Consider the following 108,955-nt stretch of genomic DNA (forward strand, 5'->3'; position numbering starts at 1 on the left):
TAGCAAGCGGCGGGAACCTGTCTGCTAGACTGAGCGCGGAAACCTTCGTGATTACCGCTGCGGGCACCTGGCTTGACCGGCTGCAACCGCAAGATTTTACGGTTATGAATCTCACCGGTGCCGTGTTGCAGGGGCCACGCCCGTCAAGTGAGTGGAAGCTGCATCAGCGCGCATACCTCAGCCGTCCTGACGCGAACTGCGTGATTCACATGCATCCGCAGCACGCCACCCTGCTGGCGACGTTGGGGCAGGAGATTCGCTTGTTCACACTAGATCACGCTGCCTATGTTGAAAGCATCGGAATTACCGAGTTTTATCCAAACGGTTCTGATGAGCTGGCCGACACTGCGGCGCACGAGCTCGCTTCTCACAACTGTGTGGTGATGAAGCATCACGGGTGCAGCGTGGTCGCCGACACCATCGAAATGGCATATCGCCGGGTGCTGAACCTCGAATCTGCGGCGCAGTACAGCTTTAAGGCGTTGCAACTGGGAGATCAGCACACTCGGTTCACCGCTGCGAGCTGGCACGCCTAGAGAAATCGGCGGGCGAGTAGCCTGGTCATCCGGGTCGCTAGCCATCGGCGCCTGGGCTATGTCGCCAGCCTGGGCTAAGCGGCTCGCGCAGCTCGCGCGCACCCGGGTTGCTTAAACAGCGAAGCGCACAGTGCGCCTCGGGGTAACAGCCCCGGTGACGGCAATGTCGTGCTCGTCGCACGGCAGATTATCAAAAACCTCGTTATCGTAAACCACCGCGTAAACCGGCGGCAGCTGTTCCATTGAACCCAGGGTGCGGTCATAGAAACCGCCGCCCCAGCCGAGTCGGGTGCCGTCTGCGGCAACGGCACACGCCGGCACCAACATGAGATCAAACTCGGCTGACTCTAGCGGGCCAAAAACCTCTCCCACAGGCTCCGGGATGCCATACTTGCCCGGCACCACCTCGGTGCCGTGCGGCTCGATCCAATCAAGCAATAAATCATCACGGCAGCTCGGAAACAAAACCCGCACCCCATGAGCCGCGGCCCATGCATTAAAACCAGTGGTCGGTGGTTCGTGCCGTACCGGCAAGTAACAAGAAACAGTTTTGGCGCCCAGAGTCGTGACCAGCTCAGCAAGCTGTGCGGTGAGCTCGCGCTCAGCAGTGGCAAGCTGCGCGGGTGTCAGCTCACCGCGGCTCAGCCGCACAGCGTCGCGAATCTGGTTTTTTTGCTGCTGTACAGTGTGCATAACTCCATTTTCTCAAATTCACCCTGCGGTTAGCTGCTTTTTAGGTAAATATCGGTAAGGTAGTGCCTATGACAAATAAAACTGTGACTAAAGCTGTGATTCCGGCCGCAGGCCTCGGAACACGCTTCTTGCCGGCAACCAAGGCAATGCCTAAAGAGATGTTGCCAATCGTTGACAAGCCAGCGATTCAGTATGTTGTTGAAGAAGCGGCAGCAAGCGGTCTAGAAGACGTCTTAATTATTACTGGCCGCAACAAAGGTAACATCACCAACCATTTCGACAGCGTGCCAGAGTTGGAAGACACCCTGGAGCGTAAGGGTGATGAGAAAAAGCTTGGACTGGTGCAGGATGCCAGCGAGATTGCTGATGTGCATATGCTTCGCCAAGGCCAGCCACTCGGCCTTGGCCACGCGGTAGGGCGTGCGCAGCAGCATGTTGGGGATAACAGCTTCGCTGTGTTGCTCGGTGATGACCTCATTGACGAGCGTGATCCACTGCTGCCAACCATGATTGCCGAGCACGATGCGCGTCAGGCGACAATTATTGCGCTGATGGAGGTGCCGCCGTCGCAGGTGCACCTGTACGGTTGCGCGGCGGTGGAAGAGACTGACACGGCTGATGTGGTGCGGATCACCAGCCTGGTTGAGAAACCAAGCCCGGAGGAGGCGCCGTCAAATCTGGCGGTTATCGGCCGCTATGTGTTACGCCCGGAGATTTTCGCTTTGCTGGCAACCCAGGAGCCTGGCCGCGGTGGCGAAATTCAGCTCACCGACGCGCTTAATAAACTCGCGCAGGGCGGTGCGGGGGAGCACGCGGGGCCGGTTTACGGTGTGATTTTCCGTGGGCGCCGCTACGACACGGGCGATAAGGCAGACTGGATTAAAGCGAACGTCCGCCTCGGCGTGGATAACGCTCAGCTGGGTGCCGAACTGAAAGCCTGGATCAAAGAGTTCGCGGCGCAGTTAGACGACTAATAATACTGAATTCGCTGCCGCATTGCGGCGGTGGATCGGTGCAGCGGGCGGTTACTTCGCAGGGCGGGGTGACCGCCCGCTGGTGTTCCTACCGGTTTGCTGTGCTGCTCCGGCGGTGTAGCGCTGATGGCGCTCTCGCTAGACGGTGGTATCGCGGGTGCTTTAACGATTATTATTTGCGCTTAGAAAAAAGAATGTGGCTCTCGCGTGTTAGCACCGCTAACTCAGCAAGCGCGTTCTAAGGTTAAAGCATGGGTGTTTCTGGCGGCGGAATTTTAGTACTGATTGCAGTGCTGTTATGGGCGGCGGTGCTAGTGCCGCGTCTAATCCGCGGTCATCAGCACCGTGCACGCTTGCGGCAGTCCCGCAAGCTGCAGCGCACGATGCAGCGTCTTGCGCACGTGGCGCAAGAAACCGCAGCTGATCGTTTGATTTACAGCGCCAGGGAAGCTCTGAATCGCGAAAAACTGCAGGAGCTAAAGCTACAGCGGGAAGCAGCGCAGCGTGAAGCGCAGCTGGCGCACGCCCGGGCTGAGCGAGAGCTTGCCAAACTCGCAGCGAAGCAGGCTGCGAAGCTCGCGCGGGCGCAAATGCGCGCTGCGAAACTTGTGAGCCCGGCGATGCAAAGGCTGCGCAGGGTGTTAGCTGTGATTACCGTGCTAGCGGTGGTTGCGGTTACCGTGAGTGGTGGCTATGCAATTGCGACCGGACAGACCACACTGTTTTTTGCTGCTCTTACGACCATGTTTAGCGCCGCTGCCGGGTTGTTGCTGTGCGCTCCGGGGCGTAACCAGCATGCGCGAGAACTGCTGCAACAACAGCGAGTAGCAGTGCAGCGCAAAGCGCAGCAGCGCCGCCAAAAGCAACCCGTTTCCGCGGCTGTATCACAGCAGACACAGGAACAGCCAAAGCAAGCTGCGGTGGTGGATCACGCCGCCCAAGTAGCGGCGCAGCGCCGCGCTAATGCCGAGCGGCAGGCCCGCCGAAAGTTGCTGGCGCAGGTGCGACAGAGCACCGCAGCGCAGCAGCAGGCCGTGGCTACTGGGGAGGGTCTCACCTTAGAGAATCAAACCCAATCAATTTTGTTGCGTCGTGCTGCCGTGAAGCAGCCAGACTCTGTGCCGCAGTCTGCGCCGCAGCCAGTGGCGGTAGAGCAGCAAGTGCCGCGGACTGTGCCGCAGCCTACGCCACAGTTAGCGTTACAGCCAGTGCGGCAGCCGGTCGCCGTGCCGCGGCCAGAAAGCAACAGCCAGCGCGGTGCGGAATGGACCGCAGCTTCTCCGCAGCGCGCCGAGAAAGCCGTATTGACTCCGGAGCAGCTAGAACGGCAGCAGCTGGTGACAAGATTGCGGCGTATGGGAGATCTGCAAGACCTGCAGGTTACCGCCGTAGACCTCGACGCAGCTCTACGTAACCGCCGCAGCGCTAACTCCTAGATAGCCTCTGACAGCATTTCGCGAAACAGTGCGGGGTGATCCACAAACACCGCATCAACTCCGGTAGCTAGCACATCGCGCCATTCCTGCTGCCAGTTGCCGAAGGCTGCGGCGGGCTCGGAGCTGCGATTCAGAGGCTCCAGAAATTCGTTTTCGGGGCGCAGTGTCCAGGTGTAGAGCTGCAGGCCGTGCGTCTTGGCAAGGTTGGCAAGCGCAGCTTGGTGCGGCGCTGCTTTGGCCGGTGACACAGCTCCGGCGGTGGTAGCAGACTGTTGCGACTGCAGCAGGGTTTGCTTATCGACGCTGATGCCCGCAACATTGTGCCGCAGATAAGCGAGCCCCGCGTCAGACCGGTACCAGGTGTAGCTGTGGCTCGCATCGTCTGCAGGGTGCCCCTCGTGCTCAAGCAAGAAAATCAGCTGATACGGCGCGCCCATGCGTTTTAGCGCCTGCAACGCGGTGAGTTCAAAGCACTCAATAATCACGCGCTCCGGTGTTAAGTGCCAGCCGCCCTCGAGCAGCTCGTCACAGAGCAAGCGTGGCAAATCATAGCCCTGACTTGCGAGGTAGGAGACGTGCTTTAGCTCAATTACCAGATTGAACTCGGTGCCGTGTTTTGCGCTCTCGGCCGCGGTCAGCTGTAATAAATCGCTTAGCCTTAACAGCGGTTCGATGCCGTCGTAAGCAGTGTTTGCGGTGCGGATGTGCGGTAGTCGCTCGATACAGCGCAGCTGGCTCAGTTGCTCCCAGGTCAGATCCTCCGCAAACCACCCGGTGAGAGTTTCGCCGTCGATGGTTTTGGTGGTGCGGTAGCTGGCAAATTCGGGTCGCTGGGCGATATCGGTTGTGGATCCAATCTCGCACTCGTGACGCACCACGAGCACGCCGTCACGGCTGACAACAATGTCGGGCTCCACCGCGTCTACACCCTGTGCAAAAGCCAGACGGTAGGCACCAGTGGAGTGTTCCGGGCGCCAGCCGCAGGCGCCGCGGTGTCCAATTAGCATCGGAGAGGGAGAAGTATTAACCACATATGCAGTTTACTGTGCTGCGGCGAAGCCTGAAGATGTGGGAGAATAGAAGGAAGTGTCTGAACAGACCAAAAACATAACAGGGGTTGAACGGTGAAAGAGCGTAATTTTAGTGACCGTGGCGGGCGCGACAAGAAACAGTACGGGGCTGCACGTGGCGCGGAGCAAGGGCAGCGGCGCTCGGATAAGCAGTGGCAACCTCGGCGGGAGCGTGGCGGCGGTGAGCAGCGACGGGAGTTTGGGCGTGCACAGCAGGACGGGTTCCGCAGTGGTCGTGACGGGTTCCGCGGTGCGCGTGGTGAGCGGAGCGAGGGGTCCCGTGGCACGCGCGGTGACAGCTTCCGTGGTGGTCGTGGCGGCGGCGCAGAGCGGTATGTAAAGCGTGACCGTGCAGCTGGTGCGCCACGCCGCGGGGAAGATTTTAAGCGCGACTCAGGTCCGCGTCGTGATGGTGACAAGTGGCGGCGTGATAACCGTGAGGGTGGGCAGCGCCGCGACTGGCGCGAGCAGCGCGGTGCCGCGGAAAATCGCGGTGGCCGCAGGGAACAGTGGCAGCAGAGTGATCGCGCTCGCCACGATCGCGCCGGCGGTGATTGGCGCGAGAATCGGGGGCGTGACGCGCAGTTGAATGATGACCGGCGGGATTTTCGCCGTGATGGCAAGCGGGATTTCCGGCGTGATGAGCGGCGCGATGACAACCGGAATTTCCGGCGCGGTAGCGGTGACTTCAAGCGCGATGATAACCGCGAGTTCAAACGTGACGGCAACCGTGATTTCAAGCGCGACGGCAGCCGGGATTCGCAGCGCGAGTTTAACCGTGGTGATCGTTTTGAGCGGCGTGGTGGACGCGCGCAAGACCGTGACTTTGGCCGTGGCGGTACTCGCGGCGCGGGCCGCTCTGATCGTGGCGGTCGCGAACGCACCTTTTCCGAGGCGGAGCGTATTGCGCACGAGTTGCGTCCGGTGCGTGCCGCGCACATTGACCCGGAGATTCCTGACGAGGTGCTGGCGAACCAGCTCCAGCCGAGCGCCCGCAACGAGCTGAAGACCCTTGAAAAAGACAACGCTGACCGTGTTGCACGACACCTAGTGATGGTGCGTGAGCTGATCCACATTGATCCTGAATTAGCGCATCAGCACGCAATTAGTGCCTCGCGCCGCGCTGGGCGGATTCCGGTGGCGCGTGAAACCCTCGCCATCACTGCTTACGCACTTGGCGACTTCGCGATGGCGCTGCGAGAATACCGCACCTGGCGGCGGCTGACTGGGCGCGACGACCACATTGCTTTCATGGTTGACTGCGAGCGTGGGCTGGGACGCCCTGAAAAGGGTCTGGAGCTTGCTGCTCAGGTTGATCCGGCAGACATTCCGCACGAGGCGCGGGTGCACTTAGCGATTGCGGTTTCTGGTGCGCGCCTTGATATGGGACAGCCGGTGCAGGCGCGGGCAGAGCTCGAAATTCCGCAGCTTGATCCGCGCAAGGCGTACCCCTTCAGTCCGGAGCTGTTTCGTGCTTATGCCGCTGTGCTCGAAGAACTCGGTGATGCGGCGGCCACAGAGTGGGAGAATTTGGCGGATCGCGCAGAAGCAGCCCTGCTAGACAGTGTTGGCGGCGACGAACTGCTGGTCACTGACGCGATGGCGAGCGATGCTGAGTTGGCAGAGCGAGGCATCGCTCTGGAAAACATGGCGCCGCAGACGGTAACCACCGCAGGGGATGATACTGATAGCGCTGCAGTAGATACCACAGCCGCAGCCGAGAGCGCACCAGGCACTGACGGTGAGGATGCGTAATGGCGTTGTTTAAGAGTGCCGAAGCAACTCCGCTCACCGGTGTCGAGCTGCTGCTCGCAGACCTTGACGGAGTGGTTTACCGCGGCGCGCAAGAAATCCCACACGCGGTGAGCAGTCTCAACGCAGCAGCTGCGACCATGCCGTTGGCTTATCTTACCAATAACGCCTCGCGCACCGACGCCGCCGTGGCGGAGCAGCTCAGCGGCTACGGTCTCAACGTTGCCGCAACAGACGTGGTAACCAGTCCGCAGGCCGCGGTGACGTTGCTGCAGCGAGACGTAGCTCCCGGAGCTTTGGTTTTTGTGGTAGGCGGTGAGGGAATCACTCATGAACTCAAGAAAGCTGGCTATCGCGTCACCCGTAGCGCCGATGACAACCCTGACGTTGTGGTGCAGGGATTCGCGCCGGAGGTGGGGTGGAGCGAGCTCGCGGAGGCCGCTTTTGCCCTGGCGGAAAAAGCTGACGGCAGCGCGATCCGCTGGATTGCAACCAACACCGACTGGACAATTCCGCTGGCGCGCGGTATCGCACCGGGTAACGGCTCGCTGGTTTCGGCGGTGCACAACGCCGTGCAGCGCCTGCCCGAGTTCGCAGGTAAACCGGAGACCGCGATGTTTGAGACCGCGTTTTCGCGCTACGGCACCACGCAGGCGTTGATGATTGGCGACCGTCTCGACACCGATATCAAAGGTGGCAAAAAGGCAGGCATCAAAACCCTGCACGTGTTAACGGGGGTGGATCGCCCCAAACAGCTATTGGCGGCCGCGGCGGATATGCAGCCGGATTATATCGTGGCTGATTTGCGCGGGCTGCAGCAGCCCTACCCAGAAACTAAGGTTGCACGTGATGGCAGCTGTAAAGTTGGTGGTGCAAAAGTGCGAATGGAAGGGCATAAGGTGCAAATTTTGCGCGAGGGAGAGGACCCGCTAAACCTGCTGCGAGCTGCTTGTGCCGCGATTTACCGTTCGGGTCTGGCAATTTACGGGTTACAGGTGCCTGAGATTTTGGTGCGCGACCACTGGCAGTAGGAGCCAGTTGCAGCAAATGATGAACCGCAGTTCGTGATACTCGTCTTGGTCTGTTTTTACGTATTAAACAGAGTTTTATCGCACTTTGGCGCTTAACTGCTTTGGGCTGACCCGGGCTGATACAAATAAAAACTGCCTCTGTGAGAATCGCAGAGGCAGTTTCACGTTTTGCAGGTTACTGCTTGTCGTCAATCTCCATTTTTTCGCGCCTTGGAATCACGCCGAAGGCGAGCCAGAACGCGAGCGAGTCAAGCAGCAGACCAGCGGTGAACAGCCAGATGCTGGTCATGCTCTCACCGTACTCAAAAGAGATACCGAAGAGGTAGAAGCCACCAACCAGCATTGCGAAAGTAATCAGGAACAGCAAGATGGTGCCAAATGAAGCAGCAGGACGTGAAGCCTGTGCGAATAGTTCATCGTTGTGCTTTGCAGCGCTCACAAAAATCTCCATTCTCGGTGAGAAAACGCCAGTTACACCCTAGTGTAGCACTTTTGGGCAAACTCCCAGCAATGCGACTCCGCAGATTAGTTGTCACAGACCGGATTTTTAGGATTTGTGTCCCAAATTGTGGAAGACTTGAGGAAAACTACGCTGGTTAGGGGACATGGGCAGCATTTAAGGGCGGCGATTGTTAAAATTACTTCGTGGAGAAAGAAGCAGGTGAGCGTACCCCGGCATCGCATGCCGCAGCGCGGCAAACGATTAGCCTGGCAACTGTCGCACGCCATAAAAAAGGGGCAGAAGCCGCACACCTTGCAGAGCAGCAGGCAGCGCTGCAACAAACCTTGCAGCAGCTCACAACGCAGTTAGAGCAAGCAGAGTTAACAGCAAAGCCTGAGATTTACACTATGGCTCACGATGAGCTACTGGCCCACCTGCAACACAGTGATCAGGGTTTATAAAAATGCGATTGGATTCAGCGCTTGTGGCTCAGGGGTTGGCGCGCAGTAGAAACTTAGCACAGCGGCAAATAGCTGCTGGACAAGTGCTGGTTAACGGCTCGGTTGAGCTTAAAGCGAGCCGGAAAATAACTCCGCAAGACATACTAAATCTCACAGCTACAGAAAAATACGTTAGCCGCGGTGCATATAAACTGCTCGCGGCGCTGCAGAGCTTTGAGCTCTCCCCAGCGGGCGCTTACGCCCTTGATTTGGGGGCCTCCACAGGAGGGTTTACGCAGGTGTTGCTGGAGCATGGTGCAACACAGGTTGCGGCATTAGATGTCGGGCATAACCAGCTGGCTCCGCAGCTGCGCAGTGATCGCCGAGTCGCGGTTATCGAAGGGTTTAACGCCCGCTACCTAGACGCGGCAAAGTTGCAAGAACTAACCGGTATCATCGCTCGCCCGACCTTAGTTGTGGGTGATCTTTCCTTCATTTCGCTGCAGCATATTTTCCCGGCTATCGCGGCAACGGCGGCACCTGAGGCAGTCGTTAGCCTGCTCATTAAACCGCAGTTTGAGGTGGGAGCCGGGGCAGTGTCACAGGGCATCGTGACCGATCCACAAAAGCGCCTCAGCGCAATCAAACAGGTGTTAGAGTACGCCGCGGCGGCGGGCTTTGACACCCTTGGGGTGGCGCCCAGCCCGCTGCAGGGCACCAATGGGAACCGCGAATATCTGGGATATTGGCGCCACAGCGCTCAGCCACATCCGGCAAAATGGTATCAACAGCTCGACACACTTGTGCTGGCGGAGGAGGAATAGTGGGGCCGAAACACATCCTGGTGGTATCTCACACCGCCAGAACAGAAGCAATCAAAGCAACCCAGCTGACTGTCGCCACTTGTGACGCCGCCGGGGTAACCGTGGTGATGGCCGCAGCAGACCAAAAAGCCTTCGCCGCGTATCTGCCGGCTAACAGCGTTAAAACCCTCGGCAAAGATATAGCCCTCGCACAAATCGACATCGCGCTGGTGCTCGGCGGCGACGGCACAATTCTGCGCGCGGCAGAGCTGGTGCACGGTTCTGAGTGTGCAATCGTGGGTGTGAATCTGGGGCACGTAGGTTTTCTTGCCGAGCTCGAACACCAGGAGCTGACCGCTGCCTTGACGCAGGTTTTAGCGGGCAACTTTGTGGTGGAAGAGCGCAGCACCCTCGCGGTGCAGGTGTTTGACGGCGACAAACTGGTCACTGAAACTTTCGCGGTAAACGAGGCAACCGTCGAAAAAACCAATCGTATGATTGAGGTTGCGTTGGGCGTTGACGGGCGGCCACTCACCGGTTTCGGGTGCGACGGGGTGGTGATAGCGACGGCTACCGGATCCACCGCATACGCATTTTCTGCGGGAGGACCGGTGCTGTGGCCCGGCGTTGCCGCTACCCTCGTGGTACCACTTGCCGCGCACGCGCTATTTAACCGCCCGCTGGTGCTGGGGCCGCAGCAGGTGGTAGAAACCCGGCTCGTGACCGCCAACAGCAGCGACGCGGCGCTGTGGTGCGACGGCAGAAGAAAATTTACTGTACAGCCAGGGCAGAGGGTTGTGGTGCAGCAGAGCGCTGAAAAACTGCGTTTGGCGCGGTTGCACGAGGGCATCTTCACCGACCGCTTGGTCAATAAATTTAATCTTCCGGTAACTGGATGGCGGGAGGCGATGCGGCATGATCGATGAGTTACGCATTAAAGATCTCGGCGTAATCGCCGACGCTGTGGTGCCGCTGGGGCCGGGATTCACCGCAATCACCGGTGAAACCGGCGCGGGCAAAACTATGGTTGTGACAGCGCTGGGGCTGCTTATGGGGCAGCGCAGCGACTCCGGTTTGGTGCGTGACGGTACCGCGCAGGCAAGGGTCGCAGGGGCGATTCAGCTGCCACCGGCTGGGGCTGCAGCCGCAGCGGTCACCGAAATTGTGACAGACTGCGGCGGAGCGCTTGAAGACGGGGAATTGTTGCTGGCACGCACCGTAGCTGCCGCCGGTAATAGCCGTGCCAGCGTCGGCGGGGTGCGAGCCCCCAGCGCAGTGCTACAGCAGCTATCTGAAAAACTCTTCTGCGTGCACGGGCAAGCCGACCAGTTGCGGCTAAAATCGCAGGCACAGCAGCGCGAGACCCTCGACCGTTTCGGCGGAGCAGAATTGGCGGCGGCCCTGCAAACCTATCAAGAGCTCTATGTAACCGTGCAGCAGCTGCAGCTTGAACATCAAGAAATTACCGAAAACTGGCAGCAGAGGCGACGCTTAACGGAGCAGCTGCAGGCCGAAACTGCAGAGATTCTGGCAGTGGATCCACAGCCCGATGAAAAACAGCAACTGCAGCAGCACATTGACAAGCTTAATAACGCCGAAGAGCTGCAGTATGCGCTGCACACCGCACTGCACGCGCTCAGCGGCGCAGACGGCGGCGAGCAAATACAAGCTGACACACAGACGCTGCTGGCGAGAGCCCGCAGCGCAGTGCTGGACGCCGCCGCCTATGAGCCTCAGCTCACAGCAACAGCGGCAACGCTTGAAGAAGCAGCAGCGCTGGTGCAGAACGCCACCGGAGAGCTGCTTAGCCACAGTGAAGAACTGACCGAAAACGTTACCGCAGAGCTCACTACCGCGCAAGAGCGATACGCCGCATTGATAGAGCTGGAACGCAAGTACGGTCCCGAACTCAGCGACGTGCTGCAGCACCTTGCAACCGCCAGCGATAAACTGCTGACCTTAGATTCTGACGACAGCCGACTGCAAGAACTAACCGAACAGCTCGCCGTCACAACTGCCGCACAGGAAGCGGCTGCGATGCAGCTGCGAGAGCTGCGCCAAACAGCGGCGGCAGCGCTCAGCGCCGCGGTCACCACCGAGATGCAGCAACTGGCGCTCGCCGACAGTTCTCTGGTTATCGAAGTAATTCCAGCGCCCGCAACTCAGCACGGAGCTGATGAGGTATTGTTCCTGCTGCAGCCGCATCCACAGGCGACCCCGCGGCCGCTAGCTAAAGCAGCCAGCGGCGGCGAGCTGTCACGCATCATGCTGGCGCTGGAGGTGGTGCTAGCGCAGGTCAGCCCGGTCCCGACCTTCGTGTTTGATGAAATTGACGCCGGAATTGGTGGTGCAGCGGCTATCGAGGTTGGCAAACGCCTGGCCCGCCTGGCACGGAGCTCTCAGGTGATTGTCGTCACCCACCTTGCCCAGGTTGCCGCTTTTGCAGGTAATCACTTGCGAGTGTTAAAAGACAGCAGCGGCGGATTCACTAGATCCAGCTGCGTGCAGTTAGCAGGCGATACCAGACTGCAGGAGATAGCACGGCTATTATCAGGATTAACAGATTCAGAGAGTGCTTTGACGCACGCGGCAGAGCTGATCGCCATGGGGCAGCAGGAAGGCTATACATGAAAAAGAACATCACCAGACTGGCTAAAGCATTAAAGCCGGTGACCGGTTCACTGCGGGTGATTGATCCACAGCAGCTAGATGATCATCCCGAAGTGAAGCGCGTTGATAAGCAACGGCTCGATAAAGAAACTTTGGCGATCTACAATCACGCCCGGGAAGCCGCTGAAGCGCATGCCGAACAGGTTGCTGAGCACGGCGACGGTAACGTACGGGTGCTTTTGAACCGTCCCTTCCAATTTGGGTTTGTGGCGACAGCTGGAGTGCTCTTCGCGTTGCTGTGTGGGCTGTTGGTGAGCCAGGCAAGCACCGTGCTGCTGTACATTTGCGGCGCACTGTTTGTTGCATTGGGGTTGGATCCGCTGGTGCGGCGCCTGGAAAACCGTGGGGTGAAGCGGCCCTGGGCGATTGCCGTAGTGTTCTTTAGTTTCTTCCTAGTCGTGGCGATTGTGCTTAGCATTATTATCCCGACAATTGTGCAGCAAGTTTCACTTCTTGTGCAAACCGCCCCCGCGCAGCTGGAACAGCTGGCAACGGAAGAGTGGTTTATTGATCTTAAGCAACGGTTTGCATACTACGTTGATTTTGAAGTGATGCTTGAAAAAGCGCGGGATGTCATTAATGACCAGAAAAACTGGTTCTCCGTGGCAGGTGGAGTGCTGCAAATTGCCGGAACCATCGCAAACGGGGTGACCGCGGCTATCATCGTCCTGATTTTGAGCCTCTACTTCCTGGCCTCGCTACGCTCTATGAAACGCGGCTTCTACTCCCTGACCCCGCTGAGCAAGCGAGCTCGAGTGATTGACATTACCGAGCAGGTTGCTGATTCTGTCGGCGGGTACATCACCGGGCAGGTGATTATTGCTCTCACTAACGCGGTGTTAGGGTTTATCGCGATGTCTATTATCGGTGTGCCGTTCGCGCCGGTGCTGGCGACGGTGGTGTTTATGCTCGCGCTGATTCCGCTGGTAGGTGCGCTAGGCGCAACTGTGCTGGTGACAACTGTGGCACTTTTCGAATCACCGGGCACTGCGCTCGCCATCGGTATCTACTATCTGATTTATATGCAACTAGAGGCATATGTGCTGACACCGCGAGTGATGAATCGGGCGGTGAGCGTGCCGGGAGCCTTTGTGGTTATCGGTGCTTTGACGGGCGGTGTGCTGCTCGGATTGATGGGCGCGCTGATTGCGATCCCGGTGACCGCTAGCATCCTGATGATTGTGAAACAGGTGTGGGTGCCACACCAGGATTCACGATAGGAGCAAAATATGGCTGTGGCACCCGCTCAAGCAGTAAAACAGTTTCAGCAGTATTTGCTGTTGGAGCGGGGCATCAGCGATAACACCCAGCGTGCCTATAATCAGGATTTAACCGCTTACACCCACTGGTTAGCAGCTAACCAAGTCACAGATCTCAATCAAGTGAGCAAAAAGCAGTTGAGCGATTTTGTGACCGCGGTTGCCGCCAGCGGCGCCAGCAAAGCAACCGTGACCCGTAGAATCTCGACCGTGCGAAGCCTGCACCGTTATCTTTACGAAGAGGGCATCACCGCAGATTTTCCGGCGGCGGCGCTACGCACCCCAAAACCGGCGAAGCCCCTGCCGCACACCCTCACGGTAGCCGAGGTTGAGCAGCTGCTGGCTGCTGCGGGGCAGCTTGATGCAGCGGCAACACCGGTGCAGCTGCGTGATAGGGCGCTGCTGGAACTGCTTTACGCCAGCGGGATGCGGGTTTCGGAGGCTGTCGGATTGGACCTTGACGACATTTACGCCGCAATCGAGGGCAGCGACTTGACCACTGGGGGATTTATCCGAGTGCGTGGTAAAGGCGATAAACAGCGACTGGTGCCTTACGGCAGTTTCGCGGGAGCCGCGCTAAACGCCTACCTGGTACGCGCCCGCCCCGGGTTCGCAGCCCGTTCCCGTCAGGATGGCGCAGCGCTGTTCTTGGGGCCACGCGGGGGTCGGATGAGCCGTCAAATGGCGTGGCTGGTGTTACAGCAGGCCGCTGCCCGGGCACAGCTGACAACCGCGGTTTCGCCGCACTCGCTGCGCCACTCCTTTGCAACACACCTGCTCGCCGGAGGCGCAGATGTACGGACCGTGCAGGAGCTGCTCGGACACTCCTCAATCGCCACAACCCAAATTTACACGCATGTGACGGCAGATGTGTTGCGGGAGAGCTACTTCACCTCGCACCCGCGCGCGAAACTACCACCGGCGGTGTAAACGCTGAGCTAACAGTTGTGCGCAGCTAATTATTGCACCACGACACGGTACGCGCTAGGAAACTTGCGGCAACCTTACCGCTTGGCAGCTCTATCAGTTGCGCCTGTGCGGTGCCGCCTGCGGGGGAAATCAAAACCGCCGCATACTGCTGGTTTGGGCTGAGGCAGAAGCCGGTTATCCGTGACGAAGCGGCAGCCGTGTTGAAAACGGTGCTGGAGTTGCCGGCGCTCGTGAGCAGCAGACTGGTGCCGTCGGCAGCTACGGCGAGGGTGTCACCCGAGGCCAGAGTGCGGTGCGCGGGGGAGGCTGATCCGCCACCTAAATCCGCGGTGCCATTAAGGAATGTGTCTGTGGCGGAGGCGTCCCATGCAGTGGCAGCTAAGGAGTTATGCGAAGCGCTGTCTGCGGCGGTAGCCGGGGTTGCGGGGGCGCCGAAGGGTGCACGATACACCACGCCCTCGGGCGTGCGCAGTAACACTGTGCTGGTGCCTGGCTCGAACCACCATTCGGCAACCTCCAGCTCCACGCCCCCGGCATCAGTGACCGGGCGCACCGCAGTACGACTCAAATTATTAAGGGTGTAAAGCCACAGATTATCTGCTGTGCCGTTAAAAAATTTGATGCCTAAAAGGGAGCCGTCTGCCGAAAACTGTGGCATCCGGGGCGCTGCTGTGGCTGGCTGCGGCAGTTCGGTGAAGCCTGTTCCATCAAGCCGCAACACAGTTAGAAGCTGCTCGAAATTATCGCCAGGCTGTAGCGCGGCAATCCAGTTGCTGGAGACCGCAAACTCGGTGATGTGCGCGGCGTTGAAAACCGCCGCCGGATTTTGCGGGTGTGGATCAGCGCCGACCGTATGCAGCGTCAGCGAGTCCTGCCCGGGAGCACTGGAGCCGAGCCCAAACACCTGCAACGCATCCGTGGGGAGCGCAGTGGTCACGGTGTGTGCCCTGCCGGTGCTCTGCGACACCGCGGTGACCCGTAGCTGATACGTGGTAGCCGCGAGCAGTGGCTGAGCGAAAGTGAGCCGCAGTTGCGAGCCCAGAATCTCCGTCTCAAACTGTGCCTTAGGAGTCATTGCGAGCTCGGTTATCTCGCGCAGTGGTTCATTAAACTGCAACGCAGCCTGTTGCCCTGGCATGCTTGTGAGCTGCGCAGAATTGTATGTCACATTTTGCAGCTGCGGCCCGCGCCCCAGGGTGTAACCCGCGAGCGCGAGCACCGTGAGCAGCAACAGCACTAGACTGCTGCTGATGGCGCGGTAGCTTTGTGGTTTCAGTTCTGCCATTAGCCACCACCTGTGCCGTCAAGATAAGGGTTTGCCGGGGGCGCAAGCGGGGTGCTGTGCTGCACACTCAGCAGGGTGCGGTGTGCGCCACTGGGGTCAGGGTTAGCGATGAAAAACCCGGTGATTTCAAGCCACTGCCCGGGCTGCTGGCTTTGCTGCCAGCCCGGGAAATACACCGGAATCGTGATTGGCTGCGCATCGACAATACAGCAGGTGACGCTGTAGCGGCTCAGCAGCAGCACGTCGGGGCTGTCAGTGGCGGTGATGAAACCGGTGGCGTGAACTGTGTTGCCTGCCAGGTCATTGGCGGTGGATCCAGCTGCGAGCAGCTGCGCCCAAGCGTTGAAGTCTTGTGACTGCTGGGCTGCTGCGACAGCGGAGCTTTCCGGGGCTGCCGCCGTGATGGTCGGTTGGGTGGTGGCGATTGTGGCTCCGGCTCGCTCCGCAGATAGCGGGGTGTGGGGGAGCAGCGCTAACGGCACCAGCAGCAGCGCAGCAACACTCTGCAACACAGTTTGGCTTTTGGGCACTGGGTGGGTGTGCTGCGAGGTTACGGGTTTATTAGCGCTGATAAAAATTAACGTCAGTGCCAGTGCCGCCATAACCGCGGTGAAAACGGTGTAGCGCGGATTGACGTAAAGCGGGAGTTTGCCGGTGATTATCAGCACCAGGCTGAGCACGATAGCGCCGAGCGCAAGCAACAGCGGTACCGCGCGAATGCCGCGCCAGAGTGGGTTTTCTCGGTTAGACAAGGAGATTCACCCCTAACCCCAGGGCGATGCAGCACAGCGCTGCAGCTATGGTGATAAGCGCTAGCGCGCGCCCGGTGAATGTGGTGCGCAAAAGCAGCAGCATTTTAATGTCTATCAGGGCTCCGAAAACTAAGAAGGTAGCGATTGCCCCGGGGGTGAAAACGCTGCTAAAGCTGAGCATGAAGAATGCGTCAACTGTGGAACAGATTGACACAATCGCCGCCAGCACGAGCAGCACGAGCACGCTGTAGAGCGGGTGCGTGCCGAGCGCGTAAAACAGCTCCCGCGGGGTGGCGGTTTGGATCAGCCCGGCCAGCAGCGACCCGAGAGCGAGAGCGGGCATCAGCAGTAATAGCTCGGCGGTGAACGCGGCGCTCACGTCTTGCAGTTTGCTGCGGTTTCCGGGTCGGAGGGGTGGCCGTGTGGCGGTGCTGTCGGCGGTGGCGGTACCAGTGCCTGTGGGGGAAGTTTTGTGGGCATTATTGCTACAGCAGGCGGTGCTGTTTGCGGTGCTGTTGCAGGCATCGCCGTGCTCATGTGCGAGTGCGTTTTGCAGCTGGGCAGCTAAGACCGGGGCATGCTGTGGCAGTCGGGAAAACAACCAACCGATGAAGTTCGCAACCGCAAAACCACCCACAATGCGCGCTATCAAGATTCCGTCTTGAAAACCGAAAGCCTGGTAGGTGGTGATGATAGTCACCGGGTTCAAAAGCGGCGCTGCCAGCACGAAAGTGATTGCCTCAGCTGGGGCAAACCCCCGCCGCAGCAAACCACGAGCCAACGGCACATTACCGCACTCGCACACCGGTAGCAAAAACCCCAGCAGGGATAGCGCACAGCGGCGCAGCACAGCACTGCGTGGCAGGATCCGCAACAGTAAATGCTGCGGTACCCAGAACTGCACCGCAACCGCGACCACGGTGCCGAGCACCACAAACGGGAAAGACTCAATGAAAACCCCGAGCGCCAGGGTGCCCGCGTCGCGCGCCTGCCACGGCACTAAATCCTGTGGCAGCAGCGTGGTTAGCAGCGTCAAAACCGTGAGCGCCGCGGTAATCGCAGCGACTGCAAGCCAGCGGTTGGTGGCGCTGGGGGGCTGCGGATGCGGTGCGGTGCTAATGCTCACGTCAGCTACTTTACCCTGCGCAACCCGGGCAAAAGCTCGGTATGATTAAGAAGAATCAGATTATTTTTTCAATCAGATTATTTTCGAAGGAGCAGCGGTGGCGCAACAGGAACTTGGGCTGGCAGGTCGCAAAGAGAAGTTTTTCGCGCCGCCGGCAAAGCTCAGCTCACATGGCCCGGCACGCATTATTTCGCTGTGCAACCAAAAAGGCGGGGTTGGTAAAACCACCACCACCATTAACCTCGGTGCTGCGCTGGCTCGTTACGGTCGCAAAGTGCTCGCGGTAGACTTCGACCCGCAGGGGGCGCTCTCCGCGGGTCTCGGGGTGCCTGCGCACGATGTTCCCACCATTTACGATTTGATGCTCGGCAGTGTGAAAGATCCGCACCAGGCAATCCAGCACACTAGCGTCCCTGGCCTTGACGTGATTCCCGCCAACATCGACCTCTCGGCCGCCGAGGTGCACCTGATTCACGAGGTTGCGCGGGAGCAAATTCTTGCCGGGGTGCTGCGCAAGGTTGCCGCAGAGTACGACGTGATTTTGATTGACTGCCAGCCATCTCTTGGGCTGCTTGCAGTAAACGCTCTCACCGCCAGCCACGGGGTTTTGATTCCGCTGGCATGCGAGTACTTCGCGCTGCGCGGTGTGGCGCTGCTGATTGACACCATTGAGAAGGTGAAAGATCGGCTAAACCCGGCACTCAACCTCGACGGTATCCTGGCAACTATGTACGACAGCCGCACCCTGCACGCGCGCGAGGTGATGGAGCGCCTGGTAGACACCTTCGGTAATAAAGTTTTCGACACCGTGATTGGGCGCACCGTGCGCATCCCTGACGCCTCAGTGGCAGCGCAGCCGGTGCTTGATTACGCGCCGAGCAACGCAGCCTCAGAAGCGTATCTGCGACTTGCGCGGGAGCTCGTAGCACGCGAAATTATCGTGTAGGTGGAGTATGACTGCCACCGCAGCAGCGCCAGAACAGCAGCACCTAGAAGGCTTCCACGTCAGTCTGGAAGTGTTCGATGGCCCCTTTGACCTGCTGCTCAACCTCATCGGTAAACACGAACTGGACATTACCGAGGTGGCGCTGAGCCGGGTAACCGACGAGTTTATCGGGTATGTGCGCGAGCTCACCGGCACCGCCGGGATGAACCGTGTCAGTGAATTTCTGGTGGTTGCGGCAACCCTGCTAGACATGAAAATTGCCAGCCTGTTGCCGCAATCGCAAGCGGTTGACGCTGAAGATATCGCGCTGCTTGAAGCCCGTGATTTGCTGTTTGCGCGGCTGCTGCAGTATCGCGCCTTCAAACAGGCCAGCGCCTGGTTTCAGGAACGGCTCAGCGCCGAACAATTCCGCATACCCCGCGCTGTGCCACTTGATCCAAAATTCGTGAGCAGCGCCCCGACCCTGCGGTGGCACACCAGCCCCGCAGATTTCGCGTTGTTGGCAGCCGCTGCGTTGACCCCAAAACAGATCGCCGCGGTGGGTCTCGGGCACCTTCACGCACCTACGGTGTCGATCCGTGAACAGGCCGCAATCGTAGTTGCGTTGCTACGCCGTAAAACACAGCTGACCTTCCGCGATTTGATTGCGGAGGTCACGGAGAAAGGCGTGGTGGTTGCACGTTTTCTCGCGGTGCTGGAGCTGTATCGCCGAGGTGCGGTGAGTTTTGAGCAGGAAGCTCCGCTGGGAGATTTTAGTTTGCGGTGGGTCAGCAGCAACTGGCAGGACACCGAACTTGATACGCTGGGGAGCGACTATGAACAGTGAAACCGCCGCCCAAATACAGCAATTACCGCTCGCTGAGCTCGAAGCATTGCGACAAGAGATTCCGCTGCGGCAACAGCTGGAGGGGCACCTAATTGCCGCTGTGCAGCCGCTTACGACCGCTGAGCTGGCAGTCGCCACCGGGTATCCGATTAAAAAAGTGGAGGCCGCGTTACAGCAGTTGCAGCGCGACTATGATGGGGTTGGTGGATCACCCCAGCGCGGTTTTGAACTGCGGCATATCGCGGGTGGCTACCGGTTTTATGTGCGTGAAATTCTGGATCCACTAGTCGCAGACCTGGTAACGCAGCAGCAGACGGCGCGGCTCAGTCAGGCTGCGTTGGAAACCCTCGCGGTTGTCGCCTACAAGCAGCCGATTAGTCGTTCCTCAATTGCCGCGATCCGCGCTGTTAATGTCGATTCTGTGGTGCGCACCCTGGTGGCTCGCGGACTGATCACTGAGGTGGATCACGACCCAGAAACAGGTGCCGTGCTGTACGGCACAACCCCGGAGTTGCTGGAGCATTTGGGGCTGACGAGTATTGCGCAACTGCCGCCGATTGCGCCGCTTTTGGAGGACGGCGCCGAAGGATTTGAAAATGAAAAAAACTAAAATCACCGAATTTAGCGCCGCGGATTTGGACGCTATCGCGCTGCCTGATGACTGGGTTGGGGCGCGCAGCGGCGCCAAACAGCGCGCCGGTGCCGCTAATCATGCCGTTACCGCCGCCGGCACCGGTGCTGCAACCGCCGCAGACAGTTCCGCAGCTGAGGGTGTGCGGTTACAAAAAGCGCTCGCAAGCGCCGGTGTCGCCTCGCGGCGTGCCTGCGAAACTCTGATTACCCGCGGCAGGGTGCGAGTTAACGGGCAGGTTGTGTGGGAGCTCGGCACCAAAATTACCCCTGGTACCGACGAGGTGCGCGTCGATGGGGTAGTGGTGCAGCTTGATGTCACCCAGCGTTACTTTATCTTCAATAAACCCGTTGGCGTGGTCTCCAGCATGAGCGACGATAAAGGACGCCGCGACCTCAGGGAATTCACCGCGGCGATTTCGGAAAGGGTCTACAATGTCGGCCGGCTCGACTATGACACCTCGGGTTTGCTGATCCTCACCAATGATGGGGAATTGGCACACAAACTAGCGCACCCAAAATTTGAGGTGGCAAAAACCTATTTAGCGCAGGTGCGAGGTAAGGTGACTCCCGCGACGATACAGCGACTGAAGACCGGTTTTGAGCTCGAAGATGGTTTTATTAAGGCGGATCACGCCAAGGCGTTAAGCGGCGCGAATGAGCGCTCAACCCTGGTGGAGCTAACCCTGCACTCCGGCCGCAACCGTATTGTGCGGCGCATGCTTGCCGCGGTGGGGCATCCCGTGCTGGAGCTGCATCGCAAACAGTTCGGGCCGCTTCATCTTGGCACGCTGCGCACCGGGGAAATCAGAGAACTAGCCACGGCAGAACGTGGCGCACTGCTAACCGCGGCGCAGGCAGCGGCCACCGGCAAACAACCGGGAGGTAAAAAACGGCAGATTACTGCCGGACGCCCAGGAGACGGAGCCGGGGCGCAGGGTATGCGCGGAGTTGCCCGCAGCAAGCCACGCGCCGGTAAAGTGATTAAGCGCGGTGGGCAGCAAAATGGTGCACAACAGCGGCAACGCGGAGGGAAATAATGAGTGACGCCCAGCTAGCAAGCAGAGTCACCGGCAGCGTACATATCATCGGCGCAGGATTGCTCGGCAGCAGCATCGGTTTGGCGCTGCGTGCTAAAGGCACCGCCGTAACTATTGAGGATATTTCAGAGGCGGCTGCGGCGCTCGCAATCGACTACGGTGCCGGCAGTGCGCTGCAACCCGGGCAGCAACCTGATTTGGTGGTTGTGGCAACCCCGCCTGATCAGGCCGCCGATGTGATTGCCGCGGCGCTGGTGCGGTTTCCGCAGGCAATTGTGACGGATGTTACCAGTGTGAAGTGGCAGCCGTTGAAACAGTTGCAGCAGCGCGGTATTGACCTGACTCGCTACGTGGGGTCACATCCTATGGCGGGGCGGGAAAAAGGCGGCACGATTATGGCGCGCGCAGACCTTTTCGTGGGTCGACCCTGGGTTATTTGCCGGGATGCAGACACCCCGGCGCTGGCGCTGGCGCTGGTTGAAGCGGTGGCGTTAGAGGTTGGCGCAGTGCCGATGGAGTGGCAGCCAGACGAGCATGACAGTGCAGTGGCGGCGGTGTCGCACCTGCCGCAGGTGGTGGCTTCGCTGCTGGCGGCGCAGCTGCTCAGCGTCAAAAGCGATTACCTGGGGCTTGCCGGGGGTGGTCTACGTGACACAACGCGTATCGCCGCGAGTGACCCGCGACTGTGGATCCAGATTCTCACCGCCAACAGCGAACCGGTTGCTGAGCTATTAGAACGGCTCGGCGCCGATATCGCGGATTTTGCAGCCGCACTACGAGACCCCGCAGCTCACGGCAGCCGCACAAAAATCGCACAGCTGCTGGCAGCCGGCAACGCTGGGCTGGAGCGGGTGCCTGGCAAACACGGCAGCTCCCGCTCTTTCGCAACCCTCAACGTGATTATTGCCGATGAGCGTGGCCAACTAGCGCAGCTTTTCAGTGATCTTGACGAGCTTGAAATTAACATGGAAGATTTTCGGCTGGAACACTCTCCGGGGGCTGCTATCGGCTTTGCTGAAATCAGCGTGTTGCCGGAGGCTGAGGAGCGGGCGCTCGCAGCGTTGAGCAAGCGTGGCTGGAGGATTGTATGACAATTATTGTGGCGATTGACGGCCCCGCGGGCAGCGGCAAATCAAGCGTAGCGAAGGCGGTGGCGGCGGCTGTTGGCTACGGTATTTTGGACACTGGATCCGCTTACCGTGCGCTTGCGCACCGGATGCGTGAGCTGGGCCGCGACCTTGACAGCGCTGCAAGTGCCTTGCAAACACTGGCCGAGTTAGAGTTGCGACTACCTTTGACTTCGGGGGAGCCGCTGATTGCGGCTGGGGCCGATGTGACCGCGGCGATCCGCGAACCGCAAATTTCTGCCCTGGTGTCTCGGGTTTCAAAGCATCACGCGGTGCGCCAGCAACTGAACCAGATTTTCCGGGAGCGTGTGACGACTAGCGGGCTGCCAGGCGTGGTCATCGAGGGGCGCGACATTACAACCGTGGTGTTTCCGGACGCCGATGTGCGGTTGATTCTTACCGCCAGCGCTGAGGTGCGTGCCGCAAGGCGGCAGCGTGAACTGCCCGGGTTAAGTCTTGAGCAGGTGCGGGCGGATCTCGCCGCCCGTGACGCGAAAGACCTGCTGGTGGTGAACTTTCTCGATCCCGCGCCGGGGGTGCAGCTGGTGGACACGACTGATTTAGATTTTGCTGGCTCTGTAGCCGCTGTGATAGCTGCAATCTCGCAGCAAACCGCGGTAAACTAGAGCAGGAAAGAAGCGAGGAAAGATGAGTTTTGAGAATCAGGAAGCTGCTGGTGCAGCTGGTGAGGGGCCGGCAGAGTTTGATCCGGCCGAGCTCGGGTATGATTTGCGCGACCCTGATTTTGATGGCAGCGAACTTGAGGGCGTAGAGATCGATTTTGAGGCGTTAAACGCAGCGGTTTCTGACGAGGAACGCACCGAAATGCTGCGGCAGAGCCTGGCGGGGTTTGAACTTGATGATGAAGATCTGGCGCTGCTGGATATTACAGATTTTGATTCCGCTGCGGAGCATTTTGAGAACCCGCCGGTGGTGGCGATTGTGGGTCGCCCGAACGTTGGTAAATCAGCGCTGGTGAACCGGATTTTGGGGCGCCGCGAGGCCGTTGTTGAAGATGTTCCCGGCGTTACCCGTGACCGCGTCAGCTACCCTGCTAGCTGGCTGGATCGCAAATTCACCCTGGTAGACACCGGTGGGTGGGAGCCTGACGCCAAGGGTATTGACCGTTCTGTGGCGCAGCAGGCCGAAATCGCGATTGAGCTGTGCGATGCGGTGCTGTTTGTGGTTGATTCGCGCGTCGGGGCAACCGCAACCGATGAGCATGTGGTGTCGCTGCTGCGCCGCACTAAGAAGCCGGTTTTCCTGGTTGCAAACAAGGTTGACGATGCGGTGCAGGAGCCAGAGGCTGCGGTGCTGTGGTCGCTTGGTCTCGGGGAGCCGTATCCTGTTTCTGCGCTGCACGGCAGGGGAGTTGCGGATCTGCTTGACGCGCTCATCAAGAAACTTCCGGAAGAGAGCGCCGTGGCGCAGCCGAAACTCGGCGGGCCACGCCGGGTTGCGCTTTTGGGGCGCCCGAACGTTGGTAAATCTAGCCTGCTGAATAAGGCCGCTGGCGAAGAGCGCGTGGTTGTGAATGAGCTTGCCGGCACCACCCGGGACCCAGTCGATGAGCAGGTGGAGATTGCCGGCCGCGTCTGGACTTTTGTTGATACCGCGGGTATTCGGCGCCGGGTGCACCTGCAGAAGGGCGCAGATTTTTATGCCACGCTGCGCACCGCGACAGCGCTTGAGAAGGCTGAGGTTGCGGTTGTGCTGCTTGATGTGACGCAGCCGATTAGCGATCAGGATTTGCGCATTATTGACCTGGTGCTGGAGTCTGGCCGGGCGCTGGTTTTGGCGTTTAACAAGTGGGATTTGCTTGATGAGGATCGCCGCCGTTACCTGGAGCGCGAGATCGAGCAGGATCTAGACCACGTGTCTTGGGCACCGCGAGTCAATATTTCTGCCCGCACCGGGCGGCACCTGGAGAAGCTGGTGCCGGCGTTGGAGACCGCGCTGGAAAGCTGGGATACTCGCATTCCGACCGCGAAGTTTAACGCTTTCCTCGCGGAGCTGGTGCAGGAGCACCCGCATCCGTTGCGCGGTGGTAAGCAGCCGCGGGTGCTGTTCGGCACGCAGGTGCAGAACCGGCCACCGACATTCGTGCTGTTCACCACCGGTTTCCTGGAGCCGCAGTATCGCCGCTTTATTCAGCGTCGCTTGCGTGAAAAATACAGCTTTGAGGGTTCGCCGATTGTGCTTAATATGCGGATCCGCGAGAAGCGGCCGCGCGGCCAGCGCTAGCTGATTGCGGAGAGAATCTCAAGCAGCTCGGGCCAGGCGTCACGGAAACCTGGATGCAGCTTGTATGAGGCGACCTCGGGCAGCGGGATCCACCGCATCTCGATGGTTTCTTCGTTCCAGTCAGCGGCAACGGTCGCAGCCGTGGCGCGCGCGATAACGGTGGTGTAGTGCCAAATCTGCTTGTCGATTTTGTACTCGGTGATTACCGTGAGGCTGTCGGTGTTGATGCCGGTTTCTTCAACGGTCTCGCGAAACGCTGCGGTCACCGCGTCTTCGGTGCGGTGCCGCGCGCCTCCGGGCACGCCCCAGGTGTCACCGTGGCTAGTCCACTCGGCGCGATGCTGCAGTAGAATGCCGCGGTCGGGGTCGTACGCTAGCAGCCCCGCAGCGCCAAAACGGCCCCAGTATTTCTCGCCGGTGGCGGCGACAACCCAGGCGTCGCCGGAGTCAGGGTCGGGGTTTTTGTGTGCGCTGTGATCGTGTGCAGAGGCCATACTACCAGCTTAGCCGACTGCTTGAGGGGTGGATCAAACTTCACAGGTTTTAGCTAGAGCGCTGCTGTTTCGCAAGCTGTTGTGCCTCCATAAATTCAACCGCGTTAGAACAGCGCAAATGTATAAACGGCAACCGTTCCTGCCGTGCACACCGTGAAATTGTGGCACAATAGAAGAGTTGCGTCTGCAACGGGCTATAGCGCAGCTTGGTAGCGCACTTGTCTGGGGGACAAGGGGTCGTCGGTTCAAATCCGGCTAGCCCGACTGAAAACCCCTGAATTTCTGCGGAAGTTCAGGGGTTTTTGCTTGTTTTTTAGCGGGTTTTGATGTTCCCCGGGGGAACATTGCTGATTTCTCTATATGTCCTGTTTCTCCTTGATTTTCCGCGGTTTTATGGCAACTTGTGGAAAGTTACGGAAAGTGGCAATGTTGTACGAATGTTGTACGGATTAGGTTATTTTTTGAAGCTCTTGAGCTCGTTTCGCTGCCACATCATCCATCATATGTAACGCACTACCATTCTTTCCCGGATGTCAAGCATAATGCACTAGGTGGAAGGGGGTCCAATCAACGCTATAACATTTAAGGACCTAACCAGTCTATTTTTGTTTCTTTATGCGCAGCTAAAAACACGTTTGCCTGTTCAAAACAGTTGGAATTTCTAAACGATGATGATCCGGCAGTAGGGTGGGCGCTGATAATGATTTTAATGTTATTAGAAATAGGGATGTTCTTAGAGATTCTTTTAAACACGTTTTCAGCTTTCCTGCCCCATATCAAGAACACAACTGTTTTCCCGGAAAGCAAGAGTGACGTTAATGTCGCATCGATTAGTGGTTTCCAGTGTTTGCGATGTTCTGTTCGCTTTCTAGATAATGGTTCCAAAGGAAAAGTTAGTGACGTGTTGAGTAAAAGAACTCCCTGATCGGCCCAGTCATCGAGAGTGTAATCAGTCCGATTGCCTTTAAACTGTCTGTTTACAGAGCTTAATATTTTCTTTATTGCTTTGTTTCTAGCAGGCTGGCCATTCGAGTAAGAAAAAGCTAGCCCGTCGGCAGCTCCTTTATCTGGGTATGGGTCATTGCCGAGGATAACTACTTTGACTTTATGGAACGGGGTTAATTCGTATGCCCTGAAAATATTTGTTTCCCCTGGTATTTCCGATTTAGACGTTTCCTGAAGGGCCTTTTCGATTTTCTCGACAATATCTGGGTCTTGTTTTTTAAGCTCATTGAGCCAATTATCAAGCTGATAATCCGAGAGCCGCGGTTTTTGGTTTTCGGTAGGATTAGGGGTAGTTGGCATCTTGTCTCCTGGTGAAATAATTACTGCGGGCAAGTCATAGCAAATGCTAATATCATGATAGTTCTTGGGCTGCTCGAATTGCAGCTGAATTTTGTGGCAATTTGGCTGGACTTGCTTGACTGTCTCTCAGGTGCAGCAGCCGATTATCGCAGAGCTACCGCAAAAATACGAGGCTGTTAGTTACCCGGTGGTGCAGCCAGGCGGCGCTGCTAAACCGTGGGAACTTAGCCAGCTTGTGGCTGATATCGCAAATACTTTAACCGCTCCCGTGCACGTTGTGGGAGTATCACTCGGGGCCGTCATCGCACTGCAGCTGGCAATTAGTCACCGGCATTTGGTTCGCTCCCTGTGTATTTCTGCGCCGCAGGCAAAACCACCTCGCGCGCTGCTGCAGTTACAGCAGGTGCTGTTGCGGCTGCTTCCCGCAAAAATCGTGTGCCCGCCAGAACTCACAAAACCCCAGCTGCTTGCCGTCACAAGTAACCTTGCGACACTAAACTTAGAGCCGCATCTACCTGCGATAACCGTGCGCACCACTGTTTTATGCGGCTCTAAAGATCTCCCAAATCTGCGAGCCGCACGTCAAATTGCAGCCCGAATACCACACGCTAATTTAGAAGTGGTCAGCGGAGTCGGGCACCTGTGGCATCACAGCGCACCGCAGCTGTTTAGCACAAAACTGCGGCATCATTTGGCTGCATCGGGCAGGGTGCAATAAGTCCTTGCGCGGAAGAAATCAGGGGCCCTCCGCACAAGGACTTTAACGCGCTTAAAAGCGCTATTTGCCGAGCTGGCGCAGCACGAACTCTGCGACGCGCTCCAGGAAGCGTTCGCCGCTGGCCACCTTCGCGGCGCTGGTGAAAATCCCGTGCGCCAAATCAGGAATATGCACCAGCTCCACATGGGTGCCACCAGCCGCTAGCAGGTTCGCATATTCTAACCCCTCGGCAGCCAGCGGGTCGTGTCCGAGAGTGAGAATCAGCGCCGGCGGCTGGCGCAGCAGCGCCGCATCTGCCTTGCCGCTCGCAGCATGCCGAGCGAGCAGCAGCGGGCTAACTCGATAATCACCGCGCAGCTCAGTCGGCACATAGTTATCGAGGAACCACTCCAGCGTCGCCTTGGTCAGCGGCACCCCCGTAGACACCCGCGCCCAATTATCATTAGCGTCGGTCTGATCCAGCATCGGATACAGCGGCACCTGCGCCACCACTGTGGTGCCCTCAACCAGCATTTCTGGCAGGAACGCGGTTACAGTCGCGAGCCCGCCGCCGGCAGAATCACCGACGGTCACCAGCCGAGACGCATCCCACGCTCGCTCCTGGCTGTTATCGCGGATCCACCGCACCGCCTCGCGGCAATCCAGGTGCCCGGCGGGAAATAGCGTGTCTGGTCCGAGCCGGTAATCGACCGCGACCACCGGCAACCCGGTGAGTGTCGCCAGGCGGCGGCACACTGTGTCATGTGTGTCAAGGCTGCCAACAACCCAGCCGCCGCCGTGAAAGAACACCAGCACCGGGTCAGCTGTTGCTGTTGCGGGGCGTGGATCATACACCCGCACCTTAAACTCGCCCTCGTCGTACGCCACGGTGACGTCTTCTACCAGCGCAATCTCATCAGCCGGCAGCCCGTTTGCGGCGCAGCTCTTTTCGTAGTTGGCGCGGGCGGTGGTGACATCCGGGGCGTCCTGGAAAGACTTGCTCCCGGCTTCCCGGAAAGCAGTGATGACGGCGCGCTGATCCACCGCAAAATCATTAATATCGATGCTCATATCGGCTCCTTAGCTGTTGCAGCAGTGTGGTTAAAAAGGGCACGACCCATAACTACCACAATAGCTATGAGTCGTGCCATGTTAAAGCGGTGTAACGCTTAGAGGGTTACCTCGGTTTCGCCGCTGCGCACCACGAAGTCACGCGGGTTGAACTTCTCTGCGAGCTGGCGGTACTCCTCAACGGTGCCTGACCAGTTGTTGATAACCTTGCCCTTTGAGTTCTTGTACCAGCTTGAGCAGTCGCTAGAGAATGAAGACAGCTCCATCTCTTTCTGCAGCTTCTCGTTGAACTCGCGTAGCACCTCTGGGCGCACCTCAACAGATGCCTTGTCGAGCTCAGCGGTCTGCTCCAGCGCGTCGAGCACGTGGCGCTGCTGAATCTCCAGCATGGTGACAACAGAGTTGTGGTTGAGGTTGGTGTTCGGGCCGTACATCAGGAACATGTTAGGGAAGCCGTCAACGGTGAGGCCGATGTATGCCTCAGCGTCTTCGGTGCCCCAGCGGTCAGCGAGTGACACGCCGTCGCGGCCGATGATCTGCAGCTTGCCCTGGAAGTTCTGGGAGTAGAAGCCGGTGCCGTAGATGATAACGTCTGCTTCGTGCTCCACACCATCGGTGGTGACGATGCCCTTCTCGGTGAAGTGGTCGATGCCCTCGGTTACCACCTCCACGTTGTCGCGCTGCAGCGCAGGGTAGAAGAAAGAGGTGCGCAGGATCCGCTTGCAACCAAAGTCGTAGTCAGGGGTCAGCTTTGCGCGCAGCTCTGGGTCAGCAACTGCTTCTGCGAGGTAAGCGAGAGCTTCCTGCTTGCCTTCTTCCTGTGCACCGGTGTTGTTACGGGTGCGCTCGAAGCCAGCTTCGCGCATGTTGTGGATCTCGCGGCGTGACTCTTCGAACTTTTCTGGGTTCGCGGTGAACTCGTCAAGCTGCTCGGCGGTGAAGTTGATCTGCTCGCGTGGCAGAATGTAGTTTGCTGAGCGCATGAAAACCTCAAGCTTGCCGGCAACCTTCGCTACCTCTGGCACGTACTGCACAGCAGATGCTGCGGAGCCGATGGAGATAACCTTCTTGCCGGTGAGGTCGAGGTCGTGACGCCAGTTCGCTGAGTGGAACTGCTCGCCCTTAAAGTTCTCGCGGCCCTTCCAGTTTGGAATCTTCGGGGAGTTGAGCTGGCCCCATGCCGGCACGAAGAAGTCTGCGGTGTACTTTTCGCCGTTGTCGCAAGTGATCTCCCAGTATGCCTCGGTGTCGTTCCATACAGCGGAAACGATTTCAGAGCTGTAGTGCATATTCTCTTCGATGCCGAAAGCGTCTTTCAGAGCAACCTGGTAGCCCAGCATTTCGTCGCCGCCGGCGAACATCTGTGACACGCGCAGGTGTGGGAAGAAGGTGAAGCAGTAGACGTGCGCCTGGGTGTCGCAAGCTGCGCCCGGGTAGGTGTTGTCACGCCATACGCCGCCAACGCTGTCTGCCTTCTCGAACACAGCGAAGTTGTCGATGCCGGCGCGCTTGAGCTGTGCTGCCATGCCCAGGCCACCGAAGCCCGAGCCCAGAATTGCTACACGATAGTGCTTAGTCATTTGTTTTCCTTTAGTTTCTGGTGAAGTTTTATGGCTGTTACAGCCAGTTTTTAGAACTCGATAATCTGGCGGAGCACACGGCCGGAGTGCAGTGCGTCCATGCCTTCATTGATTTCATCGAGGGTGATGGTGTTGGTGATGAGTTTTTCAAGCGGCAGTTTGCCTTCGCGCCACAGCTGTTCAAACTTTGGAATGTCACGTGACGGCACGGCGCTGCCGAGGTAGCTGCCAATAATGGTCTGGGCGCGAGCGGTGAGCTGCAGCGGGTGGATCTCGCTCACCGCGTCAGGGGCTGGCAGGCCGACAGTCACCAGCCGGCCGCCGAAGCCTACCAGGTTGTAAGCTGTTTCGAACGCTTTGTGGTGTCCTGCAGCTTCGATTACAACATCTGCTTTAATTCCGGCCGCAATTGCATCAGCCGGGGTGTACGCGGCATCCGCTCCGAGCGCGAGCGCCATCTCCAGTTTTTCTGGGAGTGCGTCAATCGCGATTACGCGCTGTGGATGCAGGCCGATAGCGGTTAGCAGCGCCGCCATGCCGACACCTCCTAGACCCACGATAGCGATTTCATCGGTTCCTGCGAGCTGCGCCGCGTTCAGCACTGCGCCACCGCCGGTGAGCACTGCACAGCCGAGCACCGCGGCGATTGCCGGCGGCACATCACTGCCAACTGGTACCACGGAGCGGCGATCCACGACAGCCCACTCCGCGAAGCCCGAGCAGCCAAGGTGATGTTTTACTTCTTCGCCGTTGCGGGTGAGATGCTTTGAACCTTCCAGCAGGGTGCCGGCTTCGTTAGTTTTAGAGCCTTCTGAGCATGGCAGTTTACCGTCGGTGAGGCACTCTTTGCAGGTGCCGCAACGGGGCAGGAAGGTCAGTACGACGCGCTGGCCGACTGTGATGTCGCTGATGTTTGCGCCGACCTCGGTGACGATGCCTGCTGCTTCGTGGCCAAGCAGCATTGGCATTGGGCGCGGGCGGGAGCCGTTGACCACTGAGAGGTCCGAGTGGCAGATGCTCGCCGCTTCGATTTTCACGAGCAGCTCTGACGGGCCGGGGCCGGTGAGCTCGAGGGTGTCAACTGTGATTGGTTTGCTCTCGGCATATGGTGCTGGTGCTCCAAGCATGTTTAGCACTGCACCGCGTGTGGTGATGGTTGTGCCGGTCATATCAGCTCCGCTTCTTCTCTGAAATTCACTTGTGAAAACTGTGATATTAAAATCTTCCAGCGCCAGGAGCGCTTATCCCTTGTGTAAAACAGCATATTTATTGCAACCTTGTGTAGAATTCTACATATGAGCAGTGGTGTGGATCAGCCTCAGCCAAAGGCCGTCAAATCGTTACTCGCAAAGCGCACCCGCAGCGAGCCCGAACTGAAAGCTGTGATTGCCGAAACGCTGGCGAATCCGGCTCCGGCGGATCAGGAAAAACTGGTCACGCTGCTGAATGAGCTGACTGCTTTGAGCGCCAAAAACCACACTATTAAAGACCAGCGTCTGGCACAGCTGGAGCAGCAGGTAGAGCAGCAGCGCGAACAATTGCAGGTGGCTGAGACGCTGCGGCGGCTCGATACTGTGCTGCTGCAAACGCTAACTGCCGGCGCGGATATTACTGAGCTGCAGCAGCAGCTGGCGCAGGTCAGTGGGCAGGAAACCCTAACGCTGTTGAATCTCACAAGCCGGCACACGGTGCGCGACACCGCGGGGCTCGGCATCGCGGCGCAGCGGTTGCTGCACCTGTCGAATAAGCAGCAGGTGCCGGCTGCCGGGGCCGACGATAATGGGTGCCCGATTTTGGTTGCCGCCGCGAAACGTGGTGGCGAGCTGGTGGGAGCGGTGCTGATCCACACCCCAGATGGCGTGGGCGCGCGCGAGGTTGCGTCGCGGTGCGCGGAGATTCTTGCCGCTTTCGTGGTTGCGGAGCGGCGGCTGCGTGGGGATTTGGCGGTGCGGCGCCAGGAGCTTTTGGAATTGGTTTTGGATCCGCCCGCCGGGGGTCTGTCGAACGCGACACAGCGGCGTCTGGCGGCGCATGGCATCACGCAGGATCACCCCTTCAGAATCGTGGTCGGGATCGGAAATCAGCAGGCGCTGGAGGCGATGGATCACCGTCTCGAATTTGATTTCGGTTCGCGGCTGCTACGAGGCATTATCGGCGGCGAACTGGTGCTAGTGATTAACGAGAAAAATTTTGTGGCGCTGCGTGAAACTTTGGCAGGGCAGCGCCGCCGCGCGTGGCAGGGGATGGTGATGGGGCACTCGCCGCGCCTGCACCGCATCGAGATTGTGCCGCCGGAGCTTGCGGTGATTCGCAGGGTGGTGGCAGCTGCCGCGCATTCTCGCCGCAGTGACAGTGATGTTTTGGTGTCGCTGGAGTCGTACGGGGTTTTGGGTGCGTTTTTGTCTCGCGTGAATATTGAGCCGACCAAAGTCGCGATGCGCGAGACGCTGGCGCCGCTTTTGGAATATGACGAAAAGCACAAAACCGAGCTTGTGAAAACCGCCTATAACTTCTTTAATGAGGGGCGCAATATTGCGGCTATTGCGCAGCTGATGCATGTGCACGAAAATACCGTGCGGCAGCGGCTGGAGCGGATTGCGGGATTGCTTGGGCCAGAATGGTGCTACGGGCAGGCCGGGCTTGACTACCACATTATGTTGTCGCTGCTTAGGGTTTTGGAGGATGAGTAGTAAAGCAGCGTGCAATCGCGTCTTGGTAGATGTGATTAACGCTGTCTAAACTCTGTGTCGGGTCAGTGATAAGGCTGAGCGTTAAGCCGTTCGCCAGGGCGGTCACAAAGTCTGCGAACTCATCGGGGCAGAGTAGGCAGTGAAAAGCCTCGTCCGTAACCTGTTTTAGCCAGTGTTTGATGCGCTGTTTGCCGTAGTCGGTGAACAGTTCGAAAACTTCTTTGGTGTGTGCGTTCTGTTCTGGGCCGTGGGCTTTGAGGAGCACATTAAACCACGCTTCGAGCGCTAATTTTTCTTGCGCTTGGGTGGGGAAAAACTGCTGCAGGCACTCCATAAGACGCGTCAGCGGCGGCACGCTGCTGTCGGTAATACGAAAGTCTTGAATTTGCGGCTCGAGTTCGCTGAGTAGCACTGTGTGTAACAGCTCTCGCTGTGTAGGGAAGTAGTGTCGCAGGGTGCTGGCGCCGATGCCCGCTGTAGTTGCTACGGCGCGCACGCTCACCGCTTCCCAGCCGCCAGTTGCTAGCAACTGCCTCGCGGCTTGAACGATTTGAGTTCTACGATCTATTTTCTGTGACATGGAATGCGTTTGGTACAGTGTGCTAATTTGTGATAGTTTTAGTTTACGCTAGTACGCTGTACTAATTAAGAAAGGTTTTAAAATGTTCTCTGCCTCAGCTCTCGATCAGTTTCAGGGTTTCGTGCAAGGTTTGCCAGAGCCGCTGCAGTGGCTCGGCGTGGTACTCATCAGCGCCGTGCCGTTTATCGAGTCTTACTTCGGCTCCGCAATCGGGGTAGCAGCCGGTATTTTCCCCGTCTTAGCGGTGCTTTTCGCGGTGCTCGGTAACACCGTGAGCATGCTGGTTTTTGTGCTCACCGCCGCGAAGACGCGACGGGCCATTAAACAGCGCGGCGGTGATCCACAGCCGCTATCCGCGCGCAAAGCAAAACTGAAACAGCGCCTAGACCGCTACGGTGTGCCGCTGGTTAGCCTGGCCGGGCAGACCGTGCTGCCGAGTCAAATCGTGGCAGCTGCGATGGTGTCTTTCGGTGCCGACACCCGCAAGGTTATCCTGTGGCAAATCATCTCAATCGTGCTGTGGGGCGCAGTGTTTGCGACCCTTGCGACGATTGGTTTTGCGGTTATTCGGTAGGTTTAGTGTTGTTGGCTACGGGTTTGGTTTGTGGCGGCTGTTTAACATAGCCGCCATCAACCAGCCCCGCTGCAATTTCAAACCTGTTGCGCAGTGGATCGCGCCCGGCAAGCACATACAAAACCGCCAGCGCTAAACCGTAGTGGCGCCACTGCTGCTGATGCACCCGCTCGTGGCGCAGCACCGCCTCGCTCACCGTGGAATTAGTGAGGAAACACCCGCCAATACAAACCCCGCCACGGCCAAATGTCCAGTTCGGCATGCCGGTGAAAACCCACAGCCCGTCAAGCTTGCGGATTTCTCCGGTGCTCCAAATAAACCCCCAGCAGAATCCGAAAGCTGTCGCGATTAAATAGCCGAGGCGCGCAAATGGCCAGGGCTTATTACTGCGCTGCGGCATCGGGGTTATGTCCCGCCATGTAAAGGCCAAGCAGTGCTTCGGTTGCGGCTTTACGCGGCATATCCGCCACAACTTTGCCCTCAAACATCACCAGAATGCGACTCGAAAGCGACATAATCTCGCTAAGTTCAGCGGAAATCAACAGCAGCGCACCGCCGTTGTCGCGATACTGGGTGAGCTCCCGGTGAATCGCTTCAATCGCACCAATGTCTACACCGCGGGTTGGTTGCTCAGCAATCAGCACGGGAGTTTTAGCGTCGAGCTCACGCGCCACCACAATCTTTTGGAGGTTGCCGCCGGAGAGGGTGCCAACAGGGGTTTCGTGGCTCGCGATTTTCACGCCGAAACGTTCAATCAAACGCTTCGCGTGCGTCACCATTCGGCTGCGAGACAGCAGCCCGCGCTGCAACAGTGGGGTTTTGCGGTGATGGCCGAGCGCCAGGTTATCGGTTGCTGCAGCAGTTGCCGCGCTGCCAATGCCGTGACGATCCTCCGGGATGTATGCAATACCAGAATCGCGGCGCTCGGTGATGGAGCTGGCTGAGCAGTCTGTGCCGGCAATCTTGACGGTGCCGGCGGTTGCGGCGCGCATCCCCATAATTGCCTCTGCGAGTTCAACCTGCCCGTTACCGGCAACGCCGGCAATGCCCACAATCTCGCCCTCGCGCACCACCAAATCAACGTTATCAACGGCGTTACGCCCCGTGCCTGGAACCGTCAGCCCCCGCACCTCAAGCAGCGGCTTACCCGGCTCGCGAGTCGGGGGAGCAGCGGTGAGATCAACATCGCGCCCAGTCATGTGCCGGGTCAGTTCTTGCGGGTTAGTCTCCGCAGTCACCAGCTCAGCAACGTTCTTGCCGTCGCGTAGCACAGTGACCCGGTCAGAAATAGACATCACCTCAGAGAGCTTGTGGGTGATGATAATGATGGTGCGCCCGTCAGCTTTCAGCGCTTTCAGCACCTCGAACAGACTCTGGGTCTCCTGCGGGGTGAGCACCGCGGTGGGCTCGTCAAGAATCAGCACCTGGGCATCACGGTAGAGCGCTTTGATAATCTCTACGCGCTGCAGCACACCGACCGGCACCTCAGAAACTTTTTTGCGCGGATCCACCTGCAAGCCATATTTCTCGGCGATTGCGCTCACTTCCCGTACCGCGGCTTCACGGTCAATCATGCCGCGCTTAGTAGGCTCCGCGCGGAACACCACATTTTCGGCGATGGTGAGCGACGGGAAGAGTTTGAAAGACTGGAAAACCATGCCGATGCCGGCTTCGATTGCGTCAAGCGGGCTGTTGAACTTTCGCTCTTTGCCGGCTACTGTGATGGTGCCGGAATCAGGCTGGTAGATGCCCGCAAGCTGTGACATCAGAATAGACTTGCCGGCACCATTTTCACCCATCAGCGCGTGAATTTCGCCTTTGCGCACGGTGAAATCAACATTGTCATCAGCGATAACACCGGGGAAAGTTTTAGTGATGCCGCGCATCTCAATTTCATTAACCACGCCTGCTCCTTTATGCTTGCTGCACACCATTTTACAGGTTTCAAAGTTAAAAGCGGCACCCGCGTTTGCGAGTGCCGCTCTAAGGGTTGGGACGCCGTTTACACGGCACCACAAATTTTACCGGGTTTTACTCGGTAACAGTGATTTCACCGCTCTTGATCTTGTCTGCAGCTTCTGAAACCTGCTTCAGGATCTCAGGGTGCTCCATGATGACACAGCCTGACTCTGCTGCGCCCTCGTCAAGGCTCACGATAGTCATGCCCTCTTCCGCAAGGCCGAATGAGCTGGTTGCTTCAGCTGCTGACTTACCGTCAAGGATTTCTGCAACAACGCGCTCGATAACCTTATTAACTGACTTCACGGTGCCGTCAATTACACTGCCTGGAACCAGCTGGCACTGGTTCTGGTCAACGCCGTATGCCTTGAAGCCCTTTTCTTTAGCAGCCTCGAAGATGCCACCGTTTGAAGCCGCGCCGATAGCGTAAACCTGGTCAACGCCGGTTGCAGCGTAAGCAATAGCCTGCTCTTTACCGCGCGCGGTGTCAGCAAATGGGTTCTCGCCACCGATGAACTGCGGAGCCACAACCTCGACCGCGCCGTCAGTTGCCTTTACACCCTGCTGGAAGCCGTTGGTGAACTTCGCGAGTGAAGGAATGTCGAGTGACTGCATGGTGCCAACCTTCTTAGCCTCGGTCAGCAGCGCTGCCTCAACACCGAGCAGGTATGAAGGCTCCTGCTCACGGAAGGTAGCGGTGTAGAGGTTAGCTGGCTTTTCACCCTCCGGCGCAGCGTCAATCAGCAGCAGTTTCTGATCTGGGTTCTGCTTTGCCAGCTCAACTGCGATATCGGTGAACTGGAAACCAATCATCACTACCAGGTCAGGCTGCTCGCTGATAGCCTGCTCCAGGTTGCTGCGGCGGGTTGCGTCATCCTTAGACTGGAAGGTCTTGTGGGTGCCGTTGTGGGTTGCTGCAACAGACTCGATACCCTTCTGGCCTGACTTCAAGAATTCGTTCTGGCCGATTGGATCGCTGGTAACGTAGATGAATGAGTGCTCGGCGTTGCTGTTGCTTGCCTCTGAAGATTCAGCAGGCGCGCTGTTCTCGGCGCCGTTAGCGCAGCCGCTCAGCACGAGACCAAAAGCAGCAACAGCCGCGATTGCGGCGCTGCGGCGCTTTGAAAACCAAGTCATGTTATTTGTGTTCCTTTCGGGATGTGGTGGATGCGGTGGCGCATCGCAGGCTGTAATCAGCCCATCATTTCAAGTTTAATTGATATTTATCCGAAGCGGAAAAAGAGCTTCCAGCGAAGCGGGAAAAGATCCCCCTGCTAAATATTTAAACTTCGCGCATTAATTCATTGCGGGCTGCGCATCTGGGTGTATCGTGGAAGCTATGGAGAGCACGTTTTTAGGCGCCGAACTGCTGGCAGAGTTTGCAGCAAGGGCAGGGGAGTATGACAGTGGCAACCACTTTTGCGAGGCGGATATTAAACAATTGCAGGATGCCGGTTACCTGGCTGCTGCGGTGCCGCACCGCTACGGCGGGGGAGGCCTATCACTTGCAGCTCTGATGCGCGAACAACGCCGCTTAGCGCAGGCGGCGCCAGCAACCGCGCTGGCGGTAAATATGCACCAGGTGTGGGTGATGGTCGCGGCACTGCTGGCGACAGAAACACCTGAAACCGCGCCGACCTGGCTGCTCAAAGATGCGGCAGCCGGAGAGATTTTTGCATTCGGCATTTCAGAGCCTGGCAACGACAAAGTACTGTTTGACTCTCGCAGCACCGCGATTCCCACCGCTGCCGGTTACGAGATCAGCGGCACTAAAATTTTCACCACGCTGTCTCCGGTGTGGAGCCGTCTCGGGGTGCACGCCAAAACTGCCGCCGGCAAACTTATTTTCGGTTTTGTGCGCCGCGAAGGCACGCAACCGCGCAAACCTGAGCAAGCGAGCGTCGGCCTGTCAGGGGGCAGCATCACCCATCCCGATGAGTGGAACCAGCTCGGGATGCGCGCAACCCACAGCTACACCACCCACCTCGAGGCGGTTCCGGTCGCGGCAGCTGATGTGGTGACAGAGTGCGACCCATTTGATTTTGCTAACCCGCTGACAGCAGCAGTCTTTAGCAGTTTCTCACTGCTGACCGCCAGCGTTTATTTAGGAATTGCGGATCGCGCCCTCCAGCTGGCAACCACCGCGCTGCAGCAACAACGGGAGCGCGCCGGAGCTTTATCGCCCGCGCTTACCACTGAGTTGGTTGCTGCCGAGTTGCGGCTGCGCGCTGCTGCCGCAGCGTTAGAGCTGCGCGCTATTGAGGTTGAGACAGGGCGCACAGCAGCCGATCACTTCCTCGCGGTGGGCGCAGCAAAGCTGGAGGTGTGCGACATGGCGCGGGAAACAGTGGCCACCGCGATCCGCCTTACCGGCGCGAAAGCGTATCACGCAGACCATGAACTGGCGCGGTTGTGGCGTGACGTTTTAGCGGGAATGTTTCACCCCACTAGTTTTGTGGCTTTAACGGACAGCGTTGCAGCCGCGCTGGGGCTGAGCGAGTAGTAGCACGGCAGGGTTTGCAGCCGAGCACCCGGCTAGCTGTGCCGCAGCACAGAGCAGCCGCATAGCGCCGTGGGAAAAGCACAGCGGCTCCGCGACAAAACGCCGGGAGCCGCTGGTGTCAGACACAGCCGCCGCTGCGGTTAAGCGGTTTTGCCGTCTGCGGAGTCGCTGTCAGCGCTGTCATCCGGCGATGTGGCAGCGTTAGCAGCGGCATCGGAGTCTGCGGCCGCAGCATCGGTCGCAGGTGCTGTCTGCGAGTCGGTGTCAGTCACAGCGGCAGCCTCTGCGCGAGACAGCTCCGCGAGATTAATGGCGGCGGTGTCGGTGCTAATCTCGTTGCCGTGCTGCTCCTCCTGCGGCAGCTCGTTACCAGCGAGGTCGAGGTAGACTCCCTGCTCATAGTCGTATTCAAGCGGGTTGCCGTCATGGTCGGTGCGGGCATACCACTCGGTTACCTCCGGTGCGGCGGAGTCGAAGTCAGCGCCGGTTGCGAACTCGCTATCAATCTCGGTCGGGGTTACCGCAAGCGCGAAGTTGTCACCGTATTCGCTGACCCCCTGGCGCACCGCTTTTTCAATTGCGCTGTGCTCGTACATTGCGCGGATTGTGAACGGATCATGACGCAGTTCTTTCAGCAGTGCTACCGTCATCAAAATCAGCACAACCGCAAACGGCAGGGCCGTGATAGTAATCAGATTCTGTAGCCCCTGCAGCGCGTTTTTGCCGCCGGTCAGCAGCATCACAACCGCGACACCCGCCATGCACACCGCCCAGAACACCGTAATCAAACGTTTCGGTGCCGGGTTGCCGCGCTGCGACAGCTGGGAGTTCACGAGCGAAGCGGAATCGGCTGAGGTGATAAAGAAAATCGCGAGAATACCAATCACCAGCGGCGCCACAATGTTGCTTCCGGGCAGGTGGCTGAGCACCGCAAACATAATCTCATCAGGGTTTGGCAGATTCGCAATATCGTTGCCCGCTGCCAGCGCTGTCTTTTCACGCTGCAGCCAGATTGCGGTGCCGCCGAGCACGGTAAACGCCACGATTACGATGGTGCTCGGGATAAACAGCACACCCAATACAAACTGTCGGATGGTGCGGCCCTTAGAGATTTTTGCCAGGAACACACCCACGAATGGTGCCCAGCTTACCCACCAAGCCCAGTAGAAGGTGGTCCACCCGCTCAAGAACACCTGCATTTCGGGGCTTGACATCATGTTTGCCGCCAGCCCCTCCGGGAAGCTGGAGAGGTAATCGATAATCACGCTCGGAATTGCGTTCATAATAAAAGCGGTTGGGCCCACGAAGAACACAAACACAGCAAGCCCGATTGCCAAAACCATGTTGATATTGGAGAGGATCCGGATGCCCTTGGCCACTCCTGACACTGCTGAGATAATCGTGCCGATAGTCAGCACCATGATGATGCCAATTGCCAGAGCGTTACCTTCGGCGCTGAAACCACTGACGATTTCCACGCCGCGTGAAATCTGCATTGCACCGATGCCGAGGCTCGCGGCGGTTCCGAAAAGAGTTGCGATAATCGCCATGCCGTCGATGATGCGCGCCGCTGGAGCGGTTTCATCTTTGTTAAACAACGGCATCACAATTGAGCTCATCAGGGGCACTCGCCCGCGCCGATAAGACACGTACGCGACCGCGAGGCCAACAATGGCATAAATTGACCACGCATTAAAACCCCAGTGCAGCGCAGACTGGCTCATTGCGTGCCCAATCGCCTCCGGGGTGGCGCCGGCAACGGTGCCGGGGCGCGGACTGAGATAGAAACTCAGCGGCTCATATGCTCCAAAGAAGATAATGCCGATGCCAATACCGCCGGCAAATAGCATCGCAATCCAGGAGCCGTTAGAGTAAGCAGGTTTTTCATCGTCAAGCCCCAGGCGGATCTGGCCGTAGCGAGAAAAAGCCAGCCACAGCAGCACAATCATCAGCCCAGCTGCAAGCACCGTGAAAATCCAGCCCAGGTTAACCATCACCCATTCCAGCGCAATAGATGAGGTTTCCAATACTGCGCTTGGTTGTAGCACGCCCCAGACTACGAAGCCGAGCACCAGCACGCCGACAACCGCCAGAATCACCTTATCGACGCCGTAGCGCACCTTCTGATCCTCGATAGAGACGCCGGGCACTAGGGCCGGGTGCATCTGATGCGGATAGTTAACCTCGGCTAGAAACTGCTTCGCTTGTTTTTTTACAAGCGCTGTTCTTTCTAGCTCGGCGGAAACAGCTTTGGCGGCATCTCTGTGTGAGAGACGCCGCCAAAGGGCTGTTTTTTGTTTATTTGTAGTTGTTTTTTGATGCTCGAAAGGCATTAAATATTCCTACCTGTTTTAACCCGGGAAATTTTCTCTTTGGGCTAAACCAGGCGATGGAATCTATTTAGCGACTCCCGGGTGGGTCATGGATAGCAGATCCAGTGCCTTATCAAGTTCAGCTTCGGTTACCTCACCGCGCTCCACATACCCGAGGTCAATAACAGCCTCGCGAACGGTGATGCCCTTAGCAACGGAGTGCTTAGCAATCTTCGCCGCGGCCTCGTAACCAATCAGGCGGTTAAGCGGGGTAACGGTTGACGGGCTCATGCCCGCAAGTGCTGCCGCACGCTCCAGGTTAGCCTCAAGACCGGCAACAGTCTTATCAGCCAGCACTCGGCTTGCGTTAGCCAGCAACCTAATAGATTCTAGCAGAGCGGTGCCCATAACCGGAATTTGCACGTTCAGCTCGAATGAGCCAGAAGCGCCGGCCCAGGCGATGGTAGCGTCGTTACCGATAACCCGGGAGCACACCATCAGCACAGCCTCCGGAACCACCGGATTTACCTTACCCGGCATGATTGAAGAGCCTGGCTGCAAATCAGGGATGAACAGCTCGCCGAGGCCGGTGTTCGGGCCGGAGCCCATCCACCGCAGATCGTTATTGATCTTGGTCAGGCTGACCGCGATGGTGCGCAGCGCGCCCGAAGTTTCAACCAGAGCGTCACGGTTTGCCTGTGCCTCGAAGTGGTTGCGTGCCTCGGTGATTGGCAGCCCGCTAGAAGCAGCAATCTCGGCAATAACCTTCTCCGGGAAACCCAGTGGGGTGTTGATACCAGTGCCCACCGCGGTGCCACCCTGTGGCACCTCAGCAACACGTGGCAGCGCAGCCATGACGCGCTCGATGCCGTAACGGATCTGTGCTGCGTAGCCACCAAACTCCTGCCCGAGGGTAACCGGGGTGGCGTCCATCAGGTGGGTACGGCCAGGTTTAACCGCGCTCTGCCACAGCTCTGCTTTCTGCTCGAAAGCGACTGCGAGGTGCTGCAGCGCTGGCACCAGCTGCTCCAGCAGCGCGCCGGTTACCGCGATGTGCACAGAGGTTGGGAAAACGTCGTTTGAAGACTGTGAAGCGTTGACGTGATCGTTCGGGTGCACCGGGGCGCCCAGGTGGCCGGTAGCGAGAGTGGCCAAAACCTCGTTCATGTTCATGTTTGAAGATGTGCCAGAGCCGGTCTGGTAGGTGTCAACCGGGAAGTTTTCATGGTGTTTGCCGGCGATTACCTCATCAGCCGCAGCAACAATAGCATCAGCAACGTTTGCGTCGAGAATGCCGAGATCTTTGTTGGCGATAGCGGCAGCGCGCTTAATGCGAGCCAGTGCTACGATTTGAGCTGCCTCCAGCCCGGTGCCGGAGATCGGGAAGTTCTCTACGGCGCGCTGGGTCTGCGCAGCATACAGTGCATTTTTTGGAACTCGCACTTCACCCATGGTGTCGTGCTCGATACGGTACTCGATTTCGCTCACTTGCTTCCTTTGCTAGAAAACTGGTCGCGTGTGATATCCCGCGACACTACTAGGATACTAGTATTTGAGTTTGATAACAGCTATCGAAACGTTTGTTAAATTGTCAGTTGCCCGACCGCGGTGAGGGGGCGAATATTGCCGTCTACCAGGTTGTAATGGCAGCCCACAACGCCCAGCACCCCGGCAGCCACCGCGTCACGCAGAATTGTGGAGCTGCGCAGCAGGTCGTTGACCGTGAGTAGGAGGTGTTGGCGACCAGCGGCATCGGCATCAATCGCTGCCGGATCCACGTAAGGATTTGCGCTGTTGTGCTTCAGCCACACCTGCTGCACTGCCGGCAGCACCGGCTGCAAGGTGCGCTCTACCGCGGGAGGCACTGGGGTTGGTTGCTGTGACGAGAGATTAATTGCGGCTTTCACCGCGCCACAGCTGTCGTGGGAAAGTACCACAATTAACGCGCTGCCGAGTTCTGTAACCGCAAACTCTAGCGAAGCGACGATAGATTCGGCAACGATGTGCCCCATATTGCGGATCACAAAGAGGTCGCCCAGGCCGCGGTCGAAAATAATCTCAGCCGCGAGGCGGGAGTCGGAGCAGCCGAACAGTGCGACATTGGGTGCCTGGCCCTCTAACAGCTGATCACGGCGAGACGCGTCCTGGTGCGGATGTCGTTGTGCGCCGCTGATAAATCTCTGATTTCCCTCTAGCATCTCCTGCCAGGCCTGCTGAGGTGTGATCCGCTGCTGCATCTGATTTCGCTTTCTAGAAGGGGAGTGGGCGCTGTTACTGGTTGCCTGCGTCGCTGCGCAGCGAGGTTGCGGCGGCTGTTGCCAGCGTCTTTACTTCATCGTAGCTGGCGGTGCCGATGACAACCAGGGTGCTGTCGCTGAGGGTAGTGCTGAACGCCCACAGCACGTTAGAGCCGTCGGGGCTATCGGTGTGGTGGTCATAAACTTGCCACTCGTGCCCGGCAAAGGTTTCGGTGCCGGTAGTCGCTTTCTGCTCCACGGTCTTATGTACCCAGCGTGAATCCGCAGGTGCATTTTCGCGGTTATACCCCTGCAAAACCGCGGCGTATTCACCAACTTTTTCGCCCTCTGGAACCGGTGTGGTGTACCCCAGGTACCAATAGGTGACCAGCTCATCCTTATCAAAACGCAGCTCCGCCTGTTTTGCGAGCCACTGTTCGGGTAGTTGTGGATCAGCCAACGGCCGCCCAGCTGTCGCGGTCGCGGCGGTTGCCAGCTCTGTCACATTGACGTTGCGGCTGAGGTAGTCGCCGGTGCCACGTGGCACAATCAGCACTATCAGGAGCAGCACTCCAAGGGACACCAAAAGCGAATAGATGAGGTTGTTAAGAGTTTTGCGTTTCTTGTACAGGTACGAGTCGCGGGCTTTGCGTGCCGCGGTTTCTTCGGGGGTCTCTGGACGCCCGAGTTCTGCAACTACCGCTGGTTGTTTTTGGCGCGCCATTAGAATGCCTCTTCTGAAATTTCGGTGTCGGCGGCTGCGCTGTCTGCCGCGGCTGCTGCGGTGGCCTCTTGGCGAGCCTGCTCCAGCCGCTGCTTGGCGCCTACCAGCCAGCTTTCGCACCGGCGCGCGAGGGCTTCGCCGCGTTCCCACAGTGCCAGTGATTGCTCAAGCGTGGTGCCACCATTTTCAAGCTGCTGCACGATTTGCACCAGCTCATCACGCGCCTGTTCGTAGCTGAGAGTTTCAAGATCTTCCGCCATGCTTTTAATTCTAAGCGATTTGCGGGGAGGCGCGCCCACTGCAGCGGTACAGCATAAGGGCGTAAAAGAGTAAAAACAGCACTGCGACTGTGAAAATTCACCCCAGGCACGCCGATGTACGCGATGTGTGCCTAGACGCGCGCTAGGTACGGAAATTTCGAGCCGTTAGCGGCAATGCGGGCAACGCAACAAGGCTGAAAGCAAGATTAGCAATAAATGGTGGGCCCTGTGGGGCTCGAACCCACGACCCACGGATTAAAAGTCCGATGCTCTACCAACTGAGCTAAAGGCCCTCGAATAAAAACAATAGCTGATTGCTCACGATTGCACAAGTTGCGGCGCGTCTCGTGTGCCGTGTCTCGTTCTCTGCGTCTGTTGGCGGTGCCTGCGCTGTGTGTCTCACGCTATGTGTCCTATGCGGCACGGGCCGGTGGTGTCGCGGTGCCTGCGCGTCGGCGCCGGTTCTGAGAGAATTAAACTGTATGGTTGCACAGTTTTCAAAACCCTTGTATTTAGAGGCAGCGCACTTTGACAATTTTGTTGGGGGTGTGGATCCTGCCGCCCAGCAGCACCTGGCCACGCAAACGGCATGGGCGCTGTTAAATCGTGTCCGTAAAGCTGCTGACCCGGAGCTTGTGGCACGGGTTATTGAGCACGCGGCAACGCATGGAGTGGAGGAAATCGCGGAGCTGTGGGCGGATGCGCGGGCGGATACGCTGGCCGGAGTGCTGTGGCGACTCTATCTGATTCGGCGTGCAGCGCAGTTGCTGCCGCAGGAAATCGCGGCGATGTTTCGCGCCGGGCAGAGTGAGCACAGTGTGGAAAGTGTGGTTGCTGCGGTGGCAGAACCAACCACGGCCGAGGCGGTTGTGGCGTTTTGTGACAGTGTGCTGCGCGGGGTTTTCAAAGGAGACTTTGCCGCGGCGCTTGAGCGTGCCTGGGCTTATTGCCGAGTTCTGGCGGTCGGGGCGGCGGTTCTGGCTGATTCTCGAGAGCTGGATTCCGCGGTGCACGCGCGGCAGCTGACGATGCGTGGCGCCAGGTATTTAGAGATCGGCGAGGAGCTGCTCCGCGCGGCGAAACTGTGGCGTTTCAACCGGCTTGATTAACGCCTCAGAGGTATTGAAAAGCGCCAGCCGTGCCGGTTTTTCATTGATAATGCAGCAGAATTTTAGTAGACTACTTAAGCCAGGCCGTAGCTAACCCCGGGCTCCAAATAATTAGCCGCTTCGAGCGGCCTTCCGCCGAGAGGCGTTGCACGGTCTGGCATTTTATTGCCCTGCGGGTTTTCTCCGCGGGTTTTTCTCTGCGGGTTCTTGCCCTGCGACGCTGCCGTGCCGAAAACACTGGCTGCTATCTGGCGGCGCGGACTGAGCGCCTCAACCCCCGTCAGAGCATGTGTTTTAGTGGGTAGCTCTCAACGCTCACCAGCTGGCGTTTTTTCGGCTTTTTGGTGAGGTGAAAAACAGCGAAACCTGCCGGCGGCAATTGTACCGCCTCCTGCAAGTATGATCCCGACCTGGAGCCGGCAGACAGCGCTATCTCTCGGGCAATCTCTGGCAGCACCGGGCGATGCGAGCACAGCACCACACTTTTTTGTTTCGCGACTGCTGCCGCCACGGTGTCACGCAGCCTGCTGAGGTCGCCAGTGTCCCAGGTGTCTTGACTGAGAGCTGCAGTGGTGGTTAACGGCACTTGTAGCAGATGAGCAAGCGGAGTGACGGTTGCGCGACACCGCTTGGCGTCACTAGTGATAATGCTCTTAGGGTTAAAGACGCTAAGCACCGGGACGATTAGCTGGGATTCATCGCAGCCTCTATCTGTCAGCGGCCGCTTGCAGTCAACTGGAAAATCAACGCCGCGCGGCTCTGCCTGAGCGTGCCGTAACACTAGAACCGCGTAGGTGTCATGACGTTCAGACTTTACCAGCTGCGCAAAAACTTCTAAAATCTCTCGATCCCGAGCATAACTGAGCTGCTGCGGAGCCTGCTCTAGAGGCACCCAAGCCAGCTGCGCAATTTCGGCGTTCGCCCGGAATCGGTGCTTTTTAGCCGCCTTCCGCGTAACCTTTGCTGCCCAGTAGGCCACAACTTTTTTATCGCCGCCGCGTAACCTGTAAGAGAGGGTACCGAGATTCACCCCAAGCTTTACACGATACCCAGTTTCCTCTCGGGTTTCCCGTACCGCAGCCTGTGGCAGAGTTTCATTCGGGTCAAGCTTGCCCTTGGGAAAACTCCAGTCAGCATACCGCTTACGAAACACTAACAGCACTTCAACGCTTTTATTTTCACGGTTGTAACGCCAGGGGATAGTGCCAGCAGCGTAAACCGTCATCGGTTCCTCCTGCTGCGAGCCAACGTGCGATCTTGCATCACCAAATCCTGTAAATCAGGCAGCCGCTGCCCGGACTCATCAACGGTGGTGCGGTGCCAGGTGTCGTCAGGCTGCAGCTCCCACACAATCACTCCCTCTTGGAAAGCAAAGTGGAAGAATCTATCAATGCGTGCCAGATGCTCGGCTGAGTCGATCCGCACCAAAACCTCAATACGGCGGTCGAGATTGCGGTGCATCAAGTCAGCGCTGCCGATGTATACCTCGCGCTCGGCACCGCAGCCGAAAGCAAAAATGCGGGAGTGCTCCAGGTAGCGGCCGAGCACGCTGCGCACCCTGATGTTTTCGCTAAGACCCGCAATGCCGGCGCGAATTGAGCAGATGCCGCGCACCCATATATCAATTTTGACCCCGGCACAGCTGGCCTCGTAGAGCGCGTCGATGATTTCCTCATCGACCATGGAGTTGGTTTTGATTTTAATTTCTGCGGGTTTACCCGCCAGCGCTAATTCTGTCTGCTGTTTAATGCGTTGCAGCAAACCCGGGCGCAACTGCAAAGGCGCCACCAGGAGCCGGTCATAGTTGGTTTCAATCGCGTAGCCTGACAGTACGTTGAACAGTCGGGTGACGTCACGGCCAACCTCATCAGACTTGGTGAAAAGCCCGAAGTCTTCGTAAATACGGCTGGTTTTCGGGTTATAGTTGCCGGTGCCGATGTGGCAGTAGTGGGCTAGACCGTGCTGCTCCTCGCGAATCACATGCACGAGTTTGCAGTGGGTCTTTAACCCCACCAAGCCGTAAACCACGTGAACTCCCGCCTGCTCTAGTTTCCGTGCCCAGCTAATGTTTGCGGCCTCGTCAAAGCGCGCTTTCACTTCGACCAGCGCCAGCACCTGTTTGCCGGCCTCAGCCGCGCGAATCAGCGCCGCAACGATCGGGCTATCACCTGAGGTGCGGTACAGGGTTTGCTTAATAGCGAGCACGTTCGGGTCAGCCGCAGCCTGCTCGATAAAGCTCTGCACGGTTGTTGCAAACGACTCATAGGGGTGATGCACCAGCAGTTCGCGGCGGCTAATAGCGCCGAAAATATCAGCCGGCTCGGTTGCGCTCTGCGCCGCAAAATCACTTGCGGTAACCGGCAGATGCGGGTGAAATTTGAGATCGCTGCGACCCAAAGAGGTCAGCGAGAAAAGACCGCTTAAATCGAGCGGGCTGGGCAGTGTAAAAACCTGATTTTCGTCGATGCCCAGCTCCGTGACCAGCAGTTCGATCGTATTGTCGTCCATATCATCAGAGATTTCGAGGCGGATCGGCGGGCCGAAGCGTCGCCGCAGCAACTCTTTCTCGAGCGCCTGGATAAGATCTTCGGATTCATCCTCCTCAATCACCATGTCCTCGTTGCGAGTGAGACGGAAGACGTGATGATCGATTACCTCCATGCCTGGGAAAAGCCCGTCAAGCTGGTTGGCGATAAGCTCTTCAATCGCGACAAAGCGAACGTTATCGATGCTCTCGCGCTGATCCACCCGCACAAAACGCGGTAGCATTTGCGGCACTTTAAGCCTTGCAAATTCGACTTTGCCTGTGCGCGGGTTGCGCACGCGGATGGAGAGATTCAGGGTGCGTCCGGAGATGTAAGGGAAAGGGTGTGCTGGATCCACCGCCAAAGGCATTAAAACCGGATAAATGTTGGCCTCGTAGTAGGCAGTGAGGACCTCACGGTCAGCGCGATCCAGGCTCTCCCAGGAGACGATTTTGATACCGCTGGCTGCCAGCTCCGGCTGCACTTGCTCTAGGAAACACTTAATGTGGCGCTGCTGCAGCTCGTAGGCGGTGCTAAGAATCTGCTCCAGCTGTTTCGTGGGCGCAGTGCCGATGTTGGTGGGGACCGCCAGATCAGTTACGATGCGACGCTTCAAGCCAGCTACCCGCACCATAAAGAACTCATCGAGGTTGCTCGCGAAAATCGCCAGGAAGTTGGCGCGCTCAAGCACCGGAATAGCTGCATCCTCCGCCATTTCTAACACGCGCTGGTTGAAAGCCAACCAGCTTAATTCGCGATCAATATAGCGAGTGGTGGTATCCGCCGCAGCAGTGTTTTCAGCGCTCATAATTTAATTTTCTCATATCGGGGCAGCAGCGGCTAGAATCCGGGGGAAAACATGGCACAATATTAGTTATGACGGAGCGAAATCGAGTCAGCCATAAATGGTCCATTGCGGCGGCCTGGGCCGTGGCGATTTCGATTGGTGTTTTTGCAGCATTTTTCCGCGGCGGGGCTTATCAGGCGCAGTTGATTTTGCTGACGGTTGGGTTAGTAGCGTTGATGACCGGGTTGCTGCAGCTGATTGTGGCAGATAAGGACGGCTTTATCGTACGCATTTCCCTGAGCATCGCGGGCGCGCTTTTTTTCCTCGGCGCAACCACAACCCTCCTCAGTTTTGCGATAAACTAAAACCATGATTCTCGCACTAGAAATTTTCTTCCTGGCCTTGCTCGGTCTGGCTTCCGCGTCAATCGCGTTCGTGTCAGGAACTGTTATCTACAACCTCTTTAAAGGTCAGAAATAGTTTCTGCTGTTATCTCAGCCTTGCCGGGTGCTGTTTTAGACGCAGCTGGTGAGGCTGTTATGCATTTTGGCAACCCGCTTAAGGAAGGCCGTGATTTTCTTGCAGGTACTGCTGCTGCGGTGCGTGATGAGCTTGCAACGCTGCAAATTTCAGGGGTGGATCGGCTCACCTGGCTGCACTCCATCACCAGCCAAGATTTAACCTTGCTAAAACCCGGCGACAGCACCGAAACGCTGCTGCTCAGCCCGCAGGGCAAAATTGAACAGCAAATTGCGGTGCTGGCAACAGCTGACTCACTGCTGTTGATGGTGCCGCGTGACAGGGCTGAGCTGTTACTACAGTTTTTGCAGCGGATGCGGTTCACCCTGCGGGTGGAGATTGCCGATGTTACAGCTGTCAACGCGGTGCTGGAGCTGTGTTTACCGGTTGCCGCAAAATCGCAACTGTGGGAGCATGAAGCGTTGCGATGGTTGCGGTCAAGTTGCTCCACAGCTGAGCTGGATGCGCTGCCGGTATGGTATGACCCGTGGAGCTGGGTGCCAGCGCACGGCATCAGCTACTACGCGGGCGGATCCCACCCAACATTAGAAAACCCCGGCATTGTGCGGGTGCTGCTGCCACGGCAGCAGTTGTCACTGTTAGCCGCTGCGGTCACCTCAGGGGACGCAAAAATTGCGGGCAGTCTGGCTACCACCGCGCACGAGGTTGCGCTCTGGCGCCCCACCGTGGCGGAGCTTGATGAGCGGGCGCTGCCGCACGAGTTTGATTTGCTGCGCAGCAGCGTGCACCTTAATAAAGGCTGCTACCGCGGCCAAGAGACGGTTGCCAAGGTGCACAATCTCGGGCATCCGCCGCGGCGGTTGGTGTTTGTGCATCTTGATGGCAGTGCCGGTGAGCTGCCGGAAGCGGGGGATTACCTTTACGCTGTGGCCACTGCTGACGAAGTAGCAACGGCGAAACCGGTCGGAAAACTGACTCGGGCGGTGTTGCACTGCGACTGGGGGCCAATTGCGCTGGCGCTCGTGAAGCGTTCTGCTCCCACCAGCGGCGCGTACCTGGTGCAGTTGCGCGATGGCACCACGGCGGCAGCAACCGTGGAGACCATTGTGGATCCCGCAGCGGGAGCCGTAAACGCGCTTGATCCAGCGGTGCGTAAAGCCCTGCTGCAGGTAAAATAGAAGTATGACAAAAAAACTGATTCTACTGCGTCACGGGCAAAGTGAATGGAACGAAAAAAACCTGTTTACCGGCTGGTATGATGTGCGGCTCACCGAAAAAGGGCAGAGCGAAGCAGTTCGTGCTGGGCAGCTGCTGGCAGAGGCGGATTTGCTGCCGGATGTGGTTTTCACCTCACTGCTGAGCCGCGCGATTATGACCGCTAACCGGGCATTGGAGAGCGCTGACCGGCTGTGGATTCCGGTGCATCGCTCCTGGCGTCTTAACGAGCGCCACTATGGGGCCTTGCAGGGCAAAGATAAGGCGCAAACCCTCGCGGAGTTTGGCGAGGAGCAGTTTATGCTGTGGCGCCGCAGCTTTGATACGCCGCCACCGGCGCTGGCTGATGATTCTGAGTTTTCGCAGGTTAATGATCCGCGTTACGCTGATATGGACGGCGAGATGCCGCGGACTGAGTGCTTGAAAGACGTGATTGCGCGACTGGTGCCGTACTGGGAAGGCGAGATTTTGCCGCAGCTTAACTCCGGCAAAACTGTGCTAGTTACCGCACACGGTAATTCGCTGCGCGCCCTGGTGAAGCATCTTGAGGGGATTTCAGATGAGGATATCGCGCAGCTGAATATCCCAACCGGGATGCCGCTGGTGTACGAACTAGACGATAACGGCAAGCCAACTGGTCCCGGCCGTTACCTCGACCCAGAGGCTGCTGCTGCAGGGGCAGCCGCTGTGGCATCACAGGGTAAATAGCGGTGATAATGATTTGGTGGGGTGGATCGCTGATCCACCCCACCTAAAAATTTTGCGCAGAAATTTTTAAGACTCGAGAACAGAGTCAATTAGGTCACTTGCGGCGTCTTCATCGCATTTTTCAGCGAGGGCGACCTCAGAAACCAAAATCTGGCGTGCCTTAGCCAACATTCGCTTTTCGCCGGCTGAAAGCCCGCGGTCGTGCTCGCGGCGCCACAGGTCGCGCACTACCTCAGAAACCTTAATCACATCACCGGAAGCAAGCTTCTCAAGGTTTGCCTTGTAGCGACGTGACCAGTTTGCTGGCTCCTCCGTGAAAGGGTCACGCAGTACACTAAAGACGTGCTCTAGCCCTTCTTCGTTGATGACATCCCGCACGCCTACCATCTCGCAGTTGTCGGCCGGAACCTCAATCGTCAAATCGCCCTGATTGACTTCGAGGGTGAGGAACAGCTTTTCTACGCCGTCAATCTTGATCTTATTGGTCGCGATGATTTTTGCGGCACCGTGGTGTGGATAAACTACGGTTTCACCAATCTCGAATTGCATGAAACTAGGCTCCTTGTATACAGTCTGACTATTAGAATACCACAGACTGACACGCCGAGGAAGAAGCCTGCTTGCTGCACAAAGGCTGAAAATTTTCGGTATGATTTAAGGAGACACTCAGCCAACACGGCAAAAAATCCTGTAGATAGAAGTGAAACACGGAGGCAAGTTTGAAAAGCCGCACCACTAAGTCAATTGCTTTAGCTGGCGTTTTAGCTCTGAGCTTGAGCGGTTGTGCGCTGCTCGCGCCTGTTGCTACTCAGCACCCATATGACCCGAGCGACGGTGTCGGCGCCGACGTGTCACACGTTGACGTTCGTAACCTGCTGCTGATTGCAGACAAGCCAGGCGGCACCTATAACGTTGTGTTCACCGCGGTGAACGAGGCAGAGGCAACCGAGCTTGACATGACCTTCGTTGCCGCAAACGGTAAGAAAGAAAGCGTTAGCTTCGATTTGCAGCCAGGCAGCACCAAGGTAGGCGACCTCACCAACCTGCAGACCCGTAAGCTGCTGCAACTCGGTAACCAGGAGATTGGCTCAACCGTTACGACCTACCTCACAGTAGAGGGTGAAAATGTTGAGGTTTATGTGCCTGTGCTTGACGGCACCCTGGAAGAATACAAGCAGTACGTGCCAACCGCTGCAGACACTGCGATTACTCAGAACTAAATGCTGTATTAAATGTTGCTGGCTAGCCACGGTTAGCCAGCAACATTTTTTGTTTGAGGGCGGCTGGGAATCCCTTGCCGCGCCTGGCTTGCGACAGAGCCGCACTGTTGCAACCTTTACTGCTGATTAAGAAGTAAGCGGGGTAGACTGAAACCGTGCAAAAAATTTATGACTCTAAAGCGCAGCAACTGCTGGAGTTTGAACCGCGCCAGCCTGGCAAAATCGGGATGTATGTGTGTGGGCCCACAGTGCAATCTGCGCCGCACATTGGGCATCTGCGCAGCGCGTTGGTTTATGATCAAATGCGGCGCTGGTTTACGGCTGCAGGCTACGAGGTGACTCTGATTCGCAATGTCACCGACATCGATGACAAAATTTTGGTGAACGCCGCAGCCTCAGCAGCATCCGCGCAGCCGGAAACCTGGTGGCAGCTGGCGCAGCGTGTGGAACGATTGTTTAGCGCCAGCTATCGTGCTATCGGAGTTGCAGATCCAGCCGCTGAACCTCGCGCTACCGGACATATCGGTGAGATGGAGCAGCTGATAGGGAGGCTTATTGAGGCCGGTTACGCCTACGAGACCGCGGACGGTAGCATTTACTTCGACACCGTGGCCTGGAAGCAGTATGGAGCCCTCACTCGGCAAACCGTGGAAGCAATGGCTGAGGGAGCAGAAACTGCTCCGGGAAAGCGTGCAGTGACCGATTTTGCGCTGTGGAAAGCGGCGCGCGAAGGGGAGCCGCAAGACGCACAGTGGCAGTTGCGTTACGGGGGTAAAGGGCGGCCCGGCTGGCACATTGAATGCTCTGCGATGGCAACCAGGTTTTTGGGTGCGGCTTTTGATATTCACGGCGGTGGGCGCGATTTGCGGTTCCCACACCATGAAAACGAGCTGGCACAATCGAACGCTGCCGGTGACGAGTTTGCGAAATACTGGGTGCACAATGGGTTGGTTAATGTTGGCGATCAGAAAATGTCGAAATCGCTCGGCAACTCCCTGTTTGCGGCAGACCTGCTAGCTGCCGCCAGCGGTTTGGTGGTGCGTTACACCCTGGGTGCGGCGCACTATCGCTCAACTCTGGCTTACAGCGAAACCGCACTTGCAGAGGCTGCTGCTGCGGTTGAACGGATAGCTGAGGTGCTGGCTCGCGCGACACGGGATTTGGGCGCGGCGGTGCCCGATCCACACCTAGAACTGCATGGCCTAGCAGAGGTCGTGCCGGCGGAATTTGCGGCTGCAATGAACGAGGATTTTGCGCTGCCGCAGGCGCTTGCGCAGGTGCACTTGACGGTGCGTACCCTGAACGCAGCGCTTGACGCTAAAGACACTGTTTCGGCAACCACTGCGAGCCGTGAGCTGGTTGCGATGCTGGCGGTTTTGCACTTGGATCCGCGTCATCCGCAGTGGCAGCGGGGCGGCGACAGCAAGCAGACTGCAGCACTGCAACACCTGGTAGACAGTCTGTTGCAGGCGCGAGCTGCTGCGCGAGCTGCGAAAGATTGGGCGCGTAGCGATGAGATCAGAGACCAGTTAGCCGCGGCAGGAATTCTGCTTGCCGACAACGCTAACGAGACAACTTGGAGTTTGAAATGAGTATGAAACGTAATGGGCGTCCGGGTGCGGTACGCAAGAAAAGCCGTGGCAAGCAGGTAGGTTCAGGCGGGCAGGGGCGACAGGCGCTGGAGGGGCGCGGCCCGACACCGAAAGCTGAGGATCGGCCGTACCATCCGGCATACAAAGCAAAACAGCTGCGCGAGCGGGCCGCAGCAAACCGTCGCGCGCAGCAGGGGCAGCGCGGCGGTAGCGCGTCGCGGGGTACAGCTGCGGCGCGAGGCGGTAACTCTGAGGTAGAACTGGTTAGTGGCCGCAACTCAGTGTTGGAGGCGCTCCGGACGCGAATCCCTGCCACCACTCTGTACGTTGCTGCTCGTGCGGAGCTTGATGACAGGATGCGGGAGATTTTAGGTATCGCAACCGGGCGGGGGATTCCGGTGCTAGAGATTATGCGCCCGGAAATGGATCGCATGGTAAGCCGTGATACAGTGCATCAGGGAGTGCTGTTGAAGGTGCCAGCTTACGAGTATGCGCACCCGATGGATTTGCTGGAGCGGGCTTTTGATAGGGGCGAAACACCGCTTTTAGCGCTGCTTGACGGGGTTACCGATCCGCGCAATCTCGGCGCTATTATCCGCTCTGTCGCAGCGTTTGGCGGACATGGTGTGATTGTGCCGCAGCGTCGCGCAGCGGGTGTCACCGCTGCGGCTTGGAAAACTTCTGCTGGTGCGGCCGCGCGGTGTCCGGTAGCGCTTGCAAGCAACCTCACCCGCACTATTAAAGACCTTAAAAAGCAGGGCGTTTTTGTAATTGGCCTCGATGGTGCTGGCAGCACTCAGCTGCCCGGTTTGGAGCTAGCGGACCGCCCGCTCGCAATTGTCGTCGGCAATGAAGGCAGCGGTTTGAGTCGGTTGGTCGCCGAAGAGTGCGATCAGATTGTGTCAATCCCGATTTCGGCGGCAACCGAATCTCTTAACGCCGGCATTGCGATGAGCGTTGCCTGCTACGAGGTGGCACGGCTGCGCGCTACAGCACAGTAATTTCCTCCGCCCGCCACTTGCCGTGCGTGTATTTTAACCGAATCGCCACGGCAAAGGCACGGCGCTGTTTCACAAGGGTGGCAACGCAGTCGAGACAGTCGTCAGCGGTGCGAAAGGTGTGGATTAGCGGGCGTTGCCGCACCCAGGTGATGGGTTCGCGCTTGGTGTTGCGCTGGGCTGCGGCGCCCAGCACGATCCGCTGCTGTAATTGCAGTTGCTGCGACACAGCCGGGGTGATGCTGCTGCTTAAAGTCGCCACAGGGCGGCCGCAGTGCACAACCTCTGCGGCGAAAAGCGCTAAACCACACAGAAAGGAATTTGAGGGTGGGTCGGGCGCATGCTGTTGGTAGTCAGCTGCAAGATCGTTGCGAGGTGACATGATGTTTCCTTGTGGTAAGTTCCCGAATAGTGCTTCCTTGCGTTATTAGAGAAACTCTAAAACATTATTTCAACCGCGTGCAAGATGTTTTATTACCTCTGGTGTTTGTGCCTTTAACTTTTTTGGGCTGGTTCGTGGTTTAATCAGAGTGTGTCTACTTTGCGACGAATTGCGACTAAATACACTGAACTGACAGCTGCTGAAATTGACTGGTTAGAGCTGCTCGCGACCGACTGGTCTCTAATTGCTGACCTGGCGCTGTCGGACGCCGTGCTGTGGGTGCCCACCAGTGATGGCGAGTTCTTGGCAGTCGCGCACAGCCGCCCGACCGGGCAGCTGACCACATTCCACCGCGATATCATTGGTGATTTCTTGCGGGACGACTGGCGTGCCACCGTGCAAACCGCGATGGTTGAAAATCGCTCGGTGAAAGCGAGCAGTATTACCTGGTATGAAGAGGCGCCGATGCAAATGCAGGCGTGGCCGGTGAGTATGCGTGCCGCCGATAAAGGGCAGCCGCATGGGCCGTTCGCGGTGGTCACACTGCACACCCCAACCACTGCAGGCAAGAGTGAGAGCCGCATGGGTGCGGCATATCGGGCCTGCGCGCTGGATATTATGCGGATGATTAAAACCGGCTATTTCCCACCAGCTGGCACCCAGCGGGGACGGCAGCGGGGTGCACCGCGGGCGGGTGACGGTCTGATGCGGTTAGATATTGACGGCACGGTTAGCTTCGCGAGCCCCAACACCCTCACCAGTTTTGCGCGACTGGGCTATCGCGACGAGATTGAAGACGAGAAACTGCCGGAGATTGTGGCGGCGCTAACCGCCGGCGTGTACGACACCAACGAGTCCCTGCCGCTTATCGCCGGGGGTAAAATAGCTGCCCGCACCGACATTGAAGCCAAGGGTTTCACGATTACCGCAAGGTCGATTCCGGTGTATCGTGACGGTGAGCGCGTCGGAGGTATCGTGCTGACACGCGATATCACCGATATTAAGCAGCAGGCGCAGGAGCTGATCACCAAAAACGCCACGATTCGGGAAATTCACCACCGCGTGAAAAACAACCTGCAGACGGTTGCTTCGCTGCTGCGGGTGCAGGCGCGCCGCGCTGAGAGCGACGAAGCGAAGCAGGTGCTTGGACAGGCGATGCGCCGAGTCGCATCAATCGCCGTGGTGCACGATGCGCTGGCAACCGGGGTCGATCAGATCGTGAAGTTCGACGAGGTTTTCGACCGGGTTTTGGGGCTCGCTGCAGAGGTTGCAAGCACCAACAACACCGTGGTTTCGATGCGCAAAATCGGTGCTTTCGGGCAGCTGCCGTCAGAATTCGCAACACCTTTGGCGCTGGCCTTAACCGAGATCGTAACTAACGCTGTTGAGCATGGTTTGGCGGATCGCGAAGGCCAGGTCACTATCGCCGTGGAGCGCACCGAGAGTGACATGCTGATTACCGTCAGTGATGACGGCGTGGGCCTGGTTGCGGGGCAGCCAGGCGGGGGGCTTGGCACTCAGATTATCCGCACCCTCATCGAGGGGGAGCTCGGCGGCACCATTAAGTGGTCCGCTAACGAGCCGTGCGGGGTGCGGGTTGATTTAGCAATTCCGCTGCGCTGGATTCTCGGCTTGGAAGAGGAAGCAGACACACCTTAAGCCACGCAGGTTGACGGAGCTGCGCGCCGCGTAACGGCGCTTCACGCGGTACGATAGTAAGCGTGCTAGAGAGACTGAGTAATTACTTTTTCAAGACCCTGCGTGAAGATCCGGCCGAGGCTGAGGTAGCCAGCCACAAACTGCTGCTGCGCGCAGGCTATATTCGCCGTCAGGCTCCGGGTGTTTTCGCTTGGTTGCCACTGGGGCTGCGCGTCAAGTCTAAAATCGAGCAGATTATCCGTGAGGAAATGGCCGCAGCGGGAGCCTTTGAGGTGCATTTCCCGGCGCTGCTGCCGCGGGAGCCTTATGAGAAGACCGGTCGCTGGGAAGAGTACGGCGATGCGCTCTTTAGGCTGCAAGACCGCCACGAGGCTGACTATCTGCTGGCGCCAACTCACGAGGAAGCCTTCACTCTGTTGGTTAAAGACATCGTCACCAGCTACAAAGAGTTGCCGCTGAGCATCTACCAAATTCAAAACAAATACCGCGATGAGGCGCGCCCTCGTGCGGGGCTGCTGCGCGGTCGCGAATTCACCATGAAGGACGCATACTCCTTTGGTTTGGGGGCGGATCAGCTCGCCGCAAGTTACCAGCAGCAGCGTGACGCATACGAGCGTATTTTCAGCCGACTGGGCATGGAATACGTGATTGTTGCCGCTGACGCCGGCGCTATGGGTGGCTCTAAGAGCGAGGAGTTTTTGCTGCCGATTGCTATCGGTGAGGACACGTTTGTGCGATCCGCCGCAGGATATGCGGCTAACGTGGAGGCGTACGTCACCACCGCGCCGGAGCCTCAGGACTACAGCGAGGTGCCGGCTGCGAGTGTGTTTGACACCCCTGGCGCGCAAACCATCGCCGCGGTTGTGGACACTCTTAATGCTAGCGGCGAGCACCCGGCAGGGCGCGCCTGGGCAGCGCAGGACACCCTAAAACACGTGGTGCTTGCGGTTACTAACCCGGCCGGTGAGCGTGAGCTTGTGGTCATCGCAATCCCGGGGGACCGGCAGATTGATGATAAACGCCTTGAGGTTGCTTTCCCAAACTGTGAGGTAGAACCCGCAACCGTCGCTGATTTCAAAGCGCATCCGGAGTTGGTGCCAGGGTTTATTGGAGCCGGCGACGGCACCGCGCGAGTGCTCGGTGTTGGCGGCAGCAGCGAGGTGCGTTTCTTGGTGGATCCGCGCATCGTCACCGGAACAGTGTGGGTCGCGGGTGCGAACACCGCCGATAAACACGTGCAGAATCTGGTGTACGGGCGTGACTTCGAAGCGCACGGCGTAATCGATGTGGCTGAGGTGCGTGACGGGGATCCAGCACCTGACGGATCAGGTCCGATTGAGACCGCTCGCGGCATGGAAATTGGTCATGTTTTCCAGCTGGGGCAGAAGTACGCCGAGGCGCTCGGGCTGAAAGTGCTTGACGAAAGCGGCAAGCTGCAGACTGTCACCATGGGCTCATACGGCATCGGTGTGACCCGGATTTTGGCTGCGCTTGCAGAGCTGAACGCTGATGATAAGGGGCTGGTGTGGCCGCTTAACATCGCGCCTTATCACGTGCATTTGGTGGCCACCGGAAAAGATGAGCTGGCTTTCGAGCTTGCAGCTAAACTCGGTGCGGAGCTCAGCGATGCCGGGGTGGAGGTGCTTTACGATGACCGGCCGAAGCTGTCTCCGGGAGTTAAGTTCGGCGATGCGGAGCTGCTGGGCATGCCTTATGTGCTGGTCGTGGGACGCGATGCGGCAGCCGGTGTGGCCGAGCTGTGGGATCGTGCTGCGGGCACCAAAGAAAAGCTCCAAATCTCTGAGGCAACAGCAATTTTGCAGCAAAAGCTAGCTAGTTAAGCTGAGTGTATGAAGTGGCGTCGGTTTTCCCGGCGCCACTTTTGTTTTCCTGGTGTCTCCTTGTTTACCTGGCGCCGTTTTGTTTTCCCTGGTGTCGCTCTTTTAGGGTTTTCCACAGATTTTGCGAACCGGCTGAACAGCGGTTGTGGCTGAAAATAAGATTTTTTTATCGCGTATCTGAAGCAGTAAAACTCCCGAATAGTGTTGCCGGATACGCGGCTAAATTAACATCAAAAATCAACTAGCACCGCAAATTAAGGAGCACCGAAATGAACATCAGAGTGAGCTACGGTGAGCTGGAAGCTGCCGCCGGGCAGATAGCCCAGGGGCGTGAAGACATGGTGTCGCGTTTACGACTGCTGGAACAGCAGATGCAGCAACTGGTTGCAAGCGGCTTCGTGACTGAACTGGCATCACAAAAATTTGCTGCTTCGTATCAGCAATACACCCAGCATGCCACGGGAATGATTGAACAGCTGAGCGAGATCGAGCTGTTCCTGAGGCAAACCGCGCAGGTGCTGCAGGAAACGGACTCCCAAATTGCGGCGCGTATCGGGTAGCGACTATTTAATCTTGCGACTTCGGGACGGCGCCACGGAGCGCGTGTGCCGTGCCGAGTTCGACCCGACTGTGACCGTGCAGCAGCTGCTGTACGGGTTGTTATCGGTGACGGTCACCTCGGCGCAGCAAGCGGACGGAGGGGATGTGGATCACAGCGAGTACGATGTGCTGGCGCGCAATCACGGCGGGCAACAGTGGCGGGTTATGGATCCGCAGCAGTTGTTGCGTGAGACCGGGCTGTTGCATGGCTGTGAGGTGCGGGTGAGGCCGCGGCTAAAAGGCGCGGCACGGGGCCGCTTTGCCGCCGGGCTGCAGCCAGCGGCTGTGAAGCAGGGCTCTTGGGGCGTGGTGCAGCCTAGAGCTGCTGCGTTTACTGGGCAGACTGAGGTGGCGTTCGTGATTGTACACCCGGGGCGTGACAATCAGCTTTCGGGTGCTGCTGGTCCCAGCGGGGCTGCGGCACTTTTAAACACCGGGGCAGCACCAAAACTCACGGTTGCGACTCTGCTGCGCCACGGCGCCAAGCAGCTGGGCGACACCGGAGAGCAGCAGCCTACTGAAAGTTCATTAGCAGGTGCGGCGGCGGGATTGCACGGCGGGTTTCCGCTGTATGGTGCGGTGGCGCCGCTGCTAATAGCGGTTATAGTGTTTCTCGTGCTGCAGAACCCCCTGGTGCTGCTGTTCGGGGTTTTAACGCCGGCGCTGTTAGTCGCGGGAAAACTCGACGGGCGCCACCAGCGACGGCAGCAAACCCAGCATCGGGCTCGCACACAGTGGCAGCAAGCACTTTTGGGAACCGTGCAGCAACAGCACTTAGCACGGCTGCGAGAGCTGACTCAGAGCATCGCCGTGATGCCATTGCCGCTGCGCTCACTGTTCGCGCCCGGGGCAGCAGCCTCTTTCAGCACCAGCAGCGCACAACGAGAGCTGCTCTTGCGTGGCGCCTGGCAGCAGATGCTGACACCTCCGGCAGTCGCAGACACCGAAGCTTGCCTGTTTGCGACTGCAAACGGAGTGTTACCGCTGCGCAACACGGTTATTTACAGTGACTCCCCGGAGCAACTCTTAGCCGCGTGTCATGCACTGCTGGCGCAGCTACTGTACCGCTACTGTCCGGAAGAGTTGCAACTACGGTACACAGCCGAGCACCTGCCGGTGCAGCTCTTGGAGAGTTTGAGTTTAGTGTCGGCATACACCGAGCTCCAGTCGCAAGCCGCGCCACGGCTCAGCGTACAGCTGGAGGTGCTGTTAGAGATGGGCACAAGCACGGAGCATTCACAGCTCGGACAGTTAACACTTGGCAGGACTGATCCACACCCCAAAAACAATCTGGAAAACCGCGCGGAGGAGGTGCGTTTAGTGTTTGTGCAAATACGAAACGGTGTCGCTGCAGCACCCGAGTGGGTTGCTGCTGCGGGGTTACTCCAGCTGCCCCACCAGGAATTTCGCGAATTCTGTGCCACCCTGGCGCCGCTCAGACCTCAGCGCATGCTGGTTGCCGCTGCTGCACCACAATGGTTGCAACTGCAAGGATTTCACGATCTGCCGAATGTCGCTGCAGTGATCCGCAACTGGCAGAACAGTCGTTACATCGCGCAGCTCAGTGCCGACTTTTGTCTTGACCTTGACGATGACGGCCCGCACTTTCTGCTCGGCGGCACTACGGGCTCGGGAAAATCAGAGCTGTTGCAAAACCTGTTGCTGAGCCTCGCGTGCCAAAGCCCGCCGGAACTACTGCGAATGGTGCTTGTCGACTATAAAGGCGGCACCTCGTTCGGGCAAATCGCCGCGCTGCCACACGTGGAAGCAACGGTTACCGACCTGGCAGCAGCCGGAGTGAAACGGCTCTTCACACTATTGCGGTTAGAAATGCAGGCGCGTGAAGAACGGTTGCGCAGCGCCGGATGTGCAAACATTTCGGAATTTAATAACAGAAATCAGCCACAGCGCGTAATGCCCAAACTGTTGGTTGTAATTGATGAGTTCGCGGCTTTGCTGTTGGAACACCCCGGCGCCGAGCAAGCAGTTGTCGATTTCGCACAGCGCGGCCGTGCCCTCGGTATTCACTTGGTTCTCTCAACCCAACGGCCGGCAGGCGCCATCAGCGATAAAATCAGGGCAAACATTGAAACCCGAATTGCGCTGCGGGTCACAACCGCGGTGGAAAGCCAAGATATTATTGGCAGCGCCAGCGCAGCTGAAATCGCTAAAACCGATAAAGGCAGATGTTACGTGCGCGGCGCCACAGGGCTCCGCCAAGCAACGGTGCAGCCGGTTAATGTTGCTGTGCCAGACAGGGCGGCAATCCGTTTGATTTTCCCCGACAGCCTCGCCGCCGCCGCGCAACCACCCGCAAAGTTAGCGGCCAACGACGCCGCAAACACGCAGCCTGCTACTATCGCCGCAAAGCTCACCACGGTGCTAAAAAACGCTGCAGCAGCGTGCTCCGAAAGCCCTGCTGCAGCAGCCCACAGCGCCCTGTGGGTACCGGAATTACCGCGCAAACTAACGCTTAAAGCCTGCGAATTTGCGCGGGCAGAGCACCTCGAAACATATCGCCAGCGGCAGCTCACCGGAACCGACCTGGCGCGCGTCACCCTGCTGCTCGGCGGCGCTGGCAGCGGCAAAACCTCAGCAATCGCGGCAATCGCGCACAGCTGGCACAGCTGCACGCACACTGCGGCACCAGAAAACACCATAGCCCGCACCATGGCCATGAGCCGCACTGCAAGGCACACGATATACCTCAGCGCGACACAAACAAACGACCGCTTCAGAGTGTTGCAAACGCTGACACAGGCTAAAGACGCGTTGCGGGAAGGCGGCAAAGTGCTGCTGGTGCTGGACGAAGCCACACCGGTGTATACCGCGATTAGCCGCGGCGACACGAAAATCATGCAGGCACTGCGGGAAATCATGATGCAGCCGCAAGCCCGCACTATAATTACAGCGCAGCAGCAGCGATTAATACCCCCGGAACTACAGCAGGAAGTACAACACACCTGGTACTGCGATAGCATCAGTGCTAATGCCAGCGCACAACTTCCGTACGCGCTGCAAGAAATACTTGAACCGCAGCTGCAGATTACCGGCAGAGCCCTTCACGCGACTCATAAAGAACTGCTGCAATTCGCCACAGTTGCGCCACACATGCGGCAGCTGCTGCACAAGATAGCGGAGCCCCAGCGCCGCCCCAGCGCTGCCTCCTGGGCAGTAGATGCGGTTACCGGAAGCGCAATTCAAGTGCCGCAACAGGGCCTAGTGATTCTCAGTTGTAAAACTGTGCAAGCACTCACACAGATTATGGCAAAAACTGTGGCGGCGCTCGCAGACACCGAACTGCGGCAACTGCCAGCTTGCCCGGCAGCAGCGCCGCAGCAACCGAACATCAGTGCAGCACTCAGCGCTGTTTACAACGGAAACCGTAGCCATGCGCTGCTGATTACTGATCTCACCCAGCTTGCGGAACCGACAATAGCAGAACTGTTACAACTGCACACCGCGGCAGCCGCGCTACCAGAGACAGCCCCTTTAATTCTGATCGGTGCGGTGCGTAAAACCCCTGCAACGTGGCAGCAGCGCCAGCTTTACGCCGCCGCAGACACTGTGCTGTGCTGCGGCTTAGATGACAGCGAACAGCCGCCCGCTGTGCTGCTGCCGCACCTAGACCGCTTTGCCAAACTTAGCCCATTACAGGGATACCTGGTGCAACAAGATAACTGCCAATTGGTAGATTTCGCCAGCTCAGAGGAAGCAGCATGTTAGAACTATCTAGCGACAGCAACATCGCAATTACCCACAGCGCCGCCCAGATCAACGAACTGCTGCACAAACCACAGCTTGAATTTGCCACCACCGTGCCGCTGCCTGCAGCAACCCAGTTCGAATACGAACTGCAACTCTTGTTACAAGCACTCAGACACAGCATCAGCTCAGTCGCCAGCTGCAGTGCTCAAACTTACGCCGCGCTCACCAGGATCGACAAATGACATACACCGAGCACCAACTTGAAGCCCTGCAGCACCTAGTGGCAGAACAAACGCTGAGCCTTACCGCCCTCAGCAACAACCTACGCCACAGTCACAGCGAATGCACCACCATTAGCCTGCATCTCAGCCGCCAAAACAGCAAAGCCTACCAGCAGCTAACCGAATTCTTTAGGAGAGAAATTGTGGCCGTGCTCGGTGACCTCGAACAAGCAGTGAGACTCGCAAACAATAGCTTTAACCACCTACAGCAGACGCTCACAAAGCACCTCCAACAGCAGCAGCTGCTGCGCGCGGAAATAGCAAGACTGCAGCTCGAACTCGGGCAAAGCCATGCCGCTCTAAACGCGCACGCCGCAGCATACGGTTTTGCGATACCGTCTAATCCTTTGCAGGCTGTTGCCAGTAGCAGCACGGCATACACTTGCCTGGCTGATCCACAAACCAATTATGATTTACAAACACTGTGGGAGCCGGCAAGCCGCCATCACAACTACCTCGCAGCGCAGCACGCCACGCACACCACACAGCTGGCCGCGCTACAACAGCAAATCACCACAGAACTCACAAACTTTCACGCAAGCCTCACCGCGGTGCAACTGCCACCACAGCCCCGCGAAGTTAGCGCCGCGGCCACCCCAGATAATCTCCGCATCACCGCCATCAACCACAAAAACCCGCTGCTTGCGGCAGAAAAACGACTCGCCGCAGGCGATCTTGACCCCGTAGCTTTGCTAGCAGTATATGCCGCGCTAAGCCAGCGCCAGCAGCGTATGTTTATCTCCCGCAACAAATGGTCTCTGGCGGCTGGCAGCCGAGTGCCAACCACGTTAAAACAAGAAGCCGCGCACCTAGCACTGCAGCAAACCCTGAAAGATCCGCAGACAGCGGCACGGGCTATGGGATTACCACCCGCAGCAGCAGCCCGACTGCACAGTGAAGCCAAAACCCTGCAAACAGCGCTGCGACAAAACCCCGAAGCGCAGCTCATCAGTTACGGCAAACAGCAGCACCAGAGCACAGCGCAGGTGCTGGTGGGAGACCCGCACACAGCGCAGCAGCTCATTGTGCTGGTGCCCGGTATGGGATCTAACGTTGGCGGTATCGGCAACACCCTGGCTGCGGCTCAGGCACTGCGCTCACAACTGCAAACACACCGTGTAAAAACCGCGGTTATCGTGTGGCAGGGGTACGACTCGCCGGAACTGCTCGAAGAACCCCTGCGACATAAAGCGGTGGCCGGCGGCGTGCAACTGCGTGGCGATATCGCCGCACTGCAACAGCAGTATCCAGCTGCAAAGCTCAGCATTATCGGTCACTCCTACGGCACCACCACCGCAGCAGAAGCGCTCAAGGGCATAGATCAGCCTGTGCATAATTTTATTGCGGTGGGATCAGCTGGCCTGCGTGACGGCACCACCAGGCAAGAGCTGCGGGCAGAGAAAATCTTTGCCATCACCGCGGCACCGGAAATCGCCAGCTGGGGTGATCCAACAACATACCAAAAACAGCACCTGCTGCGTGACCTCAGCCAGCACAGCGATTTAATCGCGCCCGTGGGAATAGCTTACGGAGAACACAGGGTGGATCCGCGCGACCTTGAGCAAGTCACCGTGCTACCAGCAAACCACGCCACCGCTGCGGGGCAACGAGTTGGCACACACTCGCTATATGCCACCGCGGCAGGGGAGGTAGGATACTTCAACCCTGAATCGCAGAGTTTGCGGGCAATCGCGGGGGCACTCGCCGCAAGTCAGGTGCAGCCGCAAGATTCGGTGCGTGGGTCGCCGGCTCCGCAGTAAGAAGAGCTGCCGCAGCCACAGCGGTGGTGTGCAAAATCCAATTTGTGAGATAGAATGAGTGTTTACCGCTGACGCTAAGCTGCGGTCAGTCACAGTTGAATACGGAGGAAATAATGCGCATTGATTTAAGCGAACTGCGATACATCGAACGTGAAAAAGAAATTCCATTCGCGGAACTAGCTGAAATTATTGAACAGGCCATTAGCTCCGCGTATCTGAAGCACCTTGCAAATCAGGGCTTGGCTGTGCCGAAGCCAGGCGAGGTGCGCACTGAGCTTGATCGTAAAACCGGGCAAATTAATCTGTACACCGCGGAGCTTGACGAAGACGGCAATGTTATCGGCGAGGCAACAATTGAGCTTGAAGAATTCGGGCGGATTGCGGCTTACGCCGCGAAACAGGTGATTGTGCAGCGGTTGAGCGACTTGTCAAACGACGCACTGCTGGGCTCTTTTAGAGGCAAAGAAGGCTCGCTAGTTTCTGGTGTTGTGCAGCAGGGGCCAAACCCGCGCATGGTGCACATCGACCTTGGCGACGTCGAAGCTATTCTGCCACCAGAGGAGCAGGTTCCGGGAGAAGAATATAAGCACGGCACCCGGATGCGTGTTTATGTGACCAGTGTCACTAAAGGCGCTAAGGGACCACAGGTAGTTGTTAGCCGCACCCACCCGAAACTGGTGCAGAAACTGTTTGAACTGGAAGTTCCGGAACTGGTAGACGGTACCGTAGAAATTGTTGCGGTGGCGCGTGAGGCAGGCCACCGCTCGAAGGTTGCCGTGCGAGCCATCAAAGAGGGTGTTAACGCTAAAGGCACCTGCATTGGTGAGATGGGGCGTCGAGTGCGCGCTGTGATGAGCCAGCTCGGTGAAGAAAAGATTGACCTTATTGACTATTCTGCGGATCTGCCAAAGTTCGTTGCTAACGCCCTGTCTCCGGCGAAGGTTTCCGATGTTTTCACCCTGAACGCAGCGGAAAAACAAGTGCGAGCCCTGGTGCCAGATTTCCAGCTCTCGCTGGCAATTGGTAAAGAGGGGCAGAACGCGCGGCTGGCGGCAAAGCTCACGGGCGCAAAAATCGATATTCAGCCAGATTCAGTGATGGAAGAAAATTAATAACTGTTGTCGCGGTGCTGCCTAAAAAGCTGGCGGAGCATCGCAGTTCGCCGCGCGGTTTCGCGCGCGATGTCAGGTGAGGCTGATAAGATGGATTCGATTCGCACATGCGTGGGGTGTCGGCAGAAAGACAAACGCTCTGCTCTCATGCGTGTGGTTGTTAGCGGGTCTGCGTTGATTATTGATGTCCGTGGGGGAGCCTCCGGGCGGGGATGTCACGTGCATGACCGTGCTGATTGCGTGAGTCAAGCAGTGCAGCGTAAAGCGTTTACGCGCGCACTGCGGGTAACTACTGCGGTAGACACCACCCACTTAGAGAATAGGTTGAAATGATCATGGATCTGTAATGAACGGTTCACGATGAGTTCCGTTAAACAGTAAAAAGGTTCTCGCCCTGTCTGCGGCGCGAACCCAGACAGGAGAAAAGTGGCAAACCCACGTGTACATGAGATTGCTTCTGAGCTCGGTATTGAGAGCAAGGAAGTGCTTGCAAAATTGCAAGAGATGGGGGAATTCGTTAAATCCTCCAGCTCAACAGTTGTGCCAATTGTGGCAAAACGGTTGAAAGAAGAGTTTGCGGCAAAGGCACCTGCTGGAGCTGCTGCGGCTGCCGAGAAGTCGGCTGCTAAACCAGCCGCGAAGGCCGCAGCAAAGCCAAAGCCTGAAGCGAAGCCAAAGGCTGAAAGCAAGGCTGCTGCAACTAAGACAGCGGCAAAGCCGGCAGCTAAAACCGGTCCGAAGCCAGGCCCGAAAAAGGCTGCTGCTGCCGCGAACAGCTCGGCACAGGCCGCTAGCGCACCGCAGGAAGCGGCTGCGAAACCAGCGGCTAAGAGCGCTGCAGCTCCGAAGAGCCCAGCCAAGAGTGCGGCTGCTAAGCCAGGGCCGAAGCCGGCTGCGCCGAAGCCAGCTGCGGCTGCGCCGAAAACCGCACGTCCGGGTAACAACCCATTCACCAGTTCGCAGGGCATGGCTATCCCGCGACCACCACGGCCGGGTAATAACCCGTTTGCACCTTCACAAGGGATGGGCAAGCGTCCATCTCCGGGCAACATTCCAAAGCCCGGTGCTCCGCGTCCGGGCCGTCCAGGTGCTGGAACAGGTACTGGAGCTGGTCGTCCCGGTGGCGGCGGTGCTGGCCGTTCGGGAGGTTTTGCGCGACCAGGCGGCGGTGCTGGTGGCGGTAGCGCACCAGGTCGTCCCGGTGGTGGCGGCGGTTTTGCCGGTCGTGGCCGTGCCGGTCGTGGCGCTGGTACTGCGGGCGCATTCGGTCGCGGCGGCTCCAAGAGCAAAGCACGCAAGTCAAAGCGGGCAAAGCGGCAAGAGTTTGAGATGCGGGAGGCGCCGGTAATTGGCGGCGTAACTGTGCCACGCGGTGACGGTTCAACCCCGATCCGCCTGCGCCGTGGTGCTTCTCTGGCAGACTTTGCGGAGAAGATTGACACCAGTGCATCAAACCTGGTTACGGTGCTGTTCCACCTCGGTGAAATGGCAACCGCGACTGAGTCACTCGACGAGGCAACCTTCGAAATCCTCGGTGAAGAGCTCGGATACAAGGTGCAAATCGTTTCGCCTGAGGATGAGGACCGTGAGATTCTGGAGGGCTTCGATATTGATCTTGAGAGTGAAGAGCTGGAAGATGAAGCAAATCTAGAGCCTCGCCCGCCGGTTGTAACCGTGATGGGTCACGTTGACCACGGTAAGACCCGCCTACTTGACGCGATCCGCAATGCAAATGTGGTGCAGGGTGAAGCCGGCGGCATTACCCAGCACATTGGTGCTTACCAGGTAACCACCGAGCATGAGGGTCAGGAACGTAAGATTACCTTCATCGACACCCCGGGTCACGAGGCGTTTACCGCGATGCGTGCCCGTGGTGCGCGGGTAACTGATATCGCGATTCTGGTGGTTGCCGCTGATGACGGCATTATGCCGCAGACTGTGGAGGCTTTAAACCACGCGAAGGCTGCTGAGGTGCCGATTGTGGTGGCTGTTAACAAGGTTGATAAGCCCGAAGCGAACCCGCAGAAAGTGCGTGCCCAGCTCACTGAGTTTGGTCTGGTTGCGGAAGAGTACGGCGGCGAAGTGATGTTCGTTGATGTTTCCGCGAAACAAAACCAGGGCATCACAGAGCTGCTCGACGCGGTGCTGCTGACCGCTGACGCGGAGCTTGATTTGCGCGCGAATCCAAACAAAGATGCGCGTGGAGTCGCGATTGAGGCGCACCTTGACAAGGGTCGCGGTTCAGTTGCAACTGTGCTGATTCAGTCTGGCACATTGCGCGTTGGTGATTCAATTGTTGCCGGCACTGCGCACGGTCGTGTGCGAGCCATGCTCGACGAGAACGGTAACCGGGTCAAAGAGGCCGGGCCATCTCGTCCGGTTGCGGTGCAGGGCCTCAGCACCGTGCCACGTGCGGGTGATAGCTTCATCGTTACCGATGAGGAGCGCACCGCCCGCCAGATTGCTGAGAAACGTGAAGCTGCGGAGCGTAATGCTCAGCTGGCTAAGGCCCGCAAGCGGATGAGTCTGGAAGACTTCACTAAGGCGCTTGAAGAGGGCAAGGTTGAGGCGCTGAACTTGATTATCAAGGGTGACGTCTCCGGTGCTGTGGAAGCGCTTGAAGAGTCGCTTATGAAGATTGAGGTTGATGAAACCGTACAGCTGCGAATTTTGCACCGCGGTGTTGGTGCAATTACCTCCAGCGATGTTGATCTTGCGACAATCGATAACGCGATTATCGTCGGCTTCAATGTGCGTCCAGATGTGAAGGCACGCGAGCTAGCGCAGCGCGAGGGCGTGGATATCCGTTTCTACAACGTGATTTACAACGCAATCGACGACATCGAGAACTCACTCAAGGGCCTCTTGAAGCCAGAATACGAAGAAGTGCAGTCCGGCGTTGCCGAGATTCGCGAGGTATTCAGGTCTTCCAAGTTCGGCAACATCGCAGGTGTTATCGTGCGCAGCGGCACCATCACCCGCAACGCTAAAGCACGCGTTATTCGTGAGGGAGTGGTTATCGCCGACGGGCTCGCAATTGAATCACTGCGGCGCTTTAAAGACGATGTCACCGAGGTTAAGACCGATTTCGAGTGCGGTATCGGCCTTGGCAAGTACAACGACATTCGCGTCGGCGACGAGATTGAAACTACGGAGATGGTGGAAAAACCACGCGTCTAAGTGTCAGCACGGTGTTTAGCCGCTCCTAAAAGCAGAAGATGGGTTTGCTGGATCAGCAGCCCATCTTTTTGCGTGCTCGGAGGTTTGTGTTTGCTACTGCTTGCATTTGCCATGATTACAGTTTGCTAAGGTTTATGCTGTGCGCTTTTGCTAGGCCCTGCTACTCGGGATTTACATACTGACGTGCACAGGCAGTTCCAGCCGCGCAATCGTCAGCGAGCATCCAGAGCGCTGCGGTAAAATTACAAGCATGACAAATCCACGGGTAGGGAAAGTAGCAGATCGGATTCACCAGATTATCGCGCAGCGCCTCGAAAAAGGACTGCGTGATCCACGCCTGGGATTCGTTACCATTACTGAGGTGCGTGTCACCGGTGATTTGCAGCAGGCAAGTATTTTTTACACTGTTTACGGCACCGATAAAGAGCGCGCGGACAGTCAGATTGCGCTGCAGAAAGCGACCGGAATGCTGCGTAGCGAGGTGGCAAAAAACCTTGGCACGAGGCTGACGCCAACGCTTGAGTTTATTCCCGACCAGCTGCCGGAGACAGCGGCGCATCTGACTGATTTGTTGGCGGTTGCGAAGCAGCGAGACGCTGAAGTGCGCAAGCTCGCCGCAAATGCTAGCTACGCCGGTGACGCTGACCCGTATCACGATGACACTGCCCGTAATACGGCAGACGAAGCCGAAACGGCAGATAACGCTGGTGCAGCGTAGCGGCGAGCGAGACTGCGAGAGGTTTTTAGTGCATAACACGAAACTCCCACTCGGGCTGCTGGCAGCAAATCCGCAAAACACAGCGCTGGTGCAGCAGCAGAGCGCAGGATTAACTGTCGCAGAGCATGTTGCCGCGGGGTGCGTGCTGCTGGTCGATAAAGCGTCCGGTTGGACTAGCCATGACGTGGTCGCGCGCACCCGCCGTGCCTGCGGCACTAAAAAAGTCGGCCATGCGGGCACACTTGACCCGCTGGCAACCGGACTTCTAACCCTCGGGGTAGGGCCTGCAACGCGACTCTTGACGCACCTGGTGGGGCTTGACAAGGTTTACACTGCAACTGTGCGGCTGGGGCAGCAGACTGTTAGCGATGACGCGGAGGGTGAGATTCTGCGGCTCGCGCAGCCGTCAGAGCTGGCGCAAGTGAGCGCTGATCCACAGCAAATAATTGCCGCAGCAGCGCGGCTCACCGGCACTATTTCACAGGTTCCTACGGCTGTCAGCGCGCTTAAGGTTGATGGAAAACGCGCCTATGATTTGGTGCGTGAGGGAGTAGAGGTGCAGCTGCGGGCGCGCACTGTGGAGATCTCGAAATTTGTGGTTTCTAATGTGCGCGATGCCGAGACTGCAGCGGGTCCGGCTGTTGATTTTGACTGTGAAGTTGCGGTTTCTAGCGGCACATATGTGCGGGCTTTGGCACGTGATTTGGGTGCAGATCTTGGCGTGTTTGGACATTTAACCGCGCTGCGTCGCACCGCGGTTGGGCCATTTGCGGTAGTCGCGGGGATTAGCCTCGCCGAACTTGACAGTGTCGCGACCGAGGTGAAAAACGGGAATCAGGAGGCAGCTGCGAAGCTGCCGCTGGTGAGCGCTGCGGCGGCGGCGACTGCGGTGCACGGTGCGGTGGTTGTTGATGAAAACACCGCGGTAGCGCTGGGGCACGGAAAACAGCCGCTGTGTGAGGTGCCGGATACCGCGCTGCTGGCAGCTCTTAACACTGCTGGCAGGCTGCTGGCGCTGGTGCAGGCGCGTCAGGGTAAGCTGCGGGTTGTGACAGGGTTTCCGCAGGGCAGATAGCGGCGGTGCGGCTGTGGGTGTGAGCTTGCGGTAGGTGCTGCCAGGGGCAAGTGGCGCTGCAAGACGTGCAGAAAAGTAAGCGGAGGCAGAAACACATGGTTGAATGGTTTACGATTGCGCAGATGGGCGCCGCAGCGCTCCTGCTGTTTGCGTGTTTGGGAGCGGCAGCGCTGCGACGGCAGCCGAATGATTTAACGATGGGCTTGACGCTGCTGGTTACCGTGGGCCTGCTCGCGCAGGTGGTGGTGGCGCTGGTGGCGCCGGCTGTCGGAAACCCCGCAAGTGGTGACCTGCTGGAGTTCTGGATGTACCTGCTGGTTGCGGTGGCGTTGCCAATCGGTGCCGGAGTTTGGGCTTTGATAGACCGTAGCTCGTGGGCCCACCTAATATTGGCGCTGGTGGCTTTCTCCCTAATCGTGATGGAGTACCGCATGATGGTGATTTGGGGGCTGTGGTAGTGCCGGGGATAAATCAGGAGTAAACTAGGGCAAGTGAGTCGCAAAACTGAAACAACCGTGAACAAGCGCAAGCAGGGCCTCGGCCGGATTTTGGTGGCAACCTATATTATTTTGGCGCTTGCCGCTACCGGGCGTTCAGTCTATCAAGTGGTGCGGAAGTTTGACGAGGCGCCGCTGGCTTACTCACTCTCGGTTTTGGCGGCTGTTGTTTACATTTTGGCGACTGTGGCGCTGGCACGCAAGGGTTTGCTGTGGCACCGCATCGCCTGGGTCACCCTGCTGTTTGAGTTCACCGGGGTATTGGTTGTGGGCACGCTCAGTGTGCTGCAACCGCAGCTGTTTGCGCACCCATCAGTGTGGTCGTATTTTGGTGCGGGGTATTTGTTTATCCCACTGGTTCTGCCGCTTTTAGGGATGCTCTGGCTGCGCGGCAAACAGCGTCCGGAGGTGGCAGGTGCGTAGTTTCCGCAGCTTTGCCGCATTGCCGCAGAACGCTTTTGCGCAGGACACCGCGGTTGCTATTGGCAAATTTGACGGTGTGCACCGCGGCCACCAGGCGATTTTGGCTCAGCTGCAGCAGCTGAGTGCTGCGCGGCAGTTGGAGCCGTGTGTTTTTACCTTCACCGAAAATCCCTTGGCGCTGCTGCAGCCGGAAAAATGTCCGCGCGCAGTTGCCAGCTCAGAGCAGCGCTTAGAGCTGCTTGCAGAAGCTGGCGTGTCTGCGGTTTTGATGGTTGATTTCACCCGCGAGCTCGCTGCGCTCAGCCCTGCCGAGTTTGTGGAGCAGGTGCTGGTGCAAGCGATGCGCGCGAAAGTGGTGCTAGTCGGGCGGGACTTCCGCTTTGGTGCTCGCGGTGCCGGAGACACTGCGGAGCTACAGCAACTCGGGCAGCAGCACGGCATCGAAGTGATTGTGGTGTCTGACGTCATGGAAGCCGGGGAGCGGATCAGCGCTACCCGGGTTCGCGACAGCCTCGACGTAGGAGACGTGCAGCTCGCGGCCAGACTGCTCAGCCGGCCGCAGCGGGTGCGCGGCCTGGTTGTGCACGGCGCGGCACGGGGCAGGGACTTAGGGTTCCGCACTGCCAACCTAGCGCCGCACTATGAGGGTTTTGGGCCAGCAGATGGTGTTTACGCATGTGTGGCGCGGGTGCGCGGCAAAAGCTACGCGGCGGCGGTGTCAGTTGGGGGCAACCCGACATTCACCCCTGATGCCCCGAGCCAGATTGAGGTTCACCTGCTAGATTTCGAGGGTGATATTTACGGGGAGCAAATTACGGTCGATTTCATCTATCGGCTGCGGGGCATGACGGCTTATGCCGGACTAGCACCGCTAATTGATCAAATGCGTGCCGACGTGCAACAAACGGCTGCATTGGTGGGTCCGCTTTTAGATAGCTCCATGTAGATTTTGCGGGCAGCGGTCCGTCGCAGTTTTTTCTGAGCGGAAACTGCTATTATTGCGATAAAGGCTTGTGCGACTGCGTCATCTGCGACGCCTGTCCGAGCTGTAGCTTATCTCTCGCGAAACAGCGAGAAAAATGATACTCAGGAGAATTGTTGGTAGCAACAACAGAGCGCGATAAAACCGGTGGTGCGCGAAAGCAGAGCACTAAAGGCCGGCGCAAACGTTATCTGCAGAACGAAGGCATTATTCCGCAGCTAGCTTTAGCGGTGCGCGAAGTAGAAGCCTCGGCGCAGCGCGGCAAAGCAACCGCAGCAAACCGCACCCGTTTTCACGTTGTGGCTTTGCTGATGCGCGAAGAACGTACCCGGATTAAAACCGCCACCGATGTGCCGGAGGCGGAAAAAGCTGAGACCTTGAAGCGGCTTGATGGCATCGCCGCTATTTTGGCTAAGGCTGCAGCAAACGACACGAGTTTGATTCCGCTGCTGGAGCCGGAAGCTCCAATTACCGAGGCGACACTGACGTTGAAGCGGAAGATGCAGGAGCAAGGCGGGATCGCTGTTGACGAAGACACGGTGCCGGTACTGCCCGCTGGAGTGGCTGGCGTTGCCGGAGTCGCGATTGCGCAGCACGACGCAGCGGCAGCCGAAAAGCAGGTGACACCGCAGGGGCTTCAGACCAGGCTGCGAACCAATCCGTTCTTGGCGCCGGTATTTCCGGTTGCAGAGCGCAGCGTTCCGGTGGTGCGTTTGGCAAACTGGGAGCTGATTTCACCGCTGCTGAAATCTTTTGAGATGGGAGGCGCAACCGCGGCCACAATGGCGCTGCCGGCCGCTCCAACACGTGACCGTATTGCGCCGGCAGGAACTGAGCTAATGGCGCACCAGGCACAGTTCTTGGCGGCGGTTGCTGCCGGCCACCGCAGCTTCCTGCTCGCAGATGAGCCGGGGCTCGGGAAAACCGCGCAATCGTTGCTTGCAGCCTCTGTTGCGGGTACCTATCCGTTGCTGGTTGTGGCACCAAACGTGGTGAAAATGAACTGGGCGCGCGAGGCAAAAAAATGGACACCGCAGCGGCGCGTCACGGTAATCACTGGTGACGGTGCAGACATAGACGTGTTTGCTGATATTTTCGTTATCAACTACGATATTCTCGATCGGCATCTGGGGTGGCTGAGCAGCTTCGGCTTTAAAGGTATGGTCGTTGACGAAGCTCACATGATTAAAAATGTCACTTCACAGCGCAGTCGCAACGTGCTTGCTCTGGCAGAGCAAGTGCGGCAGCAGGCAGGCGCTGGGCAAGCGCTTTTGATTGCTTTGACAGGCACCCCGTTGATTAACGACATCGATGATTTCCGAGCGATTTGGCGATTTTTGGGTTGGATCGATGCTGACAAGCCGGGAGCTGAGCTGTTACAGCAGCTTGAACGCAATGGTTACACTCCCGCTGACGGCGCATTCTACCCGGCGGCGCGGCAGGCAGTTGTCGACTTGGGTATTGTGCGACGCCGCAAAATTGACGTTGCCAAAGATCTCCCGGCAAAGAGTGTGATTGACATACCGGTCGAGCTAGATGAAAATCGAGCTCCAGGGATCCACGCCGCAGAAAAACAGTTGGCAGACAAACTCTACAACCGTTACCTGCAGTTGCGCACTGGCAAGCTGGGTGAGAAACTCAGTGAGGAGCAGTTGCTGCGTACAGTTGCTCTGCAAGAGCTGGAGCTTGACGCTGACAGCGGGGGCATGAACGTGTTTGCTATGGTGCGGCAGATTGGTCTCGCGAAAACCGAGCTTGCGGTTGATTACGCGGCGCAGTTGGCACGTTCAGTTGGCAAAGTGGTGTTCTTCGCTAAACATATTGAGGTGATGGATCGCGCGGTCGCAGAGTTTGAAAGTCGTGGCCTTGGGGTTGCCACGATTCGCGGTAATCAGTCAGCTGCGGAACGCCAGCAACAGATTGACCTGTTCCAAAATGACCCTGAAACCCAGGTGATTGTGTGTTCTTTGACTGCAGCAGGTGTGGGTGTGAACTTGCAGGCAGCGTCGAACGTGGTGCTGGCGGAGCTGAGCTGGACAGACGCGGAGCAGACCCAGGCGATTGATCGGGTGCACCGAATCGGTCAGGAAGAACCGGTTACCGCGTGGCGCATCGTCGCAGCGCAGACGGTGGATCAGCGCATCGCGGAACTAATCGACGCGAAAGCGGGGCTTGCCGCCCGAGCCCTTGATGGCGCTGCTGCGAAAGATGAAAATGCCGATCCAGTGCAGCTGACCGTGCTCATCGAGGTGCTGCGCGCCGAAATCGCAAAGCGTCAGTGTCAGCTGGAAGAGATTTAGACGCGCTCTTTTACCACGCCGAGTGACGGGTTGGTTGCGGTGGTGCCGTCTGCGAACAGCACGGTGGGCACAACCGCGTTGCCGTTGTTAACAGATTTAACGAGTTCTTCAGTGCCGGGGGTGGTTTCGATGTTGATCTCGTTAATTTTGATGTCGGTGCTCGCCAACATCATTTTCAGGCGCTTGCAGTAGCCGCACCATTCCGTGCTGAACATCGTGATTTCACCGGTTGCTGGCAAAAAATCTTTAAACTCTGCCATGATTATTTTCTCCTTAGGATGGAACCTTTGCTCTGTCGGGTGTAACTGTGTATCGTCACAAATTATTCCAGGAGTTGTTTAGCGTTTTCCCCTAAAATGATGTGGGGGATAGCCAGAGTTGAAAGACGAGACCTTTATGACCGCACCAAGTGACGCATCCGTAACCACACCGCAGCCGCAGGAAAGCTGGCTGCGTGGGCTGCTCGGGCTGGCCGTGCTGGTGTTGCTGCTGGGCGGCGCCTACCTGTGGGCAAGCACCCAGGTTTATACTCCGGCAGCGCAGGTGAAACAGCACCTGCAGGCCCTCAGCGCGGGGCAACTGGAGCGGGCGTTAGAGCTGGCACCGCAGCACACTGCTACGGCGGCGGGCAACATTATTGGTGATGCGACTGTGGCTGCTGCACCGAACCGTTATCAAAATCCGCAAATCACTGCCGTAGCGATTAGCGGTGACACCGCCAAGGTGACAGCGACCGTGCAACACCAGGGGCAGACTAAAACCCTAGAATACGAGGTGGTGCGTGACAAGCAGCCGGTAGCTGGAATTTTTGATAACTGGATCATCCCGCGCTTTGAATACCCCGTGGTTGAGTTTGTGGCGCCTGCGAGTGCCTCGCTGTTTGAGGTGAATGGCCAACAGATTGACTTGGCTGCGAGTGGTAATTTGCCGAGCGACATTAACGAGGAAGCCACAGTGCGCTTTGTGGTGGCTCCCGGTGACTACACTTTCAAACCACTTGCGCGCACCGAGTTTGTGACCGTGAGCGGGCAGCAGAGCTTCAGTTTTGACGGCGCCCGGATGGTGCTTGACGCTGCGGCCAGTGAACCGTTTGCCGTGGCTGTGACAGAAGCGGGGCAGGGTGAGATCCACCGCCTTGCAAACGCCCAAATCGACGCCTGTATCGCGCAGCCGCTGTCGGTTCCTGAGGGTTGCGCCTTTGAAGCCTGGACATACGTTGCCTACACTGACGGCAAATGGACCCTGCAGAGTTACCCAGAGTTGGTGATTGACACTCAGCGCACAACTTTCGGCGGCGGTGGCGACTCCGGGCAGGGGCAAGCTGGCAGTGCGATTTTTGATTTTAAGTACACCGACGGTAACCCGGGCTCGCGCGAGGTTAAAGTTTACGGTGACGGCTACTACACTATTTTGCCGGATCACACACTGCAGATTGCCTTTAACCGCTCCTAAAGCTTAATAACGCGGCGAAAAACTCGACTTGGCTGTTGCTGTGGGTCAAACCCCTACCGCAGTTCGTGTGCGCCACGAAACCCCTACCGCAGTCCGATGCCGCGGCGCAAAGTAACAGCGGTAGAATAGCACTGTGAGCTCACATCAGAATCAAGACCCGATGGTGCCGCGTGGCATGCGCATCGCAGCAGCATGGTCGTGGCGGTTAATTGTAATTGGGGTTGCCGCTGCGGCTCTGATTTGGCTCATCTCCAGAGTTTCGGTGCTGGTGATTCCGCTGCTGGTCGCAATTTTGCTGGCGGCGCTGCTGCAGCCGTTGGTCGCGAGTTTTCAACACAGCGGGATGCCGCGGGGAGTTGCGGTTGGTGCCGCACTGCTGGCGTTTTTCGCGGGTGTTGGGGTGCTCGTGTGGCTGATTGTGACACAGTTTTCTAGCGGTTTTGACGATCTGTGGATCCGCACTCAGCACCTCTACCATGAGGCGCTGCGCGTGCTGGCTGGGGCCCCGTTTAACGTCGACATTAAACACCTGAATCTGTCAATGTCACAGGTGCTTAAAACCGTGGAAGAAAACCAAGGCCGTATCTGGACCGGAGCTCTGGGCGTGGCTTCCGGTGCGGCGAGCTTCCTTGCAGGTTCCCTGCTAACAATTTTTTCTTTGATTTTCCTGCTGCTTGACGGCAAACGCATCTGGTACTGGGTGCTGGGTTTCTTACCGGCTCGCGCCCACGCCGCGGTTGACACCGCGGCACGCGCCGGCTGGATCTCTGTCGGCCAATACGTGCGGGTGCAAATTTTTGTTGCCTTCGTCGACGCCGTCGGCATCGCGCTGGGCGCGTGGGCGCTCGGTCTGCCCCTCGTCATCCCTATCGGGGTGATGGTGTTTCTCGGCAGTTTCATCCCTTTCATGGGCGCGATTGTTACCGGCGCCATCGCGGCTCTGATCGCCCTGGTTTATAACGGTCCAACCGCGGCGCTGATTATGATCGGCATCGTGCTGCTGGTAAACCAAATAGAGGGGCACATTTTGCAGCCGCTGGTGATGGGGAACGCGGTGCAGGTGCATCCGCTCGGGGTGGTTTTGGCGGTTTCGACGGGAGCGTTGCTCGCGGGCATCCCGGGCGCTTTGTTTGCGGTGCCGCTGGCGGCGAGTGCAAACGCGATAGTGAACTCTTTGGTGGAGGGGCGCTGGCGCGGGATGTCTGATCCACTGCCGAAATATCATCGACAACGCAAGACTCGTGAAGTAGCGAAACAGCGGCTGCGGCGAATGCGGGCACAGCGTGCAACAGCTTTAATGAGAGGGAATAATGGCAGCAGATAACTATGTGCCACCGACGCTTGAACGGTTTCAGGATACGCTCGCGGTTGTGGGTGCAGCGGTGCAGCGCACGCCGCTGGTAACATCGCACTTTCTAGCGGAGACCATCGACGCGCAGCAGGTGTATTTGAAGTGTGAAAATCTGCAGCGCACCGGGTCATATAAGCTGCGTGGTGCCTATAATCACATCTGCAGTTTAAGCGAGCAGCAGCGCAGTAAAGGCGTGGTTGCGGCTTCTGCGGGTAATCACGCGCAGGGTGTTGCTTATGCGGCGAAGCGGCTCGGTATTAAAGCCACGATTTTTATGCCGTTGGGAGTGGCCCTGCCGAAGCTGCAGGCGACTCGCAACTACGGCGCGAATGTGCAGTTGGTGGGTGTCAGTGTGGAAGAGTCGCTGGCAGCGGCAAAAGCCTTTGCGGCTGACACGGGCGCGCATTTTGTGCCGCCTTTTGACGATGATGATGTGATCGCGGGGCAGGGCACTATTGCGCTGGAGATGCTGCAGGACGCGCCGGAGATCACCACTCTGGTGGCGCCCATCGGCGGCGGCGGTTTGATTAGCGGGGTTGCGGCGGCAGCGAAGCAGTGGGCAGCGGCTAACGGGCGCCAGCTACGGGTTATCGGGGTGCACGCGGAGAATGCTGCCGCGGTGCCGCCATCACTGGCAGCGGGACATCCGGTGACCATCGAAACCAAGCCCACAATCGCTGACGGTATCGCGGTGGCAAGGCCCGGAACTTTAAATTTTGAAGTAATTAAAGACTTTGTTGATGAGGTTGTCACCGTTAGCGACGATGACATTGCGCGCGCTATCGTGTTGATGCTGGAGCGCTCGAAGATGCTGGTGGAGCCTGCCGGAGCGGCGGGTGTAGCTGCGCTGTTGAGCGGTAAGATATCTGCAACAGGGCAGACAGTGGCAACTGTGCTCTCTGGCGGCAACATCGATCCGTTGCTGCTGCAACGGGTGATTGGCCACGGTTTGGCGGCGGCGAGCCGCTATCTGAAACTGCGGATTCTGCTGCCGGATCGCCCCGGCCAGTTGGTGCGCACCGCAGAGATTGTGGCGGGCGCAAACGCGAACGTGGTGGAGGTAATTCACACCCGCCACGCCACTGATTTACCGATTAGTGATGTGGAGCTGGAGCTGCACATTGAAACCCGCGGTGCGGAGCATGGTCGAGAGGTGACCGCGGCGCTGGAGGACGCCGGATACCGTGTTCGTGCGGTTGCTAGCTACTAAAAACTGAGCGGCTAGCTGCTCAACCGTGTGGTACTGAGCAGCTAGCCGCTAGAGCTGGTGGTGAGTGCCGCAAAGCTGTGCCGGTAACCGCTCGGCGCGACGGGATTACGCGGTGGGATCAACCACCCGCACTGCTTTGGCTGCCTGCTGCGCGAACTCGCGAGCCTGATCCACATCCGCGGCAGCCGCAATCGCCACCCCGAGACGGCGCCGTGCGTAGCTCACGGGTTTGCCGAACAGTCGCACATCGACCTGCGGCAGTGCCAAGGCTTGCTCTAGCCCCGTGAAGGATACCGGCCCAGCAGCGTCAATGCCGTAGATTACCGCTGACGCACCCGGGGAAGCGAGCTCGCAATCAACCGGGAGCCCGAGAATAGCGCGGGCGTGCAGCTCAAACTCGTTGAGACGCTGTGTTGCCATTGTTACCATACCGGTGTCATGCGGGCGCGGGCTGACCTCAGAGAAGTAAACCGTATCGCCCCGCACAAACAGCTCCACCCCAAACAGGCCCCGCCCGCCCAGTGCGGTAGTGATTTCGTGGGCAATCTCTTGAGCGCGGCGCAGCGCAACCTCGCTCATTGGCATCGGCTGCCAGGATTCAACGTAATCGCCGTCTGCCTGGCGGTGTCCGATTGGCGCGCAGTAGCTGGTCACGGTCTCACCCTCACTGTTGTTAGAGCGCACCGTTAAAAGGGTGATTTCGTAATCAAACTGCAGAAACTCTTCAATGATGACCCTTTGTTGTTTCACCCTCCCGCCGGTCTGGGAGTAGTCCCAAGCCTGCTGCAACTCGGCAGCGTTCTTGACCACACTTTGACCTTTACCGCTGGAGCTCATCACCGGTTTTACAACGCACGGGAAGCCGATCCGCGCCGCAGCCTCACTGAACTCTGCGAAAGTGTCCGCAAAAGCGTAGCCACTGGTTGGCAGCCCTAACTCTTCCGCGGCGAGCGTGCGGATGCCCTCGCGGTTCATGGTAAGCCGGGTTGCCCGGGCGGTCGGAATCACGGTTGCGACACCCTCAGCCTCAAGTAGCTCCAGCTCAGCGGTTGCTATCGCCTCAATTTCCGGAATCACATAGTCTGGCTGCACCGTGGTTACCAGCTCTCTGACCGCCGCAGGGTCAGTCATGTTGATAACGTGCGCAAAACTCGCAACGTGGTGTGCTGGCGCGCCTTCGTAGCTGTCAGCGGCGTGCACTTCAACGCCGAAACGCTGCAGGGCGATTGCGACCTCGCGGCCCAGCTCGCCGGAGCCGAGCAGCAACGCCTTGGTTGCGGTTGCGGTTTTAGGGGTGCCAAGTACTACTGGATTGCTCATAAGCAATATTGTAGTTGGATTTTGACACCAGATTTCATCATTGGAGGTGGTTGGGCAGGGTATGCCGTGCCGCGCTTTAGTTGTAGTCAGGTTCGCTGTGTTTAACCAGTTTAATCAGCCAGATAGTAAGCGGAGAGAGGAGGATCTCAACCGCGCTCTTAAACACAAAACCGAGCACCAGGTAGTTCACGAAGGTTGGCACATCAGAAATGCCGATTACCTGCGCCGCAATAGCGCAAAATACCAGGGTGTCGAGAAACTCGCCAACCAGTGTGGAAAGCGCAATACGGTTAAACAGCAGGCGTTCACCGCTGCGTTTTTTCAGCGTCGACATAATCCAGGCGTTGCTGAGCTGGCCGGTCAGAAAGGCCAGCAGTGAGGCAATCACGATAAGCGGCACCGGGCCGAGGGTGCGCTCCAGGGCGGCCTGCCCGTCGTACCATTCAGCCGCCGGCAACAGAATCACCACCCAGTAGCTAAGCGCCGCAAAGACGCTGAGCCCAAAGGTTGTGAAAATGGCTCGACGGGAGGCTTTAAAACCGTAAACCTCGCTGACAATGTCACCCACGATGTAGGCGAGCGGGAACAGGAAGAACCCACCGTCGGTTACCAGCGAGCCAAAAGCCACACCCTTGGTGGCTCCGATGTTTGACAACAGCAGGGTGACCGCCATCAGGGCAGTAAAGAATGCATATTTACCGGAACCGGTTTGAGCATAGCGAGCCAGGGCAGGTTGTGAGGTCATGTAAATCTTCCTTGGGAGACACTTGAGTGTTTATCATGTTACGAAGTTACACGGCGTTCTCACGACCTCTGCGGTCCCGCGCGCACCTGCTGCCCCAGGTGGTGCAGGAATTATTAAACCACAGCCGATAAACTTAATGCAACGAAAGGAATCATAGTGACTGTTTTGCCTGTCTGGTTTGAAGTCGGGTCGATGATTGTGTTGATCTCGATTCTGCTGCTTGACCTGCTATTCATCATCAAACGCCCGCACGTGCCGAGCATGAAAGAAGCTGCGCTGTGGGTGGGGTTGTATGTGACGTTGGCACTGGTTTTCGCCGGCGCGATGTTCCTCATCGGTGATGCGCAACACGGTTCTGAATTCCTTGCAGGCTGGCTCACCGAGTATTCCCTCTCAATCGATAATCTCTTCGTGTTTGTGATGATTATCTCGGCCTTCAAGGTGCCGCAGGCATATGTGCAGCGGGCGCTGATGATTGGTATTGTGCTGGCGCTGATTTTCCGCGGTATTTTCATTCTTGCGGGGGCGGCACTGATTGAGCAGTTCAGCTGGATCTTCTACATCTTCGGGGCGTGGCTGATTTACACCGCGTGGAAGCAGATTAAGCACGACGAAGAAAGCGCTGACAGCGAAGGGTGGATGGTGCGTATGATTAAAAAAACGCTGCCGTTTACTGATGATTACCACGGCGGCAAACTCAGCATTATGCAGGATGGCAAACGACTTTTCACCCCGTTTATGCTGGTGCTGCTGGCTCTTGGATCCACCGACATTCTCTTTGCCCTCGATTCAATCCCGGCTATTTTCGGCATCACGCAGAGCCCGTTTATTGTGTTTACCGCTAATATTTTCGCGCTGATGGGGCTGCGGCAGCTGTACTTCCTGCTCGGTGGTCTGCTTGAAAAACTGGTTTACCTGCACTACGGCATTGCCGCAATTCTGGCGTACATTGGTGTCAAACTTGTGCTGCACGCGATCAGCCACAACGAGCTGCCATTTATCAACGGTGGGCAGCACATCGAAATCTGGACTCCTTCTACCTGGTTCTCACTCGGGGTGATTGTGTTCTGTATGCTCGCCGCGACAATTGCTAGCCTGGTGCATATGCGTCGCAAGAACCTGCTGTAACCCGCGGCTTGCAGCGCCGCGGCGTGTACCCGTCAAAACCCGCACGCTCATTTCTTTAGAGAGTCATGATGAGTAAAGATACCTCTGCCGCCGGCGAGCGGCCTCGCACCCTCGCCGAGAAAATTTGGGATCAGCACGTGGTTGTGAAAGGTCAGGCCGGTGAACCCGACTTGATTTACATCGACCTGCACCTGATTCACGAAGTTACTAGCCCGCAGGCTTTTGACGGTTTGCGCCTGGCACAGCGACCGCTACGCCGTGTCGATTTGACGGTTGCGACTGAGGATCACAACACTCCAACCATCGATATTGAGCGGCAAATTGCGGATCCCGTCAGCCGGCTGCAAATCGAGACGCTGCGGCAGAACGTCGCCGAGTTTGGGGTGCGGGCGCATCGCCTAGGTGACAGTGAGCAGGGCATCGTGCACCTGGTTGGCCCGCAACTGGGCTTGACCATGCCGGGGATTACGGTGGTGTGTGGTGACAGCCACACCTCAACCCACGGGGCTTTTGGGGCGTTGGGTTTCGGGATCGGCACCAGCGAGGTGGAGCATGTTTTTGCAACCCAAACGCTGGCGCTAAAACCCTTTAAAACCATGGCGATTAACGTTGAAGGGCAGCTGCGCCCCGGGGTCACCGCGAAAGACATCATTTTGGCTGTGATTGCAAAAATCGGGACTGGCGGCGGTCAAGGATATGTGCTGGAGTATCGCGGTGAGGCGATCCGCAACCTCTCAATGGAGGGGCGCATGACGATCTGCAATATGTCTATTGAGGCTGGCGCCCGAGCGGGCATGGTGGCGCCTGATGAAACCACTTTTGAGTATGTGCGTGGGCGGGAGTGCGCGCCGCAGGGAGCCGCCTGGGATGAGGCAGTTGCTTACTGGAAAACGCTACCCACAGACCCTGGCGCGAAATTCGACCGCGAGGTGTTCATTGACGCATCCGAGTTGGAGCCCTTTGTAACCTGGGGCACGAATCCTGCGCAGGGCGCGCACCTCAGTGACAGGGTGCCAGACCCGGCAACCTTCAGCGACCCGAACGAGCGTGCCGCCGCGGAGCGAGCGCTGCAGTACATGGATCTGCAGCCTGGCACTCCGCTTAAAGACATATCTGTGGACACCGTTTTTATGGGCTCTTGCACCAACAGCCGGCTGGAGGATTTGCGTGCCTTCGCTAATCTCATCCGCGGCAAACAGAAAGCCTCCGGGGTGCGACTGATGGTGGTGCCGGGCTCGGCCCGGGTGCGGCTCGACGCGGAGGCGGAGGGCATTGACAAGATTATCACCGCGTTCGGCGGTGAGTGGCGCTATGCTGGTTGTTCTATGTGTCTCGGTATGAACCCCGACCAATTAGCGGCAGGGGAGCGCTGCGCGTCCACCTCAAACCGCAACTTCGAGGGACGCCAGGGCAAGGGCGGCCGCACCCACCTGGTGTCACCGCTGGTTGCTGCCGCGACTGCGATTCGCGGCACCCTGTCGAGCCCCTGGGATTTAGAGCAGGATGCCGCGCGCGGCATTACGCATGATGTGGATCCCGCCACCGCCGCCCAGCTGCCGCAGTTGCCGGAGGTGCCAGCCGCGAGCGCCGTTGGTGCCCGCACCAGGTTGCCGTTGAGTGTGAAACCGTCGCACCTCAAACAAGAAGGGGAGGAGCGCTGATGCAGCCTTTTACCACGGTCACCGCAATCGCCGCGCCGCTGGAGCTGTCAAACATCGACACCGATCAGATTCTGCCGGCGCAGTTTCTGAAGCGCATCACCAAAACCGGCTTCGAAGACGCGCTGTTTTACACCTGGCGGCAAGACCCGGAGTTTTTGCTCAACAAAGAGCCGTGGCGCAACGCGCAAATTCTGGTTGCGGGGCCTGACTTCGGCACCGGATCCAGTCGCGAACACGCGGTGTGGGCGCTGCGTGACTTCGGTTTCAAAGTGGTTTTGGCTGCTCGGTTTGGCGATATTTTCCGAGGCAACGCCGGGAAACAGGGTTTACTTGCTGCAGTCATCACGGAGTCTGAAACCGCACAGCTGTGGGAACTGCTGCGGTCTGATCCACACGCAGAAGTAACTGTGAATCTTGAGACACGAACAGTTAGCTGTGGGTCTTGGCAGGTACAATTTGAGGTAGATGATTACACCAGGTGGCGGCTGTTGGAGGGACTAGATGATATCTCGCTGACACTTCGCCACGAGGATAAAATTAAAGCTTATGAGGCGCAGCGCCCCCGCTGGATGCCAACAACGATTGATAAGAGAAATGATGACTGAGAACAACAACAGCCTGGCTAATGACGCGAAAAAGGCAGGAGCCCGCGTGGGTTTGACCTCTGATGAGATTATCATCAACGGTGGGCGTCCGCTCGTCGGTCGGATTCAGGTGCGCGGCGCTAAAAACCTTGCTACTAAGGCCATGGTTGCGGCGTTGCTAGGGAAAAAGCCGAGCGTGCTGCGCAGCGTTCCGAACATTTCTGATGTCCGCGTGGTCGCGGGCTTGCTGGCCTTGCACGGGGTTATTATCACCCGTGGTGAAAACGAAGAGTGGCTGCTTGACCCGTCAAATGTGGAGCGTGCCCACAAGGCAGATATTGATGCACACGCAGGTTCCAGCCGCATTCCGATTCTTTTCTGCGGCCCGCTGCTGCACCGTTTAGGGGAGGCCTTTATTCCTGACCTGGGTGGTTGCCGCATTGGTGACCGGCCTATTGATTTCCACCTCGACGCGCTGCGCAAGTTCGGTGCGGTCGTTGAGAAACAGCCGGGTGGCATCAGCCTCACTGCCCCAAATGGTCTGAAAGGTGCAAACATTGAGTTGCCCTACCCGTCTGTGGGCGCTACCGAGCAGGTGCTGTTGACTGCGGTGCTCGCTGAAGGTAACACCGAGCTGCGCAACGCCGCGGTGGAGCCCGAGATTATTGATTTGATTTGCATCCTGCAGAAGATGGGTGCGATTATTACCGTCGAGCCCAGCCGGGTTATCTACATCGAAGGGGTGAAAGAGCTTAGCGGCTATGACCACACCGCGATTTTTGATCGTAACGAGGCTGCTAGCTGGGCTTCGGCAGCGCTGGCAACCAACGGGGATATCTTCGTGGAGGGTGCGAAACAGGAAGAAATGATGACCTTCCTCAACGTCTTCCGTAAGGTCGGCGGGGAGTTTGAGATCACTGACGCTGGGATTCGCTTCTTCCGTGGTCAGGAAAAACTCAACCCGGTACTCATCGAAACTGATGTGCACCCGGGCTTTATGACTGACTGGCAGCAGCCGCTGGTGGTTGCTTTGACTCAGGCAGAGGGCATTTCTACGATTCACGAGACCGTTTACGAAAATCGCTTCGGTTTCACTGACGCGCTTAATAAGATGGGTGCCAACATTGTGGTGCATCCGGAAGGTTTCGAAGACGGGATGCGCCGTGTGAAGCGGCGGGAGTTTGAGCAGGCAGCCGTGATTACCGGGCCAACCCCGTTGCATGGCTCAGATGTTGAGGTGCCAGACTTGCGCGGCGGCTTCAGCCACCTGATTGCGGCGCTAACCGCTGAGGGCAGCAGTAAGGTTACCAACATTGGCATTATTGCCCGCGGCTACGAAAACTTCATTGATAAGCTGCGCAAATTAGGCGCAGACTTCATATACGAGGGATAGTCTAGTTCGACGGTGTGAGGGAAGACATGAGCGCAACTGTAAAGCTGCCGAATACCTGGTCTGCCGAAAAGCGTAAGCCTGGGTTCTTTTGGGTGATCGCTAGTTTGCTGTTGCCGCTATGGTCCGTGCTTACCAAATACCGTTTCACCCCGGAGTCTAAACTTCCTGAAACTGGGCCGTTTATTTTGTCTCCAAACCACATGAGCGAGCTTGACCCGATCGCAGTCGGTGTGGCCGTGTGGAAACGGGGCCGGCTGCCGCGGTTCATGGCGAAAGCAAGTATTTTTAAGGTACCGGTTGTGGGCACGATTATGCGCCTGAGTGGACAGATTCCGGTGGATCGCAACAGCCGCAGTGCTAGCTCCGGAGGCTCTGCTGGTTCTGCAACCGCTGCGGCATCGCTGGCCGCCGCAAACGAGCTGATTGCGCGTCAGGGAGGGGTTATTGTCTACCCAGAGGGCACGCTAACCCGTGACCCGGAACTGTGGCCGATGCGCGGGAAGTCTGGCGCGGTGCGGCTCGCCCTGGAAACCGGGATTCCTCTGATTCCGGCCGCGCACTGGGGGGTGCAGGAGATTTTGCCGCGCTACGGCAAAATTAAACTCTGGGGGCGCAAGACTATCCAGGTTGCAATAGGGCAACCACTGGATCTCAGCAGCTATCGGGGGCGCCCCATTAACAGAGAGATACTGGAGCAGGCAACCGAGCAGTTAATGACTGAAATTACAAGGCTGCTAGCGCAGCTGCGTAGCGAGCCGGCGCCGCCCAGCCGGTGGGATCCAAAATCCCACAACCAAAGCGAAACAGGGAGATTTTGATGGTCCGTAAAACTGCCCCGGCGAAACCAAAAGCGGTTGTGATTGGCTCGGGTAGTTGGGGTACAACCTTCGCGAAAGTGCTCGCAGACGCCGGCTGCGAAACTGTTATTTGGGCGCGCAGGCAGGAAGTCGCTGACGAGATTAACAGCGAGCACCGCAACTCGAAATACCTGCCGGAAATTCAGCTACCGCCTGACCTTACCGCGACCACTGACCTCACTGCTGCGGTGGGCACAGCAGAGTATGTGTTTTTGGCGGTGCCGAGCCAGCAGCTGCGCGGGGTTTTGGAGCAGCTCGTCGCTGACTTGCACCCTGAGGCGATTATTATCAGCTTGATTAAGGGCGTGGAACGCAACACTAATTTGCGCATGTCGCAGGTGATTACTGAGACGCTGGAGTGGAGCATCGAGCAGGTTGCCGTGATTTCTGGGCCAAATATTGCGCTTGAGATAGCGAAGCAGCAGCCAACCGGCGCTGTTGTCTCCTGCGTCGATCTGGTGGTGGCGCAAAAGGTTGCAAAGCTCACGAGCACCCCATATTTCAAGACGTATATTACCACCGACCTTACAGGCACAGAGCTCGGCGGTGTGCTTAAAAACCTCATCGCCCTCGCCATCGGAATTGTTGATGGCGTCGGTTACGGCGAAAACACCAAAGCGGCGATCATTACCCGTGGCATCGCGGAGATGAATGAGTTTGCGGTCGCCAGCGGTGCGCACCCAACCACAATGATGGGCCTCGCGGGGCTCGGAGACCTCATCACCACCTGTCAGTCGCCGCTGTCACGCAACTCCACCGCAGGCAGGCTCCTCGGCAGCGGGCTAACACGCGAGCAAATCGCGGAACGCATGAATCAGGTTGTGGAGGGTATCACTGCGGTGACTCCGGTGCTTGAACTGGCCCAGAAACGCGCCATTAAAATGCCGATTGTAGAGCAGGTGCAGATGGTGCTTGACGGCCGGATGCCGCCGCACCAGCTGGGCCCGCACCTGACAACCGAGGATGACGTGCCGGAGCACGAATCAAGTGCTGCTGAAAAGCACCATAAACTTTCGCTGTGGCAAAAAATTCAGCGCTGGTTTGGTGCGCTGCGGCACTAATTACAGTCGCCGCACGGGCTAGAATAGCTGTATGACTACTAATAAAACAACCGTTGCTTTGCTTTTTGGTGGCCGCTCCAGCGAGCATGGCATCAGCTGTGTCACAGCAGCCGGTGTTTACAACGCTATCGACACCGACAAGTTCGAGGTACTGTGCGTTGGCATTACCAAGCAGGGCGATTTTGTGCCGGTGGATCCGGCAACCCTCGCCACCTACAGACTAGATGCTGCGGCACTGCCAGAGGTTACTGCGGGGCAGGAGCGGATAATCTGGCCGCTGAGCACCACCGACCACACTCTGCGTGTGCTTGATGCTGCCGGTCAGGTGCGGGAGCTGGGTAAGATTGAGGTTGTTTTGCCGATGTTGCACGGGCCCTTCGGGGAAGACGGCACGGTGCAGGGCATGTGCGAGCTGGCGGGCTTGCCTTACGTTGGTAGTGGAGTTTTAGGTAGCGCCCTGTGCATGGATAAAAACGCTGTTAAAACTGTGTTGCTAAGCGCCGGGGTTGCGGTAGCACCGTGGCAGTATGTTACCCGGCAGCAGTTTGCGACCATGTCTGAGCAGCAGCTGCTTGATTTGGTGGTGGATCTGCCCCTCCCGCTGTTTGTGAAACCGTCTCGTGCAGGTTCTAGCGTGGGCGTCACCAAGGTTAAAGATTTGGCTCAGCTGCGCCAGGCTGTTGCGGTTGCGCTGGCGGAAGACACTAGTGCGCTGATTGAAGCTGCGGTGGTTGGTCGTGAGGTGGAAATCGGGGTGCTCGCCGGGCGTGACGGGGAGCCAGATCGCACCAGCAGCGTCATCGGTGAGATTGTGTTTAATGGCCGCGAGTTTTACGATTTCGAGGCAAAATATCTTGGCGCTGCGGGTGCTGATGTGGTGCTACCGGCGGAGGTTACCGCGGCCGAGTTTGCGGCGCTGCGGGAAGCCGCGGTGACCGCGTTCCGGGCAGCGGTGTGCGATGTTTACGCCCGTGTTGATTTCTTCCTAACCCCGGAAGGTCCGGTGTTGAACGAAATTAACACGCTGCCCGGTTTCACCCCGGTTTCGATGTTCCCACAACTGTGGGAACACTCGGGGGTAAGCTATCGCGAGCTGATTACGGAGCTGTTGGAACTGGCACAGCAGACTGTGCGCTAGTCGCTCTAGTTGTCGAGCTGAATGTCTGTGGAATCCAGGCTGGTGGAGCTGGTCAGGCACTGCCTCACCTGTGGCAGTTGCTGCACCGCAGGGCTCAGCTCCAGCAGGGCGTCGGTGCCGCTGATTTGCTCGGAGTCAACAAACACCTCTAGCCCTGGGCTGCGGCCGTAGGCTTCGAAGCGGTAGCGGGGCGCAGCGGAGTCATCAACAACCCAGTCAATGCCGTTGACGGTGATACAAGGGTCTGTGGTGGGTGTGCTAATAGGTAAGCCACAGCGCAAAATAACCACTGCCGGATCGCCCCAGGCCCCTGTCGCCTGTGCGTTTGTGGCACGTTTAGCGTGTGTGGTCACGGTGTCAGGCAGCCGCACTGTGACCTGCGCACAGTCAGGGTTGTTGGCGTCGGGCGCTGCATCCAGCGGCACCTCCGCGGCGCAGGCCGTGAGTGTTATAGCTAATGTAGGAATTCCAACTACAGCAAAGACTTTCTTTAGCACACCTCAACTTTACCGCTTTTGCGGCGCTAAATTCCGGTGAGTCGCACTTAAAAATAGCTATTTTTGAAGCCTTCCAGGTGTAACCTTGTGAGGTAGAATTAACAGCGTTAGACATGATTTTGAAAGGGATGCGCACATGGCATTGACTGCTGCTGAGCAGGAACTACTTGACCGCGTTGAAAGCCGACTGGCTATCGGCGGCGAATGGGTTGCTGGTGAGAACGGAACATTTGATGTTTTTGACCCAGCCACCGGTGAAGTTATCAAAACTATTGCTGACGCCAGCGTCGCTGATGCCACTCGCGCGCTTGACGCAGCTGTTGCGGTGCAGAAAGAGTGGGCGAGCACCAGTGCCCGTGAGCGCTCTGTGATTTTGCGCCGTGCTTGGGAGCTGCTGCAGGAGCGCGCAGATGATTTCGCGCTGCTGATGACGCTGGAGATGGGTAAGCCGCTGGCTGAGGCGCGTGGCGAGGTTACCTATGGTGGCGAATTCCTGCGTTGGTTCTCAGAGGAAGCGGTGCGGATTGCGGGTCGCTTTGGGCAGAACCCTGAGGGCACCGCAGACATGATTGTGTCTAAGTTGCCGGTCGGCCCGTGCTACTTCATCACTCCGTGGAACTTCCCGCTGGCGATGGCCACCCGAAAGATTGCGCCGGCGCTGGCTGCTGGCTGCACCGTGGTTATTAAGCCTGCGGCGCTGACTCCGCTGACCACTATCTACTTCCAGCAGCTGCTGGAGGAGGCAGGGCTGCCTAAGGGTGTCGTCAATGTAGTGCAGACCTCAAAGGCAAGCGCGCAGTCAGCTGCGCTACTGGCTGATCCACGCCTGCGCAAGGTGAGCTTCACGGGCTCCACCCCGGTTGGCGTGAAACTGCTGGAGGCTGCAGCCCAGAACGTGCTGCGCACCTCTATGGAGCTCGGCGGTAACGCTCCGCTGATTGTTTTTGAAGACGCTGATTTGGATGTCGCTGTTGAGGGCATCATGGCAGCGAAGTTCCGCAACATCGGGCAGGCTTGCACCGCTGCAAACCGGATCTATGTGCACTCGGCAATCGCTGATGAGCTGGGCAAACGCCTGGCAGCTCGGGTTGGTGCGATGAAAGTTGGCCGCGGCACCGAGGAGGGCGTTGAGATTGGCGCACTCGTTGAAGAAAAAGCAGTAGTGAACGCGGTGCGACTGGTTGCAGACGCTACTGAACGTGGCGCTAAGGTGCTGGCTGGTGGTTCACGAGTTGAGGGCGCCGGCTACTTCTTTGAGCCAACCGTGGTTGACTATGTGCCAACCGAGGCGGCGATGGTGCAGGAAGAGATTTTTGGTCCGATCCTGGCGATGGTGCGCTTCGACACTGAAGAGGAAGCAATTGAGCTGGCTAACAGCACCGAATACGGTCTTGCCAGCTACGTCTTTACTGAGAACCTGCACCGGGCGCAGCGGATGATTACCGAGATTGAAGCTGGCATGATGGCTATTAACGCCGGTGTGATGTCAAACGCGGCAGCGCCATTCGGTGGCATCAAACAGTCTGGCCTGGGGCGCGAGGGTAGCCATGAGGGTATTGAAGAATTCCTTTCAACCAAGTACACCATGATTCCACGTCGCTAGCAGCTAAGCAGCTGTGACTAAGAGTGGACCCTGCTGTTTTGCAGGGTCCGCTGCTTTTTCGGGGAGTGCATTCGAAGTTCGGCGCTTAACCACCGCAGTTTGTCTGGCGCGGCCAGCAGGTAACGCCACTGCTCTGTAAAACTCACAGCTAGTTTGCTGCGGTGTCTGTTTCGGTTTCCGTGACTGTGTCGGTTTCCGTGTCTGTTTCAGTGTCAAGCTCAGCCCACCAGCAGGTGGTTTCGCCATAGTTCTTTTGTTTTAAGAGGCGCATTTCGGCTGGCCACAGCGGCTCTGGGCTGCGGCGATCTCGCTCCACCAGTACCGCCGCGTGCGGCGTAAGCAGCGGCACGAGCGTGGTCAGATTTGCAGCAAGTGTCTGCTCATCAAAATCGTATGGCGGATCCAGAAACACCACATCGAAGGTGGCGCGGCTCGGTTGCGCAGCGAGCCAGGTCTGCACGTTTGCGGTTATAACCTGACACGTGAGAGTAACGGGGGAGTTTTTAAAAGCCCGCAGCACGGTCTCGCTGTTGCTCTGCGCGATGCGCGCCGCCGCTGGATGTTTTTCAACCAGCACCGCACTGGATGCCCCACGGCTGAGAGCTTCTAGGCCCAGTGCGCCTGACCCCGCATACAGATCGAGCACTTTTGTGTCGGCGATGAAATCCCACGACTCAAGCGTGGAAAAAATCGCTTCACGTACTCTGTCGCTTGTCGGGCGGGTGCCTTTGGGAGGGACGCTCAAGCGCAGGGAGCTGGCTGTTCCGGCAATAATTCGGGTCACAGCAAAAAATTTTACACGGGTATAGTTAATCGTTTTTTACCTGTAAAAAGCAATGCATACATAATATGCATTTTGTTATATCAATGATATTTTTTCTGTGTCATTGCGTGGTATAAAAGTTTTAAGCATGATTACATGCTGACCAATTTTCTGAAAGGACAGAAAAATGAATAAAGTTACAAAAATTGCATTGGCGGGATTTGCTGCGGTGGGCGTTGCCCTGGGGGTGGGTAACTAATAGCGCATTTGCGGCAAATAGTTTTGTGCAGGGAGCGCTCGATACTAGTGGCTCCATTGTGCAATATGATTACACCAGAACACACACATTTACTGGTCCGATCACTCTTAATGTAACGGATTTACCATACGGATATCTACGTCTTGGCCTCAGGAACATGGGTGCCGCAGGTGGGCCGCAATTTACAGAGACTAGGCAGTGGAACTACACTGGCGTGAAGCAGTGGGGTGATATTTTGCAAGGGACAAGATTTGCTATGCAAGGCCGTATGAAAGCATGCGGTTGGGGCTGCGATAATTACTGGGGCGGATATCTAACCTATTAATAACATAAAATGCAAATGAAAAAAATTGCTGCTTTGGTTGCCGCGGGTGTCACTGTGTTAGCTCTTTCAAGCTGCCACGGTGACACCCCGGAGCCTGAGCATGATAGTTTGTTGCAGCATGAAACTGTGAGTGTTTCAAAGGGGAACATCACTCCAACTGCGGCAGAAAAAGCAACTGTAGCGCAGGCAGCACAGGTAGTTGTCGTCTCTGGCACGCGGGCAGACTTTGAAGCTTATGTGAAAATCGGTGAACAAGTGGTTGCCGGGCAGGTGATTGGGCGCAACGGCGAGAGTGAGGTTGTTTCTCCTATTGCTGCGAAAGTAGTTTCGATAACCACAAACGCGCCGGATTTACCCGAAAATTATCCGCTGTTTGCATTGCAATATCAGGGTTTTGGGATTGTGGTTCAAACGGGTAATCTTTTGCGATCTGCTGCAATAGAGCAGCTAACTGGAAAATTTCAAATCACCGATGGCGTGGGACCAACTGCGTGTGTTGCGGTGTTATCAGCTGCTGCTAGTGCCGATACTGTCGAAGAGCAGCAAACGCAACAAACAGTTACCGCTGATGAAGCTGCAGCGCTGGAGAAACCGTTTAGTATGCCAGCTCCCAGCTTTGGATTGCCGACACCCCAGGTAGCAGCAGACAGGGTTGTTTGCCTCATCGATAAAGGCATTGCTGTGCAAGCTGGGCAACAGGCGACGGTGGTCATTAGCGGTAACACTGCTGCGGAAACGTTACTGTTGCCGTTAAATGCTGTCGCGGGGAGGCAACAGCGTGGTCAAGTGATGCGAGTACAAGGTGACAAGTATGAAGTAGTAGATGTGGAGTTGGGAATTTCTGATGGTGCAAAAATTCAAATTCTCAGCGGATTGCAAGAAGGCGACAGCGTTATAAACTTTTCGCCCCATTTAGACCCGCGGGGGCAATGATGAGACACAGCTTGAGCAATCAAGCGCAGCAGAGGCCCAGCAGCCTTCACATGTTAGCTGCTGGCGAGCCGAATCAGCCATTGGTTGAGCTGCGTAACCTGAGCGCTAGAGTAACGCTGGGTAACGGCGAAAAATTAACCACCGTTGCGGGTGTGACACTGCAATTGCAGCGAGCGAGGAGCTATGCTGTCGTGGGTAAATCCGGATCAGGCAAAACCAGTCTGGTTTCTATAATCGGAATGCTTAACAGACATTTCGAGGGCGAATATTTTTTCGCAGGCGAGCTTGTAAGGGGTCTAAACGATAGACAACTCTCAAAACTGCGTGCCAATAAAGTGGGTTTTGTTTTCCAGAATTATTCTTTGATCAAACACTTAAAAGTTCTGGAAAATGTCGAGCTAGCGTTGCAGTATCTCAGTGCCAGAAAATCTAGTAAAGACATCAGAGTCTTGGCTATGGAGGCTTTGAACTCAGTAGGGCTTGCAGATAAAGCCTTAGAGGTGCCATCTAAACTGTCTGGAGGAGAACAGCAAAGGGTCGCAATTGCGAGGGCCTTGGTGACATCCCCAGAACTTTTAATCTGTGATGAACCAACAGGCGCTTTGGATACAGAAACAGGGCAGCAGATCCTGGAATTACTGCATGAAAAAGTGGCCCAAAAAGGAACAACACTGTTGCTTGTGACACACGACGGGGAAGTGGCATCTAGCTGTGCTTATACCTACCGGCTTGACTCTGGGAGGTTGTCAGCAGATGTTTAAAATGTTGCTAAAAGACTTGAGAATTAGCCCGTTGCGATCTTTTCTCACAGGTTTCTCAATGTTTATCGGAATTGTTGCTGTTATCGGCGCTGTATTGGTGGGGACAGTAGGCAGAGGATATTTGGAAGGCACGAATGAGCAGCTCTACGGTAGGTCACCCAATTTTGTTGCCCACGCGATAGAGACCGAAATCAATGCGCAGAACGTGTATCAACTAAGGCAGAGTTTTTATAACAGTGATGAAAAAATAGCCATCCAAGTTGAGCCATTAGAGCAGCTTTGGTTTGTGCCGCAAACCCGAGTGCTGCCAGCTAACGAAGCATCCTCGTTAACGAAAGCAATTAGGCTGGACGCTAACTATGTAACCCCGGAATACAATCTCATCTATAACTTGCCGCTAGTAGAGGGGCGTTGGTTTATTACAGATTTAGAGTACGCAAATTTAGAAGCAGTTTACAATAAACCGGCAGCTGATTTGTATCCGCAAAGCACCACAGTTTCTGTCAGCAATCCTCAAACAGTAACGCAAACACCATTAAACGTGGTGGGTGTAGTTAATGACGGAATTAGCGAACCACGAATCTACGTAAATATTGCTGCGCTGTATGAATTTGCGCCAGATGTTCTGCAAACGCAGGGTGCCATCTTTTACTGGCTGAATGATAAAAACCACTCAAAAGAAACGATTAGAGGGTACCTAAACGATAAACTAGTCGATTTTGGAGGGGGAAAAGTTGATGAGGTTGTGTTGCAGGATGCCTCCAGCAGTTACCGCACTGTTTTGGAAGTGTTGCAATTAGCTTTCGGGGTCGTCGCTTTGCTTTTGCTGTCTCTTGCTGCAATTGGGCTTTTAAACATTGGGTTGGCTTCTTTGGAACAGCGCACGCAAGAGCTTTTGATACGCCGTGCGTTAGGCGCAACTCGCGCCTCAATCGCTGGTCTGGTACTTGGCGGGGCGCTGCTAAGCGCTTTAATCGCATCCGCTTTGGCAGTTGCTGTTTCATATTTGCTAACCGGTGCAATCGCGCTTTTGCTACCGGTAGATTCCCCCGTAACTGCACCTGCCTATCCATATTCGGCGGTAATAATCGCGGTCATTGCGGCAACAGTAACAGCCTTGGTCGGTGGGATTTTTCCCATGATTAAAGCCATTAGGTTGCAGCCGGCGTTGGCATTACGCTGACATCCAAGTCTTCAATTAGTTAGATATGTGAGGAATATTATGAAAAACAAACTGTTAGCTGTTTCATCTCTCGCACTGCTCGTTCTTTCCGGTTGCTCTGACACCGCTGAGGAGAAGACTTTAGGGACTCCTGATAAGGGGGAAATCACGGTGGTGACACCAAAACTGATTGAACAGGAGTATCAGGCAGCGCTTGCTGCTTTGCAATGGCCGGAGGGGTACAGTCCAAAACAGAAATTGGACGGATTGAGTGAAGACGTCAGCTACCAAAAAGGTTTTGGTGACACCTTGGCATCCGTTGAGTATGAATGCGCGTGGACAAAACAGTGGTTGGAAACTTATGCAGTTGATGAAGCAGCAGCTCAGAAAGCACTGGGTGCTCTTGAACAGGTATTAAGTATGGGATACATGAGCCCAGAACGAGCCGATGACAATACCCGAGAATATTTCCAAACAGCATTAGAGAAAGCGCAACTGGGGGATCCCTCGGGGTTGCAGCAAAATTTCACGGTTAACTGTGGGTAGTGCTGTGAGCTAAATTGCACCCTGGCGCGGTAAACTCGTAGAGTGCAAACGGTAACCCTGAAAACGCCTTTGGCGCAGGTGCTGGGGTCTAAGACTGCGGCGGCGCTGCAGCGTGCCTTCGGGTATCAGACGGTTGCAGATTTGCTCTGGCATTTACCCCGCAGATACACCAAACGGGGTGAGCTAACCGCGCTGAACACACTTCCAGTGGGGGAGCACGCCACGATTGTGGCGCAGGTGCTTGACGTGCAAAAACGCCAGATGGCATCGCGTGCAGGGTCGATTCTCACGGTGCGGGTCACCGATGGTACCGGCTACGTGTCGCTGACTTTCTTTAACCAGCCGTGGCGTGAGCAGGAGCTGCTGCCCGGCAAACAGGGGCAGTTTTCGGGTAAAGTCACCAGCTATCGCGGTCAGCTGCAGCTGCAAAACCCCGACTATCAACTTTTTGACTCGGCTGCCGAAACTCGGGAGGCAGGCGGCGACCCGGAGCAGCTGGCGCAGGCAAGAGCTAAAGCCTACGCGCTAAAACCGGTGCCGGTTTACCCCGCAACCGCGGCGGTGCCCTCCTGGGTGCTCGCAAAGAGCATCGACACTGTTTTGGCGCAGCTTGAGACGGTGGCGGATCCACTGCCGCTAGAAATCCGTGCCGCGCAAGAGATTATTGACTACGACACTGCGCTGCGGTTAGCGCACCAGCCGGAACGGGACCAAGATTTCCGGGCTGCGCTTGGCAGCCTGAAGTTTCGCGAAGCGTTCGAGCTGCAACTGGCGCTGGTCGCGCGCGCTGCAAAATACGCGAGTCGCAAAGCCACGCCGCGGCCACTGCGTGATGACGGCTATGTGACGCAACTCGATGCCGGGCTGCCGTTTTCTCTCACCGCTGATCAGCAGGCAGCCGGTGCCAGGTTGAGCGCCGGGATTGCGAGCACCAGCCCTTTGGCAACGCTGCTGCAGGGCGAGGTGGGTGCCGGGAAAACCCTGGTTGCTTTGCGTGCGATGCTGCAGGTGGCGGACAGCGGCGGCCAGAGCGCCCTGTTGGCGCCGACCGAGGTGCTCGCGGCGCAGCATTTCGAGAATTTTCAGCAGCTGCTGCCGGCAGCGGTGCGAGAAGCAGTGCACCCGGTTTTAATCACCGGTTCGATGTCGCAAACTGAGCGGCGCAAAGCGGCGCTGGCGGTGGCGAGTGGGCAGGCTTTGCTGGTGGTCGGCACGCACGCCCTGCTCAGTGATAAAACCATGTTTGCTGATCTCGGTTTTATCGTGGTTGATGAACAGCATCGGTTCGGGGTAGAGCAGCGCGAAGCCTTGCGTAATAAAGCCAAAACGGTGCCGCATCTGCTCGCGATGACCGCAACTCCGATTCCGCGCACGGTTGCTTTGACCGCCTTCGGCGAGTTGGAGACAGTGGAGATTCGGCAGCTGCCTGCAGGGCGTGCCGGAATTACCAGTTTTGCGGTGCAAACCAGGTTGATGCCACAGCGGCTCACCCGCGCGTGGCAGCGAGCACGCGAGGAAATTGCGGCCGGCCGCCAGGTTTATGTGGTGTGCCCAAACATTGCTGCAGAGGCTGCGCCAGAAAAGGTCGCGACAGGCGGAGAAGGTCGTAATCGTGCCAGCGTGCATGAAGTGGCGGCACGGCTGCGGGCGCGGCCAGACTTTGCCGGGGTGCGCATCGGAGAGCTCACCGGGCAGCTTGGCGGCGAAGCAAAAACCGCGGTGATGACAGCTTTTGCGGCGGGGGAGATTGACCTGTTGGTGGCAACAACCGTGGTTGAGGTTGGGGTGAACGTGCCAAACGCCACCATGATGCTGGTTTTGGAGGCCGACCGCTTCGGGGTGTCGCAGCTACACCAGTTGCGCGGACGAGTCGGGCGCGGGCAGCACCCGGGTTTGTGTCTGTTTTTGACCGAGGCAGAACAGGAATCTGCAGCGTGGAGCCGACTCACCGCGGTCGCTGCAACTCTTGACGGTTTCGCTCTGGCGGAGATTGATCTCGAGCAGCGCGGGGAGGGTGACATCTTGGGCACGGCGCAGGCGGGTGTTAAATCTACGCTCCGGCTGCTGCGGGTCACGCAGGACGCCGAAGTGCTGTACGCTGCGCGGGAATGGGCGGAGAAACTGGTAGGGGCGGATCCACAATTACAGCGGTATCCCGCCCTGCAAGAGCTGCTGCGGGTGCAAGAACAGCGTTTGGCGCAGCTTGATAAGACCTAGAAAGATTGCGCGCTGCGTCGGGCGGCGCGGTGCGTCATAATTGAAGCATGACTTCAATCGCTGTAGTGCCGGGTAGTTTCGACCCAATCACGAAGGGGCACCTGGATGTAATTTTGCGTGCCGCGACACTGTTTGATGAGGTGCACGTAGTGGTCGTGCACAATCCTGACAAGCAGACGCTGCTGAGTGCGAAGCAGCGCGAGCAGCTGGTGCGAGAATCGATTGCAGAACAGGCGCCCCAGGCACGGGTAAAAGTTGCGGTGTGGGAGTCAGGGTTGCTGGTTGACTACTGTAAACAGGTGGGCGCGAAGGTGCTGGTGAAGGGTATCCGTTCCCAGGTTGATGTAGCCTACGAAACCCCGATGGTTTTGATGAATCGCTCGCTCGCTGCTGTGGAAACTATTTTTTTGCTGCCTAATCCGGCATATTCGCTGGTGTCAAGCTCACTGGTGCGGCAGGTGCACGCGCTCGGCGGTGACGTCAGTGAGTATGTTCCTGCCGCGGTTGCCAGGTTTTTAGCGTAAAATTAGTAGGGTATGTCTAAGAATTTTACGTTCGCGATTCGCGATATTTATAACCGCCCGGGTGAGATGCGGGAGCATGAGCTTGATGTTGTGCTGCCCGAAGCCTGGGGCGAAGGTCTTGCTGCGGTGCGTCAGGGCACCACAGTTTCACTAGCTGTCCGCTTAGAGAGTGTGCACGAGGGAATTTTGGCCACCGTTGGTGCTGACACTACGGTGCACGCAGAGTGCTCACGGTGCCTCTCTGAGTTTGACGAAACGCTGAGAGTCGATTTTATTGAACTTTTCGCGTATAATCCTACAGAGACTGATGAATACGGGGTTCACGGTGATCACGTGAACCTTGAACCCCCGCTGCGTGACGCGGTTGTGCTTGCATTGCCGTTCACACCGGTGTGTCGTGAGGAGTGTGCTGGGCTTGACCCTGCCACTGGTGAGCGGCTCACGGAAGCAGCAGCGGCGCCTGCTGAGACGGTTGATCCCCGCTGGGCGGCGTTGGCTGGTTTTTCGGTTGATGAAGACAACGGAACTGAAAAATGATTTCAGTTCATGACGACTGTGCGCGCAAGCGCAAAAACTAGAAAGAGGCATAATGGCAGTTCCAAAGCGTAAAATGTCACGCTCAAACACCCGCCACCGCCGTTCACAGTGGAAAGCCAGTGTTCCGACCCTGGTAAAAACCGTTGAAAACGGCCGCACCGTTTACAGCATGCCACACCGTGCACGCGTGGTTGAAGATGCGCAGGGCAACGCTCTGTTCATGGAGTACAAAGGCCGCCGCGTAGCTGACGCATAAGGCAGCCAGTGACTGCGAAAAACACATCGAAACCGTCTGCTGCTGTGCAAACAGCAGCAGACGGTTTTCTTGCACAGTACGGGGTTAAAGCCGACCCGAAGCTCATTGATCGTGCCCTGACACACCGCTCCTGGGCGTTTGAACACGGTGGTGCCCCACATAACGAACGGCTGGAGTTTTTGGGTGACTCAGTCCTCGGCTTTGCGGTAACTACCAGGCTGTATAAAAAATTCTCGAAATTAAGCGAGGGTGAGCTTGCGAAACGCCGCGCCGCGGTGGTATCGACAATTACGCTGGCTACAACTGCCCGAGAAATTGGGCTCGGCCAGTATCTGAAACTCGGCAATGGGGAGCTGGCAACCGGTGGCCGCGACAAAGACTCGATTCTTGCTGACACTTTAGAGGCGGTAATCGGTGCAGTTTATCTCTCCACAGATATTCAGGTTGCAACTAAGTTCGTGCTGCAGCTTTTGGAGTCGAAAATTGCTGAGGTTGAAACGCTGTCACGCTCTCTTGACCCAAAAACTACGCTGCAGGAGATTGCCGCTGCGCACGGTCTGCCGCACCCGCACTATGTGGTGACCGGCACCGGCCCCGACCATAACCGCGAGTACACGGCGCATGTTGCGCTGCTCGGGGTACAGGCGACCGGGGTAGGATCCAGCAAGAAGGCTGCCGAGCTGGCCGCCGCGCGTGAAGCCGTAGCGCAGCTGAGCCCGCGCAGTAAAGCCTGAAGAGCGGTGGCGGAGTGAGGCGAGAATAAAGTGCCAGAATTACCCGAGGTGGAGGTGGTGCGTGCCGGTTTGGAACGGGCACTCATCGGAGCGACGGTCTCCGCTGCAGAAGTGTTTGACGGCAGATCGCTGAAACGGCATGTGAGTATCGCAGAGCTATCGAGCGGGCGAGTTGCGGCAGGTCACGGTAAAACACTCGACCCGCAAACCCAGCAGCTGCGCGCCAATGATTTTGTGCAGCGGCTCACTGGGGCTACTTTTTTGACACCGGCGCGGCGCGGCAAATTCATGTGGATTCCGCTACAGCCGCCCGAAGACCGGCACCAGCAGGCTGCCGGAACTGCGGGGGGCCAGCCTGTGCAGGCGCTGCTGGCACACTTGGCAATGAGCGGGCAGCTGTTGTTACGCACACCCACCGCACCGGAAGATAAACACGTGCGGATCCGCCTCTGGGTGTCAACCCCCGCTGGGGAACAGCTACGCCTAGACTTCGCAGATCAGCGACGCTTCGGGTCACTGGCGATAGACAGTTTGATTCCAACCAGTGACGGTAAACCCGCGGGATGGGGCACCTCCGATCCGCTGCTACCACAGCAGGCCGCCCATATTGCCCGCGATTTGCTAGACCCGCACTGTGATTTTGCGCAGGTTGCCAAAACCCTTAAAACCAAGCAGACGGCGATTAAGAAAATTTTGCTTGATCAGCAGCTGCTCAGCGGCGTCGGCAACATCTATGCCGATGAGGCGCTGTGGGAGTCGCAACTGCACCCCGAAACCCCGGCCGCGCGCATTGCGCTGTCGAAACTTGAAATGCTGCTGCACAACGCTGCAGGAGTGATGGCAAAAGCGCTTGCCGAAGGCGGCACTAGCTTTGACGAGCTGTACGTGAATACCGCTGGCGAAGCCGGATATTTTGCGCGCTCCCTGCAGGCTTACGGCCGCAGCGGTGAAGCGTGCCTGCGCTGCGGCACCACCCTCACCAGCTCCCAGGCGATCGGCCGCACCAGTCACTTTTGTCCGCACTGCCAGCGCAAAAGGTAGGAACGCAGCATGCAGATAGTGGTGCTGGTGAATCCCGCCGCAAGCCCGGAACGGGCAGATATTTACCGTCAGCTGTGCGAATTTAACCACCCTGAGCTCGAAATTATCGTGCCACAGGGCAGCGACTATCTGCAGCAGGCGACACAAATGCTCCGTGCCGGAGCTGATGCGCTGTTGGTGATCGGCGGCGACGGCACCATCAACGATGCCACCCAGCTGCTCGCCGGCAGCGACACCAAACTCTTGGTAGTGCCCGCGGGCACCGGGAATGATTTTGCGAAGGGAATGCGGATCCACCACCGCACCACAGCCGCGCAGCTGATGCAGGGGTTTAAAGCGCTGGCAGCCGGCGACTATCAAGTGCAGCCGCTAACCGCGCTGCGGCTCACGGCGCGCACAAGCTCCGGGAAGCTGGTGCGCCGCGGGTGGGCGGTAAACTCCGTGAACATCGGTTTTGATGCGCAGGTGAATCGTCGTGCGAACAGTCTGCAGCGACTGCGCGGGCCGCTGCGCTACCTGGCGGCCTTGCTGCTGGAAATTCCAGGGTTTAAAGCACAGCGTTTCAATCTCAGCGTGGCCGCGTCAGGGGCACTGGGAGAACCAGCCAGCGTCGGTTTCGGATGGTATCAAGCCACGCTTATTTGCCTGCAAAACGGGCCCTTTATTGGCGGTGGGATTCCGCTGGCGCCGCAGGCAGCAGCAACAGCCGCAACAATGTGGGTGAGCCTCGTTGGTAAGCTCCCAAGGCTCGCACTGCTGGCGCTGTTTCCGCTGCTGTACCTGCGCGGGCATCGGCTGATACGGCCGCTTGAGCAGTGGCACGGCACGGCGGCGCGGGTCAGTGTGCCACCGGGAGTGTCCATTTACGTGGATGGTGACGCTTGGCTGGAGGATCCACCGCAGCAGCTTGAGCTTGAGGTCACAGCCGTGCCAGAAGCGCTGCAGCTGGTGCGCTTTAGCTAGCCTGCCGCGGTTGTGTTTGGCTGGCCTGTTGTGGCCGTGTTTCGCTGGTCTGCACGGTCAGGAAACTGCGCTAAGTTGCGTGGTTAGGGCGTTTTAGGCAGCGCGGCGAGTGCCTTTTTGACGCGCTCTGGCGACACCTTGCCGGCGGTGCCCAGTTGCTGTGCATACAAACTGACGCGGAGCTCCTCTAACAACCACCTCACCTCTTGCAACTCTGGTGCAACTGCCGATGTGAGCGGCAGCGTGCCGCCGGAGGCAAGGTAGTCGCTGGTGAGCGTCTGCAGCGTGTGCAGGGCGGCACTGTCGCGTCCTGCACTGTGAGGCAGCTGCTGCATACGCTGGATAAGCGCCTGTAGATAGACGCGGATGCGCGGCAGCCTCGCAATTCCCACCTCCGAGATAAAACCCTTGCCCTTGGCGGACGCGTAGCACAGATTGCGCAGCTGCTCGGTTGCGTCTGCCACCAACGGCAGCACCGTGAGCGATTTTGCCGCCGTAATTGCTTTGCTCGCTTCCCTGGCAGTTTCACACAGCGTCGCCAGCTGCTCCATCAGGTTGAAACTCTCCGCAAACATGCGGCGTTCGAAAAGCTGCTGGGCCTGGGCGAATTCTGCTGGTTCGTAGATCAGCCCGTCTGGGCTGATTTCTGCGGCGCAGGAGTGCGCTACGGCGAGTGCGAGGTCGCTGATCAGGTCATCAAGGGTACGGTACGGGCTGTAAGCCAGTTGCAGCTTTTCCCGCTGTGACAGGTGATCTTTAATGTAGCTGTGCAGCGGTGCGGTTGTCAGCGTCAGCAGCCTCGCAACTCCGTAGGGGTGCTGCTGCCGGGCCGCGGCCGCGGTGGTGAAAAGCTTTAAATCAACGGTTTTGCCGCGGTCTATCAGCGCCGGGAAAGCTTTTACGGTGCCGCTGCTGGCATAGCCTCGCCCCGGCTGCAGTTTGGCGCTTAGCTGCCGCGGAATCGTGAGCGGTTCAGTTGCTGCGGAGCTACTATTCGGCCAGGCCGTCAAACCGCTGCGCTCCAGGTGCTGCTGCGGCGGCAGCTGCTGGGTGGTTTTGTTGGCAACGCTCGCGGTGCTGCGGTGCGCCTGGTCGCGCTGCAACTGCTCCAGCTCTTTGCCGCTGGCGATGACGCGGCCGCGGGTGTCAACCACCCGGAAAGTCGGCAGTAAGTGCCCCGGCAGGCGTGACAGGTCGAAATCCTGCGGTAGCACCGGCAGCGAGGCGTGCCTTTTCACGGCATTAGCCAGCAGCGGTAACAGTGTCTGTAGCTCTGCCTTGTGTTCACTGTTAGAGGTGGGGGAGGTGGATCCACCAGCCGCAGACGCCGCAGCAGTGTCAGGCAGCTCCGGCTCAATTTCGCGCAGCAGGGTAGTGGCCCACTCATTTGCGGGCACCACGTGCTTGCGAATGTGTTTTGGCAGGGTTTTGAGCAGCGCAGCCACCAGTTCGTGCCGCATCCCGGGCACCAGCTGTGTGAACTGTTCCGCACGCAGCTGCGGCAACAGCGGCAACGGCACCACCACGGTGACACCGTCATCTGCCGCGGTAGGGTCAAAACGGTAACGCAGCTGCAACTGCTGCTCCCCGAAGCTCCACACCCGCGGATACTGGGAGGCATCGTGGTCTAGCTCCTGCTGCGCCGTGCTCTCAAGCAGGTCAGATTCTCGCAGGTTGAGCAGCTTCGGTTGTTTCTTACCCGCGCTGCGCCACCACGCTGCAAAATCGGTGCTGCTGCACACTTGCTGCGGTAGGCGTTCAGAGTAGAAAGCGTAAACTTCTTCGTCGCCGCCGATGAGGCCGCGTTTGCGTGTCTGCTCTTCGAGATTTTGGAGTTTGCGGCGCAGTTGGGCGTTGTGCCGTAGAAACGGATAATCTTGATTCCAGTTCTCTGCAACCAGTGCCTCACGAATGAATAGCTGGCGGGCCAGCGCCGCGTCGTAGCGCCGCAGCGGTGCCAGCCTGCCAGCCACCAGCGGCACCCCGTAGAGGGTGACACGTTCGTAGCACATCGCGGCGCCGTGTTTTTTGCTCCAGTGCGGCTCAGAAAAACTGGTTTTTGCGAGCTTGCCGGCAAGGGCTTCTGCCCAAGCCGCGTTCACCGCGGTGTTGCCGCGTGCGAAGAGGCGGCGGGTTTCGACCAGCTCCACACTCATCACTGTTTCCGGGGGTTTACTCGCCAGTGCAGAACTCGGATGCAGCGCGAACCGCACTCCGCGACTGCCCAAATATTCGGTTACAGCGCGGCGCTTCGAGCCTCGTTTTTGTAGGGCAGCAAATTTTGCGGCGGCGGTGCTGCGCTCATCGCGCACCCCGAGATGGCTGAGCAGCCCAGCCAGCGCGCAGTATGAAATCAGCTCCGCGGCCGTGGTTGGGGCCTGTGCATCACGTCGCAAAAGCCTTTCCGGGAGGCGCAAATCACGCACACTGCGCTGCAACTGGGATACCAAATCAAACCATTCGCGGATCCGCAGCACATTTAAATACTCACTTTTAAGCTGCCTGCGAAACGCGCTGGAGCCAAGCTCCTGCTGAGTTTTGCGCAGATAATCGTAGAGGTTGAGCAGACTGTGTAAATCGCCGAGCGGATCTTTGAAGCGATTGTGCAATGCCGCGGCCTGCTCGCGTTCTGCCTCCGGATACTCGCGCACATCAGCGATTGTGAGCCCCGCAACCAGCGCAATCATGCGCTCAGTGAGGTCGTAGCGCAGCCCCTCGATGAGCATTCTGGCAAATCGGGGTTCGAGTGGAATCCGGGCGAGGCTGTGGCCGATCGCGGTGAGCCTGCCGTTGTTAATCGCGTGCAACTCGGTCAGCAGCGCGATGCCGTCGCGCACCCCCCGCTGATCTGGCGGTGTCAGAAACGGAAACTTTTTAACATCGCCGAGCTCTAACGCATACATTTGTAATAGCACCGAGGCTAAGCCAGTGCGCAGAATCTCGGGATCTGTGAACAGTGGCCGACGGTTAAAATCTGCTTCGCTGTAGAGGCGGATCGCGACTCCCGGCGCTAATCGCCCGGCGCGGCCCGCACGTTGGGTGGCGTTTGCCTGCGCTATGGCTTCGATTGGCAAGCGCTGTACTTTGCTGCGACTGGAGTAGCGCGAGATGCGGGCAGTGCCGGTGTCGATGACTCCGGTGATATTGGGCACGGTTAGCGAGGTTTCGGCAACGTTAGTTGCGAGCACGATGCGGCGTTTGTCCGCCGGGGTGCGACTGAAAACCCGATGCTGTTCGGCCGCGGAAAGGCGACCGTAAAGCGGCAGAATCTCCAGCGTCTTTCCCTGTGGGATGCGGTTTTTATGGGTCTGGAAGTAGCCCTGCAGCGCCTCCTTGGCGTCTTTAATTTCACCTTCTCCGGCAAAGAATGCCAGGATATCGCCTGGGGTGTCTATTAGTAGCTCTGCAGCGCTTAAGCACAGGGCTTCGTAAACATCCAGCGGTGGTTGCTCAGGAGTTTCTGGGAGCAGGGAGCGATAGCGGATTTCTACCGGGTAACTTCTGCCGGTGACCTCAATAACCGGCGCCGGGTTGCCGTGGCGGTCAGCGAAGTGGCTGGCGAATGATGCCGGGTCGATGGTCGCCGAAGTAATAATCACTTTCAGATCAGGGCGCCGCGGCAGAATGGTGCGGAGGTAACCGAGCAAAAAGTCAATGTTCAGGCTGCGCTCGTGCGCCTCATCGATGATGACGGTATCGTAGCTTTTTAGCAGTCGGTCATGGTGAATCGCATTGAGTAGGATACCGTCGGTGACGAGCTTAATTTTTGTGGCTTTAGAGCTGGTGTCGGTAAAGCGCACCTGATACCCGACAAGTTCACCGAGGTCAGTGCCGAGTTCTTCGGCGATGCGCTCAGCAACGGCGCGCGCAGCAATACGTCGTGGCTGGGTGTGCACGATTGCTTTGCGCCCCAGCTGCAACATGATTTTGGGCAGCTGGGTGGTTTTACCGGAGCCGGTTTCGCCCGCAACAATTACCACCTGGTGCGCTGCCACGGCGCGCGCGATGGTGTCACGCATGGCGCTGACGGGCAGCTCTTCGGGAAAAGTAATTTGCGGTGTTGCAGGTGAAGACATAGCTAGTTAATTCTACCGCGGTTAGGTGGGTGTAAGGCGAAACCGGCTGCGGCGCAGGTGGGTTGTAAAGATTCGGTCAATGCCGGTAGCTGTAGCATTTTTCGGCGCTAAGATGGAAGTATGTCTAAGGTACTTTCTGAGCTGCCCGTCGGTGAACGGGTTGGCATTGCTTTCTCTGGTGGTTTGGATACTTCTTGTGCTGTTGCGTGGATGCGTGACCGTGGTGCGATTCCGTGCACTTACACCGCAGATATCGGACAGTACGATGAGCCGGAAATTGACTCGGTGGCGGAGCGCGCTAAGCTTTACGGGGCTGAAATTGCGCGGCTGATTGACGCCAAACTGCCGCTGGTAGAAGAGGGGTTTGTGGCGTTGCAGTGCGGTGCTTTTAACGTTCGCAGCGCAGGTAAAACCTATTTCAATACCACCCCGCTGGGACGGGCGGTTACCGGCACTATGTTGGTACGCGCCATGAAGGAAGATGGGGTGGAGATTTGGGGTGATGGATCCACCTATAAAGGCAACGATATTGAGCGTTTCTACCGCTACGGCTTGATGGCGAATCCAGCGCTGCGTATCTACAAACCGTGGCTGGATTCACAGTTTGTGGGTGAGCTGGGTGGTCGTAAAGAGATGAGTGAGTGGCTGGTTGCGCACGGGTACCCGTACCGAGATGCAACTGAAAAAGCATACTCCACCGACGCTAACATTTGGGGTGCAACTCACGAAGCTAAAACTCTTGAATACCTTGACCAGGGCTTGGATATTGTCGAGCCGATTATGGGTGTTGCCGCGTGGCGCGAAGATGTACCCGTGGCAACCGAAGAGGTTTCTGTGCGTTTTGAGTCAGGCCGTCCGGTTGCCATCAACGGTGTCACCTATGATGATCCGGTGGCTTTAGTGTTGGAGGCCAATGCGATTGGTGGTAGGCACGGGCTCGGCGTTAGTGACCAGATTGAAAACCGCATCATTGAGGCCAAGAGCCGTGGCATCTACGAGGCCCCGGGGATGGCGCTGCTGCATATCTGCTACGAGCGACTGCTGAACGCTATCCATAACGAGAGCACGATTGAGACCTATTATGAACAGGGTCGTCGCCTGGGCCGCTTGATGTATGAGGGGCGGTGGTTTGATCCACAGTCACTGATGTTGCGCGAAAGCCTGCAGCGCTGGGTTGCCTCGGCAATTACTGGGGAAGTGACACTCCGGCTGCGTCGTGGTGATGACTATACTATCTTGAATACCACCGGCCCAAACCTCAGCTACCATCCGGAAAAATTGTCGATGGAGCGGGTAGGAGATGCTGCTTTCGGCCCGGACGATCGTATCGGGCAGCTGACCATGCGTAATCTCGATATTGCTGATTCGCGCGGTCGGCTGGAGCAGTATGCGCAGCTTGGGCTGATTGGTGGCGCGACCGGGGAACTGGTTGGCAAATTGGAAGCTGGCGGTGCGCAGCAAATCGCTGCAGTTTAAATAATTTTGGGGATCACCTGGTTTAGGTGATCCCCAAAATTACGTTGTGTGAAGTTATATTGCGGTATTAAATTATGGTTGCTCCTGATGCGGCGCCAGTGCCGCAGGCAGGAATGGTTATACTGCTGCGGCGCGACGGGCGCGAGCCGTACGGCGTTTTAAAGCGCGGCGCTCATCTTCAGACAGGCCGCCCCACACGCCATGATCTTGATTGGAGTGGATAGCGTAATCCAAACACTGATTCGTGACTTTACAGCTCGCACAAATTGCTTTCGCGCGTTCAATTTGGTCTAGGGCTGGTCCGGTATTGCCGACCGGGAAGAATAGCTCCGGGTCAACGGTTAAGCACGCTGATTGTTCGCGCCAATCCATAGTTTCCTCTCGATATATAACAAATTTTTTAGTAATAGTTGCAAGATACTTATTTTGCAAATGCCACGACTAAAATGGTGACACACCAGCGGAAAAATTTCAAGCATTTTGGACAAGAAAAAAGAGATTATTTTGTTAGAAAACTCCAAGTCAGACCAGGAAAATACATCAGACAAAGGTAAGGGACCCTGGGGTGTGCTGCAGGTGGTGTTGACGGTGCAGCTGCTGGGGTGCCTCTGGTTTTCCTATGTCACAGGCAGCGCAATGTTACGGATTAAGGACGAGCCGTTCCAAGATTTGCTGGGACTCTTTTTGATGGCTCTCGCGGCGCTAGCGCTGCTGGTTTTCACTCTCGTAGGGGCGTTTAAAAAAGCCGCGAAGGCACGCTCAGCGGCTCTTACTGTGCAGGTTGGCACTTTCGGAGTCGGTCTCGGGATTTTGCAAGGACTTTTGGGGCCACAGTGGCCAGCCGTGCCGGTGCTGCTATTCGCGCTTATCGGTCTAATAGCCGCTATTAAGGTGCGGCCGATGACAGCAATGGAATAATCGCACGGCTGGGCTAATCATCAAGCCCGACAAGCTTGCGGATTCGAGCCACATGACCGGTCGCTTTCACATTGCGCAGCACATGCACGAGGCGCCAGTCTTCGTCAATTATGAAGGTGGATCGAATCACCCCGGTACTAACTCGACCGTAGAGCTTCTTTTCGCCGTAAGCCCCTAATGCTCGATGCAGCTCCAAATCTGGGTCGCTCAACAGGGGATAGGTGAGTCCATCGCGCTCTGCGAACTTAGCTTGCTTTGTGACCGTGTCTTTCGACAGTCCGAGCACCTGGTACCCCGCAGCACTGAGGGCGGCGCTGCTGTCTCGGAAGTCACACGCTTCTTTGGTGCAGCCCGGGGTCATCGCCGCCGGGTACACGAAAATAATGGTTGGTTTGCCGCGTAGCTCGGCGCTGGAAACTAGGGTACCTGTCTGGTCGGGGAGAGCAAATTCTGGGGCGGGATCGCCAGCAGCTAACAGTTCAGTCATAACATCATGTTAATTGCTGCTGCTCAGAAAATGCTGGGCTAGCGGCAACTCCGAGCAAGCGCCGCAGCGATTGCAGGCGTGCCTGCTGTGCCGCGGTGAGTTTGTCCTGCTGCAACGTGAGCTCACAGTCGGGCGTTGTAGCTGCATGAGAACATCCGCGTGGACACTCGGCAATAACCGCAGCCAAATCTTGAAAGCTGCCAATCACGTTTGCGGTGCTGATATGCCCGAGCCCGAAAGAGCGCACTCCTGGAGTGTCGATAACCCATCCTGAACCAGAGTTAGAAGAGCCGAACCGCAGTGCCACAGAGGAAGAAGAGGTGTGTCTACCGCGGCCGGTTACCGCGTTGACGTGGCCGGTGGCGCGGTTAGCAGCGGGCACCAGGGCGTTAATCAGAGTTGATTTTCCGACTCCGGAGTGGCCGATGAAAACCGTGACGTTATCGCGCAGCGCGGCGCCCAGTTCCGCCAGCGGCGGGGCGGCGGCAGAAGAGCGGAAAACCGGCACCTCAAGAGCCGCGAAGTGCGACAAAAACTCGCTGGGGTCAGCCAGATCCGTTTTGGTGATGCACAGCAGCGGTTTAATACCGGCGTCGTAGGCGGCTGCGAGGGAGCGATCCACCAACCCTACCCGCGGCTCAGGATTGGTGGCGGCAACCACGATCAGCATTTGGGTGGCGTTAGCAACCATCACCCGCTCAACTTTGTCGCTGTCATCCGCGCTGCGCCGCAGCAGGGTGTGACGCTCGTTGAGTTTTACGATGCGCCCGAGGGTGCCGGGGGAGCCGGAAATATCGCCCACAACCTGCACGCTGTCACCGATCACA

Annotated in this window: 100 protein-coding genes, 2 tRNA genes and 1 pseudogene (1 of these 103 only partly in view); 69 read left to right on the plus strand and 34 right to left on the minus strand. The window is 57.6% G+C overall.

Going from position 1 to position 108,955, the window contains the following annotated elements:
• On the plus strand, positions 1–536 hold the 3' portion of the coding sequence (locus F5897_RS01065; RefSeq protein ID WP_233574320.1) for a class II aldolase/adducin family protein. 64 nt of this gene lie to the left of the window's left edge; 536 of the gene's 600 nt are visible here — the last part of the coding sequence; its start codon lies off the left edge, out of view; the stop codon is at positions 534–536.
• Positions 537–647: 111 nt separating this feature from the next.
• Here F5897_RS01065 and F5897_RS01070 read toward each other — a convergent pair whose 3' ends face one another.
• Positions 648–1,229: a 5-formyltetrahydrofolate cyclo-ligase gene (locus F5897_RS01070; RefSeq protein WP_183304178.1), complete on the minus strand. Its 582-nt coding sequence runs from the start codon at positions 1,227–1,229 to the stop codon at positions 648–650.
• A gap of 68 nt (positions 1,230–1,297) precedes the next feature.
• Here F5897_RS01070 and galU point away from each other — a divergent pair, with 68 nt between their 5' ends.
• Entirely contained in the window at positions 1,298–2,203 is a 906-nt protein-coding gene (gene galU / locus F5897_RS01075; RefSeq protein WP_124824346.1) for a UTP--glucose-1-phosphate uridylyltransferase GalU, read from the plus strand.
• 251 nt (positions 2,204–2,454) lie between these two features.
• Positions 2,455–3,639 (plus strand): coiled-coil domain-containing protein, encoded by a 1,185-nt coding sequence (locus F5897_RS01080; protein WP_183304179.1) that lies wholly within the window; start codon positions 2,455–2,457, stop codon positions 3,637–3,639.
• Here F5897_RS01080 and F5897_RS01085 read toward each other — a convergent pair.
• Positions 3,636–4,646, minus strand: coding sequence for a glycerophosphodiester phosphodiesterase family protein (locus tag F5897_RS01085; RefSeq protein ID WP_183304180.1), 1,011 nt, complete (start codon positions 4,644–4,646; stop codon positions 3,636–3,638). The two genes, F5897_RS01080 and F5897_RS01085, sit on opposite strands and share 4 nt — an antisense overlap.
• Before the next feature lie 117 nt (positions 4,647–4,763).
• Here F5897_RS01085 and F5897_RS01090 point away from each other — a divergent pair, with 117 nt between their 5' ends.
• Positions 4,764–6,464, plus strand: a complete 1,701-nt coding sequence (locus F5897_RS01090; protein ID WP_183304181.1) for a hypothetical protein — start codon at positions 4,764–4,766, stop codon at positions 6,462–6,464.
• A complete protein-coding gene (locus tag F5897_RS01095) occupies positions 6,464–7,492 on the plus strand; it encodes an HAD-IIA family hydrolase (protein WP_124824343.1) in 1,029 nt (342 codons plus the stop codon). The genes F5897_RS01090 and F5897_RS01095 overlap by 1 nt, the downstream gene beginning before the upstream one ends.
• A 175-nt stretch (positions 7,493–7,667) precedes the next feature.
• On the opposite strand, the gene F5897_RS01100 is transcribed toward F5897_RS01095, so the two are convergent.
• Positions 7,668–7,931, minus strand: coding sequence for a hypothetical protein (locus F5897_RS01100; RefSeq protein WP_124824342.1), 264 nt, complete (start codon positions 7,929–7,931; stop codon positions 7,668–7,670).
• Between the two features lie 206 nt (positions 7,932–8,137).
• Between F5897_RS01100 and F5897_RS01105 the strand changes: the two genes are divergently transcribed.
• The 6 genes from F5897_RS01105 to xerD are packed head-to-tail and all read left to right on the plus strand — an operon-like array spanning position 8,138 to position 14,036.
• Positions 8,138–8,395: a hypothetical protein gene (locus F5897_RS01105; RefSeq protein WP_183304182.1), complete on the plus strand. Its 258-nt coding sequence runs from the start codon at positions 8,138–8,140 to the stop codon at positions 8,393–8,395.
• 2 nt (positions 8,396–8,397) lie between these two features.
• The gene (locus tag F5897_RS01110) at positions 8,398–9,198 is read left to right on the plus strand and encodes a TlyA family RNA methyltransferase (RefSeq protein ID WP_183304183.1); all 801 of its coding nucleotides are present in this window, start codon (positions 8,398–8,400) and stop codon (positions 9,196–9,198) included.
• Complete coding sequence (locus tag F5897_RS01115) at positions 9,198–10,103, plus strand: NAD kinase (RefSeq protein WP_343048720.1); 906 nt, start codon at positions 9,198–9,200, stop codon at positions 10,101–10,103. Before F5897_RS01110 ends, F5897_RS01115 begins: the two co-directional genes overlap by 1 nt.
• The gene (recN, locus tag F5897_RS01120; RefSeq protein WP_183304185.1) at positions 10,093–11,808 is read left to right on the plus strand and encodes a DNA repair protein RecN; all 1,716 of its coding nucleotides are present in this window, start codon (positions 10,093–10,095) and stop codon (positions 11,806–11,808) included. Before F5897_RS01115 ends, recN begins: the two co-directional genes overlap by 11 nt.
• Positions 11,805–13,067: an AI-2E family transporter gene (locus F5897_RS01125; protein ID WP_183304186.1), complete on the plus strand. Its 1,263-nt coding sequence runs from the start codon at positions 11,805–11,807 to the stop codon at positions 13,065–13,067. Before recN ends, F5897_RS01125 begins: the two co-directional genes overlap by 4 nt.
• Positions 13,068–13,076: 9 nt before the next feature.
• The gene (gene xerD / locus F5897_RS01130) at positions 13,077–14,036 is read left to right on the plus strand and encodes a site-specific tyrosine recombinase XerD (RefSeq protein ID WP_183304187.1); all 960 of its coding nucleotides are present in this window, start codon (positions 13,077–13,079) and stop codon (positions 14,034–14,036) included.
• A 25-nt stretch (positions 14,037–14,061) separates the two neighbouring features.
• Here xerD and F5897_RS01135 read toward each other — a convergent pair whose 3' ends face one another.
• Genes F5897_RS01135 through F5897_RS01145 form a run of 3 tightly spaced genes read right to left on the minus strand, consistent with a single transcriptional unit; the run spans position 14,062 to position 17,199 of the window.
• Positions 14,062–15,321, minus strand: a complete 1,260-nt coding sequence (locus tag F5897_RS01135) for a hypothetical protein (protein ID WP_183304188.1) — start codon at positions 15,319–15,321, stop codon at positions 14,062–14,064.
• Positions 15,321–16,073, minus strand: a complete 753-nt coding sequence (locus tag F5897_RS01140; RefSeq protein ID WP_183304189.1) for a TIGR03943 family putative permease subunit — start codon at positions 16,071–16,073, stop codon at positions 15,321–15,323. The genes F5897_RS01135 and F5897_RS01140 overlap by 1 nt, the downstream gene beginning before the upstream one ends.
• Complete coding sequence (locus F5897_RS01145; RefSeq protein ID WP_183304190.1) at positions 16,066–17,199, minus strand: permease; 1,134 nt, start codon at positions 17,197–17,199, stop codon at positions 16,066–16,068. The genes F5897_RS01140 and F5897_RS01145 overlap by 8 nt, the downstream gene beginning before the upstream one ends.
• 97 nt (positions 17,200–17,296) lie before the next feature.
• Between F5897_RS01145 and F5897_RS01150 the strand changes: the two genes are divergently transcribed.
• From F5897_RS01150 to der, 7 genes and pseudogenes are all read left to right on the plus strand, one after another.
• Positions 17,297–18,145, plus strand: a complete 849-nt coding sequence (locus F5897_RS01150; protein WP_425485641.1) for a ParA family protein — start codon at positions 17,297–17,299, stop codon at positions 18,143–18,145.
• 7 nt (positions 18,146–18,152) lie between these two features.
• Complete coding sequence (locus tag F5897_RS01155; RefSeq protein WP_183304191.1) at positions 18,153–18,971, plus strand: segregation and condensation protein A; 819 nt, start codon at positions 18,153–18,155, stop codon at positions 18,969–18,971.
• Complete coding sequence (gene scpB, locus F5897_RS01160; RefSeq protein WP_183304192.1) at positions 18,961–19,581, plus strand: SMC-Scp complex subunit ScpB; 621 nt, start codon at positions 18,961–18,963, stop codon at positions 19,579–19,581. The genes F5897_RS01155 and scpB overlap by 11 nt, the downstream gene beginning before the upstream one ends.
• A pseudogene (locus F5897_RS07850) lies at positions 19,568–20,470 on the plus strand (pseudouridine synthase); the annotation flags it as partial. The gene scpB and the pseudogene F5897_RS07850, both read left to right, overlap by 14 nt.
• 170 nt (positions 20,471–20,640) lie before the next feature.
• Positions 20,641–21,732: a prephenate dehydrogenase gene (locus tag F5897_RS01170; protein WP_124824328.1), complete on the plus strand. Its 1,092-nt coding sequence runs from the start codon at positions 20,641–20,643 to the stop codon at positions 21,730–21,732.
• On the plus strand, positions 21,729–22,394 hold the full coding sequence (gene cmk / locus F5897_RS01175) for a (d)CMP kinase (RefSeq protein WP_183304194.1): 666 nt from the start codon (positions 21,729–21,731) through the stop codon (positions 22,392–22,394). Before F5897_RS01170 ends, cmk begins: the two co-directional genes overlap by 4 nt.
• A 199-nt stretch (positions 22,395–22,593) precedes the next feature.
• Complete coding sequence (gene der, locus F5897_RS01180; RefSeq protein WP_183304239.1) at positions 22,594–24,012, plus strand: ribosome biogenesis GTPase Der; 1,419 nt, start codon at positions 22,594–22,596, stop codon at positions 24,010–24,012.
• Here the strand turns inward: der and F5897_RS01185 are convergent.
• Positions 24,009–24,506: an NUDIX domain-containing protein gene (locus F5897_RS01185; RefSeq protein WP_183304195.1), complete on the minus strand. Its 498-nt coding sequence runs from the start codon at positions 24,504–24,506 to the stop codon at positions 24,009–24,011. The two genes, der and F5897_RS01185, sit on opposite strands and share 4 nt — an antisense overlap.
• A gap of 190 nt (positions 24,507–24,696) precedes the next feature.
• Here F5897_RS01185 and F5897_RS01190 point away from each other — a divergent pair.
• Positions 24,697–24,770, plus strand: a tRNA-Pro gene (locus F5897_RS01190).
• Positions 24,771–25,088: 318 nt separating this feature from the next.
• Here F5897_RS01190 and F5897_RS01195 read toward each other — a convergent pair.
• The gene (locus tag F5897_RS01195; protein WP_183304196.1) at positions 25,089–25,811 is read right to left on the minus strand and encodes a uracil-DNA glycosylase; all 723 of its coding nucleotides are present in this window, start codon (positions 25,809–25,811) and stop codon (positions 25,089–25,091) included.
• A 115-nt stretch (positions 25,812–25,926) separates the two neighbouring features.
• Between F5897_RS01195 and F5897_RS01200 the strand changes: the two genes are divergently transcribed.
• On the plus strand, positions 25,927–26,529 hold the full coding sequence (locus F5897_RS01200) for an alpha/beta fold hydrolase (protein WP_183304197.1): 603 nt from the start codon (positions 25,927–25,929) through the stop codon (positions 26,527–26,529).
• 60 nt (positions 26,530–26,589) lie between these two features.
• On the opposite strand, the gene F5897_RS01205 is transcribed toward F5897_RS01200, so the two are convergent.
• The 3 genes from F5897_RS01205 to F5897_RS01215 form a co-directional block, all read right to left on the minus strand.
• A complete protein-coding gene (locus F5897_RS01205) occupies positions 26,590–27,579 on the minus strand; it encodes an alpha/beta hydrolase (RefSeq protein WP_183304198.1) in 990 nt (329 codons plus the stop codon).
• Between the two features lie 98 nt (positions 27,580–27,677).
• Positions 27,678–29,159 (minus strand): flavin-containing monooxygenase, encoded by a 1,482-nt coding sequence (locus F5897_RS01210; RefSeq protein ID WP_183304199.1) that lies wholly within the window; start codon positions 29,157–29,159, stop codon positions 27,678–27,680.
• Positions 29,160–29,209: 50 nt separating this feature from the next.
• Entirely contained in the window at positions 29,210–30,328 is a 1,119-nt protein-coding gene (locus F5897_RS01215) for an alcohol dehydrogenase catalytic domain-containing protein (RefSeq protein ID WP_124824321.1), read from the minus strand.
• A 126-nt stretch (positions 30,329–30,454) separates the two neighbouring features.
• Between F5897_RS01215 and F5897_RS01220 the strand changes: the two genes are divergently transcribed.
• On the plus strand, positions 30,455–31,849 hold the full coding sequence (locus F5897_RS01220) for a PucR family transcriptional regulator (RefSeq protein WP_183304200.1): 1,395 nt from the start codon (positions 30,455–30,457) through the stop codon (positions 31,847–31,849).
• Here F5897_RS01220 and F5897_RS01225 read toward each other — a convergent pair.
• Positions 31,827–32,429, minus strand: a complete 603-nt coding sequence (locus F5897_RS01225) for a TetR/AcrR family transcriptional regulator (protein WP_183304201.1) — start codon at positions 32,427–32,429, stop codon at positions 31,827–31,829. The two genes, F5897_RS01220 and F5897_RS01225, sit on opposite strands and share 23 nt — an antisense overlap.
• Before the next feature lie 82 nt (positions 32,430–32,511).
• Here F5897_RS01225 and F5897_RS01230 point away from each other — a divergent pair, with 82 nt between their 5' ends.
• Entirely contained in the window at positions 32,512–33,003 is a 492-nt protein-coding gene (locus F5897_RS01230) for a hypothetical protein (protein ID WP_183304202.1), read from the plus strand.
• Here F5897_RS01230 and F5897_RS01235 read toward each other — a convergent pair.
• The 3 genes from F5897_RS01235 to F5897_RS01245 form a co-directional block, all read right to left on the minus strand.
• The gene (locus tag F5897_RS01235; protein WP_183304203.1) at positions 32,993–33,403 is read right to left on the minus strand and encodes a Fe-S oxidoreductase; all 411 of its coding nucleotides are present in this window, start codon (positions 33,401–33,403) and stop codon (positions 32,993–32,995) included. The genes F5897_RS01230 and F5897_RS01235 overlap by 11 nt on opposite strands.
• Entirely contained in the window at positions 33,387–34,907 is a 1,521-nt protein-coding gene (locus tag F5897_RS01240; RefSeq protein WP_343048724.1) for an ABC transporter ATP-binding protein, read from the minus strand. Before F5897_RS01240 ends, F5897_RS01235 begins: the two co-directional genes overlap by 17 nt.
• A gap of 127 nt (positions 34,908–35,034) precedes the next feature.
• Positions 35,035–36,099, minus strand: a complete 1,065-nt coding sequence (locus F5897_RS01245) for a BMP family ABC transporter substrate-binding protein (protein WP_124824315.1) — start codon at positions 36,097–36,099, stop codon at positions 35,035–35,037.
• Between the two features lie 202 nt (positions 36,100–36,301).
• Here F5897_RS01245 and F5897_RS01250 point away from each other — a divergent pair, with 202 nt between their 5' ends.
• Positions 36,302–37,465, plus strand: a complete 1,164-nt coding sequence (locus tag F5897_RS01250) for an acyl-CoA dehydrogenase family protein (protein WP_183304205.1) — start codon at positions 36,302–36,304, stop codon at positions 37,463–37,465.
• A 140-nt stretch (positions 37,466–37,605) separates the two neighbouring features.
• Here the strand turns inward: F5897_RS01250 and F5897_RS01255 are convergent, their stop codons facing one another.
• From F5897_RS01255 to F5897_RS01280, 6 genes are all read right to left on the minus strand, one after another.
• Positions 37,606–39,630, minus strand: a complete 2,025-nt coding sequence (locus tag F5897_RS01255; RefSeq protein WP_343048725.1) for a BCCT family transporter — start codon at positions 39,628–39,630, stop codon at positions 37,606–37,608.
• A 231-nt stretch (positions 39,631–39,861) separates the two neighbouring features.
• Complete coding sequence (locus tag F5897_RS01260; RefSeq protein WP_124824312.1) at positions 39,862–41,265, minus strand: class II fumarate hydratase; 1,404 nt, start codon at positions 41,263–41,265, stop codon at positions 39,862–39,864.
• A 95-nt stretch (positions 41,266–41,360) separates the two neighbouring features.
• The gene (locus tag F5897_RS01265) at positions 41,361–42,014 is read right to left on the minus strand and encodes a carbonic anhydrase (protein WP_183304207.1); all 654 of its coding nucleotides are present in this window, start codon (positions 42,012–42,014) and stop codon (positions 41,361–41,363) included.
• A gap of 34 nt (positions 42,015–42,048) precedes the next feature.
• Entirely contained in the window at positions 42,049–42,738 is a 690-nt protein-coding gene (locus tag F5897_RS01270; protein ID WP_183304208.1) for a DUF4245 family protein, read from the minus strand.
• Positions 42,738–42,998, minus strand: coding sequence for an exodeoxyribonuclease VII small subunit (locus F5897_RS01275; RefSeq protein WP_124824309.1), 261 nt, complete (start codon positions 42,996–42,998; stop codon positions 42,738–42,740). Before F5897_RS01275 ends, F5897_RS01270 begins: the two co-directional genes overlap by 1 nt.
• A 217-nt stretch (positions 42,999–43,215) precedes the next feature.
• A tRNA-Lys gene (locus F5897_RS01280) sits at positions 43,216–43,291 on the minus strand.
• Positions 43,292–43,480: 189 nt separating this feature from the next.
• On the opposite strand from F5897_RS01280, the gene F5897_RS01285 reads away from it, so the two are divergent.
• Positions 43,481–44,107, plus strand: a complete 627-nt coding sequence (locus tag F5897_RS01285) for a hypothetical protein (RefSeq protein WP_124824308.1) — start codon at positions 43,481–43,483, stop codon at positions 44,105–44,107.
• 280 nt (positions 44,108–44,387) lie between these two features.
• Here the strand turns inward: F5897_RS01285 and F5897_RS01290 are convergent, their stop codons facing one another.
• Entirely contained in the window at positions 44,388–45,332 is a 945-nt protein-coding gene (locus tag F5897_RS01290; RefSeq protein ID WP_183304209.1) for an NUDIX hydrolase, read from the minus strand.
• Positions 45,329–47,440: an RNA degradosome polyphosphate kinase gene (locus F5897_RS01295; RefSeq protein ID WP_183304210.1), complete on the minus strand. Its 2,112-nt coding sequence runs from the start codon at positions 47,438–47,440 to the stop codon at positions 45,329–45,331. Before F5897_RS01295 ends, F5897_RS01290 begins: the two co-directional genes overlap by 4 nt.
• Before the next feature lie 68 nt (positions 47,441–47,508).
• On the opposite strand from F5897_RS01295, the gene F5897_RS01300 reads away from it, so the two are divergent.
• The 3 genes from F5897_RS01300 (at position 47,509) to F5897_RS01310 (ending at position 49,822) form a co-directional block, all read left to right on the plus strand.
• Positions 47,509–47,784 (plus strand): hypothetical protein, encoded by a 276-nt coding sequence (locus F5897_RS01300; protein ID WP_124824305.1) that lies wholly within the window; start codon positions 47,509–47,511, stop codon positions 47,782–47,784.
• 174 nt (positions 47,785–47,958) lie between these two features.
• Entirely contained in the window at positions 47,959–49,077 is a 1,119-nt protein-coding gene (ygfZ, locus tag F5897_RS01305; RefSeq protein ID WP_183304211.1) for a CAF17-like 4Fe-4S cluster assembly/insertion protein YgfZ, read from the plus strand.
• Positions 49,078–49,081: 4 nt separating this feature from the next.
• Positions 49,082–49,822, plus strand: a complete 741-nt coding sequence (locus F5897_RS01310) for a phosphoglyceromutase (RefSeq protein ID WP_124824303.1) — start codon at positions 49,082–49,084, stop codon at positions 49,820–49,822.
• Between the two features lie 66 nt (positions 49,823–49,888).
• Here the strand turns inward: F5897_RS01310 and F5897_RS01315 are convergent, their stop codons facing one another.
• On the minus strand, positions 49,889–50,371 hold the full coding sequence (locus F5897_RS01315; protein ID WP_124824302.1) for a CarD family transcriptional regulator: 483 nt from the start codon (positions 50,369–50,371) through the stop codon (positions 49,889–49,891).
• Between the two features lie 170 nt (positions 50,372–50,541).
• Here F5897_RS01315 and F5897_RS01320 point away from each other — a divergent pair, with 170 nt between their 5' ends.
• The 3 genes from F5897_RS01320 to rlmB all read left to right on the plus strand — a co-directional run bounded on the left by F5897_RS01320 (position 50,542) and on the right by rlmB (position 53,635).
• Positions 50,542–51,042 (plus strand): DNA modification methylase, encoded by a 501-nt coding sequence (locus F5897_RS01320; protein ID WP_124824301.1) that lies wholly within the window; start codon positions 50,542–50,544, stop codon positions 51,040–51,042.
• A gap of 155 nt (positions 51,043–51,197) precedes the next feature.
• Positions 51,198–52,634, plus strand: coding sequence for a cysteine--tRNA ligase (gene cysS / locus F5897_RS01325; protein ID WP_124824300.1), 1,437 nt, complete (start codon positions 51,198–51,200; stop codon positions 52,632–52,634).
• 2 nt (positions 52,635–52,636) lie between these two features.
• Positions 52,637–53,635, plus strand: coding sequence for a 23S rRNA (guanosine(2251)-2'-O)-methyltransferase RlmB (gene rlmB / locus F5897_RS01330; protein ID WP_124824601.1), 999 nt, complete (start codon positions 52,637–52,639; stop codon positions 53,633–53,635).
• Here rlmB and F5897_RS01335 read toward each other — a convergent pair.
• Positions 53,622–54,014 carry an Rv3235 family protein gene (locus F5897_RS01335; RefSeq protein ID WP_124824299.1) on the minus strand — a complete coding sequence of 131 codons (393 nt, stop codon included), beginning with the start codon at positions 54,012–54,014 and terminating at the stop codon, positions 53,622–53,624. The genes rlmB and F5897_RS01335 overlap by 14 nt on opposite strands.
• 150 nt (positions 54,015–54,164) lie before the next feature.
• Here F5897_RS01335 and F5897_RS01340 point away from each other — a divergent pair, with 150 nt between their 5' ends.
• From F5897_RS01340 to F5897_RS01410, 15 genes are all read left to right on the plus strand, one after another.
• Positions 54,165–55,673, plus strand: coding sequence for a histidine kinase N-terminal domain-containing protein (locus F5897_RS01340; RefSeq protein WP_183304212.1), 1,509 nt, complete (start codon positions 54,165–54,167; stop codon positions 55,671–55,673).
• 62 nt (positions 55,674–55,735) lie between these two features.
• Positions 55,736–57,514, plus strand: a complete 1,779-nt coding sequence (locus F5897_RS01345) for a proline--tRNA ligase (RefSeq protein WP_183304213.1) — start codon at positions 55,736–55,738, stop codon at positions 57,512–57,514.
• Positions 57,515–57,783: 269 nt separating this feature from the next.
• Positions 57,784–58,074, plus strand: a complete 291-nt coding sequence (locus tag F5897_RS01350) for a WXG100 family type VII secretion target (protein WP_124824296.1) — start codon at positions 57,784–57,786, stop codon at positions 58,072–58,074.
• 13 nt (positions 58,075–58,087) lie between these two features.
• Positions 58,088–61,840 carry an FtsK/SpoIIIE domain-containing protein gene (locus tag F5897_RS01355; RefSeq protein WP_183304214.1) on the plus strand — a complete coding sequence of 1,251 codons (3,753 nt, stop codon included), beginning with the start codon at positions 58,088–58,090 and terminating at the stop codon, positions 61,838–61,840.
• The gene (locus tag F5897_RS01360; protein WP_124824294.1) at positions 61,834–62,064 is read left to right on the plus strand and encodes a hypothetical protein; all 231 of its coding nucleotides are present in this window, start codon (positions 61,834–61,836) and stop codon (positions 62,062–62,064) included. The genes F5897_RS01355 and F5897_RS01360 overlap by 7 nt, the downstream gene beginning before the upstream one ends.
• Positions 62,061–63,863, plus strand: a complete 1,803-nt coding sequence (locus tag F5897_RS01365; protein WP_183304215.1) for an alpha/beta hydrolase — start codon at positions 62,061–62,063, stop codon at positions 63,861–63,863. Before F5897_RS01360 ends, F5897_RS01365 begins: the two co-directional genes overlap by 4 nt.
• A gap of 113 nt (positions 63,864–63,976) precedes the next feature.
• Entirely contained in the window at positions 63,977–64,975 is a 999-nt protein-coding gene (gene nusA / locus F5897_RS01370) for a transcription termination factor NusA (protein ID WP_183304216.1), read from the plus strand.
• Between the two features lie 90 nt (positions 64,976–65,065).
• Positions 65,066–65,308, plus strand: a complete 243-nt coding sequence (locus tag F5897_RS07990; protein ID WP_199729997.1) for a YlxR family protein — start codon at positions 65,066–65,068, stop codon at positions 65,306–65,308.
• Between the two features lie 93 nt (positions 65,309–65,401).
• Complete coding sequence (gene infB / locus F5897_RS01380; RefSeq protein ID WP_183304217.1) at positions 65,402–68,155, plus strand: translation initiation factor IF-2; 2,754 nt, start codon at positions 65,402–65,404, stop codon at positions 68,153–68,155.
• Positions 68,156–68,405: 250 nt separating this feature from the next.
• Positions 68,406–68,873: a 30S ribosome-binding factor RbfA gene (gene rbfA / locus F5897_RS01385; RefSeq protein ID WP_124824289.1), complete on the plus strand. Its 468-nt coding sequence runs from the start codon at positions 68,406–68,408 to the stop codon at positions 68,871–68,873.
• A gap of 28 nt (positions 68,874–68,901) precedes the next feature.
• On the plus strand, positions 68,902–69,948 hold the full coding sequence (gene truB, locus F5897_RS01390; protein WP_343048726.1) for a tRNA pseudouridine(55) synthase TruB: 1,047 nt from the start codon (positions 68,902–68,904) through the stop codon (positions 69,946–69,948).
• 95 nt (positions 69,949–70,043) lie between these two features.
• Entirely contained in the window at positions 70,044–70,406 is a 363-nt protein-coding gene (locus F5897_RS01395; RefSeq protein ID WP_183304218.1) for a hypothetical protein, read from the plus strand.
• Between the two features lie 33 nt (positions 70,407–70,439).
• Positions 70,440–70,868, plus strand: a complete 429-nt coding sequence (locus tag F5897_RS01400; RefSeq protein ID WP_124824286.1) for a hypothetical protein — start codon at positions 70,440–70,442, stop codon at positions 70,866–70,868.
• Positions 70,861–71,814 (plus strand): bifunctional riboflavin kinase/FAD synthetase, encoded by a 954-nt coding sequence (locus tag F5897_RS01405; protein ID WP_233574317.1) that lies wholly within the window; start codon positions 70,861–70,863, stop codon positions 71,812–71,814. The genes F5897_RS01400 and F5897_RS01405 overlap by 8 nt, the downstream gene beginning before the upstream one ends.
• A 152-nt stretch (positions 71,815–71,966) precedes the next feature.
• Positions 71,967–74,150, plus strand: a complete 2,184-nt coding sequence (locus tag F5897_RS01410; RefSeq protein WP_124824285.1) for a DEAD/DEAH box helicase — start codon at positions 71,967–71,969, stop codon at positions 74,148–74,150.
• On the opposite strand, the gene F5897_RS01415 is transcribed toward F5897_RS01410, so the two are convergent.
• On the minus strand, positions 74,147–74,410 hold the full coding sequence (locus tag F5897_RS01415) for a glutaredoxin domain-containing protein (protein ID WP_183304219.1): 264 nt from the start codon (positions 74,408–74,410) through the stop codon (positions 74,147–74,149). The genes F5897_RS01410 and F5897_RS01415 overlap by 4 nt on opposite strands.
• 136 nt (positions 74,411–74,546) lie before the next feature.
• Between F5897_RS01415 and F5897_RS01420 the strand changes: the two genes are divergently transcribed.
• The 3 genes from F5897_RS01420 to ilvA all read left to right on the plus strand — a co-directional run bounded on the left by F5897_RS01420 (position 74,547) and on the right by ilvA (position 78,163).
• On the plus strand, positions 74,547–75,602 hold the full coding sequence (locus tag F5897_RS01420; protein WP_124824283.1) for a hypothetical protein: 1,056 nt from the start codon (positions 74,547–74,549) through the stop codon (positions 75,600–75,602).
• Positions 75,603–75,735: 133 nt separating this feature from the next.
• Positions 75,736–76,926 carry an AI-2E family transporter gene (locus F5897_RS01425; RefSeq protein ID WP_233574316.1) on the plus strand — a complete coding sequence of 397 codons (1,191 nt, stop codon included), beginning with the start codon at positions 75,736–75,738 and terminating at the stop codon, positions 76,924–76,926.
• On the plus strand, positions 76,913–78,163 hold the full coding sequence (gene ilvA / locus F5897_RS01430) for a threonine ammonia-lyase (protein ID WP_124824282.1): 1,251 nt from the start codon (positions 76,913–76,915) through the stop codon (positions 78,161–78,163). Before F5897_RS01425 ends, ilvA begins: the two co-directional genes overlap by 14 nt.
• A gap of 105 nt (positions 78,164–78,268) precedes the next feature.
• On the opposite strand, the gene purT is transcribed toward ilvA, so the two are convergent.
• Positions 78,269–79,483 (minus strand): formate-dependent phosphoribosylglycinamide formyltransferase, encoded by a 1,215-nt coding sequence (gene purT, locus F5897_RS01435; RefSeq protein ID WP_183304220.1) that lies wholly within the window; start codon positions 79,481–79,483, stop codon positions 78,269–78,271.
• A gap of 76 nt (positions 79,484–79,559) precedes the next feature.
• The gene (locus F5897_RS01440) at positions 79,560–80,228 is read right to left on the minus strand and encodes a queuosine precursor transporter (protein WP_183304221.1); all 669 of its coding nucleotides are present in this window, start codon (positions 80,226–80,228) and stop codon (positions 79,560–79,562) included.
• Between the two features lie 153 nt (positions 80,229–80,381).
• On the opposite strand from F5897_RS01440, the gene F5897_RS01445 reads away from it, so the two are divergent.
• The 7 genes from F5897_RS01445 to F5897_RS01475 all read left to right on the plus strand — a co-directional run bounded on the left by F5897_RS01445 (position 80,382) and on the right by F5897_RS01475 (position 88,050).
• Positions 80,382–81,356 (plus strand): TerC family protein, encoded by a 975-nt coding sequence (locus F5897_RS01445; RefSeq protein ID WP_124824279.1) that lies wholly within the window; start codon positions 80,382–80,384, stop codon positions 81,354–81,356.
• A gap of 68 nt (positions 81,357–81,424) precedes the next feature.
• The gene (leuC, locus tag F5897_RS01450; protein WP_183304222.1) at positions 81,425–83,017 is read left to right on the plus strand and encodes a 3-isopropylmalate dehydratase large subunit; all 1,593 of its coding nucleotides are present in this window, start codon (positions 81,425–81,427) and stop codon (positions 83,015–83,017) included.
• Positions 83,017–83,622, plus strand: a complete 606-nt coding sequence (gene leuD, locus F5897_RS01455; RefSeq protein WP_124824278.1) for a 3-isopropylmalate dehydratase small subunit — start codon at positions 83,017–83,019, stop codon at positions 83,620–83,622. The genes leuC and leuD overlap by 1 nt, the downstream gene beginning before the upstream one ends.
• Positions 83,615–84,994 (plus strand): UDP-N-acetylglucosamine 1-carboxyvinyltransferase, encoded by a 1,380-nt coding sequence (gene murA, locus F5897_RS01460; RefSeq protein WP_183304223.1) that lies wholly within the window; start codon positions 83,615–83,617, stop codon positions 84,992–84,994. Before leuD ends, murA begins: the two co-directional genes overlap by 8 nt.
• A gap of 26 nt (positions 84,995–85,020) precedes the next feature.
• A complete protein-coding gene (locus tag F5897_RS01465; RefSeq protein WP_124824276.1) occupies positions 85,021–85,812 on the plus strand; it encodes a lysophospholipid acyltransferase family protein in 792 nt (263 codons plus the stop codon).
• Positions 85,812–86,912, plus strand: a complete 1,101-nt coding sequence (locus tag F5897_RS01470; RefSeq protein ID WP_124824275.1) for an NAD(P)H-dependent glycerol-3-phosphate dehydrogenase — start codon at positions 85,812–85,814, stop codon at positions 86,910–86,912. The genes F5897_RS01465 and F5897_RS01470 overlap by 1 nt, the downstream gene beginning before the upstream one ends.
• A 31-nt stretch (positions 86,913–86,943) precedes the next feature.
• Positions 86,944–88,050: a D-alanine--D-alanine ligase family protein gene (locus tag F5897_RS01475; protein WP_183304224.1), complete on the plus strand. Its 1,107-nt coding sequence runs from the start codon at positions 86,944–86,946 to the stop codon at positions 88,048–88,050.
• 5 nt (positions 88,051–88,055) lie between these two features.
• Here F5897_RS01475 and F5897_RS01480 read toward each other — a convergent pair whose 3' ends face one another.
• Positions 88,056–88,547, minus strand: coding sequence for a DUF3515 family protein (locus F5897_RS01480; RefSeq protein ID WP_183304225.1), 492 nt, complete (start codon positions 88,545–88,547; stop codon positions 88,056–88,058).
• 136 nt (positions 88,548–88,683) lie between these two features.
• Between F5897_RS01480 and F5897_RS01485 the strand changes: the two genes are divergently transcribed.
• Entirely contained in the window at positions 88,684–90,150 is a 1,467-nt protein-coding gene (locus F5897_RS01485) for an NAD-dependent succinate-semialdehyde dehydrogenase (RefSeq protein WP_183304226.1), read from the plus strand.
• Between the two features lie 148 nt (positions 90,151–90,298).
• Here the strand turns inward: F5897_RS01485 and rsmD are convergent, their stop codons facing one another.
• Complete coding sequence (rsmD, locus tag F5897_RS01490) at positions 90,299–90,934, minus strand: 16S rRNA (guanine(966)-N(2))-methyltransferase RsmD (protein ID WP_183304227.1); 636 nt, start codon at positions 90,932–90,934, stop codon at positions 90,299–90,301.
• A 578-nt stretch (positions 90,935–91,512) separates the two neighbouring features.
• On the opposite strand from rsmD, the gene F5897_RS01495 reads away from it, so the two are divergent.
• From F5897_RS01495 to F5897_RS01545, 11 genes are read left to right on the plus strand one after another with little or no spacing between them, the layout of a single operon-like run.
• Positions 91,513–92,430, plus strand: a complete 918-nt coding sequence (locus tag F5897_RS01495; RefSeq protein ID WP_183304228.1) for an efflux RND transporter periplasmic adaptor subunit — start codon at positions 91,513–91,515, stop codon at positions 92,428–92,430.
• Positions 92,431–92,480: 50 nt separating this feature from the next.
• On the plus strand, positions 92,481–93,191 hold the full coding sequence (locus tag F5897_RS01500; protein WP_124824269.1) for an ABC transporter ATP-binding protein: 711 nt from the start codon (positions 92,481–92,483) through the stop codon (positions 93,189–93,191).
• Positions 93,184–94,374 (plus strand): ABC transporter permease, encoded by a 1,191-nt coding sequence (locus F5897_RS01505; RefSeq protein ID WP_221221223.1) that lies wholly within the window; start codon positions 93,184–93,186, stop codon positions 94,372–94,374. The genes F5897_RS01500 and F5897_RS01505 overlap by 8 nt, the downstream gene beginning before the upstream one ends.
• 39 nt (positions 94,375–94,413) lie before the next feature.
• Entirely contained in the window at positions 94,414–94,899 is a 486-nt protein-coding gene (locus F5897_RS01510; RefSeq protein WP_124824268.1) for a hypothetical protein, read from the plus strand.
• 42 nt (positions 94,900–94,941) lie between these two features.
• Positions 94,942–97,116 (plus strand): DEAD/DEAH box helicase, encoded by a 2,175-nt coding sequence (locus tag F5897_RS01515; protein ID WP_183304229.1) that lies wholly within the window; start codon positions 94,942–94,944, stop codon positions 97,114–97,116.
• A 47-nt stretch (positions 97,117–97,163) separates the two neighbouring features.
• A complete protein-coding gene (gene coaD, locus F5897_RS01520) occupies positions 97,164–97,640 on the plus strand; it encodes a pantetheine-phosphate adenylyltransferase (protein WP_124824266.1) in 477 nt (158 codons plus the stop codon).
• A 12-nt stretch (positions 97,641–97,652) separates the two neighbouring features.
• Complete coding sequence (locus F5897_RS01525; protein ID WP_183304230.1) at positions 97,653–98,177, plus strand: YceD family protein; 525 nt, start codon at positions 97,653–97,655, stop codon at positions 98,175–98,177.
• Between the two features lie 52 nt (positions 98,178–98,229).
• On the plus strand, positions 98,230–98,433 hold the full coding sequence (rpmF, locus tag F5897_RS01530) for a 50S ribosomal protein L32 (protein WP_124824264.1): 204 nt from the start codon (positions 98,230–98,232) through the stop codon (positions 98,431–98,433).
• A gap of 44 nt (positions 98,434–98,477) precedes the next feature.
• On the plus strand, positions 98,478–99,167 hold the full coding sequence (gene rnc / locus F5897_RS01535; protein WP_183304244.1) for a ribonuclease III: 690 nt from the start codon (positions 98,478–98,480) through the stop codon (positions 99,165–99,167).
• A 30-nt stretch (positions 99,168–99,197) separates the two neighbouring features.
• Positions 99,198–100,208 carry a bifunctional DNA-formamidopyrimidine glycosylase/DNA-(apurinic or apyrimidinic site) lyase gene (mutM, locus tag F5897_RS01540; protein ID WP_183304231.1) on the plus strand — a complete coding sequence of 337 codons (1,011 nt, stop codon included), beginning with the start codon at positions 99,198–99,200 and terminating at the stop codon, positions 100,206–100,208.
• A gap of 9 nt (positions 100,209–100,217) precedes the next feature.
• On the plus strand, positions 100,218–101,171 hold the full coding sequence (locus F5897_RS01545) for a diacylglycerol/lipid kinase family protein (RefSeq protein ID WP_124824262.1): 954 nt from the start codon (positions 100,218–100,220) through the stop codon (positions 101,169–101,171).
• Positions 101,172–101,254: 83 nt separating this feature from the next.
• On the opposite strand, the gene hrpA is transcribed toward F5897_RS01545, so the two are convergent.
• Complete coding sequence (hrpA, locus tag F5897_RS01550) at positions 101,255–105,247, minus strand: ATP-dependent RNA helicase HrpA (RefSeq protein WP_183304232.1); 3,993 nt, start codon at positions 105,245–105,247, stop codon at positions 101,255–101,257.
• Between the two features lie 120 nt (positions 105,248–105,367).
• Here hrpA and argG point away from each other — a divergent pair, with 120 nt between their 5' ends.
• Positions 105,368–106,723: an argininosuccinate synthase gene (gene argG / locus F5897_RS01555; protein WP_124824261.1), complete on the plus strand. Its 1,356-nt coding sequence runs from the start codon at positions 105,368–105,370 to the stop codon at positions 106,721–106,723.
• Positions 106,724–106,840: 117 nt separating this feature from the next.
• Here argG and F5897_RS01560 read toward each other — a convergent pair whose 3' ends face one another.
• Entirely contained in the window at positions 106,841–107,095 is a 255-nt protein-coding gene (locus F5897_RS01560; protein WP_124824260.1) for a WhiB family transcriptional regulator, read from the minus strand.
• Between the two features lie 108 nt (positions 107,096–107,203).
• On the opposite strand from F5897_RS01560, the gene F5897_RS01565 reads away from it, so the two are divergent.
• Positions 107,204–107,641: a hypothetical protein gene (locus F5897_RS01565; protein WP_183304233.1), complete on the plus strand. Its 438-nt coding sequence runs from the start codon at positions 107,204–107,206 to the stop codon at positions 107,639–107,641.
• Between the two features lie 13 nt (positions 107,642–107,654).
• Here F5897_RS01565 and F5897_RS01570 read toward each other — a convergent pair whose 3' ends face one another.
• Both F5897_RS01570 and rsgA read right to left on the minus strand, forming a co-directional pair.
• Positions 107,655–108,128 carry a peroxiredoxin gene (locus tag F5897_RS01570; protein WP_183304234.1) on the minus strand — a complete coding sequence of 158 codons (474 nt, stop codon included), beginning with the start codon at positions 108,126–108,128 and terminating at the stop codon, positions 107,655–107,657.
• A gap of 4 nt (positions 108,129–108,132) precedes the next feature.
• On the minus strand, positions 108,133–108,955 hold an 823-nt coding region (gene rsgA / locus F5897_RS01575; protein ID WP_183304235.1), incomplete at its 5' end, for a ribosome small subunit-dependent GTPase A.

The sequence above is a fragment of the Canibacter oris genome, from assembly GCF_014197205.1.
In the GTDB taxonomy this organism is placed as follows: domain Bacteria; phylum Actinomycetota; class Actinomycetes; order Actinomycetales; family Microbacteriaceae; genus Canibacter; species Canibacter oris.

What these genes read in the sequence shown, in the direction of transcription:
- F5897_RS01215 (WP_124824321.1), bottom strand. Translation starts at nt 30,328, where the DNA reads ATGACCGGCACAACCATCACCACACGCGGTGCAGTGCTAAACATGCTT.
- leuD (WP_124824278.1), top strand. Translation starts at nt 83,017, where the DNA reads ATGCAGCCTTTTACCACGGTCACCGCAATCGCCGCGCCGCTGGAGCTG.
- F5897_RS01335 (WP_124824299.1), bottom strand. Translation starts at nt 54,014, where the DNA reads ATGTCACCTCGCAACGATCTTGCAGCTGACTACCAACAGCATGCGCCC.
- hrpA (WP_183304232.1), bottom strand. Translation starts at nt 105,247, where the DNA reads ATGTCTTCACCTGCAACACCGCAAATTACTTTTCCCGAAGAGCTGCCC.
- F5897_RS01195 (WP_183304196.1), bottom strand. Translation starts at nt 25,811, where the DNA reads ATGCCAACTACCCCTAATCCTACCGAAAACCAAAAACCGCGGCTCTCG.
- F5897_RS01495 (WP_183304228.1), top strand. Translation starts at nt 91,513, where the DNA reads ATGAAAAAAATTGCTGCTTTGGTTGCCGCGGGTGTCACTGTGTTAGCT.
- F5897_RS01315 (WP_124824302.1), bottom strand. Translation starts at nt 50,371, where the DNA reads ATGCAATTCGAGATTGGTGAAACCGTAGTTTATCCACACCACGGTGCC.
- F5897_RS01070 (WP_183304178.1), bottom strand. Translation starts at nt 1,229, where the DNA reads ATGCACACTGTACAGCAGCAAAAAAACCAGATTCGCGACGCTGTGCGG.
- F5897_RS01220 (WP_183304200.1), top strand. Translation starts at nt 30,455, where the DNA reads ATGAGCAGTGGTGTGGATCAGCCTCAGCCAAAGGCCGTCAAATCGTTA.
- ygfZ (WP_183304211.1), top strand. Translation starts at nt 47,959, where the DNA reads ATGCATTTTGGCAACCCGCTTAAGGAAGGCCGTGATTTTCTTGCAGGT.
- F5897_RS01500 (WP_124824269.1), top strand. Translation starts at nt 92,481, where the DNA reads ATGTTAGCTGCTGGCGAGCCGAATCAGCCATTGGTTGAGCTGCGTAAC.
- F5897_RS01135 (WP_183304188.1), bottom strand. Translation starts at nt 15,321, where the DNA reads ATGGCAGAACTGAAACCACAAAGCTACCGCGCCATCAGCAGCAGTCTA.
- F5897_RS01095 (WP_124824343.1), top strand. Translation starts at nt 6,464, where the DNA reads ATGGCGTTGTTTAAGAGTGCCGAAGCAACTCCGCTCACCGGTGTCGAG.
- F5897_RS01245 (WP_124824315.1), bottom strand. Translation starts at nt 36,099, where the DNA reads ATGACTTGGTTTTCAAAGCGCCGCAGCGCCGCAATCGCGGCTGTTGCT.
- F5897_RS01125 (WP_183304186.1), top strand. Translation starts at nt 11,805, where the DNA reads ATGAAAAAGAACATCACCAGACTGGCTAAAGCATTAAAGCCGGTGACC.
- F5897_RS01255 (WP_343048725.1), bottom strand. Translation starts at nt 39,630, where the DNA reads ATGCACCCGGCCCTAGTGCCCGGCGTCTCTATCGAGGATCAGAAGGTG.
- cmk (WP_183304194.1), top strand. Translation starts at nt 21,729, where the DNA reads ATGACAATTATTGTGGCGATTGACGGCCCCGCGGGCAGCGGCAAATCA.
- F5897_RS01510 (WP_124824268.1), top strand. Translation starts at nt 94,414, where the DNA reads ATGAAAAACAAACTGTTAGCTGTTTCATCTCTCGCACTGCTCGTTCTT.
- F5897_RS01290 (WP_183304209.1), bottom strand. Translation starts at nt 45,332, where the DNA reads ATGACGGTTTACGCTGCTGGCACTATCCCCTGGCGTTACAACCGTGAA.
- F5897_RS01110 (WP_183304183.1), top strand. Translation starts at nt 8,398, where the DNA reads ATGCGATTGGATTCAGCGCTTGTGGCTCAGGGGTTGGCGCGCAGTAGA.
- F5897_RS01205 (WP_183304198.1), bottom strand. Translation starts at nt 27,579, where the DNA reads ATGAGCATCGATATTAATGATTTTGCGGTGGATCAGCGCGCCGTCATC.
- F5897_RS07990 (WP_199729997.1), top strand. Translation starts at nt 65,066, where the DNA reads ATGGATTCGATTCGCACATGCGTGGGGTGTCGGCAGAAAGACAAACGC.
- F5897_RS01235 (WP_183304203.1), bottom strand. Translation starts at nt 33,403, where the DNA reads ATGCCGCAGCGCAGTAATAAGCCCTGGCCATTTGCGCGCCTCGGCTAT.
- F5897_RS01505 (WP_221221223.1), top strand. Translation starts at nt 93,184, where the DNA reads ATGTTTAAAATGTTGCTAAAAGACTTGAGAATTAGCCCGTTGCGATCT.
- F5897_RS01185 (WP_183304195.1), bottom strand. Translation starts at nt 24,506, where the DNA reads ATGGCCTCTGCACACGATCACAGCGCACACAAAAACCCCGACCCTGAC.
- F5897_RS01545 (WP_124824262.1), top strand. Translation starts at nt 100,218, where the DNA reads ATGCAGATAGTGGTGCTGGTGAATCCCGCCGCAAGCCCGGAACGGGCA.
- F5897_RS01210 (WP_183304199.1), bottom strand. Translation starts at nt 29,159, where the DNA reads ATGACTAAGCACTATCGTGTAGCAATTCTGGGCTCGGGCTTCGGTGGC.
- F5897_RS01365 (WP_183304215.1), top strand. Translation starts at nt 62,061, where the DNA reads ATGACATACACCGAGCACCAACTTGAAGCCCTGCAGCACCTAGTGGCA.
- F5897_RS01085 (WP_183304180.1), bottom strand. Translation starts at nt 4,646, where the DNA reads ATGCTAATTGGACACCGCGGCGCCTGCGGCTGGCGCCCGGAACACTCC.
- F5897_RS01485 (WP_183304226.1), top strand. Translation starts at nt 88,684, where the DNA reads ATGGCATTGACTGCTGCTGAGCAGGAACTACTTGACCGCGTTGAAAGC.
- xerD (WP_183304187.1), top strand. Translation starts at nt 13,077, where the DNA reads ATGGCTGTGGCACCCGCTCAAGCAGTAAAACAGTTTCAGCAGTATTTG.
- F5897_RS01560 (WP_124824260.1), bottom strand. Translation starts at nt 107,095, where the DNA reads ATGGATTGGCGCGAACAATCAGCGTGCTTAACCGTTGACCCGGAGCTA.
- F5897_RS01275 (WP_124824309.1), bottom strand. Translation starts at nt 42,998, where the DNA reads ATGGCGGAAGATCTTGAAACTCTCAGCTACGAACAGGCGCGTGATGAG.
- F5897_RS01285 (WP_124824308.1), top strand. Translation starts at nt 43,481, where the DNA reads ATGGTTGCACAGTTTTCAAAACCCTTGTATTTAGAGGCAGCGCACTTT.
- F5897_RS01080 (WP_183304179.1), top strand. Translation starts at nt 2,455, where the DNA reads ATGGGTGTTTCTGGCGGCGGAATTTTAGTACTGATTGCAGTGCTGTTA.
- rlmB (WP_124824601.1), top strand. Translation starts at nt 52,637, where the DNA reads ATGAAACGTAATGGGCGTCCGGGTGCGGTACGCAAGAAAAGCCGTGGC.
- F5897_RS01475 (WP_183304224.1), top strand. Translation starts at nt 86,944, where the DNA reads ATGACTACTAATAAAACAACCGTTGCTTTGCTTTTTGGTGGCCGCTCC.
- scpB (WP_183304192.1), top strand. Translation starts at nt 18,961, where the DNA reads ATGAACAGTGAAACCGCCGCCCAAATACAGCAATTACCGCTCGCTGAG.
- F5897_RS01155 (WP_183304191.1), top strand. Translation starts at nt 18,153, where the DNA reads ATGACTGCCACCGCAGCAGCGCCAGAACAGCAGCACCTAGAAGGCTTC.
- F5897_RS01225 (WP_183304201.1), bottom strand. Translation starts at nt 32,429, where the DNA reads ATGTCACAGAAAATAGATCGTAGAACTCAAATCGTTCAAGCCGCGAGG.
- F5897_RS01525 (WP_183304230.1), top strand. Translation starts at nt 97,653, where the DNA reads ATGTCTAAGAATTTTACGTTCGCGATTCGCGATATTTATAACCGCCCG.
- galU (WP_124824346.1), top strand. Translation starts at nt 1,298, where the DNA reads ATGACAAATAAAACTGTGACTAAAGCTGTGATTCCGGCCGCAGGCCTC.
- ilvA (WP_124824282.1), top strand. Translation starts at nt 76,913, where the DNA reads ATGGCAGCAGATAACTATGTGCCACCGACGCTTGAACGGTTTCAGGAT.
- leuC (WP_183304222.1), top strand. Translation starts at nt 81,425, where the DNA reads ATGAGTAAAGATACCTCTGCCGCCGGCGAGCGGCCTCGCACCCTCGCC.
- F5897_RS01395 (WP_183304218.1), top strand. Translation starts at nt 70,044, where the DNA reads ATGGTTGAATGGTTTACGATTGCGCAGATGGGCGCCGCAGCGCTCCTG.
- F5897_RS01265 (WP_183304207.1), bottom strand. Translation starts at nt 42,014, where the DNA reads ATGCAGCAGCGGATCACACCTCAGCAGGCCTGGCAGGAGATGCTAGAG.
- nusA (WP_183304216.1), top strand. Translation starts at nt 63,977, where the DNA reads ATGCGCATTGATTTAAGCGAACTGCGATACATCGAACGTGAAAAAGAA.
- argG (WP_124824261.1), top strand. Translation starts at nt 105,368, where the DNA reads ATGTCTAAGGTACTTTCTGAGCTGCCCGTCGGTGAACGGGTTGGCATT.
- rbfA (WP_124824289.1), top strand. Translation starts at nt 68,406, where the DNA reads ATGACAAATCCACGGGTAGGGAAAGTAGCAGATCGGATTCACCAGATT.
- purT (WP_183304220.1), bottom strand. Translation starts at nt 79,483, where the DNA reads ATGAGCAATCCAGTAGTACTTGGCACCCCTAAAACCGCAACCGCAACC.
- der (WP_183304239.1), top strand. Translation starts at nt 22,594, where the DNA reads ATGCTGCGGCAGAGCCTGGCGGGGTTTGAACTTGATGATGAAGATCTG.
- F5897_RS01230 (WP_183304202.1), top strand. Translation starts at nt 32,512, where the DNA reads ATGTTCTCTGCCTCAGCTCTCGATCAGTTTCAGGGTTTCGTGCAAGGT.
- F5897_RS01570 (WP_183304234.1), bottom strand. Translation starts at nt 108,128, where the DNA reads ATGACTGAACTGTTAGCTGCTGGCGATCCCGCCCCAGAATTTGCTCTC.
- rpmF (WP_124824264.1), top strand. Translation starts at nt 98,230, where the DNA reads ATGGCAGTTCCAAAGCGTAAAATGTCACGCTCAAACACCCGCCACCGC.
- F5897_RS01250 (WP_183304205.1), top strand. Translation starts at nt 36,302, where the DNA reads ATGGAGAGCACGTTTTTAGGCGCCGAACTGCTGGCAGAGTTTGCAGCA.
- F5897_RS01270 (WP_183304208.1), bottom strand. Translation starts at nt 42,738, where the DNA reads ATGGCGCGCCAAAAACAACCAGCGGTAGTTGCAGAACTCGGGCGTCCA.
- F5897_RS01170 (WP_124824328.1), top strand. Translation starts at nt 20,641, where the DNA reads ATGAGTGACGCCCAGCTAGCAAGCAGAGTCACCGGCAGCGTACATATC.
- F5897_RS01310 (WP_124824303.1), top strand. Translation starts at nt 49,082, where the DNA reads ATGACAAAAAAACTGATTCTACTGCGTCACGGGCAAAGTGAATGGAAC.
- F5897_RS01350 (WP_124824296.1), top strand. Translation starts at nt 57,784, where the DNA reads ATGAACATCAGAGTGAGCTACGGTGAGCTGGAAGCTGCCGCCGGGCAG.
- F5897_RS01440 (WP_183304221.1), bottom strand. Translation starts at nt 80,228, where the DNA reads ATGACCTCACAACCTGCCCTGGCTCGCTATGCTCAAACCGGTTCCGGT.
- coaD (WP_124824266.1), top strand. Translation starts at nt 97,164, where the DNA reads ATGACTTCAATCGCTGTAGTGCCGGGTAGTTTCGACCCAATCACGAAG.
- F5897_RS01420 (WP_124824283.1), top strand. Translation starts at nt 74,547, where the DNA reads ATGACCGCACCAAGTGACGCATCCGTAACCACACCGCAGCCGCAGGAA.
- F5897_RS01300 (WP_124824305.1), top strand. Translation starts at nt 47,509, where the DNA reads ATGACGGAGCGAAATCGAGTCAGCCATAAATGGTCCATTGCGGCGGCC.
- F5897_RS01360 (WP_124824294.1), top strand. Translation starts at nt 61,834, where the DNA reads ATGTTAGAACTATCTAGCGACAGCAACATCGCAATTACCCACAGCGCC.
- recN (WP_183304185.1), top strand. Translation starts at nt 10,093, where the DNA reads ATGATCGATGAGTTACGCATTAAAGATCTCGGCGTAATCGCCGACGCT.
- F5897_RS01415 (WP_183304219.1), bottom strand. Translation starts at nt 74,410, where the DNA reads ATGGCAGAGTTTAAAGATTTTTTGCCAGCAACCGGTGAAATCACGATG.
- F5897_RS01465 (WP_124824276.1), top strand. Translation starts at nt 85,021, where the DNA reads ATGAGCGCAACTGTAAAGCTGCCGAATACCTGGTCTGCCGAAAAGCGT.
- F5897_RS01295 (WP_183304210.1), bottom strand. Translation starts at nt 47,440, where the DNA reads ATGAGCGCTGAAAACACTGCTGCGGCGGATACCACCACTCGCTATATT.
- murA (WP_183304223.1), top strand. Translation starts at nt 83,615, where the DNA reads ATGACTGAGAACAACAACAGCCTGGCTAATGACGCGAAAAAGGCAGGA.
- F5897_RS01470 (WP_124824275.1), top strand. Translation starts at nt 85,812, where the DNA reads ATGGTCCGTAAAACTGCCCCGGCGAAACCAAAAGCGGTTGTGATTGGC.